This window comes from Pseudomonas sp. fls2-241-TYG-175 (assembly GCF_030209155.1).
Lineage (GTDB): Bacteria > Pseudomonadota > Gammaproteobacteria > Pseudomonadales > Pseudomonadaceae > Aquipseudomonas > Aquipseudomonas viridiflava.
In genome coordinates, this window is sequence record NZ_JARVSO010000026.1 from 57,672 (window position 1) to 153,260 (window position 95,589).

The 95,589-nt window shown below is 60.0% G+C and carries 84 protein-coding genes (1 of these 84 cut by a window edge); 33 read left to right on the forward strand and 51 right to left on the reverse strand.

Annotated elements, in window-relative coordinates:
* The 5 genes in view from QRN20_RS18765 to QRN20_RS18785 are tightly spaced (at most 11 nt apart) and all read right to left on the reverse strand, a layout consistent with a single transcriptional unit that may run on beyond the window.
* A protein-coding gene (locus tag QRN20_RS18765; protein WP_122413746.1) for a pilus assembly protein crosses the window boundary here: on the reverse strand, positions 1 to 1,687 show its 5' portion. 1,571 nt of this gene lie to the left of the window's left edge; only the first 1,687 of its 3,258 coding nucleotides appear in the window; the start codon lies at positions 1,685 to 1,687; its stop codon lies off the left edge, out of view.
* Positions 1,674 to 2,180 (reverse strand): pilus assembly PilX family protein, encoded by a 507-nt coding sequence (locus QRN20_RS18770; protein WP_088234565.1) that lies wholly within the window; start codon positions 2,178 to 2,180, stop codon positions 1,674 to 1,676. The genes QRN20_RS18765 and QRN20_RS18770 overlap by 14 nt, the downstream gene beginning before the upstream one ends.
* Positions 2,181 to 2,191: 11 nt before the next feature.
* The gene (locus QRN20_RS18775) at positions 2,192 to 2,896 is read right to left on the reverse strand and encodes a PilW family protein (protein ID WP_122417604.1); all 705 of its coding nucleotides are present in this window, start codon (positions 2,894 to 2,896) and stop codon (positions 2,192 to 2,194) included.
* Positions 2,893 to 3,411: a type IV pilus modification protein PilV gene (gene pilV / locus QRN20_RS18780; RefSeq protein ID WP_122417603.1), complete on the reverse strand. Its 519-nt coding sequence runs from the start codon at positions 3,409 to 3,411 to the stop codon at positions 2,893 to 2,895. Before pilV ends, QRN20_RS18775 begins: the two co-directional genes overlap by 4 nt.
* On the reverse strand, positions 3,411 to 3,893 hold the full coding sequence (locus QRN20_RS18785) for a GspH/FimT family pseudopilin (RefSeq protein WP_029243822.1): 483 nt from the start codon (positions 3,891 to 3,893) through the stop codon (positions 3,411 to 3,413). Before QRN20_RS18785 ends, pilV begins: the two co-directional genes overlap by 1 nt.
* A 131-nt stretch (positions 3,894 to 4,024) precedes the next feature.
* On the opposite strand from QRN20_RS18785, the gene QRN20_RS18790 reads away from it, so the two are divergent.
* Positions 4,025 to 4,525: a GspH/FimT family pseudopilin gene (locus QRN20_RS18790; protein ID WP_122417602.1), complete on the forward strand. Its 501-nt coding sequence runs from the start codon at positions 4,025 to 4,027 to the stop codon at positions 4,523 to 4,525.
* A 6-nt stretch (positions 4,526 to 4,531) separates the two neighbouring features.
* Here QRN20_RS18790 and ispH read toward each other — a convergent pair whose 3' ends face one another.
* From ispH to murJ, 6 genes are all read right to left on the reverse strand, one after another.
* On the reverse strand, positions 4,532 to 5,479 hold the full coding sequence (gene ispH / locus QRN20_RS18795) for a 4-hydroxy-3-methylbut-2-enyl diphosphate reductase (protein WP_004884061.1): 948 nt from the start codon (positions 5,477 to 5,479) through the stop codon (positions 4,532 to 4,534).
* A 58-nt stretch (positions 5,480 to 5,537) separates the two neighbouring features.
* Positions 5,538 to 6,014 (reverse strand): FKBP-type peptidyl-prolyl cis-trans isomerase, encoded by a 477-nt coding sequence (locus QRN20_RS18800; RefSeq protein WP_004884060.1) that lies wholly within the window; start codon positions 6,012 to 6,014, stop codon positions 5,538 to 5,540.
* Positions 6,007 to 6,522, reverse strand: coding sequence for a signal peptidase II (lspA, locus tag QRN20_RS18805; protein ID WP_004884059.1), 516 nt, complete (start codon positions 6,520 to 6,522; stop codon positions 6,007 to 6,009). Before lspA ends, QRN20_RS18800 begins: the two co-directional genes overlap by 8 nt.
* Positions 6,515 to 9,346 carry an isoleucine--tRNA ligase gene (ileS, locus tag QRN20_RS18810; protein ID WP_122417601.1) on the reverse strand — a complete coding sequence of 944 codons (2,832 nt, stop codon included), beginning with the start codon at positions 9,344 to 9,346 and terminating at the stop codon, positions 6,515 to 6,517. Before ileS ends, lspA begins: the two co-directional genes overlap by 8 nt.
* Complete coding sequence (ribF, locus tag QRN20_RS18815; RefSeq protein WP_029243819.1) at positions 9,343 to 10,293, reverse strand: bifunctional riboflavin kinase/FAD synthetase; 951 nt, start codon at positions 10,291 to 10,293, stop codon at positions 9,343 to 9,345. Before ribF ends, ileS begins: the two co-directional genes overlap by 4 nt.
* 132 nt (positions 10,294 to 10,425) lie before the next feature.
* The gene (gene murJ / locus QRN20_RS18820) at positions 10,426 to 11,964 is read right to left on the reverse strand and encodes a murein biosynthesis integral membrane protein MurJ (protein WP_122413177.1); all 1,539 of its coding nucleotides are present in this window, start codon (positions 11,962 to 11,964) and stop codon (positions 10,426 to 10,428) included.
* Positions 11,965 to 12,215: 251 nt separating this feature from the next.
* Between murJ and rpsT the strand changes: the two genes are divergently transcribed.
* Positions 12,216 to 12,494, forward strand: coding sequence for a 30S ribosomal protein S20 (rpsT, locus tag QRN20_RS18825; protein WP_003344603.1), 279 nt, complete (start codon positions 12,216 to 12,218; stop codon positions 12,492 to 12,494).
* A gap of 215 nt (positions 12,495 to 12,709) precedes the next feature.
* Here rpsT and QRN20_RS18830 read toward each other — a convergent pair whose 3' ends face one another.
* From QRN20_RS18830 to rplU, 5 genes are all read right to left on the reverse strand, one after another.
* Positions 12,710 to 13,180, reverse strand: a complete 471-nt coding sequence (locus QRN20_RS18830) for a CreA family protein (RefSeq protein WP_025995626.1) — start codon at positions 13,178 to 13,180, stop codon at positions 12,710 to 12,712.
* A 29-nt stretch (positions 13,181 to 13,209) separates the two neighbouring features.
* The gene (proB, locus tag QRN20_RS18835; RefSeq protein WP_058432321.1) at positions 13,210 to 14,328 is read right to left on the reverse strand and encodes a glutamate 5-kinase; all 1,119 of its coding nucleotides are present in this window, start codon (positions 14,326 to 14,328) and stop codon (positions 13,210 to 13,212) included.
* Between the two features lie 90 nt (positions 14,329 to 14,418).
* A complete protein-coding gene (gene cgtA / locus QRN20_RS18840; protein ID WP_004884053.1) occupies positions 14,419 to 15,642 on the reverse strand; it encodes an Obg family GTPase CgtA in 1,224 nt (407 codons plus the stop codon).
* A gap of 216 nt (positions 15,643 to 15,858) precedes the next feature.
* Positions 15,859 to 16,134 carry a 50S ribosomal protein L27 gene (gene rpmA / locus QRN20_RS18845; RefSeq protein ID WP_002551972.1) on the reverse strand — a complete coding sequence of 92 codons (276 nt, stop codon included), beginning with the start codon at positions 16,132 to 16,134 and terminating at the stop codon, positions 15,859 to 15,861.
* Positions 16,135 to 16,167: 33 nt separating this feature from the next.
* The gene (gene rplU / locus QRN20_RS18850; protein ID WP_002551971.1) at positions 16,168 to 16,479 is read right to left on the reverse strand and encodes a 50S ribosomal protein L21; all 312 of its coding nucleotides are present in this window, start codon (positions 16,477 to 16,479) and stop codon (positions 16,168 to 16,170) included.
* Positions 16,480 to 16,719: 240 nt separating this feature from the next.
* Between rplU and QRN20_RS18855 the strand changes: the two genes are divergently transcribed.
* Together QRN20_RS18855 and QRN20_RS18860 are read left to right on the forward strand one after the other, a co-directional pair.
* Positions 16,720 to 17,688: a polyprenyl synthetase family protein gene (locus QRN20_RS18855; protein ID WP_029243818.1), complete on the forward strand. Its 969-nt coding sequence runs from the start codon at positions 16,720 to 16,722 to the stop codon at positions 17,686 to 17,688.
* Between the two features lie 547 nt (positions 17,689 to 18,235).
* A complete protein-coding gene (locus QRN20_RS18860) occupies positions 18,236 to 18,478 on the forward strand; it encodes a PA4570 family protein (protein ID WP_004884051.1) in 243 nt (80 codons plus the stop codon).
* Positions 18,479 to 18,557: 79 nt separating this feature from the next.
* Here QRN20_RS18860 and bamJ read toward each other — a convergent pair whose 3' ends face one another.
* The 5 genes from bamJ to QRN20_RS18885 all read right to left on the reverse strand — a co-directional run bounded on the left by bamJ (position 18,558) and on the right by QRN20_RS18885 (position 23,328).
* Entirely contained in the window at positions 18,558 to 19,175 is a 618-nt protein-coding gene (gene bamJ / locus QRN20_RS18865) for a BamJ family beta-barrel-assembly machinery protein (protein ID WP_004884050.1), read from the reverse strand.
* 152 nt (positions 19,176 to 19,327) lie between these two features.
* Complete coding sequence (locus tag QRN20_RS18870; protein ID WP_122413176.1) at positions 19,328 to 19,636, reverse strand: DUF6482 family protein; 309 nt, start codon at positions 19,634 to 19,636, stop codon at positions 19,328 to 19,330.
* Positions 19,637 to 19,782: 146 nt separating this feature from the next.
* Positions 19,783 to 20,289 (reverse strand): TIGR00645 family protein, encoded by a 507-nt coding sequence (locus tag QRN20_RS18875; RefSeq protein WP_004884048.1) that lies wholly within the window; start codon positions 20,287 to 20,289, stop codon positions 19,783 to 19,785.
* A gap of 94 nt (positions 20,290 to 20,383) precedes the next feature.
* Positions 20,384 to 20,719 carry a PA4575 family protein gene (locus QRN20_RS18880; protein WP_025995631.1) on the reverse strand — a complete coding sequence of 112 codons (336 nt, stop codon included), beginning with the start codon at positions 20,717 to 20,719 and terminating at the stop codon, positions 20,384 to 20,386.
* Positions 20,720 to 20,892: 173 nt separating this feature from the next.
* A complete protein-coding gene (locus QRN20_RS18885) occupies positions 20,893 to 23,328 on the reverse strand; it encodes a Lon protease family protein (protein ID WP_285360983.1) in 2,436 nt (811 codons plus the stop codon).
* 287 nt (positions 23,329 to 23,615) lie between these two features.
* Here QRN20_RS18885 and QRN20_RS18890 point away from each other — a divergent pair, with 287 nt between their 5' ends.
* The 4 genes from QRN20_RS18890 (at position 23,616) to QRN20_RS18905 (ending at position 27,140) form a co-directional block, all read left to right on the forward strand.
* A complete protein-coding gene (locus tag QRN20_RS18890; RefSeq protein ID WP_004884045.1) occupies positions 23,616 to 24,104 on the forward strand; it encodes a DUF3015 domain-containing protein in 489 nt (162 codons plus the stop codon).
* A 61-nt stretch (positions 24,105 to 24,165) separates the two neighbouring features.
* Positions 24,166 to 26,019, forward strand: a complete 1,854-nt coding sequence (locus QRN20_RS18895) for an Lnb N-terminal periplasmic domain-containing protein (RefSeq protein ID WP_088234558.1) — start codon at positions 24,166 to 24,168, stop codon at positions 26,017 to 26,019.
* Positions 26,020 to 26,206: 187 nt separating this feature from the next.
* Complete coding sequence (locus QRN20_RS18900) at positions 26,207 to 26,560, forward strand: hypothetical protein (protein WP_004884043.1); 354 nt, start codon at positions 26,207 to 26,209, stop codon at positions 26,558 to 26,560.
* 79 nt (positions 26,561 to 26,639) lie between these two features.
* Complete coding sequence (locus QRN20_RS18905; RefSeq protein WP_029243815.1) at positions 26,640 to 27,140, forward strand: GreA/GreB family elongation factor; 501 nt, start codon at positions 26,640 to 26,642, stop codon at positions 27,138 to 27,140.
* A 42-nt stretch (positions 27,141 to 27,182) separates the two neighbouring features.
* On the opposite strand, the gene ettA is transcribed toward QRN20_RS18905, so the two are convergent.
* Entirely contained in the window at positions 27,183 to 28,847 is a 1,665-nt protein-coding gene (gene ettA, locus QRN20_RS18910) for an energy-dependent translational throttle protein EttA (RefSeq protein ID WP_285360985.1), read from the reverse strand.
* A gap of 383 nt (positions 28,848 to 29,230) precedes the next feature.
* Here ettA and QRN20_RS18915 point away from each other — a divergent pair, with 383 nt between their 5' ends.
* Complete coding sequence (locus QRN20_RS18915; protein WP_122745726.1) at positions 29,231 to 33,067, forward strand: sensor domain-containing protein; 3,837 nt, start codon at positions 29,231 to 29,233, stop codon at positions 33,065 to 33,067.
* Positions 33,068 to 33,140: 73 nt separating this feature from the next.
* Here the strand turns inward: QRN20_RS18915 and QRN20_RS18920 are convergent, their stop codons facing one another.
* A complete protein-coding gene (locus tag QRN20_RS18920) occupies positions 33,141 to 33,275 on the reverse strand; it encodes a hypothetical protein (protein WP_285360986.1) in 135 nt (44 codons plus the stop codon).
* A gap of 65 nt (positions 33,276 to 33,340) precedes the next feature.
* Here QRN20_RS18920 and glyA point away from each other — a divergent pair, with 65 nt between their 5' ends.
* The 4 genes from glyA to QRN20_RS18940 all read left to right on the forward strand — a co-directional run bounded on the left by glyA (position 33,341) and on the right by QRN20_RS18940 (position 38,053).
* Positions 33,341 to 34,594: a serine hydroxymethyltransferase gene (gene glyA, locus QRN20_RS18925; RefSeq protein ID WP_004884032.1), complete on the forward strand. Its 1,254-nt coding sequence runs from the start codon at positions 33,341 to 33,343 to the stop codon at positions 34,592 to 34,594.
* Between the two features lie 103 nt (positions 34,595 to 34,697).
* Positions 34,698 to 35,267, forward strand: a complete 570-nt coding sequence (locus tag QRN20_RS18930) for a YdcF family protein (RefSeq protein ID WP_029243812.1) — start codon at positions 34,698 to 34,700, stop codon at positions 35,265 to 35,267.
* Between the two features lie 376 nt (positions 35,268 to 35,643).
* Positions 35,644 to 36,876 carry an aminotransferase class I/II-fold pyridoxal phosphate-dependent enzyme gene (locus tag QRN20_RS18935; protein ID WP_032664196.1) on the forward strand — a complete coding sequence of 411 codons (1,233 nt, stop codon included), beginning with the start codon at positions 35,644 to 35,646 and terminating at the stop codon, positions 36,874 to 36,876.
* A gap of 13 nt (positions 36,877 to 36,889) precedes the next feature.
* Entirely contained in the window at positions 36,890 to 38,053 is a 1,164-nt protein-coding gene (locus QRN20_RS18940; protein WP_122413738.1) for an MFS transporter, read from the forward strand.
* A 34-nt stretch (positions 38,054 to 38,087) separates the two neighbouring features.
* On the opposite strand, the gene yjiA is transcribed toward QRN20_RS18940, so the two are convergent.
* The 3 genes from yjiA to QRN20_RS18955 form a co-directional block, all read right to left on the reverse strand.
* Positions 38,088 to 39,065 (reverse strand): GTPase, encoded by a 978-nt coding sequence (gene yjiA / locus QRN20_RS18945; RefSeq protein WP_285360987.1) that lies wholly within the window; start codon positions 39,063 to 39,065, stop codon positions 38,088 to 38,090.
* Between the two features lie 96 nt (positions 39,066 to 39,161).
* Complete coding sequence (locus QRN20_RS18950; protein WP_004884022.1) at positions 39,162 to 39,359, reverse strand: YbdD/YjiX family protein; 198 nt, start codon at positions 39,357 to 39,359, stop codon at positions 39,162 to 39,164.
* A gap of 27 nt (positions 39,360 to 39,386) precedes the next feature.
* Positions 39,387 to 41,462 carry a carbon starvation CstA family protein gene (locus QRN20_RS18955; RefSeq protein WP_025995639.1) on the reverse strand — a complete coding sequence of 692 codons (2,076 nt, stop codon included), beginning with the start codon at positions 41,460 to 41,462 and terminating at the stop codon, positions 39,387 to 39,389.
* Positions 41,463 to 41,746: 284 nt separating this feature from the next.
* Between QRN20_RS18955 and QRN20_RS18960 the strand changes: the two genes are divergently transcribed.
* Positions 41,747 to 42,115: a PilZ domain-containing protein gene (locus tag QRN20_RS18960; RefSeq protein WP_004884018.1), complete on the forward strand. Its 369-nt coding sequence runs from the start codon at positions 41,747 to 41,749 to the stop codon at positions 42,113 to 42,115.
* A 6-nt stretch (positions 42,116 to 42,121) separates the two neighbouring features.
* Here QRN20_RS18960 and radA read toward each other — a convergent pair whose 3' ends face one another.
* A complete protein-coding gene (radA, locus tag QRN20_RS18965) occupies positions 42,122 to 43,489 on the reverse strand; it encodes a DNA repair protein RadA (RefSeq protein ID WP_029243809.1) in 1,368 nt (455 codons plus the stop codon).
* 192 nt (positions 43,490 to 43,681) lie between these two features.
* Here radA and mscL point away from each other — a divergent pair, with 192 nt between their 5' ends.
* Positions 43,682 to 44,128 carry a large-conductance mechanosensitive channel protein MscL gene (gene mscL, locus QRN20_RS18970; protein ID WP_004884015.1) on the forward strand — a complete coding sequence of 149 codons (447 nt, stop codon included), beginning with the start codon at positions 43,682 to 43,684 and terminating at the stop codon, positions 44,126 to 44,128.
* Between the two features lie 748 nt (positions 44,129 to 44,876).
* On the opposite strand, the gene QRN20_RS18975 is transcribed toward mscL, so the two are convergent.
* Entirely contained in the window at positions 44,877 to 45,653 is a 777-nt protein-coding gene (locus tag QRN20_RS18975) for a ferredoxin--NADP reductase (protein ID WP_122544970.1), read from the reverse strand.
* A 341-nt stretch (positions 45,654 to 45,994) separates the two neighbouring features.
* On the opposite strand from QRN20_RS18975, the gene QRN20_RS18980 reads away from it, so the two are divergent.
* Positions 45,995 to 46,228 carry a helix-turn-helix domain-containing protein gene (locus QRN20_RS18980; RefSeq protein ID WP_004884008.1) on the forward strand — a complete coding sequence of 78 codons (234 nt, stop codon included), beginning with the start codon at positions 45,995 to 45,997 and terminating at the stop codon, positions 46,226 to 46,228.
* 132 nt (positions 46,229 to 46,360) lie between these two features.
* A complete protein-coding gene (locus tag QRN20_RS18985; protein WP_122544971.1) occupies positions 46,361 to 47,485 on the forward strand; it encodes a methyltransferase in 1,125 nt (374 codons plus the stop codon).
* A gap of 95 nt (positions 47,486 to 47,580) precedes the next feature.
* Here the strand turns inward: QRN20_RS18985 and QRN20_RS18990 are convergent, their stop codons facing one another.
* The 6 genes from QRN20_RS18990 to QRN20_RS19015 form a co-directional block, all read right to left on the reverse strand.
* On the reverse strand, positions 47,581 to 47,748 hold the full coding sequence (locus tag QRN20_RS18990; RefSeq protein WP_004884005.1) for a DUF2474 domain-containing protein: 168 nt from the start codon (positions 47,746 to 47,748) through the stop codon (positions 47,581 to 47,583).
* A 21-nt stretch (positions 47,749 to 47,769) separates the two neighbouring features.
* Complete coding sequence (gene cydB / locus QRN20_RS18995; RefSeq protein ID WP_029243806.1) at positions 47,770 to 48,777, reverse strand: cytochrome d ubiquinol oxidase subunit II; 1,008 nt, start codon at positions 48,775 to 48,777, stop codon at positions 47,770 to 47,772.
* A gap of 3 nt (positions 48,778 to 48,780) precedes the next feature.
* Positions 48,781 to 50,220 carry a cytochrome ubiquinol oxidase subunit I gene (locus QRN20_RS19000; protein ID WP_004884000.1) on the reverse strand — a complete coding sequence of 480 codons (1,440 nt, stop codon included), beginning with the start codon at positions 50,218 to 50,220 and terminating at the stop codon, positions 48,781 to 48,783.
* A 434-nt stretch (positions 50,221 to 50,654) separates the two neighbouring features.
* Positions 50,655 to 52,856: a xanthine dehydrogenase family protein molybdopterin-binding subunit gene (locus tag QRN20_RS19005; protein ID WP_122429525.1), complete on the reverse strand. Its 2,202-nt coding sequence runs from the start codon at positions 52,854 to 52,856 to the stop codon at positions 50,655 to 50,657.
* Positions 52,853 to 53,842, reverse strand: a complete 990-nt coding sequence (locus QRN20_RS19010; RefSeq protein ID WP_122429524.1) for an FAD binding domain-containing protein — start codon at positions 53,840 to 53,842, stop codon at positions 52,853 to 52,855. Before QRN20_RS19010 ends, QRN20_RS19005 begins: the two co-directional genes overlap by 4 nt.
* Entirely contained in the window at positions 53,839 to 54,381 is a 543-nt protein-coding gene (locus QRN20_RS19015) for a (2Fe-2S)-binding protein (protein ID WP_025995647.1), read from the reverse strand. The genes QRN20_RS19010 and QRN20_RS19015 overlap by 4 nt, the downstream gene beginning before the upstream one ends.
* A 275-nt stretch (positions 54,382 to 54,656) precedes the next feature.
* Here QRN20_RS19015 and QRN20_RS19020 point away from each other — a divergent pair, with 275 nt between their 5' ends.
* The 5 genes from QRN20_RS19020 (at position 54,657) to QRN20_RS19040 (ending at position 60,640) form a co-directional block, all read left to right on the forward strand.
* A complete protein-coding gene (locus QRN20_RS19020; protein ID WP_004883993.1) occupies positions 54,657 to 55,952 on the forward strand; it encodes an NCS2 family permease in 1,296 nt (431 codons plus the stop codon).
* On the forward strand, positions 55,949 to 57,034 hold the full coding sequence (gene trmA, locus QRN20_RS19025; RefSeq protein ID WP_004883990.1) for a tRNA (uridine(54)-C5)-methyltransferase TrmA: 1,086 nt from the start codon (positions 55,949 to 55,951) through the stop codon (positions 57,032 to 57,034). The genes QRN20_RS19020 and trmA overlap by 4 nt, the downstream gene beginning before the upstream one ends.
* Positions 57,035 to 57,276: 242 nt before the next feature.
* Positions 57,277 to 58,563: an MFS transporter gene (locus tag QRN20_RS19030; protein ID WP_088234553.1), complete on the forward strand. Its 1,287-nt coding sequence runs from the start codon at positions 57,277 to 57,279 to the stop codon at positions 58,561 to 58,563.
* 192 nt (positions 58,564 to 58,755) lie between these two features.
* The gene (ypfJ, locus tag QRN20_RS19035; RefSeq protein WP_004888329.1) at positions 58,756 to 59,646 is read left to right on the forward strand and encodes a KPN_02809 family neutral zinc metallopeptidase; all 891 of its coding nucleotides are present in this window, start codon (positions 58,756 to 58,758) and stop codon (positions 59,644 to 59,646) included.
* Between the two features lie 4 nt (positions 59,647 to 59,650).
* On the forward strand, positions 59,651 to 60,640 hold the full coding sequence (locus QRN20_RS19040) for a hypothetical protein (protein WP_004888330.1): 990 nt from the start codon (positions 59,651 to 59,653) through the stop codon (positions 60,638 to 60,640).
* Between the two features lie 404 nt (positions 60,641 to 61,044).
* Here QRN20_RS19040 and QRN20_RS19045 read toward each other — a convergent pair whose 3' ends face one another.
* The 3 genes from QRN20_RS19045 to QRN20_RS19055 form a co-directional block, all read right to left on the reverse strand.
* The gene (locus QRN20_RS19045) at positions 61,045 to 61,635 is read right to left on the reverse strand and encodes an HAD family hydrolase (RefSeq protein ID WP_029243802.1); all 591 of its coding nucleotides are present in this window, start codon (positions 61,633 to 61,635) and stop codon (positions 61,045 to 61,047) included.
* Complete coding sequence (gene tesB / locus QRN20_RS19050) at positions 61,632 to 62,501, reverse strand: acyl-CoA thioesterase II (protein ID WP_029243801.1); 870 nt, start codon at positions 62,499 to 62,501, stop codon at positions 61,632 to 61,634. The genes QRN20_RS19045 and tesB overlap by 4 nt, the downstream gene beginning before the upstream one ends.
* A 123-nt stretch (positions 62,502 to 62,624) precedes the next feature.
* On the reverse strand, positions 62,625 to 63,194 hold the full coding sequence (locus QRN20_RS19055; protein ID WP_096767255.1) for a GNAT family N-acetyltransferase: 570 nt from the start codon (positions 63,192 to 63,194) through the stop codon (positions 62,625 to 62,627).
* A 118-nt stretch (positions 63,195 to 63,312) separates the two neighbouring features.
* On the opposite strand from QRN20_RS19055, the gene QRN20_RS19060 reads away from it, so the two are divergent.
* Positions 63,313 to 64,230, forward strand: a complete 918-nt coding sequence (locus tag QRN20_RS19060; RefSeq protein WP_004888335.1) for a histone deacetylase family protein — start codon at positions 63,313 to 63,315, stop codon at positions 64,228 to 64,230.
* Positions 64,231 to 64,293: 63 nt separating this feature from the next.
* Positions 64,294 to 65,535, forward strand: coding sequence for a TIGR03862 family flavoprotein (locus QRN20_RS19065; RefSeq protein WP_122429760.1), 1,242 nt, complete (start codon positions 64,294 to 64,296; stop codon positions 65,533 to 65,535).
* A gap of 49 nt (positions 65,536 to 65,584) precedes the next feature.
* Here QRN20_RS19065 and QRN20_RS19070 read toward each other — a convergent pair whose 3' ends face one another.
* Positions 65,585 to 66,481 (reverse strand): LysR family transcriptional regulator, encoded by an 897-nt coding sequence (locus tag QRN20_RS19070; protein ID WP_122429523.1) that lies wholly within the window; start codon positions 66,479 to 66,481, stop codon positions 65,585 to 65,587.
* A gap of 331 nt (positions 66,482 to 66,812) precedes the next feature.
* Positions 66,813 to 67,397 (reverse strand): NADPH:quinone oxidoreductase MdaB, encoded by a 585-nt coding sequence (gene mdaB / locus QRN20_RS19075; protein ID WP_122429521.1) that lies wholly within the window; start codon positions 67,395 to 67,397, stop codon positions 66,813 to 66,815.
* A 191-nt stretch (positions 67,398 to 67,588) separates the two neighbouring features.
* On the opposite strand from mdaB, the gene QRN20_RS19080 reads away from it, so the two are divergent.
* Positions 67,589 to 67,924: a putative quinol monooxygenase gene (locus tag QRN20_RS19080; protein WP_122429520.1), complete on the forward strand. Its 336-nt coding sequence runs from the start codon at positions 67,589 to 67,591 to the stop codon at positions 67,922 to 67,924.
* Here the strand turns inward: QRN20_RS19080 and QRN20_RS19085 are convergent.
* Entirely contained in the window at positions 67,878 to 68,642 is a 765-nt protein-coding gene (locus QRN20_RS19085; protein WP_029241561.1) for a sulfite exporter TauE/SafE family protein, read from the reverse strand. The genes QRN20_RS19080 and QRN20_RS19085 overlap by 47 nt on opposite strands.
* 99 nt (positions 68,643 to 68,741) lie before the next feature.
* Here QRN20_RS19085 and QRN20_RS19090 point away from each other — a divergent pair, with 99 nt between their 5' ends.
* On the forward strand, positions 68,742 to 69,623 hold the full coding sequence (locus QRN20_RS19090; RefSeq protein WP_122429519.1) for a LysR family transcriptional regulator: 882 nt from the start codon (positions 68,742 to 68,744) through the stop codon (positions 69,621 to 69,623).
* A gap of 549 nt (positions 69,624 to 70,172) precedes the next feature.
* Here QRN20_RS19090 and mnmH read toward each other — a convergent pair.
* Both mnmH and selD read right to left on the reverse strand, forming a co-directional pair.
* Complete coding sequence (gene mnmH, locus QRN20_RS19095) at positions 70,173 to 71,279, reverse strand: tRNA 2-selenouridine(34) synthase MnmH (protein WP_122429518.1); 1,107 nt, start codon at positions 71,277 to 71,279, stop codon at positions 70,173 to 70,175.
* On the reverse strand, positions 71,279 to 72,313 hold the full coding sequence (gene selD, locus QRN20_RS19100) for a selenide, water dikinase SelD (RefSeq protein WP_043305146.1): 1,035 nt from the start codon (positions 72,311 to 72,313) through the stop codon (positions 71,279 to 71,281). The genes mnmH and selD overlap by 1 nt, the downstream gene beginning before the upstream one ends.
* A 234-nt stretch (positions 72,314 to 72,547) precedes the next feature.
* Between selD and QRN20_RS19105 the strand changes: the two genes are divergently transcribed.
* Genes QRN20_RS19105 through phnE form a run of 4 tightly spaced genes read left to right on the forward strand, consistent with a single transcriptional unit; the run spans position 72,548 to position 75,781 of the window.
* Complete coding sequence (locus QRN20_RS19105; protein WP_043305147.1) at positions 72,548 to 73,399, forward strand: putative selenate ABC transporter substrate-binding protein; 852 nt, start codon at positions 72,548 to 72,550, stop codon at positions 73,397 to 73,399.
* On the forward strand, positions 73,396 to 74,196 hold the full coding sequence (locus QRN20_RS19110; protein WP_058432988.1) for a phosphonate ABC transporter ATP-binding protein: 801 nt from the start codon (positions 73,396 to 73,398) through the stop codon (positions 74,194 to 74,196). Before QRN20_RS19105 ends, QRN20_RS19110 begins: the two co-directional genes overlap by 4 nt.
* Entirely contained in the window at positions 74,190 to 75,017 is an 828-nt protein-coding gene (locus tag QRN20_RS19115) for a PhnE/PtxC family ABC transporter permease (protein ID WP_122429517.1), read from the forward strand. Before QRN20_RS19110 ends, QRN20_RS19115 begins: the two co-directional genes overlap by 7 nt.
* The gene (gene phnE / locus QRN20_RS19120; RefSeq protein ID WP_004887589.1) at positions 75,014 to 75,781 is read left to right on the forward strand and encodes a phosphonate ABC transporter, permease protein PhnE; all 768 of its coding nucleotides are present in this window, start codon (positions 75,014 to 75,016) and stop codon (positions 75,779 to 75,781) included. Before QRN20_RS19115 ends, phnE begins: the two co-directional genes overlap by 4 nt.
* Before the next feature lie 296 nt (positions 75,782 to 76,077).
* Here phnE and ggt read toward each other — a convergent pair whose 3' ends face one another.
* From ggt to QRN20_RS19135, 3 genes are all read right to left on the reverse strand, one after another.
* The gene (ggt, locus tag QRN20_RS19125) at positions 76,078 to 77,805 is read right to left on the reverse strand and encodes a gamma-glutamyltransferase (protein WP_122429516.1); all 1,728 of its coding nucleotides are present in this window, start codon (positions 77,803 to 77,805) and stop codon (positions 76,078 to 76,080) included.
* A gap of 203 nt (positions 77,806 to 78,008) precedes the next feature.
* The gene (gene mmsB, locus QRN20_RS19130) at positions 78,009 to 78,896 is read right to left on the reverse strand and encodes a 3-hydroxyisobutyrate dehydrogenase (protein WP_122429515.1); all 888 of its coding nucleotides are present in this window, start codon (positions 78,894 to 78,896) and stop codon (positions 78,009 to 78,011) included.
* A 30-nt stretch (positions 78,897 to 78,926) separates the two neighbouring features.
* On the reverse strand, positions 78,927 to 80,453 hold the full coding sequence (locus tag QRN20_RS19135) for a CoA-acylating methylmalonate-semialdehyde dehydrogenase (RefSeq protein WP_285360991.1): 1,527 nt from the start codon (positions 80,451 to 80,453) through the stop codon (positions 78,927 to 78,929).
* Positions 80,454 to 80,612: 159 nt separating this feature from the next.
* Between QRN20_RS19135 and QRN20_RS19140 the strand changes: the two genes are divergently transcribed.
* The 3 genes from QRN20_RS19140 (at position 80,613) to QRN20_RS19150 (ending at position 83,337) form a co-directional block, all read left to right on the forward strand.
* Positions 80,613 to 81,584 (forward strand): LysR family transcriptional regulator, encoded by a 972-nt coding sequence (locus tag QRN20_RS19140; RefSeq protein ID WP_058432655.1) that lies wholly within the window; start codon positions 80,613 to 80,615, stop codon positions 81,582 to 81,584.
* A gap of 186 nt (positions 81,585 to 81,770) precedes the next feature.
* A complete protein-coding gene (locus QRN20_RS19145; protein ID WP_285360992.1) occupies positions 81,771 to 82,931 on the forward strand; it encodes a polymorphic toxin type 44 domain-containing protein in 1,161 nt (386 codons plus the stop codon).
* Positions 82,918 to 83,337, forward strand: coding sequence for a hypothetical protein (locus QRN20_RS19150; RefSeq protein WP_058432657.1), 420 nt, complete (start codon positions 82,918 to 82,920; stop codon positions 83,335 to 83,337). The genes QRN20_RS19145 and QRN20_RS19150 overlap by 14 nt, the downstream gene beginning before the upstream one ends.
* Positions 83,338 to 83,409: 72 nt before the next feature.
* Here the strand turns inward: QRN20_RS19150 and QRN20_RS19155 are convergent, their stop codons facing one another.
* The 6 genes from QRN20_RS19155 to recC all read right to left on the reverse strand — a co-directional run bounded on the left by QRN20_RS19155 (position 83,410) and on the right by recC (position 95,367).
* Positions 83,410 to 83,796 carry a VOC family protein gene (locus QRN20_RS19155; RefSeq protein ID WP_058432658.1) on the reverse strand — a complete coding sequence of 129 codons (387 nt, stop codon included), beginning with the start codon at positions 83,794 to 83,796 and terminating at the stop codon, positions 83,410 to 83,412.
* Position 83,797: 1 nt separating this feature from the next.
* Positions 83,798 to 84,811, reverse strand: coding sequence for an isopenicillin N synthase family dioxygenase (locus QRN20_RS19160; RefSeq protein ID WP_058432659.1), 1,014 nt, complete (start codon positions 84,809 to 84,811; stop codon positions 83,798 to 83,800).
* Positions 84,812 to 85,037: 226 nt separating this feature from the next.
* Positions 85,038 to 85,676, reverse strand: a complete 639-nt coding sequence (locus tag QRN20_RS19165; protein ID WP_285360994.1) for a cysteine hydrolase family protein — start codon at positions 85,674 to 85,676, stop codon at positions 85,038 to 85,040.
* Between the two features lie 435 nt (positions 85,677 to 86,111).
* Positions 86,112 to 88,205 (reverse strand): exodeoxyribonuclease V subunit alpha, encoded by a 2,094-nt coding sequence (gene recD / locus QRN20_RS19170; protein WP_122454254.1) that lies wholly within the window; start codon positions 88,203 to 88,205, stop codon positions 86,112 to 86,114.
* The gene (recB, locus tag QRN20_RS19175) at positions 88,202 to 91,894 is read right to left on the reverse strand and encodes an exodeoxyribonuclease V subunit beta (RefSeq protein ID WP_122490915.1); all 3,693 of its coding nucleotides are present in this window, start codon (positions 91,892 to 91,894) and stop codon (positions 88,202 to 88,204) included. The genes recD and recB overlap by 4 nt, the downstream gene beginning before the upstream one ends.
* The gene (gene recC / locus QRN20_RS19180; RefSeq protein WP_122606548.1) at positions 91,891 to 95,367 is read right to left on the reverse strand and encodes an exodeoxyribonuclease V subunit gamma; all 3,477 of its coding nucleotides are present in this window, start codon (positions 95,365 to 95,367) and stop codon (positions 91,891 to 91,893) included. Before recC ends, recB begins: the two co-directional genes overlap by 4 nt.
* Positions 95,368 to 95,589: the final 222 nt, after the last annotated feature.

Below are 95,589 nucleotides of genomic sequence, written 5' to 3' on the forward strand. Positions count from 1 at the left end.
TGCCTTTCGCCCAGTTGATCAGCTGGATACCCGTCACGCCGGTCGGCAATGTGGCCGTGACAGCGTCCTTCTGGGGTTGAGACAGCGCGTTGAAATCAAGAGCAATCCTTGCAGCGGTGGTCGTAGCTGCAGCGGTGTTCCAGGTTTCGAAAGTTGGAGCGGTCGAAGCTGACGTTATCGTTGTGTCAGTGGTCCACACCGCTGTGCTCAGGTCACCCGTACGGGCATCGAGATCAAACGCATTGATTGTCCCGTGCCAGTCGGCAGGGTCATAAAGCGTCTGGAAAAAACGCGTGCCCGTTTGCAAGGCCGCGGAGTTCGCCGCACCGCCACCGCCAGAACCTGCCTTCGCGTAGATATCGCTCAGCGCAAGGTTCAAGGCCGTGTTCAATCCCGAACTGTCATTGGCCTGGAAGTACTTGCCACGACCGTGAGTATCGTTCGCGGCATCGATCAGCATCTGGTTGTTGGCTGTGAAGCCGATGGTGTAGGTGCTCAGGTTTTGTTTGGGGAAACCTGCGGTGTCCCAGCTTTTCCCGGTCAGATCGCCCCCCGGCGCGGAGACATCACGGCGCAGATCGATGTCGTAGGCAAACTTGGCCAGGTCATCCAGATAAAGCGTGTCCCCTTCTCCATCACCCGACAGATTATTTCCGTCGTTGGCCGCATTCAGGTCCCAGTTGGGCAATGAACGTGTGGTATCGGCGACGTCTTCCGGGTCATTGGTGGGGAACGTCCGGTCATAGGTCGGCAAACCATCGGTAACCACCACGCCGTAGTTCTTCTGACAGCGATATTGAATGGGGCTCACGTAGTTGGCGGCATTCTGATAAAAGGGCGCCATACCACGGAAATAACGGGTGATTTCGTAATAGGTTTCCGCCAGCGGCGTGTTGGCGGAAGGTGTCAGGTTGGCGATGGCCTGCTTGAGCGCGTTGACGTTGGCAGTGGCTTGCGCCTGAGTGACTGCTGGCTGAAAAGTTGAAGCCGTGACCGGAGACAGATCGGTGACCAGTCTGGAAATCCTGCCACCCGGACCGAGATCGAAATTGTTCGGTTCGTTGAAGGTCGCCAGCCCGATCCTGAGCGTGAGGTTGTTGGATACCAGATTGGTAGCCACGGTCTTCGCGACGTTCATGCGGAAATCATTGGGAATTATGCCATTGGTGTAGTCTCGCACACCGAAATCGAACAGCCCGGGCGTGACCAGATCAATCAAATACGACAGATAGTCTGCGGTATAACGGGTCAGGCCATTCCCGGCAGGATCGGGCAGCACGACGCAGTATCGAACGCCGTTGCGAAAAATCGTGCGCCCACCGAACAGGCATGACAGTGAAATCCCGGCCACTCCCGTCGCGTTGATGTCTCCTACTGCCAGCGTCTCCCCGCCCGAGATGGTGCTTATGAACGGGCAAGGAACCGTTATCAGGCCACTCACACACTGAGTGGAGTAAAACTGGATATCAGGACGATTGACATTGGGATCAAACCCGGATGCCCAGATAATGTTGTACATGCTCCCTGAGTTGTCCACGAGCAGCATCAGGTTGGGCGGCACCGCCGATGAGCTCAGCAGTGGCACCTGTGAAGGAGTGAATGCATAGACCGGCGCCGCGAGGTAAAGCGTCAACAGCACGCCATACACATATTTCAGAGCATGACGAAGCGCCTTAACAGTTGGCATAAATGCTCTCCAGCACGGTTCGTGAGGTGCCATTCTGGATGGCCACTGCGGTTACCCGGTAAAGCGTCGCGACGGTGGAACTGCAATTTGACGGCCATTTTATCGGCGTCAACGTGTTCCCCAGATTTTGAACGGCATAAAACCCTCCTCCGGCCGCTGCAGTCCAGGTCACACCGGAAGCCCCCACTCCGGCAGCGGTTACCGTGGTGGACTCGGCAGGCGGTGCACACGCGGCTCCCGAACAGACTGCCGGTGAAACAGTCCCTGCCTTGATGGCAGACTCACCGAGGCGTAGCGCGCTTTCTGCCAACTGGAAAGACTGATTGCGGACCACCACGCTGCCGGCCATTTTTTCCTGCAGGGTTGCGTTCTGCATCGAAGAAATCCCCAGTAGCGTCAGCAGCAGCAGAAATACCAGGCTCACCAGCAGCACCATGCCGCCCTGACGACGAGGGAAGGCAATGATCGAATTGAATCGCACGGTCTTGTTCATGCTGGGCCTGTTCAAAAGCGGTTACGCAAGTAGGCGACAACGCTGTATTGCTGATCTTCGACCCGGTTGTCTGGGTCACGCAATGTGAGGCTGATGCGCACACTGCGGATGTCACCAGCGTTGCCAGGGGTTATCGCTGTTCTGTAGGACATGGGATTACCGATCATCCCAAAGGAAACAGAGAAATTGGCAACATTCTGCAAGAGCGGTTGCTGATCGGCCGTCGAGCCGAATCTGATCCTTAAATCGGTCCCGACAAGGCTGTAAACCAGTTGCCGCAACGGAAAGGCCGTCTCCCCGGCCGCGGGTGCTCTTGCGCCGTTGTAAAGCTGCGTCGTGCTTCTGCAGTCTGAGATGATGGTCCAGGTTGGCGTGCTACCCGTGGTACCCACGTCAGCGGTCACTAGCGTGAGCGTGGTGTTTGCATTGTCCCAGAGAATGGGATTATCGAGCGCAGCAGGTCGGGCAATCGCAGGTGCCACAGGCGTCACGTTGGAGAGACTCAGGCATCCATACATGCCGGTCATGCGAATTTCCTGAATCATCTTGCTCAACACAAAACGCGCATCTTCCTGCATGCGGGCCGACGCATTCTGACTCTGGTACGTGGCTCTGGAAGCGGTGAATATCTGGACGATCCCCAGGCTAACCACCAGCCCAAGCACCAGAGCGACCATGATTTCGACCAGACCGAAGCCTCTGGACAGCCTTCTCATGGATTCACCCCGATACGTGAGGTCAGTGTAAACGTCCGGGTCGTAGGACTGACGGGTGCAGTCCCCGTGTTCGCCACGGTATTGGCGCTCGCGGCACGCGTGTCGTCCCAGGTGATGGTGATCGTCACTTCCGGCGCATTGGTAACGTTGATCACCCCTGTCCCGGTAGCACCTGCAAAATTGATGATGTTGGTTTTGAAATCGAACAGATCCTGATCCCGAGCGACGTTGATATTGGCAGCCGGTGCAGCCGACAGACTGTTGAGGCCATAGGTTGCCAGGACGTTTTGTCCGCCAGTACTGGCTGAATTGCCGTCCACATTGGCCCGGATGCGATCCATCGTGTCGTAAGCGATAAAGCTGGCCTGACTGGTCATCGCCGCGCTGTCCGTGTATTTCAGGGCGTTCAGCTGGATTGCCGCCGCGCCCAGCAGGCCGATGGCCAGGATCAACACCGAAACCAGCACTTCGATCAGGGTCATGCCGCTCTGGCGACGTCGGGGTTTATTGGGCATCAGCAGCTTCCACCGAGGACGATCCGGCCGGTCAGACAAATATTCAGGGTTTTGGTGACGGAGCCTCGGGTGTAAGTCATTGCCACCGCCGTAGCAGGCGCGATGAGCCCGCCCAGGTTATTGAAGTCGATTGCATTCACGTTGGCCGCCACCAGCGTACCGCCGCTGCTCATGGCCGCCACCTTGCGCAAGACCCTGGTCGAGTCGGACGCGACCGTGCCCGCATCGGAGACTCGATACACCTGCAACTCGGTATTCCACGCAGTGCCGGTGGTCGGAGCGATTCGCACACTCACTCCTCTGTTTATCGCCTCGAGCCGCGCATAGTTGAGGGCCCGCTGCAAATCATTGAGTTCGGTATCGGCCTTGTTGCTCTGGAGGGTGCTGGTGAAATTCGGGATCGCGATAGCTGCCAGGATGCCCACCAGGGACACAGTGACTAACAATTCGATGAGGCTGAATCCCTTGGCTATATGACGCATTGAGTGTCTCCTAGACGTTACGACTATAAGGCAGCAATGCCGTCGGAAAATCTATAGCGGGACGTACGGTTGTTTTGCGATGACGAGCGCCCGGACGCGTTTGAAACGGTCTTTCCAGGGAAGGAAAACAGATGAAGCAGACAGGATTCACGCTGATCGAACTGCTGGTGGTCGTGGCACTGGTTGCCATTCTTGCCAACGTCGCGATGCCTTCTCTTACAGGCGTGATCGACAGCAACCGCAGACTCGCCGCAGCCCAGGAGCTGGCCAGCGGAATTCGATCGGCACGAGTGGCTGCCATCACGCGCAATCAGTGGACGACGATCCATGCAATAGACGGGGACTGGAGCAACGGCTGGCGGATCATTCTCGATACGGATGGCAAAGGCCCCGACGATCAGGACGTGTTGCTCATCGAGCGCGCGAGGTCGCTCGACACCCGAATCGTCGGCAACAGGAAAGTGGCTGAACATCTGACATTCACCGGGCTGGGCGGCCTGCGTAACTCGGCCAACGGGACGATACATGTGTGCGTCAAAGACCAGCCGGTGAGCCACTATCGCGTGATAGTGGCCAGGACCGGGCGGGTCAGGATCGACGATAAGAAGGCTGATGCGCCACTGTGCAGTTGAGCGAATTCAGAGCAGCGACTTGACCCGCAATTCCTTGGGCATCGAGAACGTAATGTTCTCTTCGCGACCGGCCAGTTCATCGGCACCGGTTGCCCCCCAGGCCTGCAGTTGCTGAATCACGCCGCGCACCAGCACTTCCGGCGCCGAAGCGCCTGCGGTGATACCGATGCGCTCGACGCCATCGAACCAGCTGCGCTGCATGTCTTCGGCACCGTCGATGAGATAGGCAGGTGTCGACATCCGCTCGGCCAGCTCACGCAGGCGGTTTGAATTGGAGCTGTTCGGGCTGCCCACCACCAATACCACGTCGCACTCGTCGGCCAGTTGCTTGACCGCGTCCTGACGGTTTTGCGTGGCGTAGCAGATATCGTCCTTGCGCGGGCCGCCGATAGCCGGGAATTTCTGGCGCAATGCATCGATGACGCGACTGGTGTCATCCATCGACAATGTGGTCTGGGTCACGAACGCCAGTGAGTCCGGGTTGCGCACCTGCAGGCTTGCAACGTCGGCTTCATCTTCGACCAGATAGATTGCACCGCCATTGGCGGCATCGTACTGGCCCATAGTGCCTTCGACTTCCGGATGGCCTTCATGACCGATCAGGATGCATTCGCGACCATCACGGCTGTAACGGGCGACTTCGATGTGGACCTTGGTGACCAGCGGGCAGGTAGCGTCGAACACTTTCAAGCCACGCCCTGCCGCCTCGGTACGCACAGCCTGGGAAACACCGTGGGCACTGAAGATGACGATGACGTCGTCCGGCACCTGCTCCAGCTCTTCGACGAAGATCGCACCACGGGAGCGCAGGTCTTCGACGACGAATTTGTTATGAACCACTTCATGGCGCACATAGATCGGCGGACCAAACACTTCCAGGGCGCGATTGACGATTTCGATCGCGCGGTCCACACCGGCACAAAAGCCGCGGGGGTTGGCGAGTTTGATTTGCATGCTGTGCCTCATGGTTACGTGCGAAGCAGCCCGGCCGAAGCCGGGCTCGATATCGGGATCAGGACGCCAGAATCGCTTTCACTTCGAAGATCTGCACTTCAAAGCTCAGCGTCTTGCCTGCCAGCGGGTGATTGAAGTCGATAGTGACCTGTTCGTCATCGAATACCTTCACCACGCCGGGCAACTCGGTGTTGGCCGCATCATTGAAGATCACCAGCAACCCTTCGGACAGTTCCATACCCGCGAACTGCGAGCGTGGCATGATCTGCACGTTTTGTGGGTTGGGCTGACCAAAGGCGTTTTCCGGCAGGATCTGCACGGTCTTCCGGTCGCCAGCCTTGAAGCCGAAAATGGCGGCTTCAAAGCCCGGCAGCAGGTTGCCGTCACCGACCTTGAACGTGGCCGGAGCCTTTTCGAAGGTGCTGTCGACGGTGTCGCCGTTTTCCAGACGCAGGGCAAAATGCAGCGTGACCTGCGTGTTCTGACCGATGCGCAGCTCGTCGGACGAGCCTTGGGTCGAAGACTGTTCAGTCATGGGCAGGCTCTCCGGTTTTCTTGCTCTTGAACATGTCCAGCGCCAGCATGATCGCGCCAACGGTGATACCGCTGTCGGCCACGTTGAAGGCCGGGAAGTGCCAACGGTTCTGCCAGTGGACCAGAATGAAGTCGATCACGTGGCCCAGCACGATGCGGTCATACAGGTTGCCCAGTGCGCCGCCCAGCACCAGTGCCAGCGCGATGGCCAGCCAGGTGTCGTCGCGCCCCAGACGCTTGAGCCAGACCACCAGCACCGCGCTGACCACAACGGCGATCAGGGCGAACAACCAGCGCTGCCAGCCGGCACCGTCAGCCAGAAAGCTGAAGGCTGCACCTGTGTTGTACGCCAGCATCCAGCTGAAGTAGTCGGGAATCACCACGATCTGTTCGTACAGGTCCAGGCGGTTTTCGAAGTAGAACTTGCTGGCCTGGTCAATGACCAACACCAGCACGCTCAACCACAACCAGCTCAGACGGCCGAAGCGGCCCGGAGCGGAATCACGCATAGTGACGCACCTCGCCTGCACCACTGATGTTGTCCACGCAGCGACCGCAGATTTCCGGATGCTCAGGGTTCACACCCACATCCTCACGGTGATGCCAGCAACGGGCGCACTTGGCGTGACCGGACTTGACGACTTTCAGCTTCAGACCGGTGACTTCGGTCACCACTGCATCAGCCGGAGCCGCTGCCAGAGGCGCGACGCTGGCGGTGGAGGTGATCAGCACGAAGCGCAGTTCGTTGCTCAGCTTCGACAGATCCGCGACCAGCGAGTCTTCGGCATACAGGGTCACTTCAGCCTGCAGGTTGCCGCCAATGGCCTTGGCCGCGCGCAGGTTTTCCATTTCCTTGTTGACCGAGGTCTTCACCGCCATGATCCGCTCCCAGTAGGCGCGGTCCATTTCGAAGTCGGCTGGCATTTCGGTCAGGCCTTCGTACCAGGTGTTGAGCATCACGGATTCATTGCGCTCGCCCGGCAGGAACTGCCACAGCTCGTCGGCGGTGAACGCCAGGATCGGCGCGATCCAGCGAACCAGCGCTTCGGATATGTGGAACAGCGCGGTCTGACACGAGCGACGTGCCGTGCTGTTGGCAGCCGTGGTGTACTGGCGATCCTTGATGATGTCCAGGTAGAACCCGCCCAGCTCCTGCACGCAGAAGTTGTGGACCTTGGAGTACACGTTCCAGAAACGGTATTCGCTGTAGTTCTCCTGCAGCTCACGCTGCAGCAGCAAGGTGCGATCCACCGCCCAACGGTCCAACGCAAGCATTTCATCAGCTGGCAGCAGGTCGGTCGCCGGGTTGAAGCCGGACAGGTTGGAAAGCAGGAAGCGAGCCGTGTTGCGAATACGACGATAGGCATCGGCGCTGCGCTGCAGGATCTGGTCGGACACCGCCATTTCGCCGGAATAGTCAGTTGCCGAGACCCACAGACGCATGATGTCGGCGCCCAGCGAATCGTTGACCTTCTGCGGCGCAACCACGTTGTTCAGCGACTTGGACATCTTGCGGCCGTTCTCGTCGACCACGAACCCGTGGGTCAGCAGTTCGCGATACGGCGCATGGTTGTCGATGGCGCAACCGGTCAGCAGCGAAGAGTGGAACCAGCCGCGGTGCTGGTCGGAGCCTTCGAGGTACAGGTCGGCACGCGGACCGCTTTCGTGGCCCATCGGATGCGAACCGCGCAGGACGTGCCAATGCGTGGTGCCAGAGTCGAACCAGACGTCCAGGGTGTCGGAGATCTTGTCGTACTTGGCCGCCTCGTCACCCAGCAGTTCGCTGGCGTCCAGCTTGAACCAGGCCTCGATACCTTCTTTCTCGACGCGCTGCGCCACTTCTTCCATCAGTTCGACGGTGCGTGGGTGCAGTTCGCCGCTTTCCTTGTGCAGGAAGAACGGAATCGGCACGCCCCAGTTGCGCTGACGCGAGATGCACCAGTCGGGACGGTTGGCGATCATCGAGTGCAGACGCGCCTGACCCCAGGCCGGAACGAACTGAGTGTCTTCGATGGCCTTGACCGCACGCTCACGCAGCGTGTCGCCAGTAGCAGGCTGCTTGTCCATGCCCACAAACCACTGCGCAGTAGCGCGGTAGATCAGCGGCGACTTGTGACGCCAGCAGTGCATGTAGCTGTGGCTGATGGTTTCGGTGTTCATCAGGCTGTCGACTTCGGCCAGCTTGTCGATGATGTTCTGGTTGGCCTTGAAGATGAACTGGCCGCCAAAGAACTCCAGCGATTCGACATACACCCCGTTGCTCTGCACCGGGCTGATGATGTCGTCGTTGCTGACGCCGTAGGTCTTGCAGATGTTGAAGTCGTCCACGCCATAGGCTGGGGAGCAGTGAACGATACCGGTACCGGCACCCAGCTCGACGTAGTCGGCCAGATAGACCGGCGACAGGCGGTCGTAGAACGGATGACGGAAGTTGATCAGTTCCAGCGACTGGCCAGTGGTGGTCGCGATGACCGAGCCTTCCAGCTTGTAGCGGGACAGGCAGGACTCGACCAGCTCTTCAGCCAGCACCAGCAGTCTGTCGCCGACGTCGACCAGCGCGTAATTGAACTCGGGATGGACGTTCAGCGCCTGGTTGGCCGGGATGGTCCAAGGAGTGGTGGTCCAGATGACGATGGAAGCCGGCTTGTCCAGCGAAGCAAGGCCGAATGCAGCGGCCAGCTTTGCTTCGTCGGCAATCGGGAACGCGACGTCGATGGTCGAGGACTTCTTGTCCTGATATTCGACTTCAGCTTCGGCCAGAGCCGAACCACAATCGAAACACCAGTTGACCGGTTTCAGGCCCTTGAAGACGAAACCGCCCTTGACCATCTCGGCCAGCGCGCGGATTTCCCCGGCTTCGTTGGCGAAGTTCATGGTCAGGTAGGGATTGCTCCAGTCACCCAGCACACCCAGACGGATGAACTCGGATTTCTGGCCTTCGATCTGCTCGGCAGCGTAGGCGCGGCACAGCTCGCGGGTCTTGTCCGCGGACAGGTTCTTGCCGTGGGTCACTTCGACCTTGTGCTCGATCGGCAGGCCATGACAGTCCCAACCCGGCACATACGGGGCATCGAAGCCCGCCAGGGTCTTGGAACGCAGGATCATGTCCTTGAGAATCTTGTTGACGGCATGACCGATGTGAATATTGCCGTTGGCGTACGGAGGGCCGTCGTGCAGGACGAACTTCGGACGATCCTTGCCAATTTCGCGCAGCTTCTGGTACAGGCCAATGCTGTCCCAGCGCTGCAGAGTTTGCGGCTCGCGCTGGGGCAGGCCGGCCTTCATAGGGAAGGCGGTGTCCGGAAGGTTTAGCGTGGCTTTATAGTCGGTCATTTCAGGCTCTTGGTTAGCGGTTGACCATGCCAATGGGCACGGGCGGCGGCGACGTCCGCATTGATCGCCGTCTTGAGCGCCTCCAGAGAGGCAAAACGCTGCTCATCACGCAGCTTGTGGTGGAAAGCCACCGTCAAACGCCGGTCGTAAAGGTCGCCGGCAAAATCCAGAAGATGCACTTCAAGGTGGGCACTGCCATCACCCGCCACGGTAGGACGCACGCCGATGTTGGCGACACCCGCCCACACCTTGCCATCGATGTCCACGCTGACCAGGTAAACCCCGCTCAACGGCACACGACGACGCTTGAGTTGCACGTTGGCGGTGGGCGTACCCAACTGACGCGCCAGCTTCTGGCCATGCAAGACCCGTCCGGTGATCTGGAACGGGCGACCGAGCATACGCTCGGCCAAGGCAAAATCCGCGGCAGCCAGGGCTTTACGCACCTTGGTACTGCTGACGCGAAGGCCATCGATTTCAACGGTCTGCGCCGCTTCCACCGTAAATCCGTAAGTCGTTCCGGCCTGCTGCAGGAAGTCGAAATCCCCGAGCCGGTCGCAGCCAAAACGAAAATCATCGCCCACTTCAAGGTGCTGAATGCCCAGCCCGTCGATCAGCACGGTTTCCACGAAGCTGGCCGCACTGAGTTTCCTCAGGCGCTGATTGAAGGACAGGCACAGCACCCGGTCCACACCCTCGGCGCTCAACAGTTCGAGCTTGTCGCGCAGACGTGCCAGTCGTGCCGGAGCAGTCTCTGGCGCAAAGAACTCGCGCGGCTGGGGTTCAAAGATGACCACGCAGCTGGGCACACCCAACTCGACAGCCCGCTCACGCAGACGCGCCAGAATAGCCTGGTGGCCCCGGTGAACACCGTCGAAATTGCCAATCGTGGCGACGCAGCCCCGATGCTGGGGACGCAGGTTGTGAAGACCTCTAACCAGCTGCATAACGCACTTCTTGCTCATAAAGTGGCCGATTATAACCACACACGGCCCCGGACGACAGGCAACACGCCGGGACCCGATCAAAGCGATCGGCGCATGACACGCAAACACGACCGCTCACCTTTGAAATATTGCTTACATGATGGCTTTGCGGGCGAAATCCCGAAGCCGGAAACCCAGCAACAGAAGCATTGCAAAGTACGTCACGACACCGGCTGCCACCAGCGCGCCAAGGCGCAGAAAACGCTCCAGCATGTGTCCTTCATCCCACGCGGGCATGAAATGCATCATCCCCAACAGAACGCCCGACATGACCGCCACCGCGATCACCAGCTTGAACAGAAACTTCGTCCAGCCCGGCTGCGGCTGAAACAGCGCCTGTTTGCGCAGTTGCCAGAACAACAGGCCGGCATTGATACACGCCCCGACACTGATCGCCAGCGCCAGCCCCGCATGCTGCAACGGCACAATGAAGGCCAGGTTGAGCAACTGAGTCACTATGAGGGTGAAGATCGCGATTTTCACCGGGGTGCGAATATTCTGCTGCGCATAAAAGCCGGGAGCCAGCACCTTGATCAAGATAATCCCCAGCAGGCCGACCGAATAAGCGACCAGCGCCCGCTGGGTCATCGCGGCGTCCAGCGCATCGAACTTGCCGTATTGAAACAGAGAAACGGTCAGCGGTTCAGCCAGCAGACCCAGCGCCAGGGTGCACGGCAACACCAGTACGAAGCACAGGCGCAAGCCCCAGTCGAGAATGCGCGAATACTCCTGACGATCCCGCTGGGCGTAGGTTTTCGACAGGATCGGCAGCAGAATCGTACCCAGCGCAACACCCAGCACTCCGGACGGCAGCTCCATGAGGCGGTCGGCATAGTACATCCACGACACCGACCCGGCGACGAGGAACGAGGCAAATATCGTGTTGATGATCAGAGAAATCTGACTGACCGAGACGCCAAGGATGGCAGGAAGCATCTGCTTCATCACACGCCAGACGCCTGAATCACGCAGATTCAGGCGCGGCAGCACCAGCATGCCGATTTTTTTCAGGTGCGGCAGTTGATAAAGCAGCTGCAGAAGACCGCCCGCCAGCACCGCCCATCCCAGCGCCATGACCGGCGGATCGAAATACGGGGTCAGGAACAGCGCAAAAAAGATCATGCTGACATTGAGCAGGGTCGGCACGAAGGCCGGTACGGAAAAGCGGTTCCAGGTATTGAGGATCGCGCCCGCCAGCGAGGACAGCGAGATCAGCAATATATAAGGAAATGTCACCCGCAGCAGATCCGAGGTCAGCGCGAACTTTTCAGGCGTGTCGACAAAACCCGGCGCCGTAGCCCAGATCACCCAGGGCGCGAAGATCACGCCCAGAAGAGTCACCAGTGCCAGAGCGAGCGTCAGCAGCCCTGTGACGTAAGCCACGAACGTGCGGGTCGCCTCTTCACCCTGCTGGCTCTTGTATTCGGCCAGAATCGGCACGAATGCCTGGGAAAACGCTCCCTCGGCGAAAATCCGCCGCAGCAGATTGGGCAGTTTGAAGGCGATAAAGAAGGCGTCGGTCGCCATTCCAGCCCCGAAAGTGCGCGCAATGATGGTGTCCCGGATGAAGCCCAGAACCCGGGAAACCATTGTGATAGAGCTGACGGCGGCGAGTGACTTGAGTAGATTCATTGAAAGACTTGTATGCCTTGGCAAAGGATGGGCGATTAAGCCGTCCATTTATGCGATACTTCGCGCCGCTAAATAGCCCGAAGCCAAAGGCCGCGAGTTTACAGGTCGCACGCCGGAAATAAATCATCCGGATAAAAGCAGCGACCACTCAGCGGAACACCTTAACTGCCCTTGACAAGACTTCAACTCATCGGCATGATTCGCGGCCTATTTTGTTTGCTATTTCACAAAGTCTTTCGAGGAGCTCGACGGTGGCCAACACACCTTCCGCCAAAAAACGTGCAAAACAGGCTGAGAAGCGTCGCAGCCACAACGCCAGCCTGCGTTCCATGGTTCGTACCTACATCAAGAATGTAGTTAAAGCCATCGACGCAAAAGACGCTGAAAAAGCGCAAGCTGCTTATGTTCTGGCTGTACCTGTTATCGACCGTATGGCCGATAAAGGCATCATCCACAAGAACAAAGCTGCTCGCCATAAAGGTCGCTTGAACGGTCACATCAAGGCTCTGAGCCTTGCTGCTGCAGCCTAAGCGATCCGCTTGTTGAAAAACCGACCTCAGGGTCGGTTTTTTATTGCCTGCGGGAAAGCGGGACCAGATCACTGAAAGTGGGCATGATCGTTCCCACGCTCCTGCGTGGTAACGCCGCTCAGGACGCTCCGCGTCCGCCCTTGAAGTGACGCAGAGCGTCACGGGATGCATGCTCACGCAGAGCGATGGGCACGATCAGCTTGAGCTATCCGCAATCATGGCGCCGGCGCGGGCGACCATGGCAAGATCGGAATGGCCGTCACCGCATTCTGCGGGCTGCCTTCGATGATGCGGTCGCTGTAGACCAGATACACCAGCGAATTACGCTTCTTGTCGAAAAACCGCACCACCTGCATGGTCTTGAACACCAGTGAGGTGCGCTCCTTGAAGACCTCATCACCATCCTTGAGGTCTTCCTTGAAGTGGATCGGGCCGACCTGACGACAGGCAATCGACGCTTCCGCCCGATCCTCAGCCAACCCTAGACCACCCTTGATGCCGCCCGTCTTGGCACGCGACAGGTAGCAGGTCACGCCATCCACCTTAGGATCATCGAAGGCTTCCACCACGATCCGGTCGTTCGGCCCGACCATCTTGAATACCGTCGACACCTGGCCGATCTCTTCTGCCGAGACCAGCACAGGCACGAACAGCAAAGCAGTCAACAAACCCTTCATGACGCGCATCGAGCCTTCCTTCCAGTTAATGACCCGACTCAGACGAGAATCAGGTTGTCGCGGTGAATCAGTTCAGGCTCAGCCATGTAGCCCAACTCGCGCACGATGGCCTCGGACGACTGCCCAATGATCTTCTGCGCCTCAACAGCACTGTAGTTGCTCAGACCCCGAGCGACCTCACGCCCATCCGGCGCCACGCAAACCACCATCTCGCCGCGCCGGAAGCTGCCCTGCACCAGCTTGACGCCGACCGGCAGCAGACTCTTGTGGTCTCTGGCCAAGGCAGACACCGCACCGTCGTCCAGCACCAGCGTGCCGCGCGTCTGCAAATGCCCCGCCAGCCACTGCTTGCGCGCCGCCAGCATGCCGCGCTCCGGTGACAGCAGCGTACCCAGCCGCTCACCACCCTTGAGCCGCGCCAGAACGCGCTCGATGCGACCGCCGACAATGACGGTGTGCGCACCCGAGCGAGCCGCCAGACGCGCAGCACGCAGCTTGGTTTGCATGCCGCCACGACCCAACGCTCCACCTGTACCGCCTGCCACCGCATCCAGCGCAGGATCATCCGCGCGGGCTTCGAAAATCAACTGCGCATCAGGGTTGTTGCGCGGATCCGCATCGAACATGCCGTCGCGATCCGTAAGAATGACCAGCAGGTCAGCCTCGACCAGATTGGCCACCAGCGCCGCAAGCGTGTCGTTGTCACCGAAACGGATCTCGTCGGTGACCACGGTGTCGTTTTCGTTGATGACCGGCACTACGCCCAGCTCAACCAGAGTACGCAGCGTGCTGCGAGCGTTCAGGTAGCGCTTGCGATCGGACAGGTCGTCGTGAGTCAGCAGGATCTGCGCGGTGTGCCGATCATGCTCGGCAAAGCTGGATTCCCATGCCTGCACCAAGCCCATCTGACCGATGGCGGCAGCCGCCTGCAGCTCATGCATCGCACTGGGTCGAACAGTCCAGCCCAGGCGACTCATTCCGGCAGCTACCGCCCCGGAGGAAACCAGCACCAGCTCGACGCCTGCTTCATGCAGCGCCACCATCTGCTCGACCCACACACCCATGGCCGTTCGATCCAGACCCTTGCCATCCGCTGTCAGCAGGGCACTGCCGATCTTCACGACCCAGCGCTGGGCACCCGTCACTTTGCTGCGCATCATCTTCCAACCTTAGCCAGAGAGTTTTCAAATTCGGGATACAAAAACGCCGCTAACAAAAGTAGCGGCGTTCAAGTTTACTTCAAGCGATCAGTCACGGACGTAAATGATTTCCGGACCGTCTTCATCGTCCACATCTTCTTCATCCCAGTCATCGTCGCCGATGTCATGCACGCTCTTCACGCCACTGCGACGCAATGCACGCTGATCGTCCAGCGCCTGCAACTGAGCACGCGCCTCGTCTTCGATGCGCTGATCCAGCTCGGCCAGCTCTTCGGCATAACCAGGCTCTTCGGCGATGCGCAGGCTGCGCTCTTCGAGATAACGCATGATGTCGCGCGTCAGCTGCTCGGTGCCTTCTTTGGCGATGGCAGAAATCACGTAGACCGGACCGGTCCATTCCAGGCGATCAACGATCTCCTGCTTGCGAGCCTCATGCTCTTCCTCAAGCAACTGGTCGCACTTGTTCAGCACCAGCCAGCGATCACGATCCGCCAGGGACGGGCTGAACTTGACCAGCTCGTTGACGATGATTTCAGCCGAATCCGCAGCACTGGTTTCATCCAGCGGCGCCATGTCGACGAGGTGCAGCAACAGACGGGTACGCGCCAAATGCTTGAGGAAGCGAATCCCCAGACCCGCGCCATCGGATGCACCTTCGATCAGACCTGGAATGTCGGCAACCACGAAGCTTTTCCAGCGATCGACACTGACCACGCCCAGGTTCGGCACCAGGGTCGTGAACGGATAGTCGGCCACTTTCGGCTTGGCGGCAGACACCGAGCGAATGAAGGTACTTTTGCCTGCGTTCGGCAAACCCAGCAGACCGACGTCCGCCAGCACTTTCAATTCCAGCTTGAGATCACGCTGATCGCCAGGCTTGCCCGGCGTGGTCTGGCGTGGAGCACGGTTGGTACTGGATTTGAAACGCGTGTTGCCCAGACCGTGCCAGCCGCCCTGGGCAACCATGATGCGCTGACCGTCTTTGGTCAGGTCGCCAATGATTTCCTGAGTGGTGGCATCGATGATCGTAGTGCCGACCGGTACGCGCAGCACCAGCTCTTCACCTTTACGACCGGTGCAGTCGGTGCTGCCGCCGTTGGAGCCGCGCTCGGCATCGAAGTGACGCGTGTAACGGTAGTCGACCAGGGTGTTCAGGTTAACGTCAGCCATCATGTAGACCGAACCGCCATCACCGCCGTCGCCGCCGTTGGGGCCACCGTTTTCGATGAACTTTTCACGACGGAAGCTCATGCAACCGTTGCCGCCGTCACCGGCCTTTACTCGAATGGATACTTCATCTACAAATTTCATAACGCACGCCTCCCGCCACAGGGACGAGCAGAACCACATAAATTACATAAGACTCTTGCAAAAATGAGCGTTGCGATACCGATCAGAAACCAGCGACCCCAGGGGTCAACATCACAACAGCCCGCACAAACAGTTTTGCAAGAGACTCACCTGACTCTCTACCTCTACAAACGAAAAAGCCCCGTCGCAAGACAGGGCTTTTAAGCTACTGCGTGATTACGCTGCGGAGACTTCAGTCTTCGGAACGATGCTCACGTAGCGGCGACCGAAGGCGCCCTTGACTTGAAACTTGATCACGCCTTCCACTTTCGCGAACAGGGTGTGATCTTTACCCATGCCAACGCCGTAGCCAGCGTGGAATTGGGTGCCGCGCTGACGCACGATGATGTTGCCCGGAATGATAGCCTGGCCGCCATACATCTTCACGCCAAGGCGTTTGGCTTCTGAGTCGCGCCCGTTACGGGTACTACCACCAGCTTTTTTGTGTGCCATGAGTCAATTCTCCAAATGAGGATTAGGCTGAAATTAAGCCTGAATACCTGTGATTTTGATCTCGGTGTACCACTGGCGGTGGCCCATGCGCTTCATGTGGTGCTTACGACGACGGAACTTGATGATACGAACCTTATCGTGACGACCTTGCGAAACCACTTCTGCCACGACAGTAGCGCCAGCAACAACTGGAGCACCGATATTGACGTCGTCGCCATTGCCAACCAGCAGAACGCGGTCGAAAGTGACGGATTCGCCAGTAGCGATTTCCAGCTTTTCAATTTTCAGGTATTCACCTGGGGCGACTTTGTACTGCTTGCCACCGGTAACAATTACTGCGTACATGGTATTTCTCCGAAAATCCTGCTCACCCAGCTCTTTATAAGAAGAGTATCGGCTGGCATGGCTGCATGGGGCTGGAACGGCCCGTTTGCAATTGCGTAAGGCAGGTGCTGCCCAGGAAAGTTAGGGTGCGCGATTGTACGCAAGCCTATGATGGGTTGCAAGGGGCCGCTCGTCATACCTTGACACGCTCTACCCCGCGACCTAGCATGCGGCGCAACCTTTCCGGAGCACGTGTCGCTGATGCAACCCCAAGCCTTCTACCGCGCGGTGGCGGACGACTTTAGTGCCGTTGACGTTATCATCAAAAAGCAACTGACGTCACGCGTACCGCTGGTCTCGAAAATCGGCGACTACATCACGTCCGCTGGCGGCAAACGCCTGCGTCCCCTGCTGGTATTGCTGTGTGGCAAGGCGCTGGGCCGCGAAGGCGACGATGTGCGCCTGCTGGCCGCCACCATCGAATTCCTGCACACCGCCACCCTGCTGCATGACGACGTCGTCGACATGTCCGGCATGCGTCGTGGGCGCTCGACGGCCAACGCTTTGTGGGGCAATGCGCCAAGCGTGCTGGTCGGCGACTTCCTTTATTCGCGCTCCTTCGAAATGATGGTCGAACTCGGCTCGATGGATGTGATGAGAATCCTGTCCAAGGCCACGCGCGTCATCGCCGAAGGCGAAGTGCTGCAATTGTCCAAGGTTCGCGACGCCAGCACCACTGAAGAAACGTACATGGAAGTGATTCGCGGCAAGACAGCCATGCTGTTCGAAGCCTCGACCCACAGCGCTGCGGCACTGTGCAGCGCCTCTGCCGAACAGACCGAAGCATTGCGTACCTTTGGCGATCATCTGGGTGTTGCCTTCCAACTGGTGGATGACCTGCTGGACTACCGTGGCGACGCCGAGACATTGGGCAAGAACGTCGGCGATGATCTGGCCGAAGGCAAACCTACCCTGCCGCTGATCTACACCATGCGCGAAGGCACGCCCGAGCAGGCTGCCCTGGTTCGTCAGGCCATTCAGAAAGGCGGCCTGGAAGATCTGGAAAGCATCCGCAACGCCGTCGAAAGCGCCGGAGCTCTGGATTACACCGCACAACTGGCCCGTGACTACGCCGCCAAGGCCATCGCCTGCCTGGACGCTCTGCCGCCCAGCGAGTACCGCGATGCGCTGGTCGAACTGAGCGAATTTGCAGTCGCACGCACGCATTGATTGCATCAGCAATACAAAGAAGCCCGTCCTTGTGACGGGCTTTTTGTTGCACTGATCGCTGCTCAGAGCGCGAGCGCAATCATCACCCCCCCTGATCGTCCATCACGCTCCGCGCTCGTCGTTATACACAAGTCTGCCTCGACACTGATCGTGCCCATCGCGTGAGGAACGATCAGAGTGATCTCAGGCACGCCGATCATGCCAATGCCTGTGCTCAGCGTTATACCCGAGTCTTGATGCGACCACGGACTGTGGGAGGCGGCTTGCCAGCGATGGCGTCAGTTCAGTCACTGATAGGTCGCTTCAGAAAAGCATCGCCGGCAAGCCGCCTCCCACGGGGTATGCTTTCAGTCAGTCACTTTCGTTTTGCCCCCGTTTTGCGCGTCTAGCGGACTTCTGTATAACGATGAGCGCAGAGCTGGGCATGATCGTCATCATTCACTGACCCACATCAACCGCCCGGCACAAAATGAGAATTAATCTCAATAGAGCCTTGCTATTATCTCAATAAGAATTATTCTCATCAAACCGATACAGGAGATGGAACATGACTTATTTGATTGATGCATGGCTGGACCGCCCACACCCATATCTGCGAATTCTTCATCGGGAAACCGGGGAAGTGTGTGCCGTACTGGAAGAGGAAGCGCTTGAGGAGTTGCGTGATCAGGGTGATCTGGATGTTTACAGCCTCAGTTCCAGCGAGCCGGTGGTGCTCAAGGAGCTGGTGCGCAATCTGTTTCTGTTCTGTTATGCGCGGGCATTGCGCCCGATAGGCGAGTTGCACTGAGCATGAAACATCAGCACAACCCCGTTGCTGAACGGATCGAGACGACTCGTTCAGCAACCTTGCGTACCGCCTGAAGCCGTTACAGAACGGCCAGCAGTTCCACGTCGAACACCAGCACGCTGTGCGGTGCGATGCTGCCAACGCCCTGAGCGCCGTAAGCCAGCTCGCTCGGCACGTACAGACGCCATTTGCTGCCGGTGTTCATCAGTTGCAGCGCCTCGGTCCAGCCAGCGATCACGCCGCCGACCGGAAATTCGGCAGGCTCGCCACGATCGTACGAGCTGTCGAACACGGTGCCATCGATCAGCGTGCCGTGGTAGTGAGTGCGAACCTGATCTTCACGCGTCGGCTTTGGACCCGTGCCAGCGGTCAGGACTTCAAACTGCAGACCCGAGGCCAATGTGGTTACGCCTTCACGCTTGGCGTTTTCAGCCAGGTAAGCCAGACCGGCACCTGCGGCTTTCTCGGCCTTGGCAGCTGCCTCAGCCTGCATGATTTCGCGGATGACCTTGAAACTGGCGGACATTTCTTCCTGACCTACGCGGCTCGGCAGACCGTTGAACGCATCGGTCAGGCCCGCCAGGATGGCGTCCAAGTTGACGCCCGGTGGCGGGTTGTCGCGCAGTTGGTCGCCCAACTGACGGCCAATGCCGTAGCTGACGCGTGTTTCGTCGGTGGACAGATTGACTTCGGACATGACACTGCTCCGCAGAGGGGCGCGCTGTCGACGGACATGAAAACCAGCCTGGCAATCATGACCCGCTCGGTGGCACCCCGAACCAAAAGGGCAGCCAGCCTAGCACAATTGACCTGACAGGCCCTACCGCCGCGGCGAAGCGCTACGTTGCGTCAGGACCAGGATGAGTGAAAGGAGATCGGCATGCGCATCTCGGAACGGTCATTGACGGGCATGCCGCACAGCTCGTCATGCACCACGCAGTGGACCAGATAGAAAGGCACCACTGGCAGGTTCTTGAGCAAGTCGCGTGCGTGTTCGACCGAGCGCAGGTGCAGGATCTTGCCCGCCTGATCCTTGAGCAACCCTGAGCTGCCGTTCATCAGCACCTCCATTAGGTAAATGCCGCCCTCGATCGAGATCAGATTCAGCTCATTGACCCGGCCAGCCTGGGCATGGTCGGTAAATTCCTGATAATTCATGATCGAACCTCTTTCGTCGTTTGCTGAAAGCATCGCAACGGACTTTTTACAGCACGTCGAAACAACAATCCAGAAACGAAACCGCCCGCCCCTCGCTCGGATTCAAGCGCGGGGCAGGCGGATATGAGCCTGAAGCAGTCGTGGGGTTACTGCTTGGTCATCTTGTCCAGTTTGGTCAGCTTGTCCAGATAACCCATCGCAAACGCCGAGATAACGAAGGTCATGTGGATGATCACGTACCACATCAGGTATTCGGTCTTGATGTTGGTGGCGTCCATGAATACGCGCAGCAGGTGGATGGACGAAATCGCCACGATGGACGCTGCGACTTTCATCTTCAGCGACGAGGAATCCATGGTGCCCAGCCAGTTGAGCTTTTCCTTGTCCTCATCGATATCCAGCTGCGAAACGAAGTTCTCGTAGCCGGAAATCATCACCATGACCAACAGACCGCCCACCAGCGCCATATCGATCAGCGACAGCAGCACCAGGATCAGATCGGCTTCGGCCAGACTGAAGATGTTGGGAAGGACGTGAAAGATTTCCTGAAAGAACTTCAGGCACAGCGCCAGCAACCCAAGGGACAAACCGAAATAGATCGGCGCCAGCAACCAGCGCGATGCATACATGGCATTTTCGAAGAAACGTTCCATTGAGACTCGCAAGTGTTTTGGAAAAAGACGCGCGAGTATATCAGCGGGAACGGACGGCTCTAGATGTGCGACAAAATAACGCAGAAATCACGGGCTAGAACTTGAACGGAGAAGAACGCTGATAGCGGGACAGGTCGCCGTTGAGCCGACGCAACTCAGCCTGCATGTGCAGCGTCCAGATGGGCACATCATCAGCCGGACGATAACCGCCCAGCAGCAGGTTTTCGGCAATACTCTCGAGAATGGACTGGGCAGCAGCCAGACTGGTGAACGGTCCCTGGGAGCGGAGCGCGGAAGGTTGCTCGCCGGACATTCCTGCGGCGAACAGCAGCATCCACAGGCCATCCTCGCCGGACATCGGCCGGATGACGCATTCGATTCGGGTGATAAGCCCGAGGCATTCACGGTTGAGGCAGAGGCTGCGCGGCATGGCGAGCTCCTTGTCAGCAGCGGTATCACCCTCCTCCACAGCAGGAAAATGTGCCAGTCCATTTGGCCACCACGATCAACTGACAGGATAGAAGAAAAGTGAGGCTGCGAAAACGGGCCTGATGAACGGGCACCGGATGCTCGGAAGAACACCCGGCGCCGCTCAAGATGACATCAGACCTTGAGTTCAGGTTGCAACTGGGCAGGCTCCTTTTCCAGCTCTTCTTTCAGGTCTTCATCGCTGAGCATTTCGGCGATGTCGCGCAGCCGCTCGACCACACGGGCATTGACGCTGCCTTCAGGGAATTCACCCTGCTCGTCCGGCGCACCGGCCGACTCGCCGACCAGCAGGCTCAAGGCTTCATCGGCCTGACGCACCGCATAGATATGGAACTGGCCGTCACGTACGGCCTGCACCACGCGCTCATCAAGCATCAGAGTGGTCACGTTGGCGTGCGGGATGATTGCGCCCTGCTCGCCCGTCAGACCGCGCGCCTCGCAAAGCCGGAAGAAGCCTTCGATCTTCTCGTTGACCCCGCCGACCGCCTGCACCTCACCAAACTGGTTGATGGAGCCGGTGATCGCGAAACACTGCTTGAGCGGCGTGCGTGACAGCGCCGAAATCAGCGTGCAGACCTCGCCCAGCGAAGCGCTGTCGCCATCGACATAGCCGTAGGATTGCTCAAGCGCGATGCTGGCCGAGATCGCCAGCGGGAATTCCTGTGCATAACGGCTGCCCAGATAACCGGTCAGAATCATCACGCCCTTGGAGTGAATCGGCTGACCGAGGTTGACCTCACGCTCGATATCGACGATACCGCTGCCACCCGGATAGACGGTCGCGGAGATGCGGGCCGGCACGCCGAACGCAGAATCGCCGACTTCCAGAACCGTCAGGCCGTTGCACTTGCCGACGGCCGCACCGTCGGTGTCGATCAGAATGACACCGGCCATCATGTCGTCGAGAATCCGCGCCGAAACGCGTCCGGTGCGCGTGGCCTTGGCCTTCAGCGCACGTTCGATGTGACCTGCGTCGGTTTTGTCGTCGCTCGCCAGCTGGCGAATGAAGTCTGCTTCGCTGACCAGTTGGAAGAGATCGCCAATGCGCGCCGACAAACGCCCCTGGTGCTCGGCGAGCCGCGCACTGTAGGTCGCAAGCCGCGCAACGGCGTCAGCGGTCAAGGGCGCCATGCCTTCTTCCGAGGTGCGGGTTTTCAGCAATTGGGCGAATTGCTCGAGGGTTTCGTCGACCATCGGAATTTCTTCGTCGAAGTCGACCAGCACCCGGAACATCTCCTGGAAGTCCGGGTCCAGGTCCTGCAGCGTGTAGTACAGCGAACGCGAACCGATGATGACGATCTTGACGTTCCACGGAATGACCTGCGGCGTCAGGGTCACGGTTGCGACACGGCCCAACTCGCCCAGCGGCGATTCCATTTTCAGCTTGCGCGACTGCAGGGTGCGCTTGAGCGCGTCCCATACGAACGGCTCGCTGAGCATCTTTTCCGCTTCCAGAATCAGGAAGCCGCCATTGGCACGGTGCAGTGCGCCCGGACGCAACTGCCGATAGGTCGTGTAGAGCGCGCCCTGATCGGTGCTGTATTCGATACGACCAAACAGGTTGTCGTAGGTCGGATGCGGCTCGAACACCACCGGTGCGCCGCCATCGTGAGTGTGGCCGACCACCAGGCTCGGACTGTATTGCTCTTCAAGCAGCTTGCGGGCCTGAGCGTCGGTCTTGCTGTCATCGACCAGTTGCTCGACCAGCGTCTTGAGCAGGTAAACCTGCATCGCCTGCAGATAAGCGCAGACGGCGGCGTTCTCGGCGTACTTTTCCGACAGCGGTGCCAGCAAAGGCTGCAGGGTCAGGGTGATGGTTTCTTCGTTGAGCTGACGCAGTTGGTTGTTCGACTCGCGCTTCCACTGCGGCAGGCTTGCAAGTTCTTCGTTCAGACGCTCTTCAAGCGCAGAAATATCTTCATGAAAACGCTCGCGATCCGCTTCCGGCAGTTGCGAGAACTCGGCTTCGTCCAGCGCCTTGCCATCGGCCATTGGCGTGAAGGCGATGTTGCTGCTGTCGCGGTACAGCGCGATGTCCTTTTCCAGCGACAGGCGCTCGATCACGTCCAGGGCACGGTCGTAGCGCTGATTGAAGGCACGATCGATCGAACTCTTCTTCTGCTGATACGAGGGGTGCTCGAACACCGCCGGGAAGGTGACCAGCAGGTTATCGATCAGGCCGCCGATGTCGGCAATGAAGGATTGCGCGCTGCCCGGCGGCAGCTCCAGCGCACGCGGCTCGCGAGGCTCGTCGAAATTGTTCACGTAAACCCAGTCCGACGGCGTCTGCATACGCTTGCCTTCGGCCTTGAGGTAGCGCTTCACGAACGAGAACCGGCCGGTGCCGGGTTCGCCCATGACAAATACGTTGTAACCGGGACGCGGCATCGCGACCCCGAACTGCAAGGCTTCTACCGCTCGCTCCTGGCCGAGCACACCGCGAAAGGGTTCCAGATCGTTGGTGGTCGAAAAGCTGAACTGCTCAGCGGAAAACGGACGGGTCAGCGCGTGGGGCGCCAGGCGTAGGTTGGCTGCGACAGAATCGGGCATCAGTGTTCCTTACATCAGGCGGGGCAGATGCAGGCATTCTGGCGCTCGCTGCACACGACTTGCAAGACAGGCTTTCAAGGCCAGAGACGTCTTGAAGATTTTCACTTCCATGAAAGACGCTTCATGTGCAATAAAAAAAGCGGTTTTACGCAATATTCTGCAATAGCTCACGGAACCCTTGGAACCTGCCTAAACTCAAAACTGCGCGGATGGCTCAAAATGGCCGTCCGGCTTGGTGTGACACGAAAGAAACTCGACCCTTGGCTGACCATAAAGAGAAAAAAGCTATGAAACGGATTCTTCTAGGAACGCTCTTCGCCGCTGTATCCATCAACGCCATGGCCCAAGCGCCAGGCGGTCCGGACTGCGGTTGGGGCAACATGCTGTTTGAAGGTCAACGCGGCACTCCCGCTCACTTCCTGGCTTCCACTACCAACGGTACTTCGGGCAACGCCACCTTCGGCATGACGTCCGGCACCAACGGCTGCTCTACCAACAGTGCTCTGACTTATGGCGGCAAATCCTGGCTGGCCATGAACGGCATGATGGATGAGCTCTCCAAAGACATGGCCATGGGCCAGGGCGAAGCACTGACCACCTACGCGGTCGTGCTGGGCGTCGCACCGGAAGATCGTGCGCGTTTCGCCTCTGTCACTCACGAGCACTTCTCGCAAATCTTCAGCAAGGCTGACGCCACTGCCGAAGACGTTCACGCCAACACCGTCAACGTTCTGAAAAACGATCCAACCCTGGCCAAGTACGCTACCCAGGCTTAAAGTCGTTCGCCCGCCCCTCTTCATGAGGGGCGGGACTCTTCTCCCTGACTAGTTGCCCTCTATGCTCAAACGTCTTGTCTTGCTGGCGCTGTTTGTCTGTGCCCCCTTGTCTGCCGCCCCGCGTGTGGCTGCCGACCGTTTGCAGCAACTGGCCAACGAGCCATTCTGGATTTCACTGGGCCACTACGAGGCTGGCAAGCTCGGCGGCTGGCGCAGTTACGTTGACGACCCCAAATTCTTTCTCGCGGCTGATGGCGCGCATGACCCCAAGGCTGAACTGAGCGCGACGCTCGACGCCATTTATGCGCCCATCACCAACGAACAGACCCACGCACAGTGCGTTTACCCTGCAAGGACCCGCTGGCTGCGCGATCAGTTGAAACTGACCGACCTGCCGGTGCTGGACTGCAAGGAATTCAAGACCTGGTACAAGGATGTGGCCCCGGACAGCACCGTGCTGATCTTTCCGGCGGCCTACCTAAACAGTCCGTCTTCCATGTTCGGCCACACGCTGCTGCGCATCGATCCGGCCAGCGCCAAGGCAAACAACACCACGCTGCTGAGTTACGCGATCAACTTCGGTGCCTACATCGAAGGCATGGACAACAGCATCCTATATGCCTGGAAAGGTCTGATGGGCGGCTATCCCGGCCTGTTCGCGCTGGTGCCGTATCAGGAAAAACTGTCGGAATACCGCAGCCTGGAAAACCGCGATCTGTGGGAATACCGACTCAACCTGACGCCCGAGGAAACCGGGCGCATGGTCGAGCATGTCTGGGAACTGAAGCAGATTCGCTTCAGCTACTTCTTCTTCGACGAAAACTGCTCGTATCGCCTGCTGGAGCTGTTGCAGGTCGCGCGCCCCGGCCTGCACCTGACCGAACAGTTCGGATTGACGGCCATTCCGACCGACACGGTCAAAGCCATCAAGGCCGCGGGACTGGTTGAAAGCATTGATTACCGCCCCTCTCGCGAACGCGAACTGCTGAGCCGTGCCGAACCGCTGAACGCTGACGAACAACAGTGGGTGCTGAAAGTCAGCGCTGACCAGAAGCAACTGCAGGACCCGCAGTATCTGGCACAGCCCAAAGAGCGTCGCGCGTTGATTCAGGACGCTGCCTATCGCCTCGAACGCTATCGTGCCAACGGCCTGGAGCGTGACGCAGCGCGCTCCCAGCGCAGTTTCGAACTGTTGCAGGCCATCAACCAGAACCCGCCGCCGCAGCTGGACATCCAGCGCCCCGGTTTGCCGGAAGACGGACATGAGTCACGCACCTGGCAGCTGGGCGTGGGCACACGCGGCGACCGGGCGTTCGGTGAGTACGGCCTGCGCATGGCGTATCACGACCTGAACGACAACGCCTACGGCTTCCCGCTCGGCGCTCAGATCGAGATCCTGCAGCTCAAGGTGCGTCAGTACGAAGGCAACGACTGGCAGGTCCAGCAACTTGATCTGGCCACGATTCGTTCACTGACACCCCGTACCGAACTGCTCAAGCCGTGGTCATGGCAAGTCACAGGCGGCCTTGAACGTGTGCTGGGCAAGCATGGCGATGAAAATCTGGTCAGCCACGTCAACGGCGGCGCGGGCGGCACCTGGCAACTGGGCGAAGAGGTATTGGGCTTTGCGCTAGGCACAGTGCGTGTCGAGCACAACAATGACTTTTCGGAATTCATCTCGCCAGCCGCGGGTTTCAACACCGGCCTGCTGTGGCGCAACCCGCTGGGCAACCTGAGCCTGGAAGCCAAGGGCGATTACTTCACCAACGGCGAAGTACGCCGCAGCGTCAGCCTCAACCAGCAGTGGGAACTCTCCCGCAACGTAGGCCTGCGCCTGAGCGCCCAACGCGAATTCAGCCAGATGAGCTCGCCACAGAACGAATTGATGCTTGAGGTGAAGTGGTATCACTATTGATATCACTGGCGAAAACGATATGAGCGTCTGTGGGAGCCGTGAAAAACTGCAGCGCAACCGTCAGACCAGCGATCCGGCCTGAGTCATTCAGCAGATAGCGAAGCGACACTACACATTCCCCACGTCGTTTTTACAAATAACTCACACATTCGCTTCTAGACTCTCCTCATACGTAGAGGAAACCATCATGAAGCTGCATTGGGTGTTGTTGTCGCTGGCCATCGGGCTGGCGGGTTGTCAGTCCGCCCGTGATCAAATGCTGGCTGAAGGTTATCCGCCCGGCTTCGCCGACGGGTATCAGGACGGATGTGGCAGCGGCAAGGCGGCGGCAGGTGCGTTCACCGGGGAGTTCAAGAAAAACGTACCGCGCTACCTCAAGGACAAGCTCTACGCAGAAGGCTGGGGCGATGGTTTTCGCCAGTGTCAGGCCTCTCAGGAAAATCGCAGCCGCTTCGATCCGGGGCAGATCTTCAATGATCGCGACCGCGACTGGGAGCGGGAAAAGACCCGCAGCGCCGCAAAAGCCTACCGCCCGAACTGATTGGCACGTCGCAGCCGGCATTTCAACGAAACCAATCACGCCTCACCGTGGCCCAAACCCAATTGAGGGAGGACACTTCATGAGTCGCGCATTTGTAAACGAAGACAACGCCGCCGCCGATGCCAACCAGCCGGTGGAGCGAACGGTCAGCGAACAGCCCAATTACGTGACTGCTCACGGCCTGGTATTGCTGCAACAGCACGTAAGCGATCTTCAGGCGCAGCACAGCGCCCAGACGGCGCTGGGCGACAATGCCGACAAGCAGCGTCTGGCAGACCTGGAGCGAGACCTGCGTTACTTCAACCAGCGCCTGCAAAGCGCACAGGTGGTCACGCCCGCCCTTTCAACCGAGAAGGTGCAGATTGGCAGTTGGGTGACATTTGCCGATGAAGACGACCGCCAGCAACGTGTGCAACTGGTGGGTGAAGATCAGGCCGATGCGGCCAATGGGTTGATCAACTGGGGTTCGCCACTGGGCCGCGCGTTGCTGGGTGCGCAGTTGGGCGACGAGGTGTTGTGGAAACGACCGGCGGGCGATCAGGTGATCGAGGTCGTACTGATCGAAACGGACAAAGGCTGAGACAGCAGGAGCGCCAAAGACGACGCTCCTGCTGTATCCGGGTTACGCCAGCTTCTTGTGACGTACACGGTGCGGCTGGGCAGCGGCATCGCCAAGACGCTTTTTACGGTCAGCTTCGTATTCGGTGTAGTTGCCTTCGAAGAATACGGCTTGCGAGTCGTCTTCGTACGCCAGAATGTGGGTCGCCACACGGTCAAGGAACCACCGATCGTGGGAGATCACAATGGCCGCGCCCGGGAAGTCCAGCAGTGCTTCTTCCAGCGAACGCAGGGTTTCAACGTCGAGGTCGTTGGACGGTTCGTCGAGCAGCAGCACGTTGCCGCCCTCTTTCAGGGTCAACGCCAGGTGCAGACGACCGCGTTCACCACCGGACAGGTCCTTGACGAACTTCTGTTGGTCACCGCCCTTGAAGTTGAAACGGCCGACATAGGTGCGCGACGGGATTTCATAGTTGCCGATACGGATCACGTCCGAACCATCCGAAACCGCCTGGAACACCGACTTGCTGCCGTCCAGATCGTCACGGCTCTGGTCAACGCAGGCCAGTTGCACGGTTTCACCGATTTCGATGCTGCCCGAATCCGGCTGTTCCTTACCCATCAGCATGCGGAACAGGGTCGATTTACCGGCACCGTTACCACCGATCACGCCAACGATGGCGCCTTTGGGCATGGCGAATGACAGGTTGTCGATCAGGACGCGATCGCCATAGCCTTTGGTGACGTTCTTGAACTCGATGACCTTGTCGCCGAGGCGCGGACCAGCCGGGATGTAGATCTCGTTGGTTTCGCTGCGCTTCTGGAATTCCTGCGACTGCATTTCTTCGAAGCGTTGCAGACGGGCCTTGGATTTTGACTGACGCGCCTTGGCACCTTTGCGAACCCATTCCAGCTCGTCTTTCATGGCCTTTTCATGGGCCGACTGCTGCTTGGATTCCTGGGCCAGACGATCGGACTTGGCTTCAAGCCAGCCCGAATAGTTGCCTTCGTAAGGAATACCGGCGCCGCGGTCGAGTTCCAGAATCCAGCCCGCGACGTTGTCCAGGAAGTAACGGTCGTGCGTAATCGCAACCACGGTGCCCGAGAAGTCGTGCAGGAAGTGCTCCAGCCAGGCGACGGAATCGGCGTCCAGGTGGTTGGTCGGTTCGTCGAGCAGCAGCATGTCGGGAGCGGACAGCAGCAGACGGCACAGGGCGACACGACGCTTCTCACCGCCGGACAATACGGAAATCTTTGCATCCCACGCAGGCAGACGCAGCGCATCGGCGGCGACTTCCAGCTGACGCTCCAGGTTGTGACCGTCGCTGGCCTGCAGGATGGCTTCGAGCTTGGCCTGTTCAGCGGCCAGCTTGTCGAAGTCGGCATCCGGGTCGGCGTATTCGGCGTAGACCTGGTCCAGACGCGCCTGGGCGTCCTTGATGACGCTGACCGCCTCTTCGACCACTTCACGCACAGTCTTGGTGGGATCGAGTTGCGGTTCCTGCGGCAGATAACCTACGTTCAGATCAGGCATCGGGCGCGCTTCGCCGTCGAACTCGGTGTCGACACCCGCCATGATTTTCAACAGCGTGGACTTGCCCGAACCGTTGAGGCCCAGCACGCCGATCTTGGCGCCCGGGAAGAAAGAGAGGGAGATGTTCTTGAGGATTTCCCGCTTCGGCGGCACAACTTTGCTCAGCCGATGCATGGTGAAGACGTATTGAGCCATGGAATGAAAACCTGGTGTCTGTGATAAGGACCGATCTGGGACGCGAGCTTAAAGCCCCGACCGAAAAAAAGCTTTTATTTGTCTTTCAGACTTGCCGCATGAGCGTTCCACGCCTTGAATCAGAACAGGCAATGAGCAGACTCGTGTGCCTGGGCAGCTATGAAGCTGGGTCTTGTTTGCACACAGTGGAGTCACTCATGCAGGAGTCGGGCTGTAATCGCGCGTTGCGCAAAGCTACCCGAATGCGGCCTGCAGGGCAAACCATCCGGCCCGGCGGGACTGGCACTCTGCCACAACTCAAGGCATGCTAGCCGCCCTTTTGGGTGGCCAGCTTATATTGCATAGTGCATCGCTGCTTCAGTCCAGTAGTCAGGAACAACGACTTGCCCACATCAACGACCTCTTCGCCATCGAGTACCGCCAAAAACAGTACGGTCAGGCCTGTGCGCGGCTCACTGAAGGGTGTGCTGGCGGCGTTGGTGTTGCTGATGATCGCGCTGCTGCTCTGGCAACTCATCGAACAGTTTCATCAGACCCAGGAACGCCAGCGCCAGCGCAGCCTCGACTACGCGACACAGCTTTGCGACCGGATCAGTCTGAACATGGCGCTCAACGCCCAGATTGCGATGAATCTGCTGGAGGAAATCAAGGCAGGCGAAGACAACCCCGATCAGGCCACGCCACTGAGCGCATTGCGCTCAGCCTTGCCGGCATTACGCAGCGTCGTCAGCCTCGCCCCCAATGGAGACGTGATCAGAGACAGCGCCGACATGAGCAGCGACGCCACGCTGTTGAGAAGTGCGCTCAAACAAGCCATCGGGCGTCCGTTCTACTACACCAGCAATGACGACGGCTCACAGATCTATCTGCTGTTGCGCCAGAGCGCAGGCTCGAACGGCAACTACTGGGCCGTGCGCATGGTGCCCGATGCGCTCAAGGGCTTTATTCAGCAGCCGACGCAGGATTTCCAGCATCTGTGGCGGCTGGAAAAACGTGTCACTCAGCAAGTGATTCTGCGCGAGGCGATGCCTGACAACGTGACAGACACCGGCCATGCAGAGACCGTTCTGCTCCAGCCCCTGGGCAACAGCGACTGGCAGCTGCGCGGGCTTTTCGACGCGCACAAGGCGCGCCAGGATTTGCTCGCGCCACTTGTGGGCAAATGCATCATTGGCCTGCTGTTTTCAATCCTGCCGCTCATCGCGCTCATGAGCCTGCGCGGCAGGCAGCGTCAGTTGCTGGAAAGCCGCCGCCGCTATCGCGATATTTTCGAAGGGGCTGGCGTTGCGATCTGTGTGCTGGACATGTCCAGCCTGCCAGGGCGCCTGGAAACCCTGCAGATCAATACCTGCGAAGACCTCGACCTGCTGTTGAAAAACCAGCCCGGTCTGCTTGATCGCCTGTTGCAACAGCTGCGCATCAACGAGGTGAACGACGTTGCTCTGGGCCTGCTGAACGTCGAATGCGGTGAGCAGGCATGGCAGCAATTGATCGAAGGCGAGTCACGCACGCGGCCCGGCATCGGCATTCAAGTGATCCGCGCAGTGCTCGACAAACAGCCACGCCTGGAACTGGAAATCCGCCGCACCCGGGAGGACGGCCAGGATCAGCACCTGTGGCTGGTGCTCAGGCTGCCGGAAAGCCCCGCCGACTTCGACGCGGTCATTCTCAGCATTGGCGATATCACCAGCCGCAAACAGATCGAACTGTCGTTGCTGGACCGTGAAAGCTTCTGGTCCGACGTGGTCCGCACCGTGCCGGATCACCTCTATGTGCAAGATGTGCTCAGCCAGCGGATGATCTACAGCAACCACCATCTGGGGCAGACGCTGGGTTACAGCAAATCGGAACTGCACGGGATGGGTGAGTTCTTCTGGGAAATCCTGCTCCATCCGGAAGACGCGAAACCCTATCAGGACATGCGTCTGCGCCAGCGTCATCACGGGCACAACGAACTGCTGCAATGTGTCCTGCGCTTCCGTGACCGCGACAACCAGTGGCGCTGCTTCGACATTCGCGAACAGGCGCTGGCGCGGGATAGCCAGGATCTGGTGACACGCATCATCGGAGTCGCCAAGGACATCACCGATCAGGTCACGTCCAGCCAGTCCTTGCGTGACAGTGAACAGCGTTATCGGATGCTCGCCGAGAGCATCAGTGATGTGATCTTCTCCACGGACAATCAGCTCGAGCCCAATTACGTGAGCCCCTCGGTTCAGAGCGTGCTGGGCTACACCGCCGAGTGGATTCTCGCCCACGGCTGGGGCGTTACAGTTGCCAACCCGCAACAACTGACAGGGTTCGACGCGCTGATCCGGAATATCCGCAAGGTGCTCAACAAACCGGAAGAACTGGCGAAGCTGCGCAACGACACGACGCCGCGTCTGTTTGTGTTCGATTGTCTGCGGGCCGACGGCCGCAAGGTACCGGTCGAACTGCGCATGGTGCTGGTCTGGGACGAGCACGACAATTTCGAGGGGCTTCTCGGGGTTGGCCGCGACATCAGCCAGCAGCGCCGCGCGGAAAAAGACCTGCGCATGGCTGCCACCGTATTCGAACACTCCACGTCGGCCATTCTGATCACCGATCCTGCGGGCTACATCGTGCAGGCCAACGAAGCGTTCACGCGAGTCAGCGGCTACGAAGTCGCTCAGGTGCTCGATCAACTGCCCGGCATGCTGACAGTGGAAGCGGAACAGGAAGCGCACCTGCGCTACGTCATCAGGCAACTCAACCAGAGCGGCACCTGGGAGGGCGAGGTCAGGCTCAAGCGTCGCAACGGCGAGCATTACCCGGCGTGGGTCGGCATCACTGCAGTGGTGGACGATGAAGGTGATCTGGCGAGCTACGTGTGTTTCTTCAGTGATATCAGTGAGCGCAAGGCCAGCGAAGAACGCATCCATCGCCTGGCCTACTACGATGCCCTGACCCACCTGCCCAACCGCACGCTGTTCCAGGACCGCCTGCATTCGGCGTTGCAGCAGGCCGAGCGGCAACAGGCCTGGGTCGTGCTGATGTTCCTTGATCTGGACCGTTTCAAACCGATCAACGACTCCCTGGGCCATGCTGCGGGGGATCGCATGCTCCAGGAGATGGCCACGCGTCTGCTGGCTTGCGTCACAGACGATGACACGGTGGCACGCATGGGCGGCGATGAGTTCACCCTGTTGCTGCAACCGGGTCCGACGCGGGAAAGCGCCTTGAACCGCGCCATTCACGTCGCCGAGAAGATCCTCAACAGTCTGGTCACCCCCTTCGTGCTGGAAGGACGCGAGTTCTTCGTGACCGCCAGTATCGGTATCGCCCTGAGCCCGCAGGACGGCGATGAACTGAGCCAGTTGATGAAGAACGCCGATACGGCGATGTATCACGCCAAGGAACGCGGCAAGAACAATTTCCAGTTCTATCAGGCCGACATGAACGCCTCGGCGCTGGAGCGTCTGGAACTGGAAAGCGATCTGCGTCACGCGCTGGAGCAACAGGAATTCACGCTGTATTACCAACCGCAGTTCAGCGGCGATGGCAAACGCCTGACCGGGACCGAGGCCTTGCTGCGCTGGCGCCATCCCCGCCGTGGTCTGGTGCCGCCGAACGACTTCATTCCGGTGCTTGAAGAACTGGGGCTGGTGGTGGAGGTCGGTGACTGGGTACTGACCGAAGCCTGCAGCCAGTTGAAGAAATGGCATCAGGCGAAAGTCCGCGTGCCGAAAGTGTCCGTGAACATCTCGGCCCGGCAGTTCTCTGACGGTCAGCTTGGCAAACGCATCGCCAGCATTCTGCACACCATCGGCTTGCCTCCGGCGTGCCTGGAACTGGAACTGACCGAAAGCATCCTGATGCGCGAGGTCAACGAAGCCATGCAGATACTCGACGGGCTGAAGAATCTGGGGCTGAGCATTGCGGTGGATGACTTCGGTACGGGGTACTCGTCGCTGAACTACCTCAAGCAGTTCCCCATCGATGTATTGAAGATCGACCGCACCTTCGTCGACGGCCTGCCTTCCGGCGAACAGGACGCACAGATCGCTCGTGCGATCATCGCCATGGCCCACAGCCTGAACCTGGCGGTCATCGCCGAAGGCGTGGAAACCCAGGAGCAACTGGACTTCCTGCGCGAACACGGCTGCGACGAAGTACAAGGCTACCTCTTCGGCCGCCCGATGCCCGCCAGCCAGTTCGAAGCGCAATTCAGCAACGATGCGTTGTTCATGCTGGATTGAGAGGGACTGCAGACCCTGCGCGACAGCGCTACGTTGAAGACGTGGTGGCGCCTCCCACAGTCCTGTGTCTGCTTCACGACAGCGCTATGTCCACGGGCACGTGGTCAGCCAGCCAGACCTGTTTCAGTTCGGTGGAGTGCCAGAGCATGGCAACCCTCAGCCCGACCCAAGCTGCACCCCATTCATCCGGCACATGACTGCCTTTCATATGCCAGATAAAACCCGATGGGTTAGAATGCCCCCCTTTTCCGCCATGCCCCCTTGAGGACTGCCATGTTCAGCCGTGATTTGACTCTCGCGAAGTACGACGCCGATCTGTTTGCCGCCATGGAGCAAGAAGCTCTGCGTCAGGAAGAACACATCGAGCTGATTGCCTCGGAAAACTACACCAGTCCGGCCGTCATGGAAGCTCAGGGCTCGGTCCTGACCAACAAGTACGCCGAAGGCTACCCAGGCAAGCGCTACTACGGCGGCTGTGAATACGTCGACGTGATCGAGCAACTGGCCATCGACCGTGCCAAGGAACTGTTCGGCGCCGATTACGCCAACGTTCAGCCACACGCCGGTTCGCAAGCCAACTCCGCTGTGTACCTGGCATTGCTGCAGGGCGGCGACACCATTCTGGGCATGAGCCTGGCCCACGGTGGTCACCTGACCCACGGCGCCAGCGTTTCGTCCTCCGGCAAGCTGTACAACGCTGTGCAGTACGGCATCGACGCCAACGGCATGATCGACTACGACGAAGTCGAGCGTCTGGCCGTCGAGCACAAGCCGAAAATGATCGTGGCCGGTTTCTCTGCCTACTCGCAGATCCTGGATTTCCCACGCTTCCGCGCCATCGCTGACAAGGTCGGTGCCTACCTGTTCGTCGACATGGCCCACGTGGCCGGTCTGGTCGCCGCTGGTGTCTACCCGAACCCGGTGCCGTTCGCCGACGTCGTGACCACCACCACTCACAAGACCCTGCGCGGTCCACGTGGCGGCCTGATCCTGGCTCGCGCCAACGCCGACATCGAGAAGAAGCTGAATTCGGCCGTATTCCCGGGTTCGCAGGGCGGCCCGCTGGAGCACGTCATCGCGGCCAAGGCCGTGTGCTTCAAGGAAGCGCTGCAGCCTGAGTTCAAGGCTTACCAGCAGCAAGTGGTCAAGAACGCCAAGGCCATGGCCGGTGTGTTCATCGAGCGCGGTTTCGACGTGGTTTCCGGCGGTACTGAAAACCACCTGTTCCTGCTGTCGCTGATCAAGCAGGACATCTCCGGTAAAGATGCCGACGCTGCCCTGGGCCGCGCCTTCATCACCGTCAACAAGAACTCCGTACCGAACGACCCACGCTCACCGTTCGTCACCTCCGGCCTGCGCTTCGGCACCCCGGCTGTGACCACTCGCGGCTTCAAGGAAGCAGAGTGCAAGGAACTGGCTGGCTGGATCTGCGACATCCTGGCTGACCTGAACAACGAAGCCGTGATCGACGCGGTTCGCGAGAAGGTCAAGGCCATCTGCGCCAAGCTGCCAGTCTACGGCGCTTGATCCGCATCGTCTGACACAGTAACTCAAAGCCCCGACTCGAAAGAGCCGGGGCTTTTTTGTGACACCGTTGCACAGAGCCCACCGACTGATCGGGAGACGATCCATGAAGCTGTTGCGCACCCTTTCGATAAGCCTGCCGATGCTGCTAATGCTGTTTGCGGGGGCCATCGTGATCGACGGGCTGTCCGACACCGCCAAAACCAGCGACGCCGCCATCGTCCTCGGCTCGCAAGTGCTCCCGGACGGGACGCCGTCCGATCGACTGCGAGCCAGGCTCGACAGGGCTGAAGAGCTCTACCGACAGGGATTGGTTCGCCACATCATCGTCAGCGGCGGCACAGGCAAGGAAGGCTTCAGCGAAGCGGCCGTCATGGCAGACTATCTTGTTGACCACGGCAAGATTGCGCGGGAAGCGATCCTGCTGGACGAACAGGGAAACACCACCCGAGACACCGCCATCAACAGCGCCGGGATCATGAAAGGCAAAGGCTTCACCAGCGCAGTCGTGGTCACTCAATACTTTCACGTCACCCGCAGCCAGTACGCCCTGAAGCAGGCCGGGGTCATGCAGGTCTCGACTGCTCACGCGCGTTATTTCGAATGGCGCGACCTGTACTCCATCGCCCGTGAAGTGGTGGCGCTGCCCGCCTACTGGTGGGCAGCCAGCACCTGATCAGGCCAGTAGGCCTGGAGAGCGATCTCAGCCCACCATCGCCTCGAACCCGGCCCGAATCTTCTCCTCCGGCAATTCGTCGGCGATGAACACGATGACGCTTTCGCGCGTCTCGCCCCTCCTTGAAACATCACAAAATCGGCAGAGTGATATGCGCCCGCCGCAGGTGTCAGCAGAACATAGAGTTGCTTATCGGGAAGCCGAGTAAAACAAGATATTTCTTACAGAGGAAATACACCACTATCCGCTGGACACGGATCTGTCTGACATACATGAAAATTTTCCAGTGAAAGAATGGCTGTCTTGGCGGTTATTTTTTCCTCTTGGTGAGATCAACCGCTGCTCAAACCGAAAAATTCCAATTAGCGGATGCCGCATGAACTCGACAGCCAATCGCCATAGCAATTATCAAACCTTGATACGTCTGGCAGAAACCAACTGGGATGAGGCAGACAAGCTAAAGCTATCCAGTCTCCACGTAACTGTAAAAGACGACAACTATCTGCACGATCAATTCGGAAGGTCGTTTTATCATTTTTGCACAACGTCCTATTTAGGTTTGGACTATCACCCGGCACTGCTCGACGGCGCGATTCAAGCACTCCAGAAAACCGGTACGTTGCGCATAGCCAATTCACGAAACCGCTGTCAACTATCTAACTTGGCTGAGTATGAAACCGAGCTGTCAGAATGGCTCAACGCACATTGCCATGTCACTTTATCCTGCAGTGCAGCCAGCGCAGGCATATTGCCTCTACTTTCGTCAGGCGCCTTTACCGACGGCCGGGTTCCCACCATGGTTTTTGACAGGCATGCGCACTATTCAATGAACCACATGAAGGCGGCGTGCGCAGGTGAAGCGACGGTTTTGACAGTAAGCCATAACAACATGGAGCAACTTGAGACATTATGCAAAGCACATGACAGGGTTGCTTATGTTGCCGATGGCGTCTATAGCATGGGTGGCATGGCAGACATAGAAAGCCTGATTTATTTGAAAGAGAAATACGGGCTATTTCTGTACCTTGACGATTCGCATGCCATTTCCGCGTTAGGAGTAGGAGGAACAGGCTACGCACGGTCTAAGCTCGACGAGCTTGATGAGAACACCATCATCGTGGCGTCACTCGGTAAGGCATTTGGCGCAAGTGGTGGCGTAGCGATGTTAGGCAACGACCGCCAGAAAAAACTGATTCATCGATACGGAGGACCCAGCAATTGGTCTCAAAGTCTTAACATTGCAGCCATCGGCGCAGGGAGGGCTTCAATAGCGTTGCACCGCAATGGCGAAGTTGAAAAACTGCAGCGGAAGCTACAGCACAACATTCAATATTTTGATTCCATCATTAACACAGAACAGAAAGGCAGCAGATCGGCCATTCGCCTCATCCAGTGTTCCAGTGCAGAGGTTGCAAATCGGATTGCAGCCGAACTGGCCAACAAAGGTTTTTTTACGTCAGCGGTATTCTTCCCAGTTGTAGCGCAAGATAAACCTGCAATACGTATTACGCTCAGATCAGACATGACACACATCTTGATCAGTGACTTTTGCAAAGGCCTGACCGAAGCGCTTGGCACAGCAGAGTTCAATCAGCCTGCAACCCAATAAAAACATCATCCCCATGAAAATCGAAAGTCGCCTGCTGGTACCCTGCCTGGCCGTACTGGTTGCACAGTCAGGAATAACGCTGCATCTGCCGTCCCTGCCGTCGATAGCAAAGACTTTCAATGCACCCGATTATTTTTCGGCTCTGACGCTGTCAAGTTTTCTGATTGGCATGGGTTTGCCGATGTTGTTATGGGGCAAGCTGGCTGCATGTCTGGGCAGTCGGAGGACGCTGGTTTGGGCGTTGATGGTTTTTTCAGTTGGCAGTGCAGGTACCGCGCTGTCGATAGACATGACAACGTTCCTGATGTGCCGTGTGGTTCAAGGCATTGCAGCAGGTGGGATTTCAGTCATGGCCCGCGTGTTATTGCGCGATAGCCACAGCGCTGAACAACTGCCGCGCGCATTCAGCTGGCTCTCTATCTGCTTTGTCTTGTCACTGGGTATGGCGCAGTTCGCGGGCGCTGTACTGGACGCGATCTGGGACTGGAGAGCGATATTTATCGCTAGTGCCGTAGCGGGTGCGCTCTCGATAATTCCAGTCAGGTTATTCGTAAAAGTCATTTCGTCCAGAAGGACAGACTTTCGACCGGACGACTCGTACAGGGTACTGATTCGGGACTTGCGATTCATGAGTCCGGTGCTTGCAGGCGGACTGGGGTATGGAGTGGTTGTCCTTTTTGGTGCGAGCGCGCCCGCCATATTTCAGCTGCACTTCAACTGGACGGTACTTGAATACGGCTGGATCGGCTGGCCCATCAGTGGTGCCTATTTGCTGGGCGCACTTTCGGTCCGTTGGCTGATCGCGACACACAGCCAGCAAGAGGGTTTGCTGACTGGATTGAAATGTTTGATAGCGGGTGCCTTAGTGATGGGTGCCGGACAGCTGATTTACCCTGCGTCGGGCGTTGCGCTCTGGCTGCCTTACTGCCTGCTGCTGGCGGGTCAGGGGGCTGTATATCCTCTTTCCCAGTCTCTTGCCAGCCAGAACGCCCCTGTAAAAGGCCCCCACGCCATGGCGTTGATCGGTTTCATTCACCAGGCGATGGCCGCCTGCTGTGCACTGATCGCCAGCTTACTGCCGAAGGGCGATCCCGCACCTTTCACACTGGCATGCATTGCGCTTTCGGCAATGGCTTTGACGGTGTACTGGCTGAGTGAGCGCAGGAGCCGATCTTGAGAGAGACTCAAGACCGGCTGAGCCTAAAAGTACCTCAGCCCACCATCGCTTCGAACCCGGCCCGAATCTTCTCCTCTGGCAATTCGTCAGCGATGAACACGATGACGCTTTCGCGCGGCTCGCCTTCGGCCCATTCGGTATCCCAGTCGAAGCCGTAGAGCTTGAGCACGCCCTGAAACACCATGCGCCGGTCTTCGCCCGCAATGTTGAGCACGCCCTTGTAGCGCAGCAGTTGTTTACCGTGGCCTTCCAGCAGCGCGTTCATGAACTCGCTGAGGCGGTCCAGATCCAGTGGCTTGTCGCTGCGCAGCACAAGGCTGGTGATGCGGTCGCCGGAGTTGCCGACCGGCGCCAGCGGACGCAGGACCATGCCGCCGCCCAGATCGGCGTTGAGGTTGAAGCCACGCACATCGAGCAGTTCAGCCAGGTCGATCTTGCCATGCTCGACGATATTGATCGGCGCACGGCGGTTGATGCGGGTCAGGCGCGCGCTGAGTGCGTCAAACGCTGCGTCGTCCACCAGATCACGCTTGCTCACCAGCAGGCGGTCGGCAAAACCGATCTGTGCCTGGGCGATGGTCTGGGTCAGGTGGGTATCGGCATGAGCCGCATCAACGAGGGTGATGATGCCGTCGAGGATGTAGCGCTCGCGCAGCTCTTCATCGATGAAAAAAGTCTGGGCAACCGGTGCGGGATCGGCCAGGCCGGTGCACTCGATCACCAGCCGGTCGAAGGCGATTTCGCCACTGTCCAGCCGTTCGAGCAGCAGGTACAGCGCTTTGGTCAGGTCGGTGTGAATGGTGCAGCAGACGCAGCCGTTGGACAGCGTCATGACTTGCACAGGATCGGTGCCCAGCAACTGGCTGTCGATGCCGGCATCGCTGAACTCGTTCTCGATCACTGCGATTTTCAGGCCGTGCTCGGCCTTGAGCAGGTGGCGCAGCAGCGTGGTTTTGCCTGCGCCCAGAAAGCCGGTCAGTACGGTAACGGGGATAGGTTGCAACTCGCTCATAAGGCTCCAGACAGGTGCAAATCGGGCTGAAATGAAAACGCGCCACAGGTAGCAGCCTGTGGCGCGTCGGGTTACACGATAACGCAGATCAGAGGATCAGCAGCACTTCGGACCGCCCTTGCCGCCGTAACGCGCCTCTTGCCGCTCCCGAAAGAACTGCTCGTAGGTCATCATCGGCTTGTCCGGGTGTGTGGTCTGCATGTGCTCGACATAGGTGTCGTAGTCCGGCATGCCCACCATCAGACGCGCGGCCTGACCAAGGTATTTCCCGAGGCGACTCAGGTCATTGAACATGGGCAAATCCTCTGTGGTTGACCATCATCACACCTGCGACGCTGGCGGCATGGCCTGAAACGGAGATTCCTTGTCGGTGCGCTCCTTCTTGCCCCAGGCGGCAATGCCGACTTTCAGGGCGTAGAACAGGATGCTGAACACCACGAACAGGAACAGGATGGTCAGGCCCGCGTTGGTGTACGCGTTGAAGATCACGTGCTGCATCTGGTCCATGGTCTTGGCCGGGGCCAGAATCTGACCGGCGTCCGCCGCTGCGCTGTACTTCTTGGCCAGCGCCAGGAAGCCCACTGCAGGGTTGGAGTCGAACAGTTTGATCAGGCCAGCCGTCACGGTGCAGATCAACAGCCACGTGGCAGGCAGCATGGTGACCCAGACATAGCGCTGACGCTTCATCTTGATCAGCACAACGCTTGCGAGCATCAGCGCGATACCGGCCAGCATCTGGTTGGAGATACCGAACAGCGGCCACAGGGTGTTGATGCCGCCCAGCGGATCGATCACGCCCTGATACAACAGATAACCCCACAACGCCACGCAGCCACCGGTGCCGATGGCGTTGGCGGTCCAGGACTCGGTACGTTTCAGAGCCGGGACGAAGCTGCCCAGCAAGTCCTGCAGCATGAAACGACCGGCACGCGTACCGGCGTCTACCGCTGTCAGGATAAACAGCGCTTCGAACAGGATCGCGAAGTGGTACCAGAACGCCATGGTGTTTTCACCCGGCAGCACCTGGTGGAGGATCTGCGCGATACCGACCGCAAGCGTCGGTGCACCACCGGCACGGGCCAGCACGGTGTTCTCGCCGATGTCCTTGGCGACCGCCGTCAGTTGCTCAGGCGTAATGGTGAAGCCCCAGCTGGTAACAGTCTGCGCGACCGTCACCACGTCGCTGCCAACCACAGCCGCAGGGCTGTTCATCGCGAAGTACACGCCCGGCTCGATCACCGAAGCGGCAACCATAGCCATGATGGCCACGAAGGACTCCATCAGCATGCCGCCGTAACCGATGTAACGGGCGTTCTTCTCGTTATCCAGCAGCTTGGGCGTGGTGCCCGAGGAAATCAGCGCGTGGAAACCGGACACCGCACCGCAGGCGATGGTGATGAACAGGAACGGGAACAGTGCGCCTTTCCAGACCGGACCGGTGCCGTTGGTGAACTGGGTCAGGGCCGGCATTTTCAGCTCCGGCGCCAGGATCAGGATACCGATCGCCAGGGCCAGGATGGTGCCGATCTTCAGGAAGGTCGACAGGTAGTCACGCGGGGCCAGCAGCAGCCAGACCGGCAGCATGGCTGCCACAAAACCGTAGCCCACCAGCATCCAGGTGATCTGCACGCCGGTAAAGGTGAACGCCGGACCCCAGGTCGGATCGGCTGCAACCAGGCCGCCGATCCAGATCGAGGCCAGCAGCAGAATCACACCGACGATGGAAATCTCACCAATGCGGCCCGGACGGATGTAGCGCATATAGACGCCCATGAACATCGCAATCGGGATGGTCGCCATGACGGTGAACATGCCCCACGGGCTCTCGGCCAGGGCCTTGACCACAATCAGCGCCAGCACCGCGAGGATGATGATCATGATCAGGAAGCAGCCGAACAAGGCGATGGTGCCGGGAATACGGCCCATTTCCTCACGGACCATGTCGCCCAGCGAGCGACCGTTACGGCGTGTGGAGAGGAACAGGATCATGAAGTCCTGCACCGCACCGGCGAGCACCACACCGGCAATCAGCCACAGCGTACCGGGCAGATACCCCATCTGCGCCGCCAGCACCGGACCGACCAGCGGGCCTGCGCCTGCGATGGCCGCAAAGTGGTGACCGAAAAGAATGTGTTTGTTGGTCGGCACATAGTCCAGACCGTCGTTGTTGACCACCGCAGGCGTTGCACGCAGCGGGTCGAGCTGCATGACGTGATTGGCAATGAAAAGACTGTAGTAACGATAAGCAACCAGATAGATGGCAACCGCTGCAACCACTATCCACAAGGCGTTGATCGCCTCTCCGCGGCGCAAGGCCACGACCCCCAGAGCACATGCTCCAACAATTGCGACGATGAGCCAGGGAACATGGCGCATCAGACTATTATTATTTTTCATTTTTTTTATTCCAGCAGAGTTGACTAGAAGGCAAGCAGTCCGAGTTTAGCGCCGTCACAGCGAAAGGCCACCCCCCACGATGGTCTAGACCGGAATTTGATCAATTAAGGCAGATACCCGGCATGGAGCGGCGCAGGCGGGCTTGTTGGCAGGTCGGAAAGAAATCTGGGGGCACCATCTGTCCGGCAACCTCTTTCAGGTCTATCGTGCATGAACAGCCTTGATAAAACAGTCCGAAGCCTTGCACCCGGCCCACGGAATACCGCAACAAGAGAGCCCTCTCGATGACCGACTCACATGCAGATCGCCGACGCTTCAAACGCATTGCCTTCGATGCGAAGACCGACCTGACGCAAGGCGACAAAAGCTGGAAAGTGCAGTTGGTCGACTTGTCGCTCAAAGGCCTGCTCATCGAACGGCCCGAGCCCTGGACGGGCGACCCTGCCCAAGACTTTCTGGTGGATATCCACCTGAGCCCGGACGTTTACGTAAAAATGGATGTGCACCTGACCCACGACAACAATCGGCAACTGGGCTTTGTCTGTCGGCACATCGGCCTGCAGTCGATCAGCCACTTGAAACGGCTGATCGAACTGAACCTCGGCGATGAGGAAGAACTGGATCGCGAGCTGGCAGCCCTGATCGAAATCTAGTGCCCGTTACTCGAACAGCGCGTCCAGTGCCTGCTCCAGACGGGTCACGCCAATGATCTGAAAGCCTGGAGGCGCCTCTTTCGGCGCATTGGCCTTGGGCACGATGGCCCGCTTGAAGCCGTGCTTGAACGCTTCCTTGAGACGCTCCTGCCCGCTGGGCACCGGCCTGACCTCACCTGACAGCCCTACTTCGCCGAAGACCAGCAGGTCATGCGGCAGCGGTCGGTTGCGCAGGCTGGACATGACCGCTGCCATCAAGGCCAGGTCGGACGCGGTTTCCAGCACTTTCACGCCGCCGACCACGTTGAGAAACACGTCCTGATCGTGAGTCGGAATCCCACCATGCCGGTGCAGAACCGCCAGCAACATCGCCAGCCGGTTCTGGTCCAGACCCAGCGTCACGCGACGCGGGTTGGACATGTGGCTGTCGTCCACCAGCGCCTGGACTTCGACCAGCATCGGCCGGGTGCCTTCCCATGTGGCCATGACCACGCTACCCGGCACTTCTTCCTGCGCACGAGTGAGGAAGATCGCCGACGGGTTGGAGACCTCTTTCAGGCCCTTGTCGGTCATGCCGAAAACGCCCAGTTCGTTCACAGCGCCAAAGCGATTCTTCACGGCCCGCAACAGACGCAGGCGTCCATCGGACTCGCCTTCGAAATACAGCACGGTATCGACCATGTGTTCCAGTACGCGCGGCCCGGCCAGCGCGCCTTCCTTGGTCACGTGGCCGACCAGAAAGATCGCCGTGCCGCTCTGCTTGGCGTAGCGCACCAGCAAAGCAGCGCTTTCGCGCACCTGCGCCACACCGCCGGGAGCCGATTGCAGTTGCTCGGTGAAAATGGTCTGGATGGAGTCGATCACCATCACCTTCGGCTGCTCGACGCGCGCCGTGGCGATGATGGACTCGATGCAGGTCTCGGTCATCACTCGCAGCTTGTCCTGCGGCAGCCCAAGACGGCGGGCACGCATGGCGACCTGCTGCTGGGATTCTTCGCCGGTAACGTACAGCGCGGGCATGCGCTGGGCGATGTTGCACAGGGTCTGCAGCAGAATCGTGGACTTGCCGATACCGGGGTCGCCGCCGATCAACACCACGGAGCCGTCTACCAGACCGCCGCCCAGCACGCGGTCCAGCTCGGCGGAGTTGGTGGAGAAACGCGGGATCTCCTCGACACTGACTTCAGCCAATGTCTTGATCTGCGCCTGCGCGCCGGTCCAGCTGGCACGACCACTCGGGGGAGCGGCGGCACCACTTTCAATCATGGTTTCGACAAGCGTGTTCCAGGCGCCGCAATCGCTGCACTGGCCCGCCCATTTGGGAAACGTCGCGCCGCACTCGGTGCAGCCGTACAAGCGTTTGGCCTTGGCCATGACAACCCCAGTCGTAAAAGCGCACATGATAACGCAGGTTGCCGCACCAATTGGGCGGTGGGCGACCCATAGCGCTCAAGACGGGATAAAACTTCCAAGGCTCAGTCCGGTCGATTGAACGTGCATCGGGCAGTACCTGCGTGAGTGGATTACACTCATTCGGGTCAATTTATCTGTAACAAGGAATTACTCATGAGCGTACTAAGCGAGTTCAAGGCATTCGCGGTCAAAGGTAACGTGGTCGATATGGCCGTCGGTATCATCATTGGCGCGGCATTCGGCAAGATCGTTTCGTCGTTCGTTGGCGATGTGATCATGCCGCCACTGGGCCTGTTGATCGGTGGCGTGGACTTCAGCGACCTGGCCGTCACCCTGCGGGCTGCCGACGGAGCCACCCCGGCCGTGCTGCTGGCCTACGGCAAGTTCATTCAGACAGTCATTGACTTCATCATCGTTGCATTCGCCATCTTCATGGGTGTGAAGGCCATCAACCGCCTGAAGCGTGAAGAAGCCAAGGCCCCTACCCTGCCGCCAACGCCGAGCAAGGAAGAAGTCCTGCTGGGCGAGATTCGCGACCTGCTCAAGGAGCAGAACAAGCCCGCGACGCCGATTACCGTAGACCCAGCCCGTCCGTTGTGAGCGTAACTCGTCTGCAATCAACGGCAAACTGAGTGGATCGTTCTCACGCTCCTGCGCTCAGCGTTCGATACAAGTCCTGCTGCAACCAACGAGCATGGGCATGATCGGCGTGCTTGAGATCACGCTGATCGTTCCTACGCTCCGCGTGGGAATGCCTCCCAGGACGCTCCGCGTCCGCTCTTGGATGTGGCGCAGATGCTAGACCAAGCTCCAGCGTTATCCACGTCATGCGCTCGGCTCACTGAATCCGCAATCTGTGCCATTTGTGACGCGTAGCGTCACGGGAGGCATGCCCACGCAGAGCGATGGTCACGATCAGTGTCGAGGCAGACTTGTGTATAACGCTGAGCGCAGAGCACGGGCACGATCGGCGTCAGGGTGATGATCGTTCCCCCACTCTGCGTGGTAACGCCGCCCAGGACGCTCCGCGTCCGCTCTTGGATGTGGCGCAGATGCTAGACCAAGCTCCAGCGTTATCCACGTCATGCGCTCGGCTCACTGAATCCGCAATCTGTGCCATTTGTGACGCGTAGCGTCACGGGAGGCATGCCCACGCAGAGCGATGGTCACGATCAGTGTCGAGGCAGACTTGTGTATAACGCTGAGCGCAGAGCACGGGCACGATCGGCGTCAGGGTGATGATCGTTCCCCCACTCTGCGTGGTAACGCCGCCCAGGACGCTCCGCGTCGGGGCAGCCTTATTTATAACGACGAGCGCCCTACGCGGTGTAGATGAATCGGGCCTTGCTTACCAGTACGTCTCCACCGCCACCTGACCCGGTTTGCGGGACAGGCTCAGGCGCATATCGCGCTGTTTGAGCACAGCGCGGGTGTCGTCGATCATCTGCGGATTGCCGCACAGCATGACCCGCGAATGCTCCGGGGTCATGGGGATGCTTGTCGCACGCTCCAGTTCGCCATTTTCAATCAGTTGCGTGATCCTGCCATTCAAGGCCCCGGGGTGCTGCTCGCGGGTAACCACAGGCAGAAACTGGAATTTATCGACGTATTCGGCCAAGTACTCACGCTGCATCAATTCGCCTATCAACTGCTGATAAGCCAGTTCCTTCGACTCGCGCACGCTGTACACCAGAACCACACGCTCGAATTTCTCCCATACCTCGAAGTCCTGCAGGATCGACAGAAACGGCGCAACACCGGTGCCTGTGGATAACAGCCACAGATCGCGACCATCGACGAAACGGTCCAGGGTCAGGTAGCCGAAGGCCTGCTTCTCGACCATCAGGCTGTCACCTTCGCGCAGGCGGCTCAGTTCGCTGGTGAACTCGCCGTCAGGCACGACGATGGAAAAGAACTCCAGAAACTCGTCATGAGGCGAAGACACCATCGAATAGGCTCGCCACACGGTGGTGCCGTCTGCCTTGGTCACGCCCAGACGCGCGAACTGCCCCGCGGTGAAGCGAAAACCGGGATCGCGCGTGGTGCGCAGGGTAAACAGGTTGGGGGTCAACGGTGTGACACGCTGAAGCGTCTGCCGGGTGAACTTGTCTTCGCTGACGGTCATGGTGTGCCTCGGGCTCCCGAATGTGAACGTTGGCGCTAAGTGTCCCGCAAAGTACGTCGGATAAACACCGGCGGTTTGTAGTGGCTTGTACCTGGTGGCGCCTGAAACGTTTAGAGCATTTGGTTCTTGCCTGCCCGGCCATGTTGCCGGACCCCGACTAACCAGCATGAAACAAAACGCGCTACGACGGCTGTTCCAGCCGGGATACTCCTTTTTGAATACATAAAAGCCATCACCCCATTCGTCTGGACATCTTCCAGCCTGCAAAATTCCCGGTGCATTTTTCCTAGACTGGATAAAAGCACAGCGATATCTCGCCATCAAAGGGTATGGAGGCGATCATGAAGAACATGGAAATCAACTCGACGGATCCATCGAATCCCAAGGGGCTGACCGAACGGGAAATAGAAGTCCTCAAGTGGTCCGCCAAAGGCAAGACAGCAGGTGATATAGCCCTGATTCTATGCTTGAAGGAGCGCACCATTCATTTTCACGTGGCCAGCGCAGTCCAGAAGCTGGGGGTGTGTAACAAGACCGCCGCCGTGGTCCAGGCGGCCTTGAGCGGCATGTTCTGAAAAAGCAGGCGACCGGGCACCAAATGGGCAGGTGTCAAAGCGCAAAAAGTACGTAAAATCACCGCTCTCAGCGAGCCCGTCAGTGGACGGGCTTACGTGACACACGCACGCCTGCACAGAGTTTTCCTGCCAATGCCCTTGCTCATCAGCCCTTTCGCTCAGCTTGATCTTATTCGCCAGCCCGAACAGCAAGATGAGCCGCTTCAGGCATTCGATGCCGCTGACGAGTACCTGCTCAACCACGTGGCGGAAATCGGGCTGACCCTGCAAAGCCGGGTCCTGGTCCTTAATGACAGCTTTGGCGCTGTGGCGGCCAGCCTTGCCGCTCACGCGACGGTGGTCAGCAGCACCGACTCGTTTCTCGCCGCCCAGGGCCTTGAGAAGAACCTGACCCGCAACGGCATGGCCTACGACAGCGTGCCGCTGATTCCTGCCAGCGAGCCGTTGACCGGCCCTTTCGACTGGGTACTGATCCGGGTGCCCAAGACATTGGCGCTGCTCGAAGAGCAACTCATCCGTCTGCAAGGCCAACTGGCACCCGGCGCACGCGTGATAGCGGCGGCGATGATCAAGCACCTGCCGCGCTCGGCCGGTGACTTGCTTGAAGAATACGTAGGGCCGGTGCAGGCCTCGCTCGCGGTCAAGAAAGCCCGCCTGCTGTTCGCCACCCCAGAGATCAGGGAAATCCGGACGTCGCCCTACCCCACGCGCTACAGGCTCGACGAGCCAGCCATCGAACTGCTCAACCATGCCAACGTGTTTTGCCGCGAAGGTCTGGATATCGGCACGCGTGCATTTCTGCCTTATCTGCCGAAGAACCTTGGCTCAGCGCGCGTTGCCGACCTGGGCTGCGGCAACGGCGTGCTGGCGATTGCCAGCGCACTGGAAAATCCGCAGGCGCATTACACGCTGGTCGATGAGTCGTACATGGCCGTGCAGTCGGCTGCCGAAAACTGGCAGGCCAGTCTGGGGGACCGGGAGGTGGTTATCCTAGCGGCCGACGGGCTGGCGGGACAGGAACCGGACTCGCTGGATGTGGTGCTGTGCAACCCGCCCTTCCACCAGCAACAGGTGGTCGGCGACTTTCTGGCCTGGCGCATGTTCCAGCAGGCCCGCGCTGCACTTGTCACAGGCGGCGCGCTGTACATCGTCGGCAATCGCCATCTGGGCTATCACACCAAGCTGTCCCGGCTGTTTCGGGGCGTCGAGCAGGTCGCGGCAACGCCCAAGTTCGTGATTCTGAAAGCCCGCAAGTAACGCCCCACTTTTTCGCAGCCAAAAAAAACCCTCCGAAACCGGAGGGTTTGTAAAACGTGTCCGTGGACACGGTGTGGGAATGCTTTCAGTGACGATCAGTGCGTCGTCAGGCCCGCAGCGCTCATGAACATCCGCATCAGGCTGGCGACGATAAACAGCGCAGTCACGCTGCCCGCCCAGATGCCGACCAGCCAGGCCAGTCGTTGCCAGAGCGGCTTGCTCAGCGCCGGATCCGGGTCGTGCATGGAGTTCTTGCCAGACATGATCAATCTCCTCTGTTCGGACTAGTGATAACCGTCTTCTGCAGTGACTTTGCCGCGGAACACGTAGTAGCTCCAGAAGGTGTATCCGAGGATGAACGGGATGATGAACAGCGTGCCGACCAGCATGAAGCCCTGGCTTTGCGGCGGCGCGGCAGCTTCCCAGATCGAAACGGACGGCGGAATGATGTTCGGCCACAGGCTGATGCCCAACCCGCTGTAGCCCAGGAAGATCAGCAGCAGGGTCAGCAGGAACGGCGTGTAATGCGCGTTGCGGGCCACGGCCTTGAACAGCCCGTACATGGTCACCAGCACCAGAATCGGCACCGGCATGAACCAGACCAGATTCGGCATGCTGAACCAGCGATGCGCGATGTCGGCGTGGGCCAGTGGCGTCCACAGGCTGATCACGCCCATCACCACCAGCACAGCCACCGCCAGAGGACGTGCCAGATCATGCATCGCTTTCTGCAACGGCCCTTCGGTCTTCATGATCAGCCAGGTGCAGCCCAGCAGTGCATAAGCCACGATCAGCGCCAGACCGCAGAACATCGGGAACGGTGCCAGCCAGTCGAGTGAGCCGCCTGCGAACTGACGATTCGCTACCGGAATGCCCTCGATGAACGCGCCCAGTGCCACGCCCTGAAAGAACGTCGCGGCCAGAGAACCGCCGATGAAGGCCTTGTCCCACAGATGACGTTTCTCGTCGGTCGCCTTGAAGCGGAACTCGAATGCCACGCCGCGGAAGATCAGGCCCATCAGCATGAAGATCAGTGGCAGATACAGCGCCGACAACACCACCGAATAAGCCAGCGGGAACGCGCCGAACAACGCGGCGCCCCCCAGTACCAGCCAGGTTTCGTTACCGTCCCAGACCGGCGCGACGGTATTCATCATCACGTCGCGGTCGGAACTGTCTTTCATGAACGGGAAGAGAATCCCGATACCCAGGTCGAAGCCGTCCATCACGACGTACATCATGATGCCGAAGATGATGATGACGGCCCAGATCAGCGGAAGATCGATACCCATGGCTTAATTCCCCTTGCCGAGCGCGTCAACGTTGTCGCCGTCTTCTGCGCCTTCAACGGCGGCGGAGAGCGGACGGGCCGGTGTACGTTTCTGACCGGGACCACCTTGCGGCACATGCTCGACGTACGCTTTGGGGCCTTTGCGCACCAGACGCATCATGTAGCCCAGACCAGCGCCGAACAGTACAAAGTAGACCACCACGAACAACACCAGGGTGATGCTCATCTGCGCGAAGCTGTGGTTGGACGAAGCATCGGCGGTGCGCATCAGGCCGTAGACGACCCACGGCTGGCGGCCGATTTCGGTGGTGAACCAGCCTGCGAGAATAGCTACCAGACCGGACGGCCCCATCCACAAGGCCAGGTACAGGAACGGACGCGACTGATAGAGCGTGCCCCGCTTGCGCAGCCACAGGCTCCACAGACCGGTCAGGATCATCAGCATGCCCAGCGCAACCATGACCCGGAACGACCAGAACACAATGGTCGAATTCGGCCGGTCTTCAGGTTTGAATTCCTTCAGCGCCGGGACCTGCTTGTCCAGGCTGTGGGTCAGGATGAGGCTGCCAAGGTACGGAATTTCCACTGCGTACTTGGTGCGCTCTTCCTTCATGTCGGGAATGCCGAACAGGATCAGCGGGGTCGGTTCGTCACCGATGTTTTCCCAGTGACCTTCAATGGCGGCAATCTTGGCTGGCTGATGCTTGAGCGTATTCAGACCGTGGAAGTCGCCCACAACCGCCTGGATCGGTGCAACGATCAGCGCCATCCACATCGCCATCGAAAGCATCTTGCGTACCGCTGGCGTATCACGACCACGAAGCAGGTGCCAGGCAGCCGACGAGCCGACAAAGAACGCAGTCGCGACGAAGGCGGCAATCGCCATGTGCGTCAGGCGATAAGGGAATGATGGGTTGAAGACCACCGCGAACCAGTCGGTCGGAATCACGCGACCGTCGATGATTTCGAAGCCCTGCGGGGTCTGCATCCAGCTGTTGGACGACAGAATCCAGAACGTGGAAATCAGGGTGCCGATGGCGACCATCACGGTGGAGAAAAAGTGCAGTTTGCGCCCGACGCGGTTCCAGCCGAACAGCATCACACCGAGAAAGCCTGCTTCAAGGAAGAACGCGGTCAACACTTCGTACGTCAGCAACGGCCCTGTGACCGCGCCTGCGAAGTCCGAGAAGCGGCTCCAGTTGGTGCCGAACTGATAGGACATGACCAGACCGGAAACCACCCCCATGCCGAAGTTGACGGCAAAGATCTTGGACCAGAAGTGGTAAAGGTCTCGATACACATCTTCGCGGGTCTTCAGCCACAGGCCTTCGAGCACAGCCAGGTAACTTGCCAGACCGATGGTGATGGCAGGAAACAGGATGTGGAACGAAATCGTGAATGCGAACTGAATTCGGGCGAGATCGATAGCCTCTAAACCGAACATAAGTGTTCCTCTCTCAGGTGAAACCGGCTGTTGGCAGCGAGCCAACAGTGACTGCCCCCACGTTATGGAGTGCTTATCTTTCTATTTGTTCTGATGACGTACGCAGGGATTGGGGGGTTGGCTCACATCAGCGGTCATTGCGCAATGACACGGGTCAACCGACAGGTAAAGAGTAGTCCCATTCAGCCACTTGAGCCGTGTGGTCTTTTGTCGCGTGGCGGGATGACTCACCCGGCAGGAATGATGCTTCTCTCAAACGAACCGGCCAGCCCGTGACGCTCCGCGTCACCTCAACAACGGACGCGGAGCGTCCCGAGAGGCGTTACCACGCAGAGCGTGGGAACGATCACAGGCATTGAACACACCTATCATGCCCTTGCTCCGCGTCACCTCAACAGTGCACGCGGAGCATCCCGAGAGGCGTTCCTGATGGGTTACAACAGCTTGTCCAGCGTGATCGGGAACTCGCGGATGCGTTTGCCGGTGGCGTGGTAGATGGCATTGGCAATCGCTGCGGGAACACCCACGATGCCGATTTCGCCTACGCCCTTGGAACCCAGCGCATTGACGATTTCGTCGTGTTCTTCGACGAACAGCACGTCGATGTCGCCAATGTCCGCATTCACCGGAATATGGTACTCGGCCAGGCTGTGGTTCATTGGCCGTCCCAGACCGTGATCGACCATAGCCTCTTCCTGCAAGGCCATGCCCATGCCCCAAACCACGCCACCAAGGATCTGACTGCGCGCCATCTTGGGATTGACCACACGTCCCGCCGCAATGGCGCTGACCACACGATTGACCTTGATAGTGCCCAGGTCCTCGTCCACCAGCACTTCGACGAACACCGCCGAATGCGTGGCCGCTGCATAAGCTTCACGTTTCTTGTCCGGTTCCGCGTCAACCTGAACCTCGATTACACCGCTGGCTTGAGCAGCCGCCAGTTCAGCAATCGACACAACCTGATCGCCCAGATGCAGGCTGCCCGACTCAAAGCGCACCTGATCCGGCGTGGTCGAGGCGTGTTGCGGGTACAGGCCCTTGGCGACTTCAAGCAACTGACGCTGCAAGGCCTGACACGCCTGCTGGACCGCTGTGCCGACTGACGACACGGTGAACGAGCCGCCTTGGAGCGGCGCAGTCGGCAGCGAAGAGTCGCCCAGCAGGAAGGTGACGTCTTCCACCGCCAACCCCAGGGTTTCAGCCGCAATCTGGGTCATGACCGTGTAAGTGCCGGTGCCGATGTCAGTGGTTGCGCTGCTGACCACCAGCTTGCCGTCCGAGCCGAGACGCGCCTTGGCGCTGGCTTTCATCTGCATCGCTTCCCACACACCACCGGCCATGCCCCAGCCCACCAGTTGGCGGCCTTGGCGCATGCTGCGGGGTTCAGGGTTGCGACGCTCCCAGCCAAAGCGCTCGGCGCCCTGTGCATAACATTCACGCAGCTCCTTGCTGGAATACGGCTTGTCCTCGTTGCCATTGCGCTCGGCGAAATTGGTCAGACGCAGGCGTACAGGATCGATAGCCAGCGCACACGCCAGTTCATCCATCGCGCATTCCAGGCCGATCAGGCCCAACGCGGCACCCGGCGCACGCATGTCCAAGGGCGTGTAAACGTCCAGTGGCACCAGCTTGTAGGTCAACTGCACGTTGTCGCATTGATAGAGCATGCCGCTCCATTCCACGACGTGCTCGGTGAAGTCCTCGAAGCGTGACGTCTGGCCGATGGCTTCGTGACCGACGGCGAGCAAACGCCCGTTGGCAGCAGCGCCAAGGCGCAGGCGTTGCAAGGTGCGTGGACGATAGCCAAAGGTGAACATCTGCTGACGCGTCAGCGTCACTCGCACCGAACGCTTGAGGTGCAGGGCCGCCATCACCGCCAGAGGCAGTTGATACTGCGGACGCAGACCGGAGCCGAAGGCACCGCCGACAAACGCGGCCAGCACGCGGATCTTGTCTTTCTCCAGGCCGAAGACCTTGTGCAGGTAATCCTGACAGTTCTGCGTGCCCTGGGTCTTGTCGTGGATCTGCAGGCTACCGTCGGCCTGATACAGAACGGTGGACGCATGCGGCTCCATCGGGTTGTGGTATTCGTTCGGCGTGTTGTAGGTCACGTCGACACTCAGCGCCGAGCTGGCCAGTTCGCCTTCGAAGTTGCCACGCGGCTTGGGCAGGCTGGACGACACGTCGTGAGCCTGCTCCAGGTCGGCCTGCAGGTCAGTCTGGTGTGCCTGCTGCTCGTATTCGATGCGAATCAGCGAACCTGCGTGCCGGGCCATTTCCAGCGACTCGGCGACGACCAGCGCCAGCGGCTGGCCGCTGTACAGCACGTTGTCGTTATAAAGAGGCCGAAACGGAGAACCGTCTGCAGAGTCAGCGTCCTCGTAGTTCTCGTCATAGCTGGCCAGCGAAGGACGGTTGGTGTGGTCCAGAATCGCAACCACACCCGGCACATTCAAGGCGTCGGAGGTATCGATCTTCAGCACACGGCCATTGGCAATGGTGCTGGAAACGACGCTGCCGAACAGCAGTCCGTCTTCCGGGTATTCACCGGCATACCGTGCGCCGCCGGTGACTTTCAGTTTGCCGTCGACTCGGTCCACGGGCTTGCCCATCGGGGAAAAAGGAACATTCATTGGGCAGTACCTCCCAGTGCCGCGTCGCTCAGGGCGCGGATGATCGCCCGGCGCGCCAGCTTGACCTTGAACGCGTTGTGCTCGAGCGGCTGCGCGTCAGCCAGCATGGCGTCTGCGGCAGCAGCAAAGGACTCGCGGGTGGCGGGTTTGCCGATCAGCAAACGCTCGATCTGCTTGTCGCGCCACGGTTTGTGGGCTACACCGCCAAGCGCCAGACGTGCATCGCTCACGACGTCGCCATCCAGCTCCAGCGCCGCAGCGACAGATACCAGCGCAAACGCATAGGACGCACGATCACGGACCTTCAGGTAGGTGCTGTGACTCGTGAAGCGCGGAGCAGGCAGCTCGATGGCGGTAATCAGCTCATCATCGGCCAACTGATTGTCACGTTGCGGCGCATCGCCCGGCAGTCGATGGAAATCCGCGAACTCGATGGTGCGGCGACCGGCACGGCCTTCAACATGCACCACCGCTTCCAGCGCAGCCATGGCCACGCACATGTCAGACGGATGCGTCGCGACGCAATCATCACTGGCGCCGAAAATCGCGTGAATACGATTGAGACCGTCTTTTGCAGGGCAGCCACTGCCAGGCTCGCGCTTGTTGCATGGCACGCCGGTGTCGTAGAAGTAATAGCAGCGCGTGCGCTGCAACAGATTGCCACCGGTGCTGGCCATGTTGCGCAGTTGCGGCGATGCACCGGCCAGCAGCGCCTGGCTCAACAGCGGATACCGCTGCTCGACCAGAGGGTGCCAGGCAAGATCGGCATTGCTGACCAGCGCGCCGATCATCAAGCCGCCCGAAGCGGTTTCAGTGACGTCCTTGAGCGGCAGATCGTTGATGTCGATCAGGTGCTCGGGGCGGGCGACGTTCTCTTTCATCAGGTCGAGCAGGTTGGTACCGCCCGCGATGAAGCGTGTGGCCGGGCCGCTCAGGTCGATGGCGGCGCGGATATCGGTCGGCTTGCTGTAGGTGAACGGATTCATGCGCTCACCTTCTGCTCTTGAGTCTGGGTCTGGGTCGCGTCGTGAAACTGCGGCAAGGCTTCTTCCACGGCGGCGAGAATGTTGCTGTAGGCGCCGCAACGGCACAGGTTACCGCTCATCAGTTCCTGAATTTCGGCGCGAGTGCTGGCACGTCCTTCATTGGCAAGGCCTACGGCCGAGCAGATCTGCCCCGGCGTGCAGTAGCCGCACTGGAAAGCATCGTGCTTGATGAATGCCTGCTGCATCGGATGCAGCGTGTCGCCATCCGCCAGGCCTTCGATAGTGGTCAGTTCTGCGCCATCGCACATGATCGCCAGCGTCAGGCAGGCATTGATCCGCTTGCCGTCGCGCAGTACGGTGCAGGCACCGCATTGACCGTGGTCGCAGCCTTTCTTGGTGCCGACCAGATCGAGTCGGTCGCGCAACAGGTCAAGCAAGGTGGTCCAGGGCTGTACATCGAGTTGACGCAGTTGCCCATTGAGGGTCAGCGAGATCGCATGACCTGCGACATCCTTGGGAATCGGGTTCGTAGCATTCATGGAAACCTCACGGTAGGTACTCATTCAGCGCATTTTTATGCGTCTTAGGGGGTACGACTTCGCATGATTTGCAACGTTCAGGGTTTCTCGGCAGCGATAGACAGGCGTGCAGATCATCCAAAAGCCTTCATCCACGCGCACCCATCGTGTTTGGCTGCTGGTATGATGCGCGGCTTTTTCCGACCCGCATCATTTCGCGGGCTGCCCGGGCAGCCTGTGCTTTGCTGTTGGAGTTGAATCATTCACGACGCAGGCCGCGTCACGGGGAGCCAGACATGCTGGAAAGGCTGTTTCAACTCAAGGCACATAACACCAACGTGAGGACTGAAATCCTCGCGGGCGTCACGACGTTCCTGGCGATGGCTTACATCCTGTTCGTCAACCCGAGCATCCTCGGCGCAACCGGCATGGACAAGGGCGCTGTGTTCGTAGCGACCTGTCTGGCCGCCGCCATCGGCTCGGCCGTGATGGGCCTGATCGCCAACTACCCGATTGCACTGGCACCGGGCATGGGCCTGAACGCCTTCTTTACCTACACCGTGGTCCTGCACATGGGCCATACCTGGCAGGTGGCACTGGGTGCGGTATTTCTGTCGGCGGTGATGTTCTTTCTGTTGTCGATCTTCCGCATCCGCGAGTGGATCATCAACAGCATCCCCTTGCCCCTGCGTTCGGCCATTGCGGCCGGTATCGGCCTGTTTCTGGCGCTGATTGCCCTGCAGAATGCCGGTATCGTGGCCAGCCACCCGGTCACCATGCTCACCATGGGCGATCTCAAGCAGCCCGCACCGATTCTGGCGACGCTGGGCTTCTTTCTGATCGTTGCACTGGACAAGCTCAAGGTCAAAGGCGCAGTGCTGATCGGCATTCTGGCGGTCACCATTGCTTCAATTGCGTTGGGCTTCAGTGAATTTGGCGGAGTCGTATCGATGCCGCCATCGCTGGCGCCGACCTTTATGCAACTGGACATCATGGGCGCACTGGACGTCGGTCTGGTCAGCATCATCTTCGCCTTCCTGTTCGTGGACATCTTCGACAACTCCGGCACCCTGATCGGCGTGGCCAAGCGCGCCGGATTGATGGGCAAGGACGGTCACATGCCGAAAATGGGCCGCGCACTGATCGCTGACAGTACGGCGGCAATGGCCGGTTCGTTGCTCGGCACCTCGACCACCACCAGCTACATCGAATCCGCGGCCGGTGTGAGCGCCGGCGGCCGTACCGGCCTGACGGCCATTGTGGTGGCCGTGCTGTTCCTGCTGGCGTTGTTCTTCGCGCCACTGGCCAGCAGCGTGCCGATCTATGCGACCGCACCTGCCCTGCTGTTCGTTGCGGTGCTGATGGCCTCGGGCATGGCCGAAATCGATTGGGACGACATCACCGTCGCCGCGCCTGTAGTGATTACCACACTGGCGATGCCGTTCACCTATTCCATCGCCAATGGCATTGCCTTTGGTTTCATTTCCTGGACAGCGATCAAACTGCTGTCGGGTCGCGGGCGCGAGCTGAATGCCGCGCTGGTGATCCTGTCGATCCTGTTCGTGATCAAGCTGGGCTGGTTCAACGCATGAGTGTTCCTTTCGATCCCGCGAGCTACGAAAGTCAGCTCGAAGAAAAGACCGTCCGCCTGCGCGAACTGCTGGCACCTTTCGACGCGCCTGAACCTCAGGTATTCGATTCGCCACGCGAGCATTACCGCCTGCGCGCCGAGTTCCGCCTGTGGCGCGAAGACCAGAAGCGTTACTACGCGATGTTCGCACCGGGCGACAACAGAACGCCGATCCTGCTCGACGGTCTGCCGATTGCCAGCGAGCGTATCAACGCGTTGATGCCGGTGCTGCGCGAGCGCTGGGAAGCCAGCCCGAATCTGAACCACAAGCTGTTCCAGGTGGACTTCCTGACCACCCTGGCGGGCGATGCGATGATCACCCTGTGTTATCACCGCCCGCTGGACGAGGTCTGGCAGGCTGAAGCCGAGCAACTGGCAGCCGACCTGAACGTGAGCCTGATTGGTCGCTCCAAGGGTCAGCGTCTGGTCATCGGGCATGACTACGTGACCGAGAAGCTCGACGTTGCCGGTCGCACCTTCAGTTATCGCCAGCCGGAAGGCGCGTTCACCCAGCCTAACGGCACTGTGAACCAGAAGATGCTCGACTGGGCGTATGACGCGCTGGGCGAGCGCAGTGACGATCTGCTGGAGCTGTATTGCGGCAACGGCAACTTCACCCTGCCGCTGGCCACTCGGGTGCGCAAGGTGCTGGCGACCGAAATCAGCAAGACCTCGGTCAATGCTGCGCTGAGCAATCTGGAAGACAATGCGGTCGACAACGTCACGCTGGTGCGCCTGTCTGCCGAAGAGCTGACCCAGGCACTGAACGAGGTGCGTCCGTTCCGCCGTCTGCAGGGTGTGGACCTCAAGAGCTACGAGTTCGGCAGCGTGTTCGTCGATCCGCCGCGCGCCGGTATGGACGCAGACACCTGCGAGCTGACCCGCCGCTTCGAGCGCATCCTGTACATCTCCTGCAACCCGGAAACCCTGGCCGCCAACATCGCCCAGCTGCACGACACCCACCGGGTCGAGCGCTGTGCATTGTTTGACCAGTTTCCGTATACCCACCACATGGAATCGGGTGTGTTGCTGGTCAGGCGCTGACACTCCGCGCCGCCCCAACAGCGGACGCTCCGCGTCCGCTCTGGAATGTGGCGCAGATGTGTGCGCAAGCTCCAGCGTTATCCACGTCATGCGCTCGGCTTACTGAATCCCCAGTCTGCGTCACATCGGAAGCAGACGCCGCCCCTCGCGGAAAAAGACCCATCGATTTTTTCGTTAGCATCCTATCTATAAGCTGAGGTATAACCCGTAACGCGATCACACTGCTTCGATGGAAGTCTGTCTTGAGCTCTGAATCCCCCACTGCTTCATCATCCGTAAAACTGTCCAGCCAGCCCGGCTTCATCAGTTTCATCCTGTCGCGCCTGATGGCGGTTTTCGCCATGCAGATTCAGGCCGTTGTGGTTGCCTGGCAGGTCTATGACATGACCCGCGAGCCGATGGCGCTGGCCTATGTCGGCCTGGCTCAGTTCATCCCCATGCTGCTGTTGCTGATGCCTGCGGGCGATCTGATCGATCGCTACAACCGCAAGGTCATCCTGATGATCAGCTGGGGCGTACAGGCGGTGTGCGGCCTCATTCTGCTGGTCTTCTCGGCCATGAACCTGCAGGACCTGCGGCTGATCTACGGCGCGCTGATGCTTTACGGCTGCGCCCGCGCATTCACCGGTCCTGCTCTGCAGAGCCTGTTGCCGCAGATCGTACCCCGTGAACAACTCGCCTCGGCGATTGCTACCAACAGCGTGATCATGCGCTGCTCGACCGTCGGCGGCCCGCTGATTGGCGGCTACCTGTACTGGCTGGGCGGTGCAGAGCTGACCTACTCGGTGTGTGTGGCAGCGTTCATCGCCGGGATCCTGCTGCTGGCACGTGTCGCGACGCCGTACGCAGGCAAATTGGTGGACCTGAGCGACAGCGCCTGGGGTCGTTTCACAGCCGGGATCGCCTTCATCCGCTCACGCCCGATCATCCTGGGCACCATTTCGCTGGACCTGTTCGCCGTTCTGCTGGGCGGCGTGGTGGCGCTGCTGCCGATCTATGCCCACGAAGTGCTCAACCTCGGCCCGCAAGGACTGGGCATGCTGCGCGCCTCAATGAGTCTGGGTGAACTGGCGACCGGCATCTACCTGAGCATGCGTCCACTGGATCGCAACGTGGGCATGACCATGTTCATGGCCGTCGGGTTGTTCGGAGTGGCGAATCTGGTGTTTGCCCTCTCCACGTTATTCTGGCTGTCGTGCCTGGCGCTCCTGATCGCCGGAGCTGCGGACATGGTCAGCGTTTATATCCGCTCGGCGCTGGTGCAGTTCTCGACACCGGACAACATGCGTGGCCGGGTCAACGCGGTGAACATGCTGTTTATCGGCTCTTCCAACGAGCTTGGCGAATTCCGCGCAGGCACCAGCGCTTCGCTGATCGGCGCGATTCCAGCCGCGATCATGGGCGGCGTCTGTACGCTGGGCGTCGTTGGCGCCTGGATGACCGGCTTCAAAACGCTGCGGCAGGTGGACCGCTTCGCCGACGCCACCCCTACAGAAGTGTCAGACAGCACGCTCGCAAAAGCACACTGAGCCCCAGAGCAGCGCCGCCCGGATTCAGAAAACCGGTATCGCGGCGCCGCTTCTTAGAACCAATCGGTCTCCCCCACCCTCTATACCTCGCATCACGCATTGCGCCGCCCGTGTTTCACTTGGCATGGGACAGGTTGGCGCGTATTGGTTTGACCAGCGACACTCATTGCACGATAAGAAGAGGGATCCGACATGCTCTGGAAAAAAGGCCGACGCAGCGACAACGTGGTCGATGCACGTGGTGAAAGTAGCGGCGGCGGTGGCGGAGGCATGCGCATCGGTGGCAAGGGACTGAGCCTGGGCGGTATCGTGATCGTGGTCGCCATCGGGTTGCTGACCGGTCAGGACCCGATGCAGATTCTGGGACAACTCACCGGCCAGATGACCGAGCAAAGCGCTCCGGCCAACACGCAGACACGTCAGGCACCACCGGCCAATGATCAGCAGGCCGAGTTCGTGCGCAGCATTCTGGGCGACACCGAAGACACCTGGCGCGCAGTCTTCGCCCAGAACGGTCGTCAGTACAAGGACCCGACGCTGGTGCTGTTCAGCGGCCAGGTAAACTCGGCCTGCGGCTTCGCAACCTCCGCGACCGGTCCTTTCTACTGCCCCGCCGACCAGCAGGTGTACCTGGATCTGGACTTCTTCCGCGAGATGTCGCAACGCTTCTCCGCAGCGGGTGACTTTGCTCAGGCTTACGTGATCGCTCACGAAGTCGGCCACCACGTACAGACCCAGCTCGGCATTTCCGCCAAGGTCGACGCCGCCCGCAAGTCAGGACAGCGCATGGAAGGCAGCACCGGTTTATTGGTCCGTCAGGAGCTTCAGGCTGACTGTTTCGCAGGTGTTTGGGCCTATAACGCACAAAATCGTTTGAACTGGCTTGAGCCGGGTGATATTGAAGAAGCGCTAAACGCAGCCAACGCCATCGGCGATGATCGTCTTCAGCAGCAAAGCAGTGGTCGCGTCGTACCGGACTCCTTTACCCACGGAACTTCGGCCCAGCGAGTACGCTGGTTCAAGACCGGCTTTGCGCAAGGCCAAATCACCCAATGCGATACTTTCGCCGCCAAGAGTCTCTAAGCACATGATTAAACCGCTTCTGGTCCTGTTGTTAAGCACTGCCTTCGTGAGCCTCGGGGCTCATGCCGAGGATCAAGCGGTTAAATCCATCAGCCCGGACCGTCTGGCCATCAACGGCGCCGAGGCGACGCTGGGGCTCAGCCAGGAATGGGTGCATCCGAAACCGAAAATCGAGCGTGTGGTGATCGTGCTGCACGGTCGCCTGCGCAACGCCCAGACCTACCTGCGCAGCATCGAGCGCGCGGCCAACCAGTCCAAGGAACGCGGCAAGACGCTGTTGATCGCACCGCAGTTTCTGGATGAGAAAGACATCGTTGCCCATCACCTGTCCGACAACATCCTGCGCTGGCGCCAGAACAGCTGGATGGAAGGCGCAACGGCCAGCGATCCCAAGCCCGTCAGCTCGTTTCTGGTGCTGGACCACATCCTCAAGCGCCTGAGCGACAGCAAGCTGTTTCCCAACCTCAAGGAAATCGTGATTGCCGGGCACTCGGGTGGCGCACAGGTGGTGCAACGCTACGCAATGATCGGCGGCAAGGAAGACGCCCTGCTGACCCGCGAAGGCGTGAAGCTGCGCTACGTGATCGCCAACCCGTCGTCCTATGCCTATTTCGATGCCGAGCGTCCTGAGCCCGTAACGGCGCAGGCCTGCCCCAACTTCAATGACTGGAAATACGGCCTCAACAAGATGCCGTTCTATTCCGGCAAGGAAAAACCGGCAGACATCGAAAAAGGCTACGTGAAGCGTGACGTCACCTACCTGCTGGGCGAACTGGACACCGATCGCAACCATCCGGCGCTGGACAAGACCTGTGCGGCTGAAGCACAGGGCGCCTACCGCCTGATCCGCGGCCAGAACTATTTCAGCTACCTGCAGAAGCGTCATCCTGAAGGCCTGAATCAGCGTCTGGTGGTCGTGCCCAAGGTTGGCCATAACGGCGACGGGATCTTTACTTCACCTGAAGGCCAAGCGGTACTGTTCAAGCCGTTTTGATGGGCAGCACCCAGAAGTGAACTCAACTCAAACTGCGGGAGGCGCCACCACGTCTTCGACGTAGCGCTGTCGCGTAGCAAATACCGGACTGTAGGAGCGCGCTTGCCCGCGATCTGCCAGGAACCGGCAGCAAAACCTGCACACGCGGTACGTCAGATCCAACCTTAGGGCCGCTGCGCAGCCCATCGCTGCCGTCGTAACCTCCGAGAGCTCCTACGCCCTTCGGGCAGAAGCAGGCATCAGTAAATACAGAATGTCTGATAAGAGGCGGCTTGCCGGCGATGGCGTCAATTCAGGCACTCAAGGGTCGCCTGAGAAACTGAATCGCCGGCAAGCCGCCTCCCACGGGTTCTGCATTCATTCAGATAAACGCATGTGCTTAGCGCGGACGATGAGGCCGCCTGTCAGTTCAACATCCCGCGCAATGCCACGCAGTCCACGGCATGCCAGTCCGCCAGCTCGGGCCATGGATTCTCCGGCAGGTTGACCAGAATGGTCTTCGCGCCTGCTGCCCGGCCACAATCCAGGTCGTGACGGTAATCGCCGATCATCACCATCTTTTTCGGTTCCACGTCCCAGGCACTGGCCAGTTTCAGCAGACCGGCCGGATGGGGCTTGGGCGTCGCTTCGTCGCGTCCCAGTACGTCGTCTACCGCAAAGCAGTCGGCAAGGCCGATGGCTTCCAGTGTGATGTGCGCCAGCTCGCGGGCGTTGCGGGTCAGGATGCCCAGGCGATAGCCACGCGCCGCCAGCTCACGAACCAGATCGACGGCGCCATCGGCCGGTAGCGAACCCAGGGCCAGTTCTCGCTCGTGCTCCAGCAACCAGGCGTGCTTGGCAGCGGATTCAGCCGCAGGCAATGCAGCGAGGTGGCCGAGAATATCGGCGTCCTGCGGAATGCCCAGCTCGCGCTTGATGGCCGGGAAGTCGTGCACAGGGACGGTCAGTGTGCCGTCCATGTCGAACACCCAGTGCCTAATGTCATGCAGTGTCATGCCCAATCCTTTCGATGGCGGATCAGCCCTTCCTGACTGACCGAAGCAACCAGTTGCCCGGCGCGGTTGAAGATACTGCCACGCGAAAAGCCGCGAGAGTTGCCTGCCCACGGGCTGTCCATGGCGTAAAGGAGCCAGTCGTCGGCACGCAGGTCGTTGTGAAACCACAATGAGTGATCGAGGCTGGCCACTTGCATGTCACGCTGCCAGACAGTCTTGGCGTGCGGTTTCAGAGAGGTCGTCAGCAGGTTGAAGTCCGAGGCGTAGGCGAGCATGTACTTGTGCAGCGCAGGCGCGTCATTGAGCGTGCCATCGGCCCTGAACCACACATACTTCACTGGCTCGCCGGGTTGCGGGTTGTAGGGATCCTCGGCAGTCACCGGACGAAACTCGATGGGTTTGGGGCGCAGAAACTTGTCATGAACTGCTTCAGGAATCAGGTGCGCACGCTGTTGCGCCAGTTCAAGTTCAGAGGGCAGGTTTTCCGGCCCGACGATCTGCGGCATCGGAGCCTGATGCTCAAAGCCCTCTTCGTCGTACTGGAACGACGCGCTGCAGGTGAAGATCGGCTTGCCCTTCTGAATCGCTGTGACGCGACGGGTACTGAAACTGCCGCCGTCACGCACGCGGTCCACTTGATAGACCACCGGCAGCCCGGCATCGCCAGGACGCAGGAAATAGCCGTGCAGTGAATGAACGTGGCGGTCCTCCTCGACCGTCTGGCTGGCGGCAGACAGCGATTGTCCCAGCACCTGACCGCCGAACAGCTGGCGAAAGCCCAGATCCTGGCTACGACCGCGAAACAGGTTTTCTTCAATAGGTTCCAGCGTCAGCAGCTCAACCAGATCATCCAGCACTTGGCTCATGTTCATCCCTCGCACAAAACGTACCCGCACTCGCCTGGCAGCGGCGGTCGGTGTGTTCGCGGCAGGCCCGCAAGGCCTGCACCATTAAAGTGAAATGATACAGAAATAAGGCGGCGGGCTCAGTCAGGGTTTCAGCGTATTGAGCCACTGTTCGCGATTGATGCGATAAAGCATGTGCGGCTTGAGCGGGTGTCCGTCCGGCAGGTTGGGATGATCGAAATCATCGGACGAATCGTGCAGCATCCCGATAGCCTGCATCACCTTTTGCGACGGCTCATTGCTCACAGCGGTAAACGACACGATCTCATCAAGTTTCAGCCGCTCGAAGCCGCAGCCCAGCACCGTCCAGGCCGCTTCGCTGGCAAAACCCAGCCCCCAGTGCTCGCGGGCCAGACGCCAGCCGATCTCGACGGCGGGCGTGAAGTGCGCGTCGAACCCCACCACGCCCAGGCCGGTAAAGCCGATGAATGCGCCGTTGTCCTTACGCTCAAGCGCCCACAGTCCAAAACCCAGCTCGGCAAAATGCCCACGCATCCGCCCGATCATGGCGGCGCTTTCGAGGCGGCTGAGGGGCTCGGGGAAATACCGCATCACCTGCGGATCGGCGCACATGGCGGCAAACGCAGGCAAATCGTCATCGCGCCACTGCCGCATCAGCAATCGGGCGCTGTCCAGCTTGAGTATCGGTTCCATCGATCTCCCCTGTAACCGTCATCTTCGGGCGCAAGTGTAGTCTGTTGAAGTTGCAGCCAACTGTGCGACACGGCGCATAACTGGCACTATCGGGCTTCGACCTTTGACCGGACGCAAAATGTCCCTGCCGCTGATCTATCACGACGACTACAGCCCGGAGTTTCCGGCTGACCATCGGTTTCCCATGGACAAGTTTCGTCTGTTGCGCGATCACTTGATCGACAGCGGCCTGACCCGCGACGTTCAATTATTACGCCCAGAGCTGTGTCCGGCCGATATTCTGGCCCTGGCACATGACCCCTCTTACATCAGCCGTTACCTGAGTGGCGACCTGTCACGCGAGGACCAGCGCCGTCTCGGTCTGCCCTGGAGCGAGGCACTGGCGCGGCGCACCATCCGTGCCGTGGGCGGCTCGCTGCTCACGGCCGAACAGGCACTCGACCACGGTCTGGCCTGCCATCTGGCGGGTGGCACCCACCATGCGCACTATGATTATCCGGCCGGTTTCTGCATCTTCAACGATCTGGCGGTGATCAGTCAGTACCTGCTGCAGAGCGGTCGCGTGGACAAGGTGCTGATCTTCGACTGCGATGTGCATCAGGGCGATGGCACGGCGCGCATTCTGGCGGACACCGAAGACGCCATCACCGTCTCGCTGCACTGCGAAAAGAACTTCCCGGCCCGCAAGGCCCAGAGCGACTGGGATATCCCGCTGCCGATGGGCATGGGCGACAGCGATTACCTGAAAGTCGTCGATGACCTGCTCAACTACCTGCTGCCGATCTACAAGCCGGATCTGGTGCTGTATGACGCGGGCGTGGACGTCCACAAGGATGACGCGCTGGGTTATCTGAAGCTTACGGATCAGGGACTGGCGGATCGCGACGAGGCCGTGCTGCGTCATTGTCTGGGTCGTGACATCCCGGTCATGGGCGTGATCGGTGGTGGTTACAGCAAGGACCGTCAGGCGCTGGCCCGGCGGCACGGCATCCTGCATCACAGCGCGCAACGGGTCTGGCAGGATCTGGGCCTGTGACAGGCCGAGCGGCAAATCTCGGGTAGAATGCCGCTCTTTCCCGCTATCGATATTCAGCTGATCATGACCGACTCCACCGCCTCCGAACCTCAATCCGTCGCCATCATCGGAGGCGGACCTGCGGGTCTGATGGCGGCCGAAGTGTTGAGCCAGGCCGGATTTCGGGTCGATCTGTATGACGGCATGCCGTCGGTGGGGCGCAAGTTTTTGCTGGCCGGGGTCGGCGGCATGAATATCACCCACTCCGAACCCTACCCGAATTTTCTGTCCCGCTACTTCGAACGTTCGCCGATGATCGCGCCTTTGCTCAGGCAGTTCGATGCGGATGCCTTGTGCGCGTGGATTCATGATCTGGGTGTCGACACCTTTATCGGCAGCTCGGGGCGGGTATTTCCGACGGACATGAAAGCCGCACCTCTGCTGCGCGCCTGGCTGAAACGTTTGCGGGACGCGGGCGTCATGATCCACACGCGGCATCGCTGGCTGGGCTGGAACGCCGACGGTCGCCTGCGTATCGCCCATCCTGAAGGCGAGTTGACGCTCGAACCTGACGCGACGCTGTTGGCGCTGGGAGGCGCCAGTTGGGCGCGACTGGGCTCCGACGGCGCCTGGGTGCCCTGGCTCAAGGCGCAACAGGTGAGCGTCGCGCCGCTACAGGCCGCCAATTGCGGCTTTGAGGTCACGGCCTGGAGCGACTTATTGCGAAGCAAGTTCGCCGGTGCGCCATTGAAGAACATCGCCATGGGCTTGCAGGGACAGCCAATGCGTCTGGGCGAATGTGTGCTGACCGAAACGGGCGTGGAAGGCAGTCTGGTGTATGCGCTGTCGGCGCAGATCCGGGAGCAGATCAACCTCAGCGGCTCGGCCAGCGTGCAGATCGACTTGCTGCCCGGCAAGTCCCATGGCGATGTACACAAGGCCCTGAGCAAACCTCGCGGCTCGCGCTCGATGTCCAGACACCTGCACAGCCAGTTGGGTATCGACGGCGCCAAGGCTTCATTGCTGAGAGAGGTGGCACCACGCGAAGCCTTTGATGATCCGGTGCTTTTGAGCCAGGCGATCAAGGCACTGCCATTGCGACTGATCAGACCACGGCCTATAGACGAAGCCATCAGCACCGCTGGTGGCGTGACGTTTGAGGCCATGGACGAGCGCTTGATGCTCAGGCAACTGCCCGGCGTGTTCTGCGCGGGCGAAATGATCGACTGGGAAGCACCGACCGGCGGTTACCTGCTGACCGCCTGTTTCGCCAGCGGGCGGGCTGCCGGGCTGGGGATGGTGGAATGGTTGCGCGACAGGCGGTGATTACTTTTGCGTCGCTGCGGGACGCTTATGCTCGTTATACAAGCCGCGATCACTGCGCGTAGTCTTTCAACTTTTCCTGCATGAAATCCAGAAAACACTGAATCCTCAGCGCCAGCTGCGAGTTGCGGTAGTAGACCGCGTTGATCGGCTGGCGGTAGCCGCTGTTGGCGTCCTGCAGAATGCCGACGAGTCGCCCTTCTCGCAGGTCTTCGTGGGTCATGAAGTCGGACAGACATGCAATCCCCACCCCTTCCAGCGCCAGATGACGCAAGGTGTCACCACTGGATGCCACAACCGCAGGTTTGATCGGATAGCGATCACCCCCGGCATGGCGCAACGGCCAGCGGTTGAGCACTTCCACCTGATTGAATCCCACCAGCGTGTGCTGCGACAACGCTTCAACGGTCTGTGGCGTGCCATGGCGTTCAAGATACGCCGGGCTGGCGACGATGTTCAGCAGGCAACTGCCCAGTGCGCGGGCATGCAGGGTCGAATCCGGCAGTGCGCCAATGCGGATGGCGATATCGGTGTTCTGCTCCAGCAGGTCGATGAACCAGTCGTCGCTGTCCAGCTCCAGTTGGATATCCGGGTAACGCTGCCGAAACTCCGCCACGTGCGGCACCACCGAATGCAGCATGAACGGCGACGCGGCGTTGACGCGCAGGCGTCCGGCCGGTGTCTGCCGTGAAGACATGAGATGCTCTTCCAGACTTTCCATCTGCTCGAGAATGAGCCGCGCACGCGCCAGGAAGAACTTGCCCTCTTCGGTCAGGTCCATGCGCCGCGTGGTGCGGTTGATCAGCGTGGTTTCAAGCTTGGCCTCAAGCCGCGACAAGGTACGGCTGATCCCGGACGGCGTCTGTCCCATCTTCTCGGCGGCGGCGGAAATGGAGCCGCTTTCGATCACCGAAACGAACACCTGCAATTCATCGGACCTGGCTTTCACTGTTGTCCCCTGCTCAAGAGTCCGGGGATATTAGCTGTGTTTCAAGCAAAGGCGTGAGTTGTGCTGATCGTTCCCACGCTCGGAGTGCCTGCGCATCAAGACTTAAACTGCAGGGACTGAGTGAATACAGATACCGGGGGAGATGCCCCTGTGTCTCTGACACAGCGCTGTCTTGCAGCAAACACTGGACCGTGGGAGGCGGCTTGCCGGCGATGCAGTCGACGCGGTATGTCAGGAACATCGCGTCATCGTTCATCGCCGGCAAGCCGCCTCCCACAATCCGTTGGTGCCGCAAGACCTGCGTCTAACGCAGAATGCAGGGACGATCACCTCAAACACCAAACACCTTGGCCAGATGCGCTTCATACCGTTTCACATCACCCTCGATGTTAGGCATCTTCATCACATCCACCGCCAGAAAGGTCGGCAGGCCGGTCATGCCGAGGAATTGGTTGGCCTTGTGAAACGGGAAGTACACGGCATCGACGCCTTTGGCTTCAAAGAAATCCGAAGCATCATCGAACGCTTGCTGCGGTGCATTCCAGGTCGCGGAGATCATGTACTGCTTACCATGCAGCAAACCGCCGCTGCCGTATTTCTGCGAGGCATCGGAACGGGTGCGGCCGTCGTTGGCGTACAGGCTGCCGTGCCCTTCGGTGAACACTTCGTCGATGTACTTCTTCACGGTCCACGGCGCGCCCATCCACCAACCCGGCATTTGCCAGACGATGACGTCGGCCCACAGAAACTTGTGCACTTCTTCAGCCACGTCATAACCACCGTCGATGAAGGTTTCCTTGAAGTCGTAACCGGCGCGGTCCATGAACGCCACTCCGGCTTCATGCAGCGTCGCGTTGTAGCGGCCGTCGGAGTGGGCAAACTGTTTGCCGCCGTTGAGAAACAATACTTTCTTCATGCCAGACCTCTGGATGTTCGGCCATGCCTTATGGTTCGGCTGGGCCAGTCATTAATCGATGGGGGCAAGAATAAAGACGAAGTGGCTTGAGAATAAGCCGAGGGAGGACAAATCACTTTTGCCTTAGCGTCACGAATCAGCACAACATTGTTGATTTAGAATGCGATCACTTTCAGCAGAGGACCACCCAGATGAGCGAGCAATACGGCTTCATCCTTCATGCCCACACCCGCCCTGAAAAGTCAGCGGAGTTCGAAGCGCTATTCAGTTCCTACGTTGCGCAGAGCCGCAGCGAGCCAGGCTGCATCGAATACCACATGCTGCGCGATCAGCAGGATCCGGCGCTGTTCATCTTCTTTGAGGTCTGGGCCTCAAAAGAGGATCTGGACGTTCACTCTGCGCAGCCGCACATGAAAGCGTTCGCTGAAAAGCGTTTTGAATACCTGGTCAGAGACTTCGACATTCGCCGCATCGACCTGCTCAGCCCTTCACCAGCAAGTGCAGCCCCAGTAGCGCCATCCCGATAAAGAAAGTGCGCTTGAACATCACGGCGCTGATCCGCTCTCGCAACCATTGGCCGAGCAGCATGCCCAGCAGCGCCGGGAGCAGCGCCAGCAATGAAGCGCCCAGCTCGCTGCCGCCGAGCGCACCGGTCGAGGACAGACCGATGGCCAGCGCCAGCGTCGAAACCGTGAACGAGAGCCCCAGCGCCTGCACCAGTTGATGACGTTCCAGGCCCAGAGCCTGCAGATACGGCACGGCAGGGATCACGAACACGCCTGTCATCGAGGTGATGATGCCGGTGAGCAGACCGCATACCGGGCCCAGCCAGCGCTCGGTGTGCGGGGCTACCTTGAGCGTCGGCATGAACAACCCGCTCAGCGCATACAGCAGCAGCGCCCCGCCCAACGCCCGCGTCATGGAATGATCGCCGTTCATGCCCAGCCAGAACGAACCTGCCAGGGTGCCTGCAAACACCATCGCCAGCATCGGCCAGAGACGACGAATCAACCCGCCGAGGTGCCCGCCTGTCGCCAGTTGCCAGAAGTTGGTCACGATGGATGGGATGATCAGCAAGGCGGCAGCCTGCGCCGGGAGCATAGCCAGCCCCAACAAGCCCATGGCCACCGTCGGCAGGCCCAGGCCGATCACGCCTTTGACGGTGCCCGCCAGCAGGAAGGTGCAGAAGACCAACGCAATCAGACCGATGCCGAGCGCTTGATACGTATCGAAGAGTGTATTCATGACGCGATTCTGGACGTTCCAGAGCGTACTGAAAATCTGGCATATACTGAGCCAGCCTCTGGCATGGACAGAGGCTGATCAGCGAGGAATATTCTTTACATGCACTTCGACCTCACCGATCTGCGCCTTTTTCAGCACGTGATCGAGACCGGCAGCATCACTGCCGCCGCAACACGCAGTCATCTGTCACTGCCATCGGCCAGCGCGCGCGTTCGGGCGATGGAGGCGTCGTTGCAGGCGCCACTGCTTGAACGAGGCCGACGGGGCGTGACACCAACGCCTGCGGGCAAGGCGCTGGCCCAGCATGCACGGGTGATCCTGCAACAGGTCGAACGCATGCAGTTCGATCTCGCTGATTACGCCAAGGGTTTCAAAGGTCAGGTCCGGCTGCTGTGCAACACCTCGACGCTGAGCGAGCACCTGCCGGAACGGTTGGCCGACTTTCTGGTGGCGCATCCCAACATCGACGTCGACCTTCAGGAACAGACCAGCCTGCGCATCCTGCATGCGTTGCGTCACGGGACGGCAGACATCGGGATCGTATCCGACGCTGTGGATGCCAGCGACCTGCAGACCCTGCCCTTTCGTGACGATCCACTGACACTGGTCATGCCGCTTGATCATCCGTTGAGCGAGCTGACTCGTGTCAGCTTCGCAGAGGCGTTGGACGAGGAGTTTGTCGGCCTGTCGGTCAACAGCGCGTTGGGCATTCATATCGAAGAACAGGCGTTGCACATAGGCAAACGCATGCGCATCAGGGTCCGCGCCGAAGGGTTTGATGGTGTATTGCGCATGGTCGCCCACGGCGCCGGACTGGGCATCGTGCCGCAGGCGGCAATCGACCGCGCCCCGCGCCCACTTCGCTTTGCCGCAGTGCGATTGAGCGATCCCTGGGCCGACCGCAAATTGCTGCTCTGCGCAGCCGACTTCAACGCCCTGCCCGGTTACGCCAGGGCGCTGCTGGATGCGTTGAGGCATTAACACTGATCAAAAGCGGACGCGGAGCGTCCCGAGAGGCGTTACCACGCAGAGCGCTCATCGTTATACACAAGTCTGCCTCGACACTGATCGTGCCCATCGCTCCGCGTGGGCATGCCTCCCGTGACGCTCCGCGTCACAGATGGCACAGATTGCGGATTCAGTGAGCCGAGCGCATGGCTCAAGTCACCTTTTCGCCCCTCGGCGACTCACTTTGACGGAGCAAAGTGAGCAAACTCCTTCGCTCCGGTTCCGGCCCCGGCTTCGCCGGGGTTCCTTCGTCCTGACACTGATTCGGGGGTCGCTGCAAATGGGCCATCCATGGCCCAGTGCAGCTCAATCGGCATCCATGCCGATTGCCCCCCGAATCAGCGCCAGGACTCAGCCTTCACCCACGTCGCAATCGTTGGTGTTCGCACTACCGCGTCAAAAAAGCACGGCAGCGCTGCTGCCTTATTGGAGAGCAGAATGATTTGTGTATAACGATGAGCGCAGAGCGTAAGAACGATCAGTGATCTCAAGGACGCCGATCGTGCCGGGGAATGGCCACGATCACGACAGCGCTTTTGCCTTGCGCTCACGCAGGTACGCGACCACTTCGTTCTGAGTCCCGGCGAACTCGATACGTGAAGCCTTGTGCTCGCGCTGATAGGCGTACATCGGGTCGTAGTATTCGCCGAGCAGGCCTTCGATCCAGCCACGGTGCAGATCAACCTTGCCGCTGCGTCGCTGTTCATCAAGTGCGTCTTGCATGATGGCTTGCAGTCGCTGCAAGCGCTCGCCGCCAAGACGCTTGTGGATATTCTTCAGGCTTTGCAGCAGGCGCTCGGCGAACAGGTCGAAACCGGTTTCCTCCCCATGCAGGCTGATGAACTCGGCACACAGGTCGGTCACGTAATCGCGAAGAATACGCTCGACCCGGTTTTCGAAACTGTCCTCCAGCCAGACCATCGAGCAGTCCTGCATGGCCTGGTGCAGTTCCAGCGGCACGTTGCAACTGCCCACCAGACGGCTTTCGTCTTCCAGCACGAACTGCTCGATACCGGCGGCGCGCTTCTTGAGCAGGTCGATGGCCAGACGGTTCTCGAAATCGATCTGCGCCGGCTGGCCGGTCGCCCGTTTGCCGAAGCTGGAACCTCGGTGGTTGGCGATGCCTTCCAGATCAAGGCTATTGGCAAGCTGGGTAACCACCTCGGTCTTGCCCGTACCCGTCATACCGCCGAGCACCACGAAATCACACTCGGTCACCGCATCGTGCAGGGTGTCGAGCAGAAAGGTCCGCATCGCCTTGTAGCCGCCAATGATGCGCGGATAGTCGACGCCCGCCTCTTGCAACCAGCGCTGCACGGTCTGCGAACGCAGACCGCCACGGAAGCAGTACAGGTAGCCATTCGGGTTGGCTTTGGCGAATGCCAGCCAGGCCTCGACGCGCTCATCCTTGACCGGCCCGCAGACCAGTTGGTGGCCCAGCTTGATCGCCGCATCCTGCCCATGTTGCTTGTAGCAGGTGCCGACCTTCTGCCGTTCGATGTCAGTCATCAGCGGCAGGTTGACCACGCCCGGAAACGCACCCTTGGAAAACTCCACCGGCGCCCGGGCATCCATCATTGGCACATCGTTGAGAAATAGAGCGCGGTAATCACTGCTGTTGTCGGCCATCAGAACACCTCGACGGCGTGGGTCTGTCGCTCGAGCAATGTGCCGATAGGGTTCAGTTGCAGCCCCAGCTCGGCAGCCACTGCCAGAAACTCCGCCTCACCTTCCGGGGTGACCGCCACCAGCAAACCACCGCTGGTCTGCGGGTCGCACAGCAGATCGCGCTGGGCGTCACTGAGCGATGCAATCTTGTCGCCATAACTTTCGAAGTTGCGCAACGTACCGCCCGGCACGCAGCCTTCGGCGATGTAATGCTCGACACCCGGCAGACGCGGCACGGCGGCGTAATCCAGACGCGCCGTCAGCCCTGCGCCATCGGCCATTTCAACCAGATGCCCCAACAGACCGAAACCGGTGACGTCAGTCATCGCCATCACGCCGCCCAGCTTGCCGAAACGGCTGCCGGGCTTGTTCAGGGTGCACATCCAGTCACGCGCCAGACCGACGTCCTGCTCACGCAGTTTCGCCTTCTTCTCGGCAGTGGTCAGAATGCCGATACCCAACGGCTTGGTCAGGTACAGCGTGCAGCCTGCCAGCGCGGTGTCGTTGCGCTTCATGTGTTTCTTCTGCACGACGCCGGTCACCGCCAGGCCGAAGATCGGCTCGGGCGCATCGATCGAATGGCCGCCTGCCAACGGAATACCCGCCGCATCGCAGACCGCGCGGCCGCCACGAATCACTTCGCGGGCCACTTCAGGCGGCAGCACATTGACCGGCCAGCCGAGGATGGCGATGGCCATCAGCGGATCGCCGCCCATCGCATAGATGTCGCTGATTGCATTGGTTGCCGCGATGCGGCCGAAATCGAACGGATCGTCGACGATGGGCATGAAGAAGTCGGTGGTCGAGACCACACCGCGCTCATCGTCCAGCGCATAGACAGCGGCATCGTCACGCGAGGCGTTGCCGACCCACAGGTTCGGGTCAAGGTTCTGCGCGCCGCTGCCGGCCAGGATCACATCCAGCACCTTGGGGGAAATCTTGCAGCCACACCCAGCTCCGTGACTGTACTGGGTCAGGCGGATTGGCTCACTCATCGCAACACTCTCGGTAACGGGGAAACAGGCTGCGGAGTCTAGGGTCTGTTGCGGTTTCAGCGCAAACGGCGTCGCCGTTCGGTCATGCCATCAACACGATGCGCTGCCGAACTGGCCTTTCTCGCCGCGCCTCTTATAATCCCGCGCTCCAGTACCGAATCCATCGAAGCGTGCCTGCTTGTCCAGAGTCGCTTTGCCTTGTCGTTTTTTCCGCTATTGAACCGGAGAACTTTCATGCTCAAGCGTACCCTGGCGCTCGCCGCCGGCCTTGCCCTGTCCTTTACCGCACTGACCAGCCACGCGGCCGATGTGCTGCGCGTGTCGGCCATTCCCGACGAAGCACCGACCGAACTGCTGCGCAAGTTCAAGCCGCTGGGTGCCTATCTGGAGCAGCGACTGGGCATGAAGGTCGAGTTCGTTCCGGTTGCCGATTACCCCGCAGTGGTCGAAGCGCTGGCAACCGACCGTCTGGACATGGCCTGGCTGGGGGGCTTCACCTTCGTGCAGGTCAACCTCAAGACCGGCAACGCCGTGCCCTTGGTACAGCGTGAGCAGGACGCCCAGTTCACCAGCAAATTCATCACCTCCGATCCGAACGTGAAAAGCCTGGCGGACCTGAAAGGCAAAACCTTCGCCTTCGGCTCGGTGTCGTCCACGTCCGGCAGCCTGATGCCGCGCTACTTCATGCTAAAGGAAGACATCAAGCCGGAAACCTTCTTCAGCCGCGTGGCCTACTCCGGCGCGCATGACGCCACGGCCGCCTGGGTTCAGGCGGGCAAGGTCGATGCGGGCGTGTTGAATGCCAGCGTGTGGGACAAACTGGTCGCCAACGGCAAGGTTGACACCAGCAAGGTGCGCGTCTTCGCCACCACGCCGACCTACTTCGATTACAACTGGACCGTACGCGGCACCCTGGACAAGGGTCTGGCGGCGAAGATCAAACAGGCCTTCCTGGACCTGGACCCGGCCAACCCGGAACAGAAAGCGATTCTTGATCTGCAGGCGGCCAGCCGCTTCATCGAGACCAGGCCGGAAAACTACAAGGGCATCGAAGAGGCTGCCCGCGCTGCCGACCTGCTGAAATGACGCTGCGCCTGTCCGGGATAGACCTGCGCCACAGCAACGGTACGCTCGCGCTGCGGGGCTTGGAACTGAGCATCGCGCAGGGCGAGCGGGTGGCGATCATCGGTCCGTCCGGGGCGGGCAAGACCACGCTGCTCAACCTGCTGGCCAGCGCCCTGCCGCCCAGCGCGGGGCAACTGGAAATTCTGGGGACCAGTCCCTGGCGGCTTTCCAGTCGGCAGCGCCAGCAACTGCGCCGTCGTATTGCGCTGATCCATCAGGCCCCGCCGCTGCCGCCGCGTCAGCGCGTGGTGACAGCCGTGCTGGCTGGCAAGCTCGGTGAGTGGGGCCTGGGCAAGTCGTTGCTGAACTTGCTGCACCCACTCGACGTGCCGGGCGCGCGCAACGTGCTGGCGCGGCTGGATCTGGCAGACAAGCTGTTCGTGCGCTGTCAGCAACTGTCCGGCGGGCAACTGCAACGTGTCGGCATCGCCCGCGCCCTGTATCAGGCCCCGGAAGTGATGCTGGCGGACGAGCCGGTCTCGGCGATGGACCCACGTCTGGCGGACCACACCCTGGCGTTGCTGTGTCAGCACGCCATCGAACACGGCGTGACACTGGTCGCCAGTCTGCATGCCGTTGAGCTGGCCCTGGCGCATTTTCCGCGCATCATCGGTGTACGGGACGGGCAGATTCATTTCGACCTGAACGCCAGCGACGTCAGCCGGGAACACCTCGATACGCTGTACGCCAACGAACAACTGAGCACTGCGCCCAGCACCGAAACACCTGCCACTGCGCCCTGGACGCCGCGATGCTGAGTCGTGATCGACGCGACCCGGCCGCCATACCGCGTCTGTTACTGGCGCTGCTGGCGGTCGCGCTGCTCTGGCCGGGCATTCGCCTGGCTGAGCTTGATCCCACCGTTTTACTTAAAGCGGAAAATGCCCGAACCATGGGCAGTTTTGTCGCCGGCTTCTGGCCGCCCGCCCATGACCCCGAGTTTCTGACGCTGCTGATCGACGCCACCCTGCAGACGCTGGCGATTGCCACGGCGGGCATGGCTCTGGCGCTGCTGCTGGCCATACCGGCAAGCCTGCTGGCGAGCTCGGCGCTGTCCTTGTCGGCCGCCTCTCGTGCAGGACAGCCCGGCTGGCTCGGTCAGTGCTTGCGCTGGCCTGCGCGCGGTCTGTTGATTTTCCTGCGCAGCGTGCCGGAAATTGTCTGGGCGCTGCTGTTCGTGCGCGCCGTCGGACTGGGTCCGACAGCGGGTGTGCTGGCCATCGCCATTACCTACGCGGGCATGCTGGGCAAGGTTTACGCCGAAATCTTCGAGTCCGTTGATCAACGCCCGGCCCACGCCCTGATGCAGGCGGGCAGCGGACGGTTTGCCGCGCTGGTGTACGGCATCCTGCCCAATGCCGCTGCCGAACTGACGTCGTACACGGTCTATCGCTGGGAATGCGCGGTCCGCGCATCGGTGGTGATGGGCTTCGTCGGCGCAGGCGGACTGGGCCAACAGATCGATCTGTCGATGCGCATGTTCGCCGGTGCCGAAGTGGCGAGCATGCTGCTGACCTTTCTGGTGCTGGTGCTGCTGGCGGATCAGTTGAGCCGCCTGCTGCGCGGGAGGTTCACATGAGACGGGCTGGCAACTGGCTGTTGTTGATCGCGATCATTGCGGCAGTGATCGGCTCGTTCGTTTATCTGGGCATGGATCTGTTCGGCCTGAGCAGTCCTGAAAGTCTGACGCAAATGGGGCGCTACGCCTTGCGTTTCATGAGCCCGGACCTGAGCGCCGGTCACTTGCAGGCCATCGGCAAGGGCGCTTTGGAAACCCTGGCGATGTCGGCGCTCGGCACACTACTGTCGGTGATCGGTGGATTATTGCTGGCCCTGCCTGCTGCCGGTCGCCTGGGCTGGCCGCTGCGCAGCCTGAGCCGTCTGCTGCTCAATGCGTTGCGGGCCATTCCCGAACTGGTGTGGGCAGTGCTGATGGTCCTGGCCGCAGGGCTTGGACCCAACGCGGGCACGCTGGCGTTGGCATTGCACACCACAGGCGTGCTGGGTCGCCTGTTCGCCGAAGCGCTGGAAAACACCGCCCCGGAACCCGCCGCTGCGATTCGTCTGCAGGGCGGCAGCGCATGGCAAGCGTTCTGCTACGGCACGCTGCCCAATCTCTGGCCGCAATTGCTGGCGTACACCCTGTATCGCTGGGAGAACAACATTCGCATGGCAAGCATTCTGGGTTTCGTCGGCGCGGGCGGCCTGGGACAGATGCTCTATGTCAGCCTCAGCCTGTTCCAGGAAGCACAGGCAAGCACCGTCATCCTCGCGATGCTGGTACTGGTGTTTGCCGTGGATGCGCTGAGCGGCTGGAGCCGTCAGCGGTGGGTGCGTGGCTGATCACCAGAGATATGCGGATCCTGTGGGAGGCGCCACCACGTCTTCGACGTAGCGCTGTCGCGCAGCAAACACGGACCGTAGGAGCGCGCTTGCCCGCGATTGCGTTATGTCAGTCGCTGATTTTCTGTCTGTAAGATCCTATCGTCGGATTGTCGCCCAGACCAAGCGCGCTCCTACAAAAAATTGCGTTCCTTCAGTGGCTTACAGGTTGTTTGATAAGAGGCGGTGATTGCGGGAAGCAAGCGGTGTGTCAGATGTACAGACACAGCCACCTGCCCGCCGCGATACTTCCGGGATCAATACCCCAACGACAACCCCGTATTACGACGCGGGTCATTGGCGCCGTAGAAGCGGTTGTTGCCGACCGGTTTGCCATCCACCGACGGAGCGCCCACCAGAATCGCTGCCACGTGGTTCATGGGCTGCGGACCTGCAAACTTGTGGCCCCAGCTCTCGAGGATCTTCAACGTATCCGGGCTGACCGCGAAGGTGTCCAGGTTGGTCGTATCCGGCTGCCATTGCTGGTGGAAACGTGGCGCATCGACCGCTTCCTGAATGTTCATGCCGTAGTCGATCACGTTAAGCATGGTCAGCAGCGTTGCAGTGATGATGCGGCTGCCGCCTGGCGTGCCGACGACCATCACGGTCTTGCCATCCTTGGTGACGATGGTTGGGCTCATCGACGACAGCGGCGTCTTGCCCGGCGCGATGGCATTGGCTTCGCCCTGCACCAGACCGTACATGTTCGGCACGCCCGGCTTGACGGTGAAGTCGTCCATCTCGTCGTTGAGGATGACACCGGTCTTGCTGGCCATGACGCCTGCACCGAACCAGTTGTTCAGGGTGTAGGTCACCGAGACCGCGTTACCCCACTTGTCGACAATCGAGTAGTGCGTGGTGTTGCTGCCTTCATGCGGCGCGACGCCCGGCTTGATCTTGTTCGAATCACCGGCCTTGTTCGGATCAATGGCGGCACGCAGTTTGTCGGCGTAGGCAGGGTCCAGCAGGTGCTCGATGGGGTTCTTGACGAAGTCCGGGTCGCCCAGATAGCTGTTGCGGTCCACGTAGGCGTGGCGCATGGCTTCGATCTGATAGTGCGTGCCCTGCGCCGAGCGGAAGCCCAGCTCCTTCATCGGGTAGCCTTGCAGAATGTTCAGGATCTGGCAGATGACCACGCCGCCGGAGCTCGGTGGCGGTGCCGACACCACGTGATAACCGCGGTAGTCGCATTCGATGGGCGCCAGTTCACGGGTCTTGTAATGATCGAGGTCGGCCTGGGTGATGATGCCCTTGCCCGCCTGACTGGAGTCGACCAGCGCCTTGGCGACCCAGCCTTTGTAGAAACCATCGCTGCCCTTCTCGGAGACTTCGCGCAGGGTCTTGGCCAGGTCTTTCTGGACCAGTTTCTGGCCGACCTGCAGCGGCTCGCCCTTGTTGAGGAAGATCGAACCGGAATCGGCCATGTCCGCCTTGAACACGTCGGTCGCGGTGTGCAGCATGTCGATGTCGCCCTGGCGCAGGGTGAACCCGTCTTCAGCCAGTTTGATCGCCGGCGCAATCACATCTTCGCGCTTGCGTGTGCCGTATTTGCTCAGCGCCAGCTCCATGCCTGAAACGGTGCCGGGCACGCCGACGGCCAGATGGCCCTTGGCGCTCAGGTCCGGGATGACATTGCCATCCTTGTCCAGGTACATGTTGGCGGTAGCGGCAAGCGGGGCCTTTTCGCGGAAGTCGATAAAGGTCTTGCGGCCATCGGCCAGCTGGACGGTCATGAAACCGCCGCCGCCCAGGTTACCGGCTGCGGGATACACCACCGCCAGCGCATAACCGACTGCAACCGCAGCATCGACGGCGTTACCGCCATCCTTGAGCACATCGACGCCGACGTGAGTGGCCAGGTGCTGGGCCGTCACGACCATGCCGTTCTCGGCGGCGACCGGTGCCTGTGACGCAGCGAAAGTGGGGGAATACGCAACAATCAGTGCCGTCGCAATCAGCGATCTGGCGAGGGGTTCGAACTTCATGAGCAGTCTCTTCTTCCTGAATCCGGGACGTTTGATACCCACTGCCCACATGGAGGGCGATGGCGCTGCACTACCTCCCCAAGGCATACCTGCATCCTTGCGGTGGTCGAACCCGATCAAGGTAGCGGGTCCTGACGTGTTTACCTAGTGCAAACGCGTAAACGCACGTCTTGGCGCCAGGACGTGCGTTGCGCGGCAATACTTCACGGCTTCCTGCGATACCCCTCAATGATCGCCGAGAAGTCTTTCCCGCCCTCGCCCCGCAAACTCATGGACTGATACAACTGATGCGCCACCGCACCGAGAACCACCGGCTGCTGCACCGACCTCGCCGCCTCGGTTGCCAGCCCCAGGTCCTTGAGCATCAGTTCGGCCCCGAAGCCGCCGGTGTACCCTCGCGATGCCGGAGCGGTTTCGACCACGCCCGGCCAAGGGTTGTAGGCTTCCGAACTCCAGCAACGGCCGGTCGAGGTGTTGATGATATTGGCCAGCACCTGCGTATCGATGCCCAGCGCATTGCCCAGCGCCATCGATTCCGACACACCGATCATCGAAATCGCCAGCAGCATGTTGTTGCAGATCTTGGCGATCTGACCGGTTCCGACTTCACCGCAATGCACGATGTTTCGGCCCATCTGTTCCAGCACTGGCTTGAGCGTTGCAAAGTGCTCGGGCGAGCCACCCACCATGAACGTCAGCGTGCCCGCCTGCGCGCCACCCGTGCCGCCCGAAACCGGCGCGTCACCGAGCACGACGCCTTGCTGCGCAGCGACAGCGGCAATGTCACGGATGGTCTGCGGATCGATGGTGCTGCAATCAACCGCAGGCGTACCGGGGGCGATGCCTTTCAGCACGCCGTCATCGTTCAGGTACACACTGCGCACATGGGTTGCTGCTGGCAGCATGGTGATGACCAGTGCGCTGCCCTCGGCCGCCTGCCTGGGCGAATCGCTGATCTGCGCGCCCAGTTCGGCAAATTCGGCCAGTACGGCCTTGTTCAGATCAAACAGCTGCAGCGAGTGCCCGGCCTTGATCAGATTGCGGGCCATGGGTGCGCCCATGTTGCCCAGACCGATGAATGCGATGTTCATTGTTATTCTCCTTCGCGGAACTGCCTGGGCTCAGCGCAGATTGATCGTGGTGTTCACGCCGTCATTCACGCTGTCGTCATCGAACCAGCGGCTGGTGACGGTCTTGGTCTGGGTGTAGAACTGCACCACCTGTTTGCCGTACGGCCCCAGATCACCCAGCTTGGAACCCCGTGAACCGGTGAAGCTGAAAAACGGCACCGGGACCGGAATCGGGATGTTGATGCCTACCTGGCCGACGTCGATTTCACTCTGAAACTTGCGCGCCGCCGCACCGCTCTGGGTGAACAGGCCGGTGCCATTACCGAAGGGATTGGCGTTCACCAATGCGATGGCTTCATCCAGGGTATTCACCTCGATCACCACCAGCACTGGGCCGAAGATTTCCTGGGTGTAGATCTGCATGTCGGTGCTGACGCCGGAAAAAAGCGTCGGTCCGACGAAGTTGCCACCCTCATAGCCCGGTACCGAAATGTCCCGGCCGTCCAGCTCCAGCGTCGCGCCTTCACGTACGCCGCTTTCGATCAGATCGACGATGCGCTGCCGGGCACGGCGGGAGATAACGGGACCGATGTCGGTGCCTGGCTCATGACCGGCATTGACCTTGAGCTTCTGCGCCAGCGCCTTGAGGTCCGGCAGCCACCGTTTCGAGGCGCCGACCAGCACCACCACCGAGGTCGCCATGCAACGCTGCCCGGCCGCACCAAAACCTGCGCCCACCAGCGCATTGAGGGTCTGCTCGCGGTTGGCGTCGGGCAGCACCACCGCGTGGTTCTTGGCCCCCATCATGGCCTGCACGCGCTTGCCATGCCGACCTGCGAGGTCATACACATGGGTGCCAACGGCCGTCGAGCCGACGAAGGAAATGGCCTTGATGTCCGGATGCGTGCAGATCGCGTCAACGACCTCCTTGCCGCCGTGCACCACGTTGAGCACACCGGCCGGAATGCCCGCCTCGACCGCCAGTTCGACGAGCAGCATGGTCGACAGCGGATCCTGCTCGGAAGGCTTGAGCACGAAAGTGTTGCCGCAGGCGATGGCCATCGGGAACATCCACAACGGGATCATCGCGGGAAAGTTGAACGGCGTGATCCCGGCACAGACGCCAATGGGCTGGCGCAGCGTGTAGGTATCGACGCCACTGGCCACGTTTTCGGCAAATTCGCCCATCTGCAGCGTGCCGATCGAACAGGCATGCTCGACAACTTCCAGGCCACGAAAGATATCGCCCTCGGCATCGGCAAGGGTCTTGCCCTGCTCGGCACTGAGCACTGCTGCGATACGTTTGGAGTGCTCGCGGATCAGCGCCTGCAACCTGATCATGATGCGCATGCGGGCACCGATCGGCGTTTCCCGCCAGGTGCGATACGCCTTGTGCGCAGCAGCCACGGCCGCGTTCACTTCAGTCGCTGTGGCGAACGGCACTTGCGCGAGCACTTCTTGCGTCGCCGGGTTGACGATGTCCTGCCACTCGTTGCTTTGCGAGTCGACCCATTCGCCGTCAATCAGCAGTTTCACGCGAGCTACGGCCGTATTGTTCTTGTTCAGTGAGGCGTTCATTTCAACCGTTCTCCCTTCAGGCACACCGGACCCGCCGGGCACTCGATGGCCAGCCGTCACGGTTTCCCTGACAGCGTTGTTGTTGGATGGTCAGAGGGCGTGCTTTGGAGTATAGATGTGCAAACTTCTAACAAGAACGCACATAAAAGCAGGCTCAACATGCAAAAAAACATCACATCCCTGGGGTTGTTGAACTGGGATGACCTGAAGTTTTTCCTTGAAGTGGCACGCACCCGCAAAGTCAGCAGCGCCGCAAAACGTCTGGCGGTGGACTACACCACCGTGTCGCGACGCATCACCTCGCTGGAAAACTCGCTCGGCACACTGCTGTTCGAAAAGTCCCGCAACAACGGCTTCATCATGACCGCCGAAGGTCAGCGCCTGCTGGGTTACGCCGAGTCCATCGAAAGCACGCTGCACCTGGCCTGCGAACAGGTGTCCGGCTCAAGCGTGGCGCTGTCCGGACACATCCGCATCGGCTGCACCGAAGGCTTCGGCAGCTTCTTCATCACGCCGCAACTGAGCCACTTCCTCGACGCCTACCCCAGTATCTCGGTCGACATCCTGCCGCTGCCCCACTTCATCAGCCTGTCCAAACGCGAAGCCGACATCGTCATCGCCCTCGAACGCCCCGAACACGGGCCATACGTGTGCTGCAAACTCTGCGACTACAGCCTGCGCCTGTACGCCACGCAGGACTATCTGGACAACCACCCGCCGATCCAGCGCAAGGAAGACCTGAGCCAGCACCCGTTCATCAGCTACGTCGACGACCTGGCCTTCAGCTCCGAACTGCTCTACCTCAGCAACCTGCTGCCCAACGCCCAGGCGCAACTGCGCAGCACCAGCGTCATCGCCCAATACACCGCCGCCCTGCAAGGCCGCGCGCTGGCAATCCTGCCGTGCTTTCTGGCGTCGCAGGATCCACGGCTGGTGCCGGTGCTGGAGGATGAAGTAGAGATCGTTCGGCAGTTCTGGATGTACTGCCGAGAGGACTTGCGCAAGTTGAAGCGGATTACGGTGTTGTGGGATTACGTACGGGAAGTGACGGAGATGAATCGGGACGTGTTATTGGGCAAAACGCAGGGGCTCCGGTTTGCAGATCAAGCCTCCAAAGGCAGCAACAAATAAGGCAGGACGCAGCGTGTGCAACCGGTTTTAAACTGCCATTCAGATTTGCCGTCAGCCACTCAATGAACACGCTAATCATGATTAGGACTCGTCCTACTGACTCATCCATTTGCTCGCGGTAGCCTGCCGCGAGTCAGCTGAAGCCTGGCTTTATGTCCCAAGGGACGAAAGACGCAAGGATGATTCATGATTTCTTCTGCCCGGCTGGGTGACAAACACCTCTGCCCCATGCCCGGTCACGGCATAACACCTATTGCCTCGGCATCAAGTGACGTCAATATCAATTTTATGGGGTCCGCTCGTGTCGGTGATACCTGCGGGTGCGGCGCGGTACTTACTGCCGGGTTTCCTTCCATTCTGGTGAATGGTCGTCCTATGGCTCACCTGGGAAGCCCTACCAGTCACGGCGGGACAATCATCACAGGCTCAGGCGACGTCGGTGGCGGATTCGTCATGGGGGACGCTGGCGGTGCAACGATCATTAACTTCATGGCGCTGGGGGCCTTCCGGCCAGATGGCTCTTTGGACGATGAAAAGATGGCGACCTTGTTGGCTGATCCCAAGCTCAAGGAAAAAGCCTTGGCGGCGGATGCTTTGATTGATGACGAGGCAGCCAGTAAGGAGCCGGAGACGAAACCTGAGCCAAAAGTGGAACCTGCCGCCTGCAAAGATCCAGATAGGATGGAAGAGTTGGCGACCTACATTGCTGGCGAGATCAACACCAACATCAACAGCCCGGAAGTTCGGCAGATGAGAGAACTCAATAGCTTCGATGCTGCCGCAAAGATGAAGGAGTATGAGGCGCTTCCATTTTACTTGCGCCTTGGTCCCGGCCCGGATTTCTACAGCATGGCGGCCGGTATGCAAGTAAAGGCGTTTGCCATCTGGACAGAACGAGTGGGTCAAAATCGCCCGTGGGATCACAAGCCGATCATTCGTCGAACAATGGGTGGTGTCTGGCACAAACAAGGTCAGTACGATTATTTTTATGACATCTGGTCCAACGTCCATTACGGATATGTAGGCATGGCCGGGGGGCTTTCCGAAAGCGTCCTCTTGGATGGGGCAGGAGCCGAGCAGATAATTTCAGACGCCGGCCGGAAGGTCGAGGAGGTTTTTACAAAGCCCAAGGCTCAGTGGGAGCTACCCGGTCCGAACCGCTCCGGTGATGTCGAGGGTCTGAGAGCCTGGGATGATGCTCCCGACCGAATATCCATTAGTATTGGGGTGAAGCTCTATCAACAACATCCCAACAGAGGCATCACGGCCAGGATGATCATGGACGAAGTGCTTGCAGTACCGCCCCAGGCATGGGGTAAAGGGGTCCAAATACATGTTTGTCAATAAACCCAGGATCCGGTATGGCCGCTGGATAATTCTTCTGCTCATCATCCTTCCTGTGGCTTTTTGGTATTTCGCTTCCCCGGTCGTAGCGGTCAACTTCTCTCCCAATAGCAACGAAGAGTTTCGATACGTTTGGAACACTCAGGACAGAATCCACAGGGGTGATATCAGGCACGGCGGTTCAGCCGTTGAGTTCAGCCACATATTCCCTGATGAGGACTTCTTCATGATGTTCGATTGGTGGACTGACAAGGGTTTCAAGCGGTGCATCGACATCACACCTGAATGGGGAAGTACGATAGACATCTATCTGGATGATAGCGGCAGGATCGACACAGCCGAAACGGCGCCCGACGTAATTGCTCGTCTGAAACAGTGTTCTGGGAGACCAGACCCTTTCCGCCCATAAGACAAAATGGGAACCTCCAGATTGTCGTAATGAGTTATCGAGTTCGTCATCAGGACATAAGGCAACAACGTTTCAAAGCATAAAGTTGATCCTGAAAACATTCCGCTCCGGGTCCAGCAGCACGGCCTGATACCAGTTGTAATACGTCAGATACGGTGCCTTTATCAACGTGGCACCCTGCTCTACCGCCAGCGGCACCAGCCGGTCCACTTCGGTTTGTTCCGACACGTCGATGTTGAGCAGGAACTTGCATCCGGTGCTGCCCGCGAACTCGTCCAGCCCCAGCAGCTCATACGCATCAAGCGCATTGAAGCCAATGCTGGACTTGCCTGTATCAAGTCCGCGGAATATCGGCGATCTGATTGCTTCGATTTCGGGGAAGCCGAACAGCTCCGAGTAGAAAGTGCTCAGGCGAATGATGTCCTGAGCGAACACGTTGACGTAAGACAGTGAGTTCATGTCAGGCCACCTTACTGCCGCCAAAGGTGGTCTGTTTGACGAACTTGGACAGCAAGTGATCGCCCGATGTGACCGGCGCATGCCGAGGCGTCGCGCCAGACGGCAGGCAGCCGGGCAGACACTCGATCAAGGTGTCGTAGTTGGGCTGATGGAAGAACACCAGCGACTGACGCCGGTTGTCGTGCTCGCTGGTCATCGGCGGGTTGACCACTCGATGCAGCGTGGAAATCCACTGGTCGTTGGTCCACTGCATCATCAGGTCGCCAATGTTGACGACAAAACCATTCTCGACATACGGCACATCGACCCACTCGCCTTTTTGATTGCGCACTTGCAGACCGCCCAGTGCGTTGTCGGGACGAACGATAGTCAGGCTGCCGTAGTCGGTATGCGCGCTGGCGCGTAATTGCCCTGCCTCGACTTCAGTCTTGATGTCCGGGTAACTGAGGCTGCGGAACATGCTGATATGCCGGTCAATCCTGTCGTCGAAAAAGCGCTCGTCCAGTTCCAGTGCCAGGGCAAACAGGCGCATCAATGATTGGGCCAGTTCGCTCATGGCGTCGAAGTAGGCTTGATAAGCCTCTTTGAATCCAGGCAGAAGTTCTTGCGAAGGCCAAACGTTGGGGGCGAAGTGCGAACCCGCTTCGCCGTTGTGGTAGTAATCCTCATCCGGCACGTTGCTCGGCCCGATGGAAAAAGACTCCTTGAGGTCGCCCGGTGCACTTTCTTCCAGCGAATACGACAGGCTCTCCTCGGCAATCGCGCTGTAACCACGCACCATCTCCGGGCTGGGTCGGTCAACCTTGCGCTTTTCGGCCAATGGCAAATCGAAGAACTGCCGGGTCAGACGCGAGACCCTGTCTATCAGCTCGCCGGGAATCTGGTGTTCGGTGATCACCAGAAAACCTATGTCCTTGCACGCCTGATTGACTGCCTGCGCCACGGCTGCCTTGCCGTCCGGTTCTCCTGAAAAATACGGGGCCAGGTTAACGATGGGCACATAGTGCAGAGTCATGTGGCTGATTCCTCTCGCTGACAGGTTTCGGAAAAGGCTCGCCTTCAGGGGTGAAGGTCAACGAGGCGAGAGCAGAAACCATGCCACTGGAGAAATTCATAACGCATACAAAACGTTAGCTTTTCATGCACTCGGGCCGGATCAAATGGTCTGAAACGGAGTGCATGGTTTGAAGGCGCAATAACGAAAAACGGGCCAGAATTGAGCACGCTCTTGTCTACGCTCTCTAAGTACTTTCGATACGCTGAATGACGTCGGCAGTCGTGGTGACTTCACCGAACTCATAGGCAATCGTCGTCAGCGATATGCGCTGAACCTCTTCAGCCGAAACAGCGCCGAACCCAACATCCGGGTAGTCCATCGCAGCATTCGCGTCGCTCAGGGCGATGACCTTGTACTCGCGGTGCACGCCGTCCCTGATGGTGGTTTCGCAACACACGTTGGTGACCGTACCGCAGACGATGATGGTGTCCACATCCAGCGCACGCAGCACGGTGTCCAGGTCGGTGTTGTGGAAACCGCTGTAGAACAGCTTGTCGATAATCACATCACCCGATTGAGGCGCGAGCGCTTCGATAACCTCAACGTCCGGGTCGTGCCGCGCGAGGATCTGGTCCACGTTGGGGTATAAATCGCGCATACGTCCGGTGTCCGAACCATCACCGCGCACGATGTGGCGCAGATAAACCACCATCAACCCACCCGCGCGTGCGGCCTCCAGCAGCCGCTGGATGGGCTGGACAACGTCAGCTGTATTTTTTACGTACAGCGCACCTGTGGGCTCACAAAAGACCTTTTGCATGTCGACGACGATGACCGCCGTTCTGCGTGGGTTGATCGACCACTGAACCAAGGGTTTGCTCATTGGATTCATCTCGGTTGAGCCTGACAGGCTGGAGAGACATACCAAGCAATAAGCGTGCTGTCGGGCGTGAGTCGTGATGAACGACGCGCAGAGACCGCCGTCGCGCTACGAACACCGGACTGCGGGAGGCGGATTGTCGGCGATTCATTTACTCAGGCGAAACTTCATGACGCTATCGCCGGCAAGCCGCCTCTTATCAAACAACCTGTAAGCCACTGAAGAAACGCGATTTGTGGGAGCGGACCGGGCGGCGTTCCGTTTGTCCGCGAAAAGGCCGGTACATCCGACGCATATGCAGTGGCTGAATTACTGCATTCGCGGACAAGTCCGCTCCCACTGAGTTTGCCGCGCGACAGCGCTACGTCGAAGACGTGGTGGCGCCTCCTACAAAAAAGCGTGCATCCCGCAGGTTCGGCGCTACACCATGAGCCAGCATCAAAGCCCCAGCATCAATCCGCTCAGCCGCTTCACCTTGCGCCGCAGCGCTTCTTCGAACACGCCCTGGCGTGGCTCTATCAGGCTGAACCAGTGTTTGGCGCGGGTGATGCCGGTGTAGATCAGTTCCTTGGTCAGCACCGGGTTCAGGGCTTCCGGGAGAATCAGCGCGGTGTGGGCGAATTCGGAGCCCTGGGATTTGTGGACGGTCATGGCGTAGACGGTTTCGACTTCGTTGAGTCGGCTCGGCAGGACGAAGCGCACGCCGCCGCTGCCATCGTTGCGCGGGAACGCCACGCGCAGGACCTGTTTGTCTTCGCCTTCACGCTCCGGCAGGCGCAGGGTGATGCCGATGTCGCCGTTCATCAGGCCCAGGCCGTAGTCATTGTGGGTCATCAACACGGGGCGACCTTCGTACCACTGCTGCTCGCTTTCGATCAGGTTGGCGTTGAACAGCGCGTGAGTGATGCGCTGGTTCAACCCCTCAACGCCCCAAGGCCCTTTGCGGACCGCGCAGAGCAGTTGAAACGAATCGAAGGCTTCCAGAACGGAGCGTGCCCACAGCGTCCAGCATGGGTCGTCGAGGGTCGAACCTTGTGCCGGGCGTTCATTGGCCAAGACGTTCAGGTAATGCCGATAGCCTTGCGGTCCCTGCTCGCCTTTGCCGAGACCGTCGAGCACGAGGCGTTCAAACTTGAGGTCCTGCTCGCCTTTGAGCGCCAGTGCGAAAACGTCACTGTGACTGCCTGCCGCCAGCAGCGCCCGCGCCTGTTGGTCCTGTTGTTGGTTGACCAGTCGCGCCAATTGCCCGATGCCGCTGCCCTGCCCGAAACGGCGCGAGTGACGCAGCATCACCACTTGTTGTGCCAGCGGGTGCTGTTGCGCATCGCCCTGGCGCAGACCGCCCTTGTCCAGTTGCTCGCCGCTGACAGCTTCCAGCCAAGCCTGGGTTTCAGGGCTGTAGAAACCTTCTTCAGCGTCGCGACACAGGTCGCCCAGCACAGCACCCGCCTCGACGGAGGCGAGTTGATCCTTGTCGCCCAGCAGGACCATGCGCGCATGTGGCGGCAAGGCGTCAAGCAGGTTGGCCATCATTTCCAGGTCGATCATCGATGCTTCATCGACCACCAGCACGTCCAGCGGCAGCGGGTTGCCTGCGTGATGACGGAAGTGCCGCGTACCGGGACGACTGCCCAGCAAACGGTGAACCGTGGTGACTTCGGCCGGAATCTTCTGCCGCACCTCGGCGCTGACATCCAGACTCTGCACCTGTTGGCTGATGGATTCGGTGAGTCGCGCAGCGGCCTTGCCGGTCGGTGCCGCGAGACGAATGCGCAGCGGCTGGCCGCTCTGCACCGCAGGCGCTTGCAGCAGTGCGAGCAGGCGCACCACGGTGGTGGTCTTACCGGTGCCCGGTCCGCCGGTGATGATGCTGAACGCCCGACGTGTGGCCAGTGCGCAGGCCAGTTTCTGCCAGTCGATGACTGCATCCGGCGCAGGGTTGGCCGCGCCGAACAAGGTGTCGAGACGCTGCGCCAGATCTGACGGAGGCGCTTCGTCCTGCGCCAGACGCTGACGCAATGCCGCCGCGATCCGACGCTCGTAAGTCCAGTAGCGGCGCAGGTACAGGCGTCGATCCGACAGCACCAAGGGCTTCTGCAGCGCCTCAACGCTGGAGTCTCCTGCCCGAGCCACCAGAGTGCTGTCCGCCAGCGCCTGGCACCACGCAGCACCGTCCAGCGACGCCAGCAACTGCGAAGGCAACAGCATCGGTGCGCTTTGCAGGTCGCCTTCCGGCGGCAGCGACAGGGCGAAATCGGGTTCTTTCAGCGTTTCGTAGAGGTCGAGACACACGTGGCCGTGCCCCAGTTGATGGCTGGTCAGCGCAGCCGCGACCAGCACCAGCGGATCAGCCTGGGGATCGAGGTCACTGAGGAACGCCACGAAGGCGCGGTCCAGTGAACGCAACCAGCCACGCTCGACCCAGCGTTCCAGCAGGATCAGCAGATCCTGAACACGGGTCAGCGGGCTCAGGTCTGCGAGGCTGACGTCATTCAGCGCCGTGGGCAACAGCTCTTCGAACGAGCGACTCATGCGAAGGCTCCTGATAATTCCTGCGGTAACGGTTTGCCCTGGAACAGCAGGTCCAGGCTTTCGATCAGCTCGCGCGGCGGCCGGGTAAAATAAGCGCCCTGAGTGGACGCATGCGCGCCGCGCAGGAACAGGTACAGCGCGCCGCCCATGTGCTGGTCATAGTCGTAATCGACCAGCCGCGCCTTGAGCTGTCGGTGCAAGGCCAGCAGGTAGAGCACGTATTGCAGGTCATAGCGGTTGTCGAGAATCGAGGCTTCCATCGCCAGCTCGGTGTAAGCAGTCTCGTCCGCCCCCAGCCAGTTGGACTTGTAGTCGGCCACGTAATAGCGCCCCTCATGCTCGAACGTCAGGTCGACGAAGCCTTTGAACATGCCGTTGAGCGAGACGGTTTCGGTGGCGGCGCGTGGCGCGTTGTCGTGAGTGAAACGGCGCACGAGGGCATCCATCTGCCTGACGTCGACCTGATTGCTGGCGAACCAGAACTCCATCTCGACGCGATATTGATTGGGTTGATCCAATTCACCCAGCGCTACCGGCGTGGCATCCGGCGACAGGCGCAACGGCATGTTCAGCACATGCTGCAGCCAGTCGCGCAGGGTGTTGATCCAGCCTTCCCAGCCGCGACGGTTACAACGCCGGGCGACGGCATCTTCAAGTCTCTCAGGGTCGTTGGCGGTCTGCGCAAAACCCTCGTTGCCCGCCCATTCCAACAGACCGTGCAGAAAGGTGCCGGGGTTAGGGCCGCGAGGAAAGCGATGGATGTCACCGCCGCTGGCCGGCACGTCGCGAGGCGCTTCGGGGTCCAGACGTTCGTCATCGAACAGTTTCTGCGCCTGTGGGCTGTCCGGAGACTGGTCGGCACCGGCGGTGATCGTGTCGCCGATGCGCAACGCGCTGTACGAGGCGATCCACCAGTTTTCGGCAGCACGCCGTTTGGGCACCAGCGGCTTGAGCAGCGAAGCTTCATTGCGCGGCGCGCTGAAGCTGTCTGTGGTCGGCTCGGGCACCGGCTGCAGCGCAATGGCCTCGCAGCCCGCATGCAGATCCCGCAGCCAGACTTTCAGGTCAGCCGACTCGCCAAGCACCGCACCGCCGCCCAGCAGATAGCCCAGCGCCGAACGGTGCAGCATCGAGCTGTTGGCGTTGCCGCGTTTGAGGTCGGCGACGCCCAGCCAGCAGGCGTGTTCCGAACGGGTCAGGGCGACGTAGAGCAGACGCAGGTCTTCGGCCAGGCGCTCGTCGTCCGACTGCTGAATCAACGCTTCGGTGGGCTGCAGACTGATCTGCGCGTTGCCCTCGGCATCATGAAATTGCAGCGGCAGGCGGCTGCCATCCACTGGCTTGGAAGAACAGATGAACGGCAGGAACACCAGCGGATACTGCAAGCCCTTGGACTTGTGAATGGTCACAACCTTGACCAGTTGCTCGTCGCTTTCCAGCCGCAGTATCTGCTCTTCACCCGCCTGACCGGACAGCGCCAGATGATCGCCAAGGTGACGAATCAGGGCCTGTTCGCCATCGAGTTCGGCTGCGGCCTGTTGCAGCAGTTCGGACAGGTGCAAAATATTGGTCAGCACACGCTCGCCGTCAGTTCGCGTCATGAGGGTCTGTGGCAAGGCGAAGTCATGCAGCAGGCGACGCAGCATCGGCAGCACGCCCTGGGTGCGCCAGATGGCGCGATAGCCACGGAACTGCATGACCCGCCGCTCCCAGGCCAGTTCGTCCTGATTCAGGCGTTCCAGCTCGGCCAGCGGCAGGTCGAGGGTGATGCAGGCCAGCGCAGCCCGCAGCGTGCGCTCCGAATCGGGCTCGGCACAGGCCTTGAGCCACGACAGCAGATCGTGGGCCTCCTGCGCGGCGAACACCGAGTCCTTGTCCGACAGATAAACGCTGCGCACGCCCCGCGCCGAAAGCTCATTGCGCACGGCCTGTGCTTCCTTACCGTCACGCACCAGAATCGCAATGTCGGCGGGACGCAGGCCACGCAGCACCTTGTCTGGCGCGGCGAACCCGGCGCGACCTTGCTGACCGGCATTGAGCAGTCGCACGATTTCACTCGCGCAACTGGCCGCCAGTTGTTGGCGATAAGTGACGCCGGATACCGGTTGATCGCTTTCCAGATGCCAGACCGTCAATGCCGCGAGCGATGCGCCGTCCACCTGCAGCGTCTCCTTGCGGCCTTGGGCCAGTGCTCTGGAGAACGGCACGGGATTATTTTCGCCTTCCCGAAACAGAAACGCCCCGCGTCCTTCCGGACGCAACTCGGCGCGTTCGAACACATGGTTGACCGACGCGACCATCGCATGGCTGGAGCGGTAGTTGGTGTCCAGCGTGTGCCAGCGGCCCGACGTCGCCTGACGCGCACGCAGGTAGGTGTAGATATCGGCTCCCCGGAACGCGTAGATCGCCTGCTTGGGGTCGCCAATCAGAAACAGGCCGGTCTGCTCGTCGTTGTCTTCGAGACGATAGATGCTCTCGAAGATGCGGTACTGCACCGGGTCGGTGTCTTGGAATTCGTCAATCAGTGCGACGGGAAACTGTTCGCGGATCAGGGTCGCCAGCCGCTCGCCGCCTGCGCTGTGCAAGGCGCTGTCGAGTCGGAGCAGCATGTCGTCGAAGCCCATTTCTGCACGGCGACGCTTCTCTTCTTCAAAACGCGCGCTGACCCACTGCGCAGCGTGTTGCAACACGGCGGCGTCAGGCTTCGGCAGACCATCGAGCGCCGCCTTGAGTTCGAGCATTGCCTCGAAGGCCGGGTGCGAAGGCGCATCGCTTTTCCATGCCTCGGCGATACCGTCGGGCGTCAGTCGGGTGAAACCGGTGCCCAGGTCCAGCGCCTCCACCGCTTCGTCAGCGGCCCAGTCGGCCAGTTTTTCGAACCAGGGCCTGAAGTAGCGCTCCTGCATCTTGCGGCCGTCGACAATCTTGCGGGCCACGCCGTCCATACAGATCGCCTGCAGTTCAGCGGTCCAGACGGTCCAGGGTGCCTTCAGCGCGGCCAGCGCTTTGCGACGCTCCAAAAGGGACGCGGCAATCAACTCGGCAGGCTCTTGAGTGCCGATGTTGCGCTCACGTCCGAACAGGCCGCGCACGCGTGGCAACAGCGCCGCAGGACCGCTCCAATTCTCGCGCACCCAGGTCAGCGCGTCGCCGCTCATGGGGTAGCAGAACCGACGCCAGTAGTCGCGCAGCACTTCGCCGAGCAGATCGCTGTGATCGGTTTCCAGGGTCTGGGTGAACAGACTGCCACTGTCGAAGGCGTGCTCGCGCAACATGCGCTGACACCAACTGTGGATCGTCGAGACCGCAGCCTCGTCCATCCACTGTGCGGCGATGTCCAGGCGGTTGGCGCAACTCGGCCAGAGCTCGGCGCTGAATTGCTCACGCAGCTCGGCAATCAGGTCATCGGGCGCGTCGATTTCGTCACGGAAGAATCGCGCAGCCTCGGCGAGTCGGGTACGAATCCGGTCGCGCAGCTCTTTGGTCGCGGCGTCGGTAAAGGTCACCACCAGTATTTGTGGCGGCAGCAGTTCGCGGCCAAAGCCTGAGGATTCGTCACCGTGCCCCAGCACCAGGCGCAGGTACAGCGCCGAGATGGTGAAGGTCTTGCCGGTGCCGGCGCTGGCTTCGATCAGTTGACTGCCGCGCAACGGGAAACGCAGGGCCAGTGGAAGCGTCATGTCGTTCATGCACTGGCCTCCAGACTGGAGAGCGATTGCCACGAGGCGTCGTAGATCGGCTTGTACAGTGTTTCGCACCAGCCGACGAATTCTTCGCTGTCCATCAAGGCATCAAAGTCCGGGTACTGGCGGGCCAGCGCCGTGCTCTCCCGACGCTCGCCATCGGTGGTCTGGCCGTCGCCTTCATAGGCTTTGCGAGCGGCGGCCTCGGCCTTGTCCAAGGGTTGTCCCAGCCAGGCGAATGCAGTTTTCACGGCCACCGGCAACGGCTGCTGCATACCGCGCAGCCAGGCCATCAACAGGTGATTGAGGGTTGTGACAGCGGCATCCTTTTCCAATGGAGCCAGCATCAGGGTTTCATCGCTGGCCACCAGTGCGGTGCTCAATGGCAGCTCACAGGCACACGCCACCAGATGATTGACCCACGGCCGGATCAGCCGATGCCACTTGCGGGTTTTCTTCGAGCCGATGCTGTTGGGAATCGCCGTGACCAGCAACAACTCGCCTCGCGCATTGCGGTGCAGTCCGCCCAGCCAGCCGTCGATGCTCACACCGCCATGGCTGAAGCTGATTGGCAGCGCACTGCTTAGCGGCTCGGGCCATAGCGTCAACAGCTCCTGATAACGCCTGAGTACATCGGGCAGCGGCTCGATCAACTCCTGCTGCATGCAGGTGCCGAAACCTGCCAGTGGCAGCAGACCGCTGGCCTGCAACTTGAGCGCCTGTGCCTGGAGGGCGTTGTCGATGTCGTCAGGCTGCGCCATGGCGGCGTTGAGCAGACTGTCGCTGAGCCCGTAACGCTCCAGCGCGTCGAGCACGAAGGGTTCTTCATCGGCCAGCGGGGCTTCGGCCACTTCGAAGTAGATCTTCAGACGTTGACTGAAAAAGTGCTTCACGGGGTTGCGCAGAAAGTCCTGCAATTGGGCGATGGTCAGCGGCTCCTCCTGCTCATGGGGAGTTAGCGCCGGCGATACAGGCATCTCGAGCCCCGTCTCGTGCAGCAATCGCCATTCGCGGGCGAAGCTGAAGTAGCCGGTGCCTTCATGAAAATAATTGGCGCTGAAAGGTTGCAACGGATGCTCCAGCGTCAGCGCTTTCAGCAGACGTTCTCCCTCATCGCGCTTGCCGGTTGTATCTGGCTCACCGGCCAGCTCCCAGCCGCTTGCCAGATGATCACGCAGTTGACCGATCAGCACCGATGCGGGCCGATCACTGTTGTCACGAATGCTGCGGCCGACCCAACTGATGTAAAGCTGATCCCTAGCGGATAGCAGCGCCTCCAGCAGGAGATAGCGGTCGTCTTCACGTCGCGAACGGTCGCCGGGGCGGTAGTCACTGCCCATCAGGTCGAAGTCCAGCGGCGGCTGGGCGCGCGGGTAATCACCATCGTTCATGCCCAGCAGGCAGACCACTTTGAACGGAATCGCGCGCATGGGCATCAGCGTGCAGAAGTTGACCGAGCCTGCCAGAAAGCGCTGGGACAGCCGACCCTGGTCGAGCCCGGCCAGCCAGGCTTCGCGAACGACCGTCAAAGGCAGCTCGTCTATGAGGCCGACGGTTTCGCAGGTCTCCAGCCAGTTCTCGCGCAGGGTTTCGAGTTGGGCGAGCAGGTAATCGTCGTGCTCGCTGTCGGCGGCAAAGAAGAGTTGCAGGACAGCTTGCAGACGAGCCCCCCATTGCGTCGGGGTGGCCGGTTTCGAGAGTTCGCCATGAGCGGCCTCCAACGCATCGATCAGGGCCACCAGCGGACCGATCAATGCGGCGTCCAGCCCTCCGATTTCATCGTAAGGCTCGATACCTTCGTAGGCAGCACCGGCACCGACTGCATAGCCGAGCAGCATGCGGCGCAGGCCGAAGTGCCAGCTGTTCTGCTCCAGCGCATCCGGCAAACCCAGCCCTGCACGTTGAGGTGCGTTCAGCCCCCAGCGGATGCCTACGCCTTCGATCCAGCGATGCAGGGTCGGCAGGTCACGCTCCTGAATCCGGAAGCGCGCGCGCAGCGCCGGGACGTCGAGCAGGTCAAGAATTTCGCTGACCGGAAAGCGGCTGTCGGGCAGTTTCAGCAGGTGTTCAACAGCGATCAGCAAAGGCTCGCGGCCACGTTGCCCCTGGTCTGCCAGCGTGAAAGGAATGAAGCGACGATCATCGCGCTCTATCTGGCCGAAGACAGCGCGAATGTGCGGCGCGTAGCTGTCGATGTCCGGAACCATGACGATCACATCACGCGGACGCAACTCGGGATCACGACTGAAACGGGCCAGGAGCTGATCATGCAGCACTTCGACTTCCCGTTGCGCGCTGTGGGCGACATGAAAGCGGATGGAGCGATCCTTCAAAGCGTCTACGGCGGGCCAGAGCTCCCGCGTTTCATCCAGAGGACGCAGCTCAAGGATGTCATCCTGCAACTGATTGAGTATGTTCCTGGGTTCGCTTTCGCTGAACAGGTCGATGCGCTCGTCCTTGAACGAGGCACGATAGCTACGCGGGTCGTCATGGCTGTCGAGCAGATTGATGTAGTCGCGACCCTGCTTGCCCCATGCTGCGAGCAAGGGATGCGCGTGCTGGTGGAGGGCCTCGGGGTCGAGCACCATCGGCATGCCGGTCTTTCGTGCCTGGCGCTTGTACTGATGACGCAACAGGTCCTTGTCGGCAACAATATCGGCCCAGTGATGGCGGCATGGGTTGTGGACGCAGAGCAGAACCTGACTGAACCGGGCCAGTCCGGCGAGCGCTTCGAGCGCCTGCGCGGGCAGTGACGAAATACCGAATACGATGACACGTGCGGGCAGTCCGGCGGGGGCTTCAGTCAGCGTGCTGATGCGCTCGATGAAACGCTGATGCACGCCTGCACGGCTTTGCGCCATGCCTTCTGCCCCGACGTCATGCAGCAGTGCTCGCCACAACTCCGCCTGCCAGCAGTTAGAAGCGGTCAGCGGCTTGGGCTCACCTCTCACGTTGCGCAGCTGATGACGTCCGGCTGCCCAGTCTTCCAGCCAGTCGGCGCGATACACCTGATATTGGTCAAATAAGTCAGACAGACGCTCAGACAATTGATAGCGCTTGCGCAGATCAGTGTCGGCCGTGAGAAAGCGCTGCAAGGGTTCGAAGTGAGGCTGATTGATGAGCTCGGGCAGCAGACGCATCAGGCGCCAGGTCAGCGGGCCTTTGTCGAGCAGGGAAGTCTCGGGGATTTCATCTCGACCCAAGACTGTCCGGTAGAGCTTCCACATGAAACTGCCGGGCAACTGGACGTCGATGGCTGCAGCAATGCCGCATCCGCCGAGGTCTTCGTCCTGCGCATCTTCGGCCAGAGCCAGCTTCAGCCACTGGGCGATGCCGTTGCTCTGTACTAGCGCAATCTCGTTCTCCAGTGGTGCGAGCGGGTAACGCCTCATCCAGGAAACAACCAGACTGCGCAGCTCATCCAGGCGGTTGCCATGAACCACCATGAAGCCAGCGCTCAGCGAGGTTGTAACGGGCATGCTTGCTTCCTTGACGTTAACGAGTGAAACCTGAGGCCAAACCATAAGGGCAAGCGCGCTGGATTGCCACACACAAGTTGAACGCAGAGATGGCTGGCGAGCGTCGTGGCACTTTTGCAGACGCCACAAAGACAAAACCCCTCACCGCGTGAGCGATGAGGGGTTCTGGAATTTAATCTTGACGATGACCTACTCTCACATGGGGAAACCCCACACTACCAT

Bases quoted from the DNA above. Each gene is read 5' to 3' on its own strand.
- QRN20_RS19155 (WP_058432658.1), bottom strand. From the start codon at position 83,796: ATGAACTCACTGTCTTACGTCAACGTGTTCGCTCAGGACATCATTCGC.
- QRN20_RS18990 (WP_004884005.1), bottom strand. From the start codon at position 47,748: ATGTCTGGCAAGAACTCCATGCACGACCCGGATCCGGCGCTGAGCAAG.
- QRN20_RS18985 (WP_122544971.1), top strand. From the start codon at position 46,361: ATGCCCTTGCTCATCAGCCCTTTCGCTCAGCTTGATCTTATTCGCCAG.
- QRN20_RS19005 (WP_122429525.1), bottom strand. From the start codon at position 52,856: ATGAATGTTCCTTTTTCCCCGATGGGCAAGCCCGTGGACCGAGTCGAC.
- QRN20_RS19020 (WP_004883993.1), top strand. From the start codon at position 54,657: ATGCTGGAAAGGCTGTTTCAACTCAAGGCACATAACACCAACGTGAGG.
- ggt (WP_122429516.1), bottom strand. From the start codon at position 77,805: ATGAAGTTCGAACCCCTCGCCAGATCGCTGATTGCGACGGCACTGATT.
- QRN20_RS19085 (WP_029241561.1), bottom strand. From the start codon at position 68,642: ATGAATACACTCTTCGATACGTATCAAGCGCTCGGCATCGGTCTGATT.
- QRN20_RS19010 (WP_122429524.1), bottom strand. From the start codon at position 53,842: ATGAATCCGTTCACCTACAGCAAGCCGACCGATATCCGCGCCGCCATC.
- QRN20_RS18895 (WP_088234558.1), top strand. From the start codon at position 24,166: ATGCTCAAACGTCTTGTCTTGCTGGCGCTGTTTGTCTGTGCCCCCTTG.
- recC (WP_122606548.1), bottom strand. From the start codon at position 95,367: ATGCCCGTTACAACCTCGCTGAGCGCTGGCTTCATGGTGGTTCATGGC.
- ispH (WP_004884061.1), bottom strand. From the start codon at position 5,479: ATGCAAATCAAACTCGCCAACCCCCGCGGCTTTTGTGCCGGTGTGGAC.
- QRN20_RS19165 (WP_285360994.1), bottom strand. From the start codon at position 85,676: ATGAGCAAACCCTTGGTTCAGTGGTCGATCAACCCACGCAGAACGGCG.
- recD (WP_122454254.1), bottom strand. From the start codon at position 88,205: ATGAGTCGCTCGTTCGAAGAGCTGTTGCCCACGGCGCTGAATGACGTC.
- QRN20_RS18770 (WP_088234565.1), bottom strand. From the start codon at position 2,180: ATGAACAAGACCGTGCGATTCAATTCGATCATTGCCTTCCCTCGTCGT.
- QRN20_RS19110 (WP_058432988.1), top strand. From the start codon at position 73,396: ATGACGCTGCGCCTGTCCGGGATAGACCTGCGCCACAGCAACGGTACG.
- QRN20_RS18800 (WP_004884060.1), bottom strand. From the start codon at position 6,014: ATGACTGAACAGTCTTCGACCCAAGGCTCGTCCGACGAGCTGCGCATC.
- lspA (WP_004884059.1), bottom strand. From the start codon at position 6,522: ATGCGTGATTCCGCTCCGGGCCGCTTCGGCCGTCTGAGCTGGTTGTGG.
- QRN20_RS18935 (WP_032664196.1), top strand. From the start codon at position 35,644: ATGAACTCGACAGCCAATCGCCATAGCAATTATCAAACCTTGATACGT.
- QRN20_RS18855 (WP_029243818.1), top strand. From the start codon at position 16,720: ATGCAACCCCAAGCCTTCTACCGCGCGGTGGCGGACGACTTTAGTGCC.
- QRN20_RS18940 (WP_122413738.1), top strand. From the start codon at position 36,890: ATGAAAATCGAAAGTCGCCTGCTGGTACCCTGCCTGGCCGTACTGGTT.
- QRN20_RS18960 (WP_004884018.1), top strand. From the start codon at position 41,747: ATGACCGACTCACATGCAGATCGCCGACGCTTCAAACGCATTGCCTTC.
- QRN20_RS18885 (WP_285360983.1), bottom strand. From the start codon at position 23,328: ATGCCCGATTCTGTCGCAGCCAACCTACGCCTGGCGCCCCACGCGCTG.
- murJ (WP_122413177.1), bottom strand. From the start codon at position 11,964: ATGAATCTACTCAAGTCACTCGCCGCCGTCAGCTCTATCACAATGGTT.
- mscL (WP_004884015.1), top strand. From the start codon at position 43,682: ATGAGCGTACTAAGCGAGTTCAAGGCATTCGCGGTCAAAGGTAACGTG.
- bamJ (WP_004884050.1), bottom strand. From the start codon at position 19,175: ATGTCCGAAGTCAATCTGTCCACCGACGAAACACGCGTCAGCTACGGC.
- radA (WP_029243809.1), bottom strand. From the start codon at position 43,489: ATGGCCAAGGCCAAACGCTTGTACGGCTGCACCGAGTGCGGCGCGACG.
- proB (WP_058432321.1), bottom strand. From the start codon at position 14,328: ATGCGCAGCAAAGTGACGGGTGCCCAGCGCTGGGTCGTGAAGATCGGC.
- QRN20_RS18920 (WP_285360986.1), bottom strand. From the start codon at position 33,275: ATGAAAGGCAGTCATGTGCCGGATGAATGGGGTGCAGCTTGGGTCGGG.
- QRN20_RS19040 (WP_004888330.1), top strand. From the start codon at position 59,651: ATGATTAAACCGCTTCTGGTCCTGTTGTTAAGCACTGCCTTCGTGAGC.
- QRN20_RS18870 (WP_122413176.1), bottom strand. From the start codon at position 19,636: ATGAATTATCAGGAATTTACCGACCATGCCCAGGCTGGCCGGGTCAAT.
- rpmA (WP_002551972.1), bottom strand. From the start codon at position 16,134: ATGGCACACAAAAAAGCTGGTGGTAGTACCCGTAACGGGCGCGACTCA.
- QRN20_RS18905 (WP_029243815.1), top strand. From the start codon at position 26,640: ATGAGTCGCGCATTTGTAAACGAAGACAACGCCGCCGCCGATGCCAAC.
- QRN20_RS19150 (WP_058432657.1), top strand. From the start codon at position 82,918: ATGTTTGTCAATAAACCCAGGATCCGGTATGGCCGCTGGATAATTCTT.
- recB (WP_122490915.1), bottom strand. From the start codon at position 91,894: ATGAACGACATGACGCTTCCACTGGCCCTGCGTTTCCCGTTGCGCGGC.
- mdaB (WP_122429521.1), bottom strand. From the start codon at position 67,397: ATGAAGAAAGTATTGTTTCTCAACGGCGGCAAACAGTTTGCCCACTCC.
- QRN20_RS18890 (WP_004884045.1), top strand. From the start codon at position 23,616: ATGAAACGGATTCTTCTAGGAACGCTCTTCGCCGCTGTATCCATCAAC.
- mnmH (WP_122429518.1), bottom strand. From the start codon at position 71,279: ATGGCCGACAACAGCAGTGATTACCGCGCTCTATTTCTCAACGATGTG.
- QRN20_RS18880 (WP_025995631.1), bottom strand. From the start codon at position 20,719: ATGCCGCGCAGCCTCTGCCTCAACCGTGAATGCCTCGGGCTTATCACC.
- QRN20_RS18830 (WP_025995626.1), bottom strand. From the start codon at position 13,180: ATGCGCGTCATGAAGGGTTTGTTGACTGCTTTGCTGTTCGTGCCTGTG.
- QRN20_RS19115 (WP_122429517.1), top strand. From the start codon at position 74,190: ATGCTGAGTCGTGATCGACGCGACCCGGCCGCCATACCGCGTCTGTTA.
- QRN20_RS18860 (WP_004884051.1), top strand. From the start codon at position 18,236: ATGACTTATTTGATTGATGCATGGCTGGACCGCCCACACCCATATCTG.
- QRN20_RS19060 (WP_004888335.1), top strand. From the start codon at position 63,313: ATGTCCCTGCCGCTGATCTATCACGACGACTACAGCCCGGAGTTTCCG.
- QRN20_RS19065 (WP_122429760.1), top strand. From the start codon at position 64,294: ATGACCGACTCCACCGCCTCCGAACCTCAATCCGTCGCCATCATCGGA.
- QRN20_RS18975 (WP_122544970.1), bottom strand. From the start codon at position 45,653: ATGACCGTCAGCGAAGACAAGTTCACCCGGCAGACGCTTCAGCGTGTC.
- QRN20_RS18950 (WP_004884022.1), bottom strand. From the start codon at position 39,359: ATGTTCAATGACCTGAGTCGCCTCGGGAAATACCTTGGTCAGGCCGCG.
- QRN20_RS18875 (WP_004884048.1), bottom strand. From the start codon at position 20,289: ATGGAACGTTTCTTCGAAAATGCCATGTATGCATCGCGCTGGTTGCTG.
- QRN20_RS19090 (WP_122429519.1), top strand. From the start codon at position 68,742: ATGCACTTCGACCTCACCGATCTGCGCCTTTTTCAGCACGTGATCGAG.
- glyA (WP_004884032.1), top strand. From the start codon at position 33,341: ATGTTCAGCCGTGATTTGACTCTCGCGAAGTACGACGCCGATCTGTTT.
- QRN20_RS19045 (WP_029243802.1), bottom strand. From the start codon at position 61,635: ATGACACTGCATGACATTAGGCACTGGGTGTTCGACATGGACGGCACA.
- QRN20_RS18980 (WP_004884008.1), top strand. From the start codon at position 45,995: ATGAAGAACATGGAAATCAACTCGACGGATCCATCGAATCCCAAGGGG.
- ileS (WP_122417601.1), bottom strand. From the start codon at position 9,346: ATGACCGACTATAAAGCCACGCTAAACCTTCCGGACACCGCCTTCCCT.
- QRN20_RS18785 (WP_029243822.1), bottom strand. From the start codon at position 3,893: ATGCGTCATATAGCCAAGGGATTCAGCCTCATCGAATTGTTAGTCACT.
- QRN20_RS19000 (WP_004884000.1), bottom strand. From the start codon at position 50,220: ATGTTCGGTTTAGAGGCTATCGATCTCGCCCGAATTCAGTTCGCATTC.
- QRN20_RS19105 (WP_043305147.1), top strand. From the start codon at position 72,548: ATGCTCAAGCGTACCCTGGCGCTCGCCGCCGGCCTTGCCCTGTCCTTT.
- tesB (WP_029243801.1), bottom strand. From the start codon at position 62,501: ATGAGCCAAGTGCTGGATGATCTGGTTGAGCTGCTGACGCTGGAACCT.
- ettA (WP_285360985.1), bottom strand. From the start codon at position 28,847: ATGGCTCAATACGTCTTCACCATGCATCGGCTGAGCAAAGTTGTGCCG.
- QRN20_RS19135 (WP_285360991.1), bottom strand. From the start codon at position 80,453: ATGAACGCCTCACTGAACAAGAACAATACGGCCGTAGCTCGCGTGAAA.
- yjiA (WP_285360987.1), bottom strand. From the start codon at position 39,065: ATGAGCGAGTTGCAACCTATCCCCGTTACCGTACTGACCGGCTTTCTG.
- rplU (WP_002551971.1), bottom strand. From the start codon at position 16,479: ATGTACGCAGTAATTGTTACCGGTGGCAAGCAGTACAAAGTCGCCCCA.
- QRN20_RS18930 (WP_029243812.1), top strand. From the start codon at position 34,698: ATGAAGCTGTTGCGCACCCTTTCGATAAGCCTGCCGATGCTGCTAATG.
- trmA (WP_004883990.1), top strand. From the start codon at position 55,949: ATGAGTGTTCCTTTCGATCCCGCGAGCTACGAAAGTCAGCTCGAAGAA.
- QRN20_RS19160 (WP_058432659.1), bottom strand. From the start codon at position 84,811: ATGACTCTGCACTATGTGCCCATCGTTAACCTGGCCCCGTATTTTTCA.
- QRN20_RS18775 (WP_122417604.1), bottom strand. From the start codon at position 2,896: ATGAGAAGGCTGTCCAGAGGCTTCGGTCTGGTCGAAATCATGGTCGCT.
- ypfJ (WP_004888329.1), top strand. From the start codon at position 58,756: ATGCTCTGGAAAAAAGGCCGACGCAGCGACAACGTGGTCGATGCACGT.
- selD (WP_043305146.1), bottom strand. From the start codon at position 72,313: ATGAGTGAGCCAATCCGCCTGACCCAGTACAGTCACGGAGCTGGGTGT.
- QRN20_RS18955 (WP_025995639.1), bottom strand. From the start codon at position 41,462: ATGAAAAATAATAATAGTCTGATGCGCCATGTTCCCTGGCTCATCGTC.
- QRN20_RS19145 (WP_285360992.1), top strand. From the start codon at position 81,771: ATGATTTCTTCTGCCCGGCTGGGTGACAAACACCTCTGCCCCATGCCC.
- phnE (WP_004887589.1), top strand. From the start codon at position 75,014: ATGAGACGGGCTGGCAACTGGCTGTTGTTGATCGCGATCATTGCGGCA.
- QRN20_RS18790 (WP_122417602.1), top strand. From the start codon at position 4,025: ATGAAGCAGACAGGATTCACGCTGATCGAACTGCTGGTGGTCGTGGCA.
- QRN20_RS19080 (WP_122429520.1), top strand. From the start codon at position 67,589: ATGAGCGAGCAATACGGCTTCATCCTTCATGCCCACACCCGCCCTGAA.
- QRN20_RS19140 (WP_058432655.1), top strand. From the start codon at position 80,613: ATGCAAAAAAACATCACATCCCTGGGGTTGTTGAACTGGGATGACCTG.
- QRN20_RS19055 (WP_096767255.1), bottom strand. From the start codon at position 63,194: ATGGAACCGATACTCAAGCTGGACAGCGCCCGATTGCTGATGCGGCAG.
- QRN20_RS18900 (WP_004884043.1), top strand. From the start codon at position 26,207: ATGAAGCTGCATTGGGTGTTGTTGTCGCTGGCCATCGGGCTGGCGGGT.
- cgtA (WP_004884053.1), bottom strand. From the start codon at position 15,642: ATGAAATTTGTAGATGAAGTATCCATTCGAGTAAAGGCCGGTGACGGC.
- mmsB (WP_122429515.1), bottom strand. From the start codon at position 78,896: ATGAACATCGCATTCATCGGTCTGGGCAACATGGGCGCACCCATGGCC.
- pilV (WP_122417603.1), bottom strand. From the start codon at position 3,411: ATGCCCAATAAACCCCGACGTCGCCAGAGCGGCATGACCCTGATCGAA.
- QRN20_RS19015 (WP_025995647.1), bottom strand. From the start codon at position 54,381: ATGAATGCTACGAACCCGATTCCCAAGGATGTCGCAGGTCATGCGATC.
- ribF (WP_029243819.1), bottom strand. From the start codon at position 10,293: ATGCAGCTGGTTAGAGGTCTTCACAACCTGCGTCCCCAGCATCGGGGC.
- cydB (WP_029243806.1), bottom strand. From the start codon at position 48,777: ATGGGTATCGATCTTCCGCTGATCTGGGCCGTCATCATCATCTTCGGC.